This window comes from Streptomyces inhibens (assembly GCF_003389455.1).
Lineage (GTDB): Bacteria > Actinomycetota > Actinomycetes > Streptomycetales > Streptomycetaceae > Streptomyces > Streptomyces inhibens.
Window position 1 is genome coordinate 1 of sequence record NZ_QUAC01000148.1, and the last position, 86,314, is coordinate 86,314.

The 86,314-nt window shown below is 70.7% G+C and carries 81 protein-coding genes, 2 tRNA genes, 2 pseudogenes and 1 riboswitch; of the genes and pseudogenes, 35 read left to right on the forward strand and 50 right to left on the reverse strand.

All coding sequences use genetic code 11. The features are described from left to right. Positions 1–1,072 (reverse strand): ROK family transcriptional regulator (locus tag DY245_RS18980; protein WP_147318351.1); only part of this gene is annotated, 1,072 nt, incomplete at its 3' end. Between the two features lie 56 nt (positions 1,073–1,128). Here DY245_RS18980 and DY245_RS18985 point away from each other — a divergent pair. Next, entirely contained in the window at positions 1,129–2,256 is a 1,128-nt protein-coding gene (locus DY245_RS18985; protein ID WP_128508442.1) for a Gfo/Idh/MocA family oxidoreductase, read from the forward strand. Positions 2,257–2,714: 458 nt separating this feature from the next. Here the strand turns inward: DY245_RS18985 and DY245_RS18990 are convergent, their stop codons facing one another. The 3 genes from DY245_RS18990 to DY245_RS19000 all read right to left on the reverse strand — a co-directional run bounded on the left by DY245_RS18990 (position 2,715) and on the right by DY245_RS19000 (position 5,125). Beyond that, complete coding sequence (locus tag DY245_RS18990; RefSeq protein ID WP_128508443.1) at positions 2,715–3,572, reverse strand: fumarylacetoacetate hydrolase family protein; 858 nt, start codon at positions 3,570–3,572, stop codon at positions 2,715–2,717. A gap of 138 nt (positions 3,573–3,710) precedes the next feature. Continuing rightward, positions 3,711–4,724, reverse strand: coding sequence for a YidC/Oxa1 family membrane protein insertase (locus DY245_RS18995; protein ID WP_128508444.1), 1,014 nt, complete (start codon positions 4,722–4,724; stop codon positions 3,711–3,713). A 95-nt stretch (positions 4,725–4,819) separates the two neighbouring features. Further along, the gene (locus DY245_RS19000) at positions 4,820–5,125 is read right to left on the reverse strand and encodes a DUF6412 domain-containing protein (RefSeq protein WP_128508445.1); all 306 of its coding nucleotides are present in this window, start codon (positions 5,123–5,125) and stop codon (positions 4,820–4,822) included. A gap of 163 nt (positions 5,126–5,288) precedes the next feature. Here DY245_RS19000 and DY245_RS19005 point away from each other — a divergent pair, with 163 nt between their 5' ends. From DY245_RS19005 to DY245_RS19015, 3 genes are all read left to right on the forward strand, one after another. Continuing rightward, complete coding sequence (locus DY245_RS19005; RefSeq protein ID WP_128508446.1) at positions 5,289–7,187, forward strand: AMP-dependent synthetase/ligase; 1,899 nt, start codon at positions 5,289–5,291, stop codon at positions 7,185–7,187. 214 nt (positions 7,188–7,401) lie between these two features. Beyond that, positions 7,402–8,049 carry a DUF4142 domain-containing protein gene (locus DY245_RS19010; protein ID WP_128508447.1) on the forward strand — a complete coding sequence of 216 codons (648 nt, stop codon included), beginning with the start codon at positions 7,402–7,404 and terminating at the stop codon, positions 8,047–8,049. 246 nt (positions 8,050–8,295) lie between these two features. Further along, on the forward strand, positions 8,296–9,747 hold the full coding sequence (locus tag DY245_RS19015) for a DUF1996 domain-containing protein (RefSeq protein WP_128508509.1): 1,452 nt from the start codon (positions 8,296–8,298) through the stop codon (positions 9,745–9,747). Between the two features lie 155 nt (positions 9,748–9,902). On the opposite strand, the gene DY245_RS19020 is transcribed toward DY245_RS19015, so the two are convergent. Together DY245_RS19020 and DY245_RS19025 are read right to left on the reverse strand one after the other, a co-directional pair. Then, positions 9,903–10,436 (reverse strand): GNAT family N-acetyltransferase, encoded by a 534-nt coding sequence (locus DY245_RS19020; RefSeq protein ID WP_128508448.1) that lies wholly within the window; start codon positions 10,434–10,436, stop codon positions 9,903–9,905. Continuing rightward, positions 10,433–11,713, reverse strand: a complete 1,281-nt coding sequence (locus DY245_RS19025; RefSeq protein WP_128508449.1) for an NsdA family TPR-like regulatory protein — start codon at positions 11,711–11,713, stop codon at positions 10,433–10,435. Before DY245_RS19025 ends, DY245_RS19020 begins: the two co-directional genes overlap by 4 nt. Positions 11,714–11,956: 243 nt before the next feature. On the opposite strand from DY245_RS19025, the gene DY245_RS19030 reads away from it, so the two are divergent. The 5 genes from DY245_RS19030 (at position 11,957) to DY245_RS19055 (ending at position 15,021) form a co-directional block, all read left to right on the forward strand. Next, the gene (locus DY245_RS19030; RefSeq protein ID WP_128508450.1) at positions 11,957–12,148 is read left to right on the forward strand and encodes a hypothetical protein; all 192 of its coding nucleotides are present in this window, start codon (positions 11,957–11,959) and stop codon (positions 12,146–12,148) included. A gap of 530 nt (positions 12,149–12,678) precedes the next feature. Beyond that, the gene (locus DY245_RS19040) at positions 12,679–13,092 is read left to right on the forward strand and encodes a hypothetical protein (RefSeq protein WP_128508452.1); all 414 of its coding nucleotides are present in this window, start codon (positions 12,679–12,681) and stop codon (positions 13,090–13,092) included. Beyond that, the gene (locus DY245_RS19045; RefSeq protein WP_128508510.1) at positions 13,092–13,772 is read left to right on the forward strand and encodes a hypothetical protein; all 681 of its coding nucleotides are present in this window, start codon (positions 13,092–13,094) and stop codon (positions 13,770–13,772) included. Before DY245_RS19040 ends, DY245_RS19045 begins: the two co-directional genes overlap by 1 nt. After that, on the forward strand, positions 13,697–14,551 hold the full coding sequence (locus DY245_RS19050) for a serine/threonine-protein kinase (protein ID WP_128508453.1): 855 nt from the start codon (positions 13,697–13,699) through the stop codon (positions 14,549–14,551). The genes DY245_RS19045 and DY245_RS19050 overlap by 76 nt, the downstream gene beginning before the upstream one ends. Beyond that, positions 14,548–15,021, forward strand: a complete 474-nt coding sequence (locus DY245_RS19055) for a GNAT family N-acetyltransferase (protein WP_128508454.1) — start codon at positions 14,548–14,550, stop codon at positions 15,019–15,021. The genes DY245_RS19050 and DY245_RS19055 overlap by 4 nt, the downstream gene beginning before the upstream one ends. 24 nt (positions 15,022–15,045) lie before the next feature. On the opposite strand, the gene DY245_RS19060 is transcribed toward DY245_RS19055, so the two are convergent. After that, positions 15,046–15,966, reverse strand: a complete 921-nt coding sequence (locus DY245_RS19060) for an AraC family transcriptional regulator (RefSeq protein WP_128508455.1) — start codon at positions 15,964–15,966, stop codon at positions 15,046–15,048. On the opposite strand from DY245_RS19060, the gene DY245_RS19065 reads away from it, so the two are divergent. Continuing rightward, complete coding sequence (locus tag DY245_RS19065; protein WP_244943127.1) at positions 15,934–16,503, forward strand: zinc-binding dehydrogenase; 570 nt, start codon at positions 15,934–15,936, stop codon at positions 16,501–16,503. The genes DY245_RS19060 and DY245_RS19065 overlap by 33 nt on opposite strands. 134 nt (positions 16,504–16,637) lie before the next feature. Here DY245_RS19065 and DY245_RS19070 read toward each other — a convergent pair whose 3' ends face one another. Further along, positions 16,638–17,438 (reverse strand): PucR family transcriptional regulator, encoded by an 801-nt coding sequence (locus tag DY245_RS19070; protein WP_128508456.1) that lies wholly within the window; start codon positions 17,436–17,438, stop codon positions 16,638–16,640. Between the two features lie 716 nt (positions 17,439–18,154). Between DY245_RS19070 and DY245_RS19075 the strand changes: the two genes are divergently transcribed. The 3 genes from DY245_RS19075 (at position 18,155) to DY245_RS19085 (ending at position 21,437) form a co-directional block, all read left to right on the forward strand. Continuing rightward, positions 18,155–18,766 carry a hypothetical protein gene (locus DY245_RS19075; protein ID WP_128508457.1) on the forward strand — a complete coding sequence of 204 codons (612 nt, stop codon included), beginning with the start codon at positions 18,155–18,157 and terminating at the stop codon, positions 18,764–18,766. Further along, positions 18,763–20,295 (forward strand): NADH-quinone oxidoreductase subunit NuoF family protein, encoded by a 1,533-nt coding sequence (locus tag DY245_RS19080; protein WP_128508458.1) that lies wholly within the window; start codon positions 18,763–18,765, stop codon positions 20,293–20,295. Before DY245_RS19075 ends, DY245_RS19080 begins: the two co-directional genes overlap by 4 nt. Positions 20,296–20,474: 179 nt before the next feature. After that, a complete protein-coding gene (locus tag DY245_RS19085; RefSeq protein WP_128508459.1) occupies positions 20,475–21,437 on the forward strand; it encodes an SCO0930 family lipoprotein in 963 nt (320 codons plus the stop codon). On the opposite strand, the gene DY245_RS19090 is transcribed toward DY245_RS19085, so the two are convergent. The 4 genes from DY245_RS19090 to DY245_RS19105 form a co-directional block, all read right to left on the reverse strand. Then, a complete protein-coding gene (locus DY245_RS19090) occupies positions 21,415–22,941 on the reverse strand; it encodes a sodium:solute symporter family protein (protein ID WP_128508460.1) in 1,527 nt (508 codons plus the stop codon). The two genes, DY245_RS19085 and DY245_RS19090, sit on opposite strands and share 23 nt — an antisense overlap. After that, positions 22,938–23,171, reverse strand: coding sequence for a DUF3311 domain-containing protein (locus DY245_RS19095; RefSeq protein WP_128508461.1), 234 nt, complete (start codon positions 23,169–23,171; stop codon positions 22,938–22,940). The genes DY245_RS19090 and DY245_RS19095 overlap by 4 nt, the downstream gene beginning before the upstream one ends. A 32-nt stretch (positions 23,172–23,203) precedes the next feature. Next, positions 23,204–23,989, reverse strand: a complete 786-nt coding sequence (locus DY245_RS19100; protein ID WP_128508462.1) for a class E sortase — start codon at positions 23,987–23,989, stop codon at positions 23,204–23,206. A gap of 69 nt (positions 23,990–24,058) precedes the next feature. Then, positions 24,059–25,411: a DUF445 domain-containing protein gene (locus DY245_RS19105; RefSeq protein WP_425329411.1), complete on the reverse strand. Its 1,353-nt coding sequence runs from the start codon at positions 25,409–25,411 to the stop codon at positions 24,059–24,061. Between the two features lie 305 nt (positions 25,412–25,716). Here DY245_RS19105 and DY245_RS19110 point away from each other — a divergent pair, with 305 nt between their 5' ends. Further along, entirely contained in the window at positions 25,717–27,027 is a 1,311-nt protein-coding gene (locus DY245_RS19110; protein ID WP_128508463.1) for an SGNH/GDSL hydrolase family protein, read from the forward strand. 36 nt (positions 27,028–27,063) lie between these two features. Here DY245_RS19110 and DY245_RS19115 read toward each other — a convergent pair whose 3' ends face one another. The 4 genes from DY245_RS19115 to DY245_RS19130 are packed head-to-tail and all read right to left on the reverse strand — an operon-like array spanning position 27,064 to position 30,506. Beyond that, positions 27,064–27,762 carry a DUF1707 SHOCT-like domain-containing protein gene (locus tag DY245_RS19115; RefSeq protein WP_128508464.1) on the reverse strand — a complete coding sequence of 233 codons (699 nt, stop codon included), beginning with the start codon at positions 27,760–27,762 and terminating at the stop codon, positions 27,064–27,066. A gap of 38 nt (positions 27,763–27,800) precedes the next feature. Next, positions 27,801–28,811: an ABC transporter ATP-binding protein gene (locus DY245_RS19120; protein ID WP_128508465.1), complete on the reverse strand. Its 1,011-nt coding sequence runs from the start codon at positions 28,809–28,811 to the stop codon at positions 27,801–27,803. A 50-nt stretch (positions 28,812–28,861) separates the two neighbouring features. Further along, positions 28,862–29,665, reverse strand: coding sequence for an ABC transporter permease (locus DY245_RS19125; protein ID WP_181923760.1), 804 nt, complete (start codon positions 29,663–29,665; stop codon positions 28,862–28,864). Between the two features lie 43 nt (positions 29,666–29,708). Continuing rightward, positions 29,709–30,506 carry an ABC transporter permease gene (locus DY245_RS19130; protein WP_128508513.1) on the reverse strand — a complete coding sequence of 266 codons (798 nt, stop codon included), beginning with the start codon at positions 30,504–30,506 and terminating at the stop codon, positions 29,709–29,711. Positions 30,507–30,793: 287 nt separating this feature from the next. On the opposite strand from DY245_RS19130, the gene DY245_RS19135 reads away from it, so the two are divergent. Next, complete coding sequence (locus DY245_RS19135) at positions 30,794–32,995, forward strand: transglycosylase domain-containing protein (protein ID WP_128508466.1); 2,202 nt, start codon at positions 30,794–30,796, stop codon at positions 32,993–32,995. Positions 32,996–33,040: 45 nt separating this feature from the next. Here the strand turns inward: DY245_RS19135 and DY245_RS19140 are convergent, their stop codons facing one another. The 3 genes from DY245_RS19140 to DY245_RS19150 all read right to left on the reverse strand — a co-directional run bounded on the left by DY245_RS19140 (position 33,041) and on the right by DY245_RS19150 (position 34,302). After that, positions 33,041–33,361 carry a DMT family transporter gene (locus tag DY245_RS19140; protein ID WP_128508467.1) on the reverse strand — a complete coding sequence of 107 codons (321 nt, stop codon included), beginning with the start codon at positions 33,359–33,361 and terminating at the stop codon, positions 33,041–33,043. Between the two features lie 32 nt (positions 33,362–33,393). Then, positions 33,394–33,461: riboswitch (guanidine-III (ykkC-III) riboswitch) on the reverse strand. 67 nt (positions 33,462–33,528) lie between these two features. Next, entirely contained in the window at positions 33,529–33,831 is a 303-nt protein-coding gene (locus tag DY245_RS19145) for a GroES family chaperonin (protein WP_051798423.1), read from the reverse strand. Positions 33,832–33,984: 153 nt separating this feature from the next. Then, complete coding sequence (locus tag DY245_RS19150; RefSeq protein ID WP_128508468.1) at positions 33,985–34,302, reverse strand: DUF3618 domain-containing protein; 318 nt, start codon at positions 34,300–34,302, stop codon at positions 33,985–33,987. Positions 34,303–34,528: 226 nt separating this feature from the next. On the opposite strand from DY245_RS19150, the gene bcp reads away from it, so the two are divergent. After that, entirely contained in the window at positions 34,529–34,996 is a 468-nt protein-coding gene (gene bcp / locus DY245_RS19155; protein ID WP_128508469.1) for a thioredoxin-dependent thiol peroxidase, read from the forward strand. Here bcp and DY245_RS46425 read toward each other — a convergent pair. The 3 genes and pseudogenes from DY245_RS46425 to DY245_RS19165 all read right to left on the reverse strand — a co-directional run. Beyond that, positions 34,977–35,426, reverse strand: a 450-nt coding sequence (locus tag DY245_RS46425; protein ID WP_244943123.1) for a sensor histidine kinase, incomplete at its 5' end; no start/stop codon positions are given. The genes bcp and DY245_RS46425 overlap by 20 nt on opposite strands. Position 35,427: 1 nt before the next feature. Next, positions 35,428–36,296: pseudogene (locus tag DY245_RS47870) on the reverse strand (histidine kinase dimerization/phospho-acceptor domain-containing protein); the annotation flags it as partial. Further along, entirely contained in the window at positions 36,296–36,802 is a 507-nt protein-coding gene (locus DY245_RS19165) for a hypothetical protein (protein WP_128508471.1), read from the reverse strand. The gene DY245_RS19165 and the pseudogene DY245_RS47870, both read right to left, overlap by 1 nt. A gap of 423 nt (positions 36,803–37,225) precedes the next feature. Between DY245_RS19165 and DY245_RS19170 the strand changes: the two genes are divergently transcribed. The 4 genes from DY245_RS19170 (at position 37,226) to DY245_RS19185 (ending at position 40,488) form a co-directional block, all read left to right on the forward strand. After that, positions 37,226–38,758 carry an MFS transporter gene (locus DY245_RS19170; protein ID WP_181923757.1) on the forward strand — a complete coding sequence of 511 codons (1,533 nt, stop codon included), beginning with the start codon at positions 37,226–37,228 and terminating at the stop codon, positions 38,756–38,758. Positions 38,759–38,903: 145 nt separating this feature from the next. After that, positions 38,904–39,527 (forward strand): HNH endonuclease, encoded by a 624-nt coding sequence (locus DY245_RS19175; RefSeq protein WP_128508473.1) that lies wholly within the window; start codon positions 38,904–38,906, stop codon positions 39,525–39,527. A 10-nt stretch (positions 39,528–39,537) separates the two neighbouring features. Continuing rightward, a complete protein-coding gene (locus DY245_RS19180) occupies positions 39,538–40,401 on the forward strand; it encodes an HNH endonuclease signature motif containing protein (protein ID WP_128508514.1) in 864 nt (287 codons plus the stop codon). Between the two features lie 12 nt (positions 40,402–40,413). Next, positions 40,414–40,488: transfer RNA gene (locus DY245_RS19185), tRNA-Leu, on the forward strand. A 55-nt stretch (positions 40,489–40,543) separates the two neighbouring features. On the opposite strand, the gene rdgB is transcribed toward DY245_RS19185, so the two are convergent. From rdgB to DY245_RS19205, 4 genes are all read right to left on the reverse strand, one after another. Then, the gene (gene rdgB / locus DY245_RS19190) at positions 40,544–41,176 is read right to left on the reverse strand and encodes an RdgB/HAM1 family non-canonical purine NTP pyrophosphatase (RefSeq protein ID WP_128508474.1); all 633 of its coding nucleotides are present in this window, start codon (positions 41,174–41,176) and stop codon (positions 40,544–40,546) included. A 9-nt stretch (positions 41,177–41,185) separates the two neighbouring features. Continuing rightward, complete coding sequence (locus DY245_RS19195; protein WP_128508475.1) at positions 41,186–41,593, reverse strand: hypothetical protein; 408 nt, start codon at positions 41,591–41,593, stop codon at positions 41,186–41,188. A 270-nt stretch (positions 41,594–41,863) separates the two neighbouring features. Next, positions 41,864–42,595: a ribonuclease PH gene (gene rph, locus DY245_RS19200; protein ID WP_128508476.1), complete on the reverse strand. Its 732-nt coding sequence runs from the start codon at positions 42,593–42,595 to the stop codon at positions 41,864–41,866. Between the two features lie 97 nt (positions 42,596–42,692). Then, entirely contained in the window at positions 42,693–42,926 is a 234-nt protein-coding gene (locus DY245_RS19205; protein ID WP_018091307.1) for a PTS sugar transporter subunit IIB, read from the reverse strand. Between the two features lie 237 nt (positions 42,927–43,163). Between DY245_RS19205 and DY245_RS19210 the strand changes: the two genes are divergently transcribed. Together DY245_RS19210 and DY245_RS19215 are read left to right on the forward strand one after the other, a co-directional pair. Then, positions 43,164–44,477, forward strand: coding sequence for a PTS transporter subunit EIIC (locus DY245_RS19210; RefSeq protein ID WP_128508477.1), 1,314 nt, complete (start codon positions 43,164–43,166; stop codon positions 44,475–44,477). A 266-nt stretch (positions 44,478–44,743) separates the two neighbouring features. Beyond that, positions 44,744–45,997: a PTS transporter subunit EIIC gene (locus DY245_RS19215; RefSeq protein WP_128508478.1), complete on the forward strand. Its 1,254-nt coding sequence runs from the start codon at positions 44,744–44,746 to the stop codon at positions 45,995–45,997. Positions 45,998–46,138: 141 nt separating this feature from the next. Here the strand turns inward: DY245_RS19215 and DY245_RS19220 are convergent, their stop codons facing one another. The 8 genes from DY245_RS19220 to clpS all read right to left on the reverse strand — a co-directional run bounded on the left by DY245_RS19220 (position 46,139) and on the right by clpS (position 52,143). Next, on the reverse strand, positions 46,139–46,891 hold the full coding sequence (locus tag DY245_RS19220; RefSeq protein WP_128508479.1) for an MBL fold metallo-hydrolase: 753 nt from the start codon (positions 46,889–46,891) through the stop codon (positions 46,139–46,141). Between the two features lie 339 nt (positions 46,892–47,230). Then, positions 47,231–48,181 (reverse strand): PLP-dependent cysteine synthase family protein, encoded by a 951-nt coding sequence (locus DY245_RS19225; RefSeq protein ID WP_128508480.1) that lies wholly within the window; start codon positions 48,179–48,181, stop codon positions 47,231–47,233. Between the two features lie 2 nt (positions 48,182–48,183). Next, positions 48,184–48,462 (reverse strand): MoaD/ThiS family protein, encoded by a 279-nt coding sequence (locus DY245_RS19230; protein ID WP_128508481.1) that lies wholly within the window; start codon positions 48,460–48,462, stop codon positions 48,184–48,186. A gap of 143 nt (positions 48,463–48,605) precedes the next feature. Next, on the reverse strand, positions 48,606–48,779 hold the full coding sequence (locus DY245_RS19235; protein WP_342354199.1) for a putative leader peptide: 174 nt from the start codon (positions 48,777–48,779) through the stop codon (positions 48,606–48,608). An 84-nt stretch (positions 48,780–48,863) separates the two neighbouring features. Beyond that, positions 48,864–49,289: a M67 family metallopeptidase gene (locus DY245_RS19240; protein ID WP_128508483.1), complete on the reverse strand. Its 426-nt coding sequence runs from the start codon at positions 49,287–49,289 to the stop codon at positions 48,864–48,866. A gap of 123 nt (positions 49,290–49,412) precedes the next feature. Further along, complete coding sequence (locus DY245_RS19245; protein WP_128508484.1) at positions 49,413–50,879, reverse strand: amino acid permease; 1,467 nt, start codon at positions 50,877–50,879, stop codon at positions 49,413–49,415. A gap of 320 nt (positions 50,880–51,199) precedes the next feature. Further along, on the reverse strand, positions 51,200–51,793 hold the full coding sequence (locus DY245_RS19250) for a DUF2017 domain-containing protein (RefSeq protein WP_128508485.1): 594 nt from the start codon (positions 51,791–51,793) through the stop codon (positions 51,200–51,202). Continuing rightward, positions 51,790–52,143: an ATP-dependent Clp protease adapter ClpS gene (gene clpS / locus DY245_RS19255; protein ID WP_128508486.1), complete on the reverse strand. Its 354-nt coding sequence runs from the start codon at positions 52,141–52,143 to the stop codon at positions 51,790–51,792. Before clpS ends, DY245_RS19250 begins: the two co-directional genes overlap by 4 nt. Before the next feature lie 150 nt (positions 52,144–52,293). On the opposite strand from clpS, the gene DY245_RS19260 reads away from it, so the two are divergent. Together DY245_RS19260 and DY245_RS19265 are read left to right on the forward strand one after the other, a co-directional pair. Then, on the forward strand, positions 52,294–53,622 hold the full coding sequence (locus tag DY245_RS19260; protein ID WP_128508487.1) for a nicotinate phosphoribosyltransferase: 1,329 nt from the start codon (positions 52,294–52,296) through the stop codon (positions 53,620–53,622). Between the two features lie 162 nt (positions 53,623–53,784). Beyond that, positions 53,785–54,381: an isochorismatase family protein gene (locus tag DY245_RS19265; RefSeq protein ID WP_128508488.1), complete on the forward strand. Its 597-nt coding sequence runs from the start codon at positions 53,785–53,787 to the stop codon at positions 54,379–54,381. Between the two features lie 6 nt (positions 54,382–54,387). Here the strand turns inward: DY245_RS19265 and DY245_RS19270 are convergent, their stop codons facing one another. After that, the gene (locus DY245_RS19270) at positions 54,388–54,822 is read right to left on the reverse strand and encodes a hypothetical protein (protein ID WP_244943124.1); all 435 of its coding nucleotides are present in this window, start codon (positions 54,820–54,822) and stop codon (positions 54,388–54,390) included. Positions 54,823–54,943: 121 nt separating this feature from the next. After that, on the reverse strand, positions 54,944–57,334 hold the full coding sequence (locus tag DY245_RS19275; protein WP_128508489.1) for an immune inhibitor A domain-containing protein: 2,391 nt from the start codon (positions 57,332–57,334) through the stop codon (positions 54,944–54,946). Positions 57,335–57,734: 400 nt separating this feature from the next. Between DY245_RS19275 and DY245_RS19280 the strand changes: the two genes are divergently transcribed. Beyond that, positions 57,735–58,061, forward strand: coding sequence for a hypothetical protein (locus DY245_RS19280; protein ID WP_128508490.1), 327 nt, complete (start codon positions 57,735–57,737; stop codon positions 58,059–58,061). 114 nt (positions 58,062–58,175) lie between these two features. Here the strand turns inward: DY245_RS19280 and DY245_RS19285 are convergent, their stop codons facing one another. Together DY245_RS19285 and DY245_RS19290 are read right to left on the reverse strand one after the other, a co-directional pair. Then, complete coding sequence (locus DY245_RS19285; RefSeq protein ID WP_181923758.1) at positions 58,176–59,039, reverse strand: RDD family protein; 864 nt, start codon at positions 59,037–59,039, stop codon at positions 58,176–58,178. 113 nt (positions 59,040–59,152) lie between these two features. Beyond that, positions 59,153–60,736, reverse strand: a complete 1,584-nt coding sequence (locus tag DY245_RS19290) for an RDD family protein (RefSeq protein ID WP_128508491.1) — start codon at positions 60,734–60,736, stop codon at positions 59,153–59,155. A gap of 239 nt (positions 60,737–60,975) precedes the next feature. Here DY245_RS19290 and DY245_RS19295 point away from each other — a divergent pair, with 239 nt between their 5' ends. Then, positions 60,976–61,452 carry an SsgA family sporulation/cell division regulator gene (locus DY245_RS19295; protein ID WP_128508492.1) on the forward strand — a complete coding sequence of 159 codons (477 nt, stop codon included), beginning with the start codon at positions 60,976–60,978 and terminating at the stop codon, positions 61,450–61,452. 219 nt (positions 61,453–61,671) lie between these two features. Beyond that, positions 61,672–62,010: pseudogene (locus DY245_RS19300) on the forward strand (tetratricopeptide repeat protein); the annotation flags it as partial. A gap of 52 nt (positions 62,011–62,062) precedes the next feature. On the opposite strand, the gene DY245_RS19305 reads toward DY245_RS19300, so the two are convergent. The 4 genes from DY245_RS19305 to hppD form a co-directional block, all read right to left on the reverse strand. Beyond that, complete coding sequence (locus DY245_RS19305; RefSeq protein ID WP_128508494.1) at positions 62,063–63,541, reverse strand: dihydrolipoyl dehydrogenase family protein; 1,479 nt, start codon at positions 63,539–63,541, stop codon at positions 62,063–62,065. An 80-nt stretch (positions 63,542–63,621) separates the two neighbouring features. Beyond that, positions 63,622–63,912 (reverse strand): ribosomal protein L7/L12, encoded by a 291-nt coding sequence (locus tag DY245_RS19310; RefSeq protein ID WP_128508495.1) that lies wholly within the window; start codon positions 63,910–63,912, stop codon positions 63,622–63,624. A gap of 81 nt (positions 63,913–63,993) precedes the next feature. Further along, positions 63,994–65,358: an FAD-binding oxidoreductase gene (locus DY245_RS19315; protein WP_128508496.1), complete on the reverse strand. Its 1,365-nt coding sequence runs from the start codon at positions 65,356–65,358 to the stop codon at positions 63,994–63,996. Positions 65,359–65,477: 119 nt separating this feature from the next. Beyond that, positions 65,478–66,635, reverse strand: a complete 1,158-nt coding sequence (hppD, locus tag DY245_RS19320) for a 4-hydroxyphenylpyruvate dioxygenase (protein WP_181923759.1) — start codon at positions 66,633–66,635, stop codon at positions 65,478–65,480. Positions 66,636–66,764: 129 nt separating this feature from the next. Between hppD and DY245_RS19325 the strand changes: the two genes are divergently transcribed. The 5 genes from DY245_RS19325 to DY245_RS19345 are packed head-to-tail and all read left to right on the forward strand — an operon-like array spanning position 66,765 to position 71,035. Then, entirely contained in the window at positions 66,765–67,232 is a 468-nt protein-coding gene (locus DY245_RS19325) for an Lrp/AsnC family transcriptional regulator (RefSeq protein WP_128508497.1), read from the forward strand. Positions 67,233–67,256: 24 nt separating this feature from the next. After that, a complete protein-coding gene (locus tag DY245_RS19330; RefSeq protein WP_128508498.1) occupies positions 67,257–67,904 on the forward strand; it encodes an ABC transporter permease in 648 nt (215 codons plus the stop codon). Then, a complete protein-coding gene (locus DY245_RS19335) occupies positions 67,897–69,171 on the forward strand; it encodes an ABC transporter ATP-binding protein (protein WP_128508499.1) in 1,275 nt (424 codons plus the stop codon). The genes DY245_RS19330 and DY245_RS19335 overlap by 8 nt, the downstream gene beginning before the upstream one ends. Continuing rightward, entirely contained in the window at positions 69,168–70,052 is an 885-nt protein-coding gene (locus tag DY245_RS19340) for an ABC transporter permease (RefSeq protein WP_128508500.1), read from the forward strand. The genes DY245_RS19335 and DY245_RS19340 overlap by 4 nt, the downstream gene beginning before the upstream one ends. Beyond that, positions 70,049–71,035: a glycine betaine ABC transporter substrate-binding protein gene (locus DY245_RS19345; protein ID WP_128508501.1), complete on the forward strand. Its 987-nt coding sequence runs from the start codon at positions 70,049–70,051 to the stop codon at positions 71,033–71,035. Before DY245_RS19340 ends, DY245_RS19345 begins: the two co-directional genes overlap by 4 nt. A 55-nt stretch (positions 71,036–71,090) precedes the next feature. On the opposite strand, the gene DY245_RS19350 is transcribed toward DY245_RS19345, so the two are convergent. The 4 genes from DY245_RS19350 to DY245_RS19365 all read right to left on the reverse strand — a co-directional run bounded on the left by DY245_RS19350 (position 71,091) and on the right by DY245_RS19365 (position 76,564). Continuing rightward, the gene (locus tag DY245_RS19350) at positions 71,091–71,870 is read right to left on the reverse strand and encodes a S16 family serine protease (protein ID WP_128508502.1); all 780 of its coding nucleotides are present in this window, start codon (positions 71,868–71,870) and stop codon (positions 71,091–71,093) included. Positions 71,871–72,003: 133 nt separating this feature from the next. After that, on the reverse strand, positions 72,004–72,645 hold the full coding sequence (locus tag DY245_RS19355; protein WP_128508503.1) for an IclR family transcriptional regulator: 642 nt from the start codon (positions 72,643–72,645) through the stop codon (positions 72,004–72,006). Positions 72,646–72,992: 347 nt separating this feature from the next. Then, complete coding sequence (locus tag DY245_RS19360) at positions 72,993–74,789, reverse strand: DEAD/DEAH box helicase (RefSeq protein WP_128508504.1); 1,797 nt, start codon at positions 74,787–74,789, stop codon at positions 72,993–72,995. Between the two features lie 167 nt (positions 74,790–74,956). Next, positions 74,957–76,564 (reverse strand): MFS transporter, encoded by a 1,608-nt coding sequence (locus tag DY245_RS19365; RefSeq protein WP_244943125.1) that lies wholly within the window; start codon positions 76,562–76,564, stop codon positions 74,957–74,959. A gap of 152 nt (positions 76,565–76,716) precedes the next feature. Here DY245_RS19365 and DY245_RS19370 point away from each other — a divergent pair, with 152 nt between their 5' ends. The 3 genes from DY245_RS19370 to DY245_RS19380 all read left to right on the forward strand — a co-directional run bounded on the left by DY245_RS19370 (position 76,717) and on the right by DY245_RS19380 (position 78,611). Then, positions 76,717–77,580 (forward strand): alpha/beta fold hydrolase, encoded by an 864-nt coding sequence (locus tag DY245_RS19370; RefSeq protein ID WP_128508518.1) that lies wholly within the window; start codon positions 76,717–76,719, stop codon positions 77,578–77,580. Positions 77,581–77,858: 278 nt separating this feature from the next. Continuing rightward, a tRNA-Cys gene (locus DY245_RS19375) sits at positions 77,859–77,930 on the forward strand. Positions 77,931–78,176: 246 nt separating this feature from the next. Then, complete coding sequence (locus DY245_RS19380; RefSeq protein WP_128508505.1) at positions 78,177–78,611, forward strand: hypothetical protein; 435 nt, start codon at positions 78,177–78,179, stop codon at positions 78,609–78,611. Positions 78,612–78,629: 18 nt separating this feature from the next. On the opposite strand, the gene DY245_RS19385 is transcribed toward DY245_RS19380, so the two are convergent. The 4 genes from DY245_RS19385 to DY245_RS19400 form a co-directional block, all read right to left on the reverse strand. Next, positions 78,630–80,159, reverse strand: a complete 1,530-nt coding sequence (locus DY245_RS19385) for an ABC transporter substrate-binding protein (protein ID WP_128508506.1) — start codon at positions 80,157–80,159, stop codon at positions 78,630–78,632. Beyond that, positions 80,156–82,255 carry an ATP-binding protein gene (locus DY245_RS19390; RefSeq protein WP_128508507.1) on the reverse strand — a complete coding sequence of 700 codons (2,100 nt, stop codon included), beginning with the start codon at positions 82,253–82,255 and terminating at the stop codon, positions 80,156–80,158. The genes DY245_RS19385 and DY245_RS19390 overlap by 4 nt, the downstream gene beginning before the upstream one ends. A 565-nt stretch (positions 82,256–82,820) precedes the next feature. After that, on the reverse strand, positions 82,821–85,151 hold the full coding sequence (locus DY245_RS19395) for a xanthine dehydrogenase family protein molybdopterin-binding subunit (RefSeq protein WP_128508508.1): 2,331 nt from the start codon (positions 85,149–85,151) through the stop codon (positions 82,821–82,823). Further along, a partial coding sequence (locus DY245_RS19400) for a 2Fe-2S iron-sulfur cluster-binding protein (protein ID WP_244943126.1) occupies positions 85,148–86,314 on the reverse strand: 1,167 nt, incomplete at its 5' end. The genes DY245_RS19395 and DY245_RS19400, both read right to left, overlap by 4 nt.

An 86,314-nucleotide genomic window follows, 5' to 3' on the forward strand; every position in this document is an offset into this window, starting at 1 on the left:
CGCCGCCCGGGGCGAGGGCCACCGGTACCGCGGCCGCGGGGCCGGGGCCGGTTCGGCCGCGGAGGCGGGCCTGGGCGGCGAGGGCCTGGGCCACTCCGGTCAGGAACGCGTCGGGGTTTTCCAGTACGGTCCGGCCGCCGAGCAGCACACGGTCGATGTCCAGGAGTTCGACGAGGTTGGCCGCGCCCACACCCAGCGCGTGTGCCGCGCCCGGCAGATCGCCGCGGGCCATCGCCGCCAGGCACAGCGCCTCGATACAGCCGCGCCGGCCGCAGCCGCACAGCGGCCCGTCCAACTGGACGACCTGGTGGCCGAATTCACCGGCGCCGGTGCGTGGCCCACGGTAGAGGCTGCCGCCCAGTACGAGTCCGGCGCCGAGGCCGGTGCCCAGGTGCAGATAGCCGAAGGATCCGGCGCCGGCCCGTATGCCCTGGGCCAGGCCGAGTGCGGCCGCGTTGGTGTCCTTGTCGAGTGCGACGGGCAGACCGAGGCGTTCGGCGAGCGCGTCCCGTAGGGGGAAGCCGTCCCAGCGGGGCGCGCCGGTGACCCGGTGCAGCACTCCGGTGGTGTGGTCCAGCGGGCCGGGGCAGGCCACGCCGGCTCCCAGGACCAACGGGCCGCCGGCCGCCGCGCGCAGCGCCGCGACCTCCCGTGCGGCCGTGGCGAGGACCTGTTCGGCGCCCGCCTCGAAGGCGAGCGGGGCGCGCCGTACGGCGACCGCGTCACCGGCGAGGTCGGCGAGTACGGCGGTGAGCTCATCGCGGTCCAGATGCAGCCCGACGGCGTGCCGGGCGCCGGGGACCAGCCGTAGGACGGTGGCGGGCTTGCCGCCCGTGGAGGCGCGGCGGCCCGCCTCGGCGGCCAGGCCCTCGGCCCGCAGCCGTGCGGTGATCTTGCTGACGGCCTGCGGGGTGAGGCCGGTCTGCGCGGCGAGCTCCAGACGGCTGACCCCCTCCTCGCCGGCCGCGCGCAGCAGCCCGAGCACCAGCGCGGTGTTGTGGCCGCGCAGTGCGGGGAGGTTGGCGCCCGGGTTGCCGGTGAAGCCGCCGTGGGTGATGTCGTTGCTGCTCACCCACCCATTGTCCGCATCGCTTGCACTTTGGCAACAGCGTTGCTTAAGTGGAGGGCATGAGCGACTCCACCGGCACCCCCACCCCCCACGGCCCGCTCCGCGTCGGCCTCATCGGCTACGGCCTGGCAGGCTCGGTCTTCCACGCCCCGCTGATCGCGGCCACCGAAGACCTGCTGCTCGACACCGTCTCGACCGCCGATCCCGAACGGCAGGCGCAGGCCCGCGCCGAGCATCCGCAGGTCCGTACGGTCGATACCCCGGAGGCGGTGCTCGACCGCGCCGCGGACCTCGATCTGATCGTGCTGGCGACGCCGAACAAGACGCATGTGCCGCTCGCCACCGCCGCGCTGGAGGCCGGTCTGCCGGTGGTCGTCGACAAGCCGCTGGCCGCGACCGCCGCCGAGGCGGAGAAGCTCGCCGCGCTCGCCGAGGACCGCGGGCTGCTGCTCTCCGTCTTCCAGAACCGCCGCTGGGACAACGACTTCCGCACCGTCCGCAAGCTGATCGAGGACGGCGCGCTCGGCGACATCCAGCGCTTCGAGTCCCGCTTCGAGCGCTGGCGGCCGCAGCCCAAGGGCGGCTGGCGGGAGTCCGGCGACCCGGCGGAGATCGGCGGGCTGCTCTACGACCTCGGCAGCCACCTCGCCGACCAGGCGCTGACCCTCTTCGGCCCGGTCGTCCAGGTCTACGCCGAGTCCGACATCCGCCGCCCGGGCGCGGAGGCCGACGACGACACCTTCATCGCCCTCACCCACGCGAACGGCGTCCGCTCGCATCTGTGGGTGAGTGCCACCGCCGCCCTGCTGGGCCCCCGCTTCCGGGTGCTGGGCAGCAAGGCGGGCTACACCAAGCACGGCCTGGACCCGCAGGAGGAGGCGCTGCGCGAGGGCCGGCGCCCCGGCGACGAGGGCCAGGAGTGGGGCGTGGAGCAGAAGTCCCGCTGGGGCCGGATGGGCGCCGGGGCGTCCCCGCGCAACGGCGGCGGTGAGCCGGTGCCGACCCTCCCCGGCGACTACCCCGCGTACTACGCCGCGATCGCCCGGGCCCTGCGTGAGGGCGGCGAGCCGCCGGTGACCGCCACCGAGGCCGCGGCCGCGCTGCGCGTCCTGGAGGCCGCCAAGCTCTCGGCCGCCGAGGGCCGTACGGTGCGGATCGAGGCGGGCCCCTCCGCTGCGCTTTGCTGATTCCCGCGTGTTTGGCGGTCCCGCCGTTACTCCCCCACCGCCTAAAGGGCGTGGGAGGTACCCCCACGCGGCGGGCTGGTGCCGCTGCGCGGGGCTGTTCGGCTGCGGGACCGGCCCTCCGGACTCCGTCCTGCGGTCCGCCCCCTCCCGTTGGGGAGGGGAAACGACCGGTGGGGGTGCACGTAAGCGATCACGCGCGCGCAGCCGACGGACCACGCCCGCCCCCCACCGGCCTCTCCCCACCCACCCACGGGAGGGGACGGGCCGGAGGGGCAGGGTGTCCGGACGTAAAGCGAAGCAGTCCGGACACCCTGCCCCGGAGGGCCGTCACCGCACCCGACCAACCCACGCCCGCCGCGTGGGGGTACCTCCCACGCCCTTCAGGCAGTGGGGGAACAACAGCGAACAACCACCACGGCGGGACAGCCGAAAACGTGGGAAGGCAGCCAAGCGCAGCGTCAGGCGTCCTTGAGCTCCTGGCGCTGACGGCCCAGACCGTCGATCTCCAGCTCCACGACATCACCGGCCCGCAGATACGGCTTGGGCTCCGGCCGGCCCATCGCGACGCCGGCCGGGGTGCCGGTGTTGATGACATCGCCCGGGTACAGCGTCATGAAATGGCTTACGTAGCGGACCACTTCGGCCACCGGGAAGATCTGCTCGGCGGTGGTGCCGTCCTGCTTCAGCTCGCCGTTGACCCACAGCCGTAGGCCGAGCGCCTGCGGGTCGGGCACCTCGTCGGCGGTCACCAGCCACGGGCCCAGCGGGTTGAACGTCTCGCAGTTCTTGCCCTTGTCCCACTGGCCGCCGCGCTCGATCTGGAAGGCGCGCTCGGAGACGTCGTGCGCCACCGCATAGCCGGCCACCGCCGCCAGCGCCTGCTCATCGCTCTCCAGGTAGCGGGCCGTACGGCCGATGACGACCGCCAGCTCCACCTCCCAGTCGGTCTTCACGCTGCCGCGCGGGACCAGCACCGTGTCGTCGGGGCCGACGACCGTGTCCGGGGCCTTCATGAAGATGATCGGCTCCTCGGGGGTCGCGGCCCCCGTCTCGCGGGCGTGATCGTGGTAGTTCAGCCCGATGCACACGATCTTGCCGATCCGGCCGACCGGCGGACCGGTGCGCAGCCCGGCGGCGTCCAGCTCGGGCAGCTCGCCGGACGCGGCGGCGGCACGGATCCGGGCCAGCTTCCCGTCGTCCGCGAGCAGCGCTCCGTCGATGTCCGGCACCAGGCCCGACAGGTCCCGCAGGACCCCCGTCTCGTCGAGCAGCGCCGGGCGTTCCGCCCCCACCGTTCCGACACGCAGCAGCTTCATCGGTTCAACTCCCGTGGTCGAAGGTCGGCCCTGGAAGGGGCCTTCCGGGCCGGCCGATGGGGGACGGCCATCGAGCGATTTGGCCGATCCTCCAAGAACGGGGTCCAGTCCGCAAGACCCCGTTCAAGGACTGGACCGTTACTGAGCGGTAGTAACGATCTCCTCGGGGGCGGCCTCCAGTGGCTTCGCGGCGCCGGCAGAGCGGGCCTTGGACTGGGAATTGGCCTGGGAATTGGCCCTGGCCCGGGCCGCCCGCTGCCGGGCCGCGCGGCTCTTCGGCGAGCGCTGCTGGGCGGGGCGCTGCTGGAGGGAGGGCTGCTGGGTGGAGCGCTGCCGCGCGGCACGGTCGCCGGACGCGTCGCCGGCCGGTGCGGACGCCGGTGCCTCGGCCGGGGCGGCCACGGTGGCCGACTGCTGCGTACCACCCGACTCCCGGTCCCGGTGCAGCAGCGCCCGTTCGCACGCCGTCCAGATCGTCGTGGTGACCATGTAGAGCCCGGCGGCCAGCGGCACCACGGCCACCGTGATCAGCGTGCCGAACGACAGCAGCGGCATCACCTTCGCCATGGAGGCCATCCCCGGCAGTGCGGCGCTCCCCCCGTTGCCGCCCGCGGCCGGTGCCGGAGCCTTGGCCACCGCGGCCCGTGCACGCCGGAAGTTCCAGGTGGCGACCGCCGCGACCAGGGCGAACAGCGCGAGGTAGACCAGGCCCTGCGGGCCGAAGAAACCACCGTCGGCGAGCGCCTCGCGCCAGTGGCCGCCGAGCGGCGCGCCCAGCAGCGTGTGGTCGAGCAGACCGCCGCCCCCGGTGGAGAAGAGGTGGTACATGAGGAAGAAGACGGGCAGTTGGAGCAGGGTCGGCAGGCAGCCGGCCAGGGGTGAGGAGCCGGTCTTGGCGTAGAGGTCGGACATCGCCTTCTGCAGCCGCTCGGGGTTGCCCTTGTGCTTGCGCTGCAGCTCGGCGATCTGCGGGGCGAGTGCGGAGCGGGCCTTCTCACCGCGGGCCGCGGCGCGGGCGAGCGGATGCAGCGCGGCGCGTACGCCAAGGGTGAAGAGGACGATGGCGACGGCCATGGCGGCGGTGCCGAAGAGCGGATCGATCGCTTGGGCGCCGCGCGTCAGCGCATCGCCGAGAAAGCCGAAAACGGACATGGGTGAGCCCTCCACGGGTCTCGTCGTGCCGGGATGTGGATTCGGCGTGACGAGCCGCGCGGACGCAAAAGCGGGGTGCTGCCCGGAGCGTGCGCCTACGCGGCCGTCGGGAGGGGACGGCCCGGTGCTCGGGGGCGCGGCCGGCCGGCCGCGTCGGGATCGCGCTGCGGAAGGAAGGCCGTACGTCGCTCGCGGTCGCGGATGGCGGTCCGGATCCGGCCCGGTGGTACGGGCCGGGCGCAGGCCGCGATCAGGAAGGCGCTGCACAGGAGCAGCACGGCGGCGGTGGTCGCGGCGGCGGTCAGAGCCGTCGTCAGACCGCTCTGCGCGAGCAGGAGTTCGGCGAGGAGGAAGAAGAGCGCGGAGGTGTAGAGGCGCCAGGCATCGACGATGCGGTACATCAGGCGCCCTCCTCGCGTATGGCTCGTTCCAAGACTTGTCGTCTTCCGCTCAAGAGTAGCCATAGATCTGGGCAGTCGGGAGACCGGCCGGTAACTTGCCCTCCCTGCCGCCGGGACGGCGGTGGACCAGGGGGGAACCAAGGGGGAACACCTAGGAGGTGCTGTGCGCGACATCAGCGTTCCGGCCCTGGCGGCTCCACTGCGGACCGGCGGTCTGGCCGACTCCGTCTTCGAAACCGCCGCACACCAGCCGGACTTCGCTCAGCTCGCCCGCCGCGACACCGATGGATCCGGCAACTGGCAGGAGGTTACCGCGGCGGAATTCCGCGACGAGGTCATGGCGCTGGCAAGGGGGCTGCTGGCGGACGGGGTGCGGCCCGGCACACGGGTCGCGCTGATGTCCCGTACCCGGTACGAGTGGACGCTGTTCAGCTATGCGCTGTGGGCCATCGGCGGCCAGCTCGTACCGGTCTACCCGACCGCGTCGGCCGAGCAGCTGCGCTGCATCCTCGCGGGCGCGGAGGTCACCGCGATCATCGTCGAGAACGAGGCACAGGCCATGACCGTGGCGGAGGCCTGCGACGAGCGCTCCCGGCTGAGCCGGCTGTGGCAGCTGGACCTGGACTGCGTACAGCGGCTGGTGGAGGAGGGCACCCGGCTGCCCGAGGCGGATGTGCACCGGCTGCGCCATGCGGTCACGCCGGGCGGTATCGCCGCGATCGTCCACACCTCGGGCACCACGGGGCGCCCGCGCGGCTGTGTGATCACGCACGCCAATCTCGCCGCCCAGTGCGACACCCTCTACGCGGGCTGGGGCGGTCTGCTGGCCGCGCCGGGCGAGCGCCCCTCGCTGCTGGCCTTTCTGCCGTTCGCGCATGTCTACGGGCTGATGGTGCAGGTGGCGTGTCTGCGCGGCGGGGTGAAGCTGGCGCACCAGCCCGACCCGTCCTCGGACGAGCTGCTGCCGGCCCTGGCGTCCTTCCGTCCGACGTTCCTGTTCGCGGTGCCGTACGTCTTCGAGAAGATCTGTGCCCGCGCCCGGCTGGCCGCCGAACGGGCGGGCCGGCAGCGGACGTTCGACGCGGCGATGACGGTGGCGGTGCGCCACGCGGAGGCGCTCGCCGAGCAGGCGCAGGGCACCGGGCGCGGCCCCGACCCGTTCCTGCGGGCCCGGCACGCGCTCTACGACCGGCTGGTGTACTCCCGCATCCGCGAGCTGCTCGGCGGCCGGGTACGCACGGCGGTCTCCGGCGGCTCACCTCTCTTCCGGGAGCTGGGACTGCTCTTCGCCGGCATCGGCATCACCGTCTACGACGGCTACGGCCTGACGGAGACCACCGGGGCGATCACCGTGCAGCCGCCGGGCAGGGTGCGGTTCGGGACGGTGGGCCTGCCGCTGCCGGGCAGCGCGGTGCATCTGGCGCTGGACGGGGAGGTGTGGGTGCGTGGCCCGGTGGTCTTCGCCGGCTATCTCGACGACGACGGCGAGCCGGGCAACGGGCTGTACGACGGCTGGCTGCCGACCGGTGACCTCGGGCACCTGGACGAGGAGGGCTATCTCGTCATCACCGGCCGCAAGAAGGACACCATCATCACCAGCAACGGCAAGAGCGTGGCCCCGCAGGGGCTGGAGCAGCGGCTGTGCGCCCATCCGCTGATCTCGCAGTGTGTGGTGGTCGGCGACAACCGGCCGTATGTGACCGCGCTGATCACCCTGGATCCGGAGGCGCTGGAGCAGTGGCGGCAGTTGCGCGGTGAGCCGTGCGAGGCCGGCGAGGGACCGTCGCCGGAGGAGCAGCTACAGGCCGAGGTGCGACGGGCGATGGCGCGCGCCAACGCGTCGGTGTCGCGGGCCGAGTCGATCCGGGCGTTCCGTGTGCTGCCGGGCGAGTTCAGCCAGGACTCCGGGCTGATGACGCCGTCGCTGAAGCTGCGGCGGGCGGCGATCGTACGGGCGTATGCGGCGGAGATCGACGCCCTGTACGCGCAGGGCGAGCGCGAGGCGCCGGACACCCGGCAAGAGCGCCGTCGGTGGGCGGCCGCGGGGCTGTACGCGCGCTGAACGCAGACCTCAACTACCTTACCGCGCAGGCCACTTCGGGCATGCGCAGGCCGGCGTACGTCACCCGTCACGCAGCCGGGCCCGCACGCGGCACCGTAGCAGTGTCGCGGCGGACCCGGCCGTTATTTGTCCAGGGGTGAGGACCCGCGTCCGCGGACCGGGCGCGGCCCTTAGCGTCCGGTGGCATTCCAGTAGGGACGAACCGGGAGGCCGTGTGCGGTCGATCCTCAGCAACTCCGCAACATCCGGGCGGACCATCGCCACGGGTCTGGTGGTCGCCGCTCTCGTGGCCACGCTTGCGGCACTGCTGCTGCCCATCCAGCTCTTCGGTGAGACCGCATCGGCGGCGACCAACACGGTCACGTACGAGGATGACGGCGGCGGGACGGTGAACACCCGCTACGGCCCGCTGACCGCGATGGACCGGGACTTCGTACGCAAGGTCAGACTGGCCGGCCTGTGGGAGCTGCCCGCGGGCCGCCAGGCGCAGGAACGCGGCACGACCGCCGCGGTGCGCACGGCCGGCGCCCACCTCGTCGCCGGGCACACCGAGCTGGACCGCCGGTCGATCGAGGCCGGGCGGGCACTGGGCATCCCGCTGCCCAACCAGCCCAACGCCGATCAGCAGGGCTGGCTCGGGCAGCTGAACGCCGCCCAGGGCAACGACTTCGGCCCGCTCTTCGCCGAACTGCTGCGCCGCGCCCACGGCAAGGTCTTCGGGCTGGTCGCCATGGTCCGGGACCAGACCCGCAACTCGATGGTGCGCGCACTGGCGAACCGGGCCAACACCGTCGTCCTGGACCACATCACGGTGCTGGAGAAGACCGGCAACGTCGACTTCAACACCCTGCACACCAGCTGAGCCGGGCGCGCGGACGTGTCACGACGGCAGCGACACCGGCCCCGACGCCGGACGACGCCCGGCCGCCGCCGACCACCTGCGAACCGACCGAAACGACACCCTCAGCAACCAACACCCGCAGCACCCTTTGCAATCGACACCCGCAGCAACCGACACCCCTCACACCGGACGAAGCGAAGTGATCCCATGAGGCAACGGCAACAGCAACAGGCCCAGTCCCATAAACGCTCGCGATTGACGAACAGAATGCTCGTGGGCGCGGCCGCGCTCCTGCTGGGCGGCGGCGGACTGGCGGCGGTCGCCACCACAGCACTGGCCGGCAACTCCGGCCCGGAGCCGGCGGCCGGCCACTCGCACACCATCACCGCCACGACCATCTCCTGCCCCGACGTGGGCGAGCGGTTGCGCGAGGTGCCGCGCAGCGCCCAGCTCCAGGTCTCCAAGGGGCTGTCCTCGCTCGACCGCCAAGTGCACGACGCCTACCACAAGATGATGGAGGGCAGCGGCAGCACCGTCCTCGTCCGGCTCAAGCAGCAGCGGCAGAAAACGATCGGCACGATGGTCACCGCCATCGCCAAGAACGCCAAACGGCCCAGCTATCTGCTGAAGATGAGCGGCTGTACCACCAAGCCCGTCGACGAAGCGGCCGGCTCCGGCGGCTACGACTCCACAAAAACCACGAAGAACGGCTGGTACCAGAACCAACCCCAGCCCCAGCCCCAAGACCAGAACCAGAGCCAGGATCCGGGCCAGAACCAGGGACAGGTCCCGGGCCAGAACCAGGGTCAGAACGGCGGGCAGCAGGGCCAGCCCGGCGGCCCCTCCCCCGACGACTTCATCGACATCACCACCGTCCAGCCCAACGCCGGCACCCCGCCCTTCGCCGCTCCCCAGGGCAACGGCGCCTCGACCGGCACCTTCACCACCGAATGCGGCCGCAATGAGGACGGCCACTTCAACTCCGACAACGTCATCGTCACCCCGGGCGTGAGCAACGGCGCCCACCACACCCACGACTACGTCGGCAACAAGGCCACCGACGCCTTCGCCAACGACCAGAAGCTCGCCCAGTCCGACACCACCTGCACCAACGGCGACCAGTCCACCCACTACTGGCCGGTGCTGCGCAAGCTGGACGGAAACGCGGAGCAGAAGCCGGGCGCCGCGCAGGACGCCAACGTCGGCACGACCCTGACCCCGGCCACGGTGACCCTCACCTTCCGCGGCAGCCAGGCCGGCCAGGTCCGGGCCATGCCCCGCTTCCTGCGCATCATCACCGGCGACGCCAAGGCCTTCACCAACGGCACGAAGAACGCCAACGCCTCCTGGAGCTGCACCGGCTTCGAGGACCGGCAGCTGAAGGACAAGTACCCGCTCTGCCCCAGCGGCTCCCAGGTCGTCCGCACCTTCGCCTTCCAGAACTGCTGGGACGGCCGCGACATCGACAGCGCCAACCACCGCGACCACGTGACCTTCTCGGACCAGAACGGCAACTGCCCCAACGGCTTCACGGCCATCCCGCAGCTCGTCCAGCGCATCACCTACGACGTCCCGCAGGGCAACAGCTTCGCGGTGGACAGCTTCCCCGAACAACTCCACAAGCCGGTGACCGACCACGGCGACTTCATCAACGTGATGCCGGACAACCTGATGAGCAAGGCGGTCAACTGCATCAACAGCGGGCAGGAGTGCAAATAATGCACTTCTAGAGGCCCTTAGGGGACGTCTCCCCTAAGGGGAACGCGGGCCCCCTGAGCCGTACAACGCGGCGGGCCGGGAGGCGATTCCAATGCTGTTGGCGAAGTCCTTTCGCCAACAGCATCGCCCTCGGTGCCGGCGTCTTGGAGCCAGGCTCAGCGAACGGAACTGATCATCGCGGTCAGGACGGGTGAGGCGGCCGATGGCTGGCTCTGGCCGATGTCCTTGTACCCCCAGCTCTCGTACAGCCGGTGCACCTTTCCGTCCCCGGCCAGCGGGTTGACCATGAGCGTGACGTACGGCTCGTTGCGACCGGCGAGAAGGGCGTCGTGGATGCGCCGGGCCGCCCCGGTGCCGCGCCACGGAACGCGAACGCCGATTTCCTTGAGGGCCACGGCGTGCCGGTCGGTGTACTCGGGCGGCGGGACGGGAGTTACGCGTTTCCACCACCGGTCATCAGCGTCAATGGTGTTGGCGTAGGCATAGCCGACGGGCTCGCCCTGGTCGTAACCAAGCACCGCTACCCAACCGGATTCTGTGGCATGCCGTTCAAGACGCTCGGCAAACGTGGCGACTGCGTAGTTCGGAAGGTGCAGGAGGTCTGCGCGGACATCGGCGTACACGTCCACGAGGTGTTGCCGGGCCGGTTCGAGCGTGTGGAACGTGTGTAGCTCGATGATGGACGTCATACCGATTCCTTCCAGGTGGCGCGGGCGTACTGGTCCCACGTGCGAGTGGCTGGACTGTTCGGCGCGAGATTGTGGATCTTGGCGTTGAAGTCGCGGAGCATCCGTGCGACCCGAGGGTGATGAGCAGCGGCATTCACGGGGACCGACATGGCGGTGACGGCGGCCGGTTCCAAGTCGCCCTGTCCGAGTTGAGCACGCGCAAGACGAGTCGTGGCAATCGCCTTCGACCGCTGCATGTGGGGGCGGAGAGCTGCCAAGCAACGATGCGCATGCGCTTCGGCCGTCTCGTAATCGCCGAGTGCGAGGTACGCGGAGAGCGCGAGGGATTCCAACTCTGCCTGGTCGTAGAACGAGGTCATCCATACCGGCCGGTAGGTGTCGGGGTCGGCGCGGTCCATCGCTTCCTGGGCCTGGCCGAAGCTGCGCCGGGTGGCCGCAGCATTGTGGGCCACGCCGTGAATAGCGGCCTGTCTGGCCAGACCCAGGGACGCGAACAGGGGATCACGGCGGGCGACGGACAAGTTGCGGGCGACGTCATTCGCGGCGATGGCGTCGGCGGGGCGCCCCAAGTGCCGGTACAGGGTGCCGGCATGCGACCAGATGCGGAATTTGATCGCAAGGTCAGTCGCCATCTCGGCAAGTGCCTGAGCTTCACGCATGTGCTGGACCGCTTCGTTGTACCGACGGCCGTCGATCGCGGCCCACATCGCCGAGGACCGGAACGCCGCAGCGCACCCGTACAGGTAGGCGCGGACCCGCTGACTGGCACTTCCGGAGTTCTGAAGGGTGAGAGCTTCGTCGGCGAGAGCGGCAGCCTTCTGCTCGATGCCGAGCTGACCGCCGTGACGGTGGTCGCTCGCGATGATCTCGGCAAATCGATGTTGAAGTCGCGCGACGTCACTTGTCCCGACGCGGCGAGGAGAGGCGAACGCAGGCGTGGCCGCGGCGGCGGCCACGGTCGTCCCGGCGGTGATGAAGCGGCGGCGTTTCATGCGGTCCTCCTGCGATGGTGCGAGGGCGGACGTGGCCCGGACCCGAGGCACGAACCCTAAAGCGGTGGCGGGCAGGCCGGTGACCTTCTCCAGCGCAGCTCGGGTCACCGACTTCGGCCACCGCACCCGGCCCGCTTTCCAGTCCCGGACCGATGAGCCATCCAGTCCTCCGACCCTCCCAGTGAGGTCGCCGACTGCCGCATTCACCGCTTCGGCCAGCGAATTCGAGCTGTGGCCATGCTCGTCCATCCACGCCGCAAGCACCGCATTTCGCGTGGTGTCCATCTACGCACCGTAGCGCTGCACCCCACGCACCGTCAGGTAAACAGGTGGCCAAATCGCCCTAGGGGTCGTGCGGAGAAAGCCGCCTGATCTCCCTAATCAGACTGCCCTGGCACCGCGTTAGCTGGTCATACGCCGACCGCGGCGCTCCGGTGTTCCGGAGCGCCGCCGCGGCTACGCGGGTCCGTTGCTGCCCCCCGTCGCAGGACGGACCCGCCTCAGCAGCGATCAGGAGGACTGACCGAGATGCCGACTGCACCAACGCCGAGCCGCACCCTTGCCGATGCCACCCCGCACTCCCGGTCGGCCCGCGCCGCACCGTCCGACACCGAACCCCTGCCGTCCGAAGCCCGCGCTTTCCGCCGCCAGCACGGCGACCCCCTCGGCTGGGGCTCCGGCGAATGGGCCCCCTACGTCGACCTCGGAGGTGTGTCATGACTCCCGGGTGGAACGCCGTTCCCGCTCCGAAGTCGTGGACGGTCAACGAGATCACGGGCAACGCGTGCCCGCGCTGCCACCACGTCTACAGCCTGGCGCGGGAGAAGGTCACTGGTCCGGGCGGACGGCATGTATGCGCGGGGTGCGCCGTCGTGGTCGGTATCCCCACCGGTCAGGAGGCACTCCGATGAGCGTCGACCGGGTGCCGGAGGTAGGGGATGAGGTGGAGTACGTGCCGGGGTTTCGAGCTGTCGTGACGGACATTCGCAAAGGCGTCCCCTACCTCCGGCGACCGGGGTGTACGGAGTGGCCGGCGGAGGACTCGGGTGCGCTCAAGGTGACGCGGACGCGAGCTGAGCGGATCGCGGATGGTGACTTCCGGTGAGCGGGGCAGATCAGGCCGCATGCCCCGCTCACCGGACGCGCGCGCCCCTGTGTGCACCCGGCGGGCCGCCGCCCGGTCGCCGGCACCCAACCGGTACGAGTCGTCCAGCACCGCAATCACTCATCACCATCGAGAGGAGCACAGCATGAGTCCCACCCAGACCTCGGAACGGGTCGAACTGGGTAAGTTCTTTGAAGCAAGTGCCCGGGAGTTCGAAGCCGGCCGCGCCGCGCCGGAGATGTTCTCCACCGCTGTCGATGCCGCATGGCATCGGCTGATGCAGACTCCCGGATACGCCGAGTTCAGCATCCGGCACGCCGGGCGTGTGTACGGGCACGTGAGCAACTGCGGTGCAGGCCGGATCTCATGGGTCTGCACGTATGAGGAGATGTTCGGCCCACTGCCCGACATCTGGTTCACAGGCGCGGACGGCAAGTTCGACCGGGAGGCTTCGGCCCGCTACCAGGAGACCGGCGAAGTGTGGGGTGAGTGGAACTGCTCGCCTGCACCAGGCGATCCCGAAGCAACCCCGAAGCGGCGGAAGGTCACCGTCCGGTGATCACCACGGCCGTCGGCGGAGCGTCCCGGTCCACGGCTGGGGCGCTCCGCCTCGTGGAGGGCCGCACCACCGAGCCGCAGACGGTGGACATCACCGACTACCTCCGCGCGATGGCCGCCCACTGCCCCTACCTCGCGCCATCGGCGTCGCGAGGGCTGACGGGCTGGACGGTGTACGAGATCGCTGGGAATGCCCAGGCGGCCGAAGCCGAGGTATTCCACGCGGGCGTGCAGGCCGCGGAGTGGATACGGGTCTTGACGACCCGGCCCCACGGCGCGCTCGTGTGCGAGAACATCGTGCTCCTCGGAGGCGACAGCGCAGCCCACCGTGAGCTGATGGCGTGGCCGCCGTGGGCGCTGAAGCACCTCTACGGGCCGGTGGGGCTGATGTTCGGCAAGTTCTGGGCGGGCGAGGAGCACACCGACCGGGGACGTCACATCCCCGTTCCGCCTGTCTCGTTCCTCCCTGTGCGCTGCGCTGTCCGTCCCGTCGATCCCCGGTTCCTTGAAGACACCCCGGACCTCGCTCACTCGCTCGCGTCAGCCGTGGACGACGGACGCGACGTATTCCGGGGTCTCCCGTGCGATTGGAAGGCAGTCAAGCAATGGGCGAGTTCCCTCTTTGTCCCGCAGCGGCCCGCGTCGCCGCCGAAGCAGCCTGCGGCGCGCAGGTCGAGCTGAAGGAGATCACCAACCGGCGTGGGGCTGCGGTCTGGAAGGCGACCGGCCTGGACGGAGCGGTGGCGGTGAAGGCCGGTGGTGGCGAAGGCGCGGCCGTTACCCGGCGGGAGGCGGCAGTTCTCGAATCGATCGGCTGGCCTGACCATCTGCTGGCCTCCGGCGAGGACGACGGTCTCTCCTGGCTGGTGACCCGCTGGTTCACAGGGCCGTCCACATGGCAGGTTTTCACACCCGTCAGGCGCGGCGCGGGCGGACGGCGACGCGCCCTGACGTCGTCCGTGGACCTGTGCCGGGCCGTGGCCGAGCTGCACGCCTCCGGCTGGGTTCACTCCGACATCCAGCCCTCCCACGGCATCCACACCGACCACGGCGTGCGGCTGATCGACTGCTCCTGGTCCTGGCGCGAAGGCACCGAACCGGCCGGCGACTTCCGCGGCGGCATCACTCACCTGGTAGCGCCAGAACTGGCCGCGTCCATCAACGCCGGTATCCAACCGGTCACCCCCAGCACGGCCGCCGAGGTGTACGCCCTCGCCGGAACCCTGTGGACCTGCATCACCGGTCGCTGGCCACTGGACTACGCCGCAGCCGGGATCGACCCCCACCGGCTCACCCCCGCAGAACTCCGGGCCCACCTCGCCACTGGGCGCATCCCCCTCGACACCGCGGCCCCCTGGCCAAAGTTCCAAGACGTTCTGCGCCCGGTCCTCCTCGCCGAGCCCGCCGAACGCCCCGCAGCCGCCGAACTGGCCCAAGCCTTGGCGGAGGTTGCCACGTGATCGAACTGCGCGCACTCACCATGGACGACGCCTCCGTCCTCCAGCGGATCTACAGCGGCGCATCCTTGACGTACATCGAGCGCCGAGAACTCACCACCGATGAGGCCCTGACCCTGGTGGCGAACTCGCTTGCCTGTGCCCGTGCCCTGCCACGTGACCGGTGGGCCTTCGGCATCGCCGTCGATGACGACCTCATGGGAATGGTCAGGCTCCGGTGCCGCACGGAGAAGCACGCCAGCATCAGTTACATCCTGCACGAAGGCTCCTGGGGCCGCGGATACGCCACTCAGGCCGTCGCCGTCATGCTGCGCTTCGCGTTCACCACCGCCGATCTGGAGAGCATCGGCGCCCGGCACCACCCCGACAACCGTGCCTCCGGGAGGGTCCTGACAAAGAACGGGTTCACCTATCGGGGCACTCGTGACGGGTGGCCGCTGTACGACATCCATCGGCTCGGGCCGTGCACTTGAGCGGGGTGGGGGGTATCCGGTGGATCACGCCGACCTTGTGGCGCCCTGTTTGCGGTACTGGCCGGGGGCCATCCCGTACTCCCGTTTGAAGGCCTTGGCGAAGGCGAACTCCGAGGTGTAGCCGGCACGTTCGGCGACGGTGCGCAGGGGGGCGTCGGCCTGGCGCAGCAGTCGGCCCGCCGTCGTCATGCGCCACCAGGTCAGATACGCGAGCGGTGGCCGGCCGACCAGCGCGGTGAAGCGGCGGGCGAACGCGGCGCGGGACAGGCCGGCCCGGGCGCCGAGTTCCTCGACCGTCCAGGGCCTCGCGGGGGCGTCGTGGATGGCGTGCAGCGCGGCGCTGACGGCCGGGTCGCTCAGGGCGCCCGCCCACCCGGCCGGTTCCTCCGGGCGCTCGGCCAGCCACCAGGTGCGCAGCAGATACAGCAGCAGGGTGTCGAGGAGCGCGGGCACGATGGCGTCGGAGCCGGGCTGGGGGTCGGCGAGTTCGGCGCCGAGCAGATCGACGGCGGAGCGCAGCCGGTCGTGGGCGCCGACGCGGGCCGGGAAGTGGATGAAGGGCGGCAGGTCGGTGAGGAGGGGATGGGCCCGCGCCTTGTTCAGCTGGTAGGCGCCGCACAGCATGAGGGTGTCGTCACCGTGGACGGGCCCGCGGTGGCGGAGCGTGGGCCAGGAGCCGTCCGGCCCCAACTGGGCGTCCTCCAGGGGGGTTTCGGGCCGGTCGGCGAGACCGTGACCGTAGCCATGGGCCAGGAAGACGACATCTCCGGGGCCGAGCCGGACGGGATCGGCGCCCTCGGGCGGCAGCAGCCAGGCCGAGCCCTGGAGCACGACATGGAACCCGGCCCCGTCGGAGGCGGGGAAACGGACACCCCAGGGGGCGTGCTTGACCGTGCGCGAGGAGTGGGCTTGGTGGAGACGGGCCGGCTGGCGCCCGGCGACCATGTGGTGATCACGGGCGCGTCCAGCGGTGTGGGTACGGCCGCGGTCCAGACGGCCCTGCGGATGGGCGCCGTCCCGATCGCCACCACGCGTGGCGAGGCCAAGCGGCAGCGGCTGCTGGAGCTCGGCGCGGCCCATGTGATCACCACGGACGCCGAGGACCTGGTGAAGGAGGTCAGGCGGATCACGGGCGGCCAGGGCGCCCGGCTGGCCTTCGACGCGGTGGGCGGCCCCGGTTTCGCGGCCCTCGGTGACGCGCTGACGCCCGGCGGCACGGCGGTGCTCTACGGCTGGCTGGACCCGCGCCCCATCCAGCTGTCGATGAACTGGCCGCTCACCGTCCACACGTATGCCAATGGAGCCCTGGCCCGCACGGAGGCCTATCGCCGCCGCGCCGCCGCGTTCATCGGCTCGGGCCTGGCGAGCGGCGCGCTGGCGCCCGTGATCGCCGAGACCTTCGACGGCCTGGAGCAGGTCGCTGACGCCCATCGCCTGATGGAGTCCAACACTCACATGGGCAAGATCGTGGTGAGGGTGTGAAGCGAGGGTAGTGCGGCGGCGAGGCCGTACAGCGCAGCGGCCCCGAGCCCGTTTTTGACGGGTATCGGGGCCGCCGGTCCGCGTTGAGTGGCCGTGGTCAGCTCAACGGGGGTGGTGCGTCATCTTCCGTTGTTTCAAAGGCCGTTGACGCGGGCCTCGCGCGCCATTCCCAGGGGGCGGATGGAGGAGGCGACGGCGCGGGCACGGCGGCCGGCGCGGGCGCGGTAGCTGCGGACATGGGCCATCAGACGGCGGCTGCGCAGGGCCATTTCGAGTTCGAAGCGGGCGCGGGGGTCGCGTAGTACGGGGCCGAAGAGCTTCTCGATCTGGCGGAGGCGGTAGCGGACCGTCTGCGGGTGTACATGGAGGAGTTTGGCGGCTTCCGGCGCGCCACCGCCCTCCAGCCAGGCGAGCAGGGTGACTTCGAGGCGTTCGCTCTGGCGGGGTGTCAGTTCCTCCAGGGGGCCGAGCCAACGGGAGGTCAGGGCGTCGGCCAGGGACTCGTCCTGGAGGAGCAGGAGCGCCGAGAGATGGTCGTCGACGAACGCGGGTCGGGCCTCCGGGCCGACCCTTCCGGGGGCCAGGGTGAGCAGATAGCGGGCCCAACGGAGGGAGGAGGCGGTGTCGGTGGACGGTACGGCGTGTCCGACGGCGGCCGCGCGGCCCTTGAGGGCTGCCTCCAGGCGGGGCCGGGTCTGGGTGGCCGGGTCGGGGACGAAGAGGCAGGTGTAGCCGTCGACGGTGCCGATGAGGGCATGGCCCAGAGCGGCGGCCAGTTGGGGTGCCTCGGCGGGGGTGGCGAGAACGACGGCCTGGAGGGTGTCGGGGACGGGCCAACCGGCCGCGCGGGCCAGGTCGTTCAACCCCTCGTCCGGTACCTCTCGTTTGCCGGCGAGAACATCGAAGAGGTCCTGACGGGCCCGTGCCACGGGCATCGGGGTGACCACTGACGGGACGGCCGGACGTTTACTTTCCGACTCGTTTTGGTACCCAAGAACTGTCAGCAGGGCCTGTTCAAGTGCCCAATGCGCCTCTTCTACGGGAGTATCACCGAGAAGTGCGGACAATGCGGGAAAACCGCGCTGCAACTCCGCGACCACCTTCTCGGCGAGGCCCGGGAGTTCATTTCTCACTACCCGGGTCCACTCGCCTCGGGGACGCGACCAGATGCGGTTCAGGAGATCACACATCGCTACCTCGTTCCTGGCGGGGGATGCTGCTGGGACAGGAGATGGGCGCCCCCGTGCGCCTGATTGGGCATCATCCGGAGTACCGCCGCGCGACCGCGACGCCGGTGCAGGAATTTGTCACAGCGCGATAAAGCTTACGAAATCCTGAACACGCTCGTAGATGCTTTTGCACATCCGGATTACGGCCCTGCGTATCCACCCGGTTACAGAATGTTTAGTGTTACCGGGGGTCACCCGAACAAAAGCCCCGGGGCAAATACCGCCGCCGGGAGATTTCATAGAAATTCGCATCCCGCACCCGTGCCCCGACACCGGGAGGTCCGATGTCCGCACCGCGTTTGCAGAACCGACGAGCAACACACCGCGCCCGGCCCTCGCCCACGCTGCCCCGCCCCCGGCGCCCGCCGAACGAACCCGGCCCGCCGGTTCGCCGTCCGGCCGGCAGGAACAACGGAACTGCCATGCTGCGCCCGGCACTTCCGGCCGCACTGCTGCTCTTCATCGCCGTCACCCTGCACTCCGGCGCGATGGACACCCTCATGCGCTTTCTGGACTTCGGCGCCGGGGTGCTCGCCCTGGTCTCGCTGTCGGTCACGGTGCTGTGGGGGCTGGCCGCCACCGACCGGATGGTGCTGCACTCCGGCCACCGGCTGCTCGCCCAGGCCGTGCACCGCGGCACCGGCGTCGCCGGACTCGGCTTCCTGGGCCTGCACATCTGGGTGAAGATCGCCGAGGGTCACACCAACACGGCCTCCGCAGCGGTGCCGTTCACCGACGGCGCCCGGCCGGTGCTCATCGGCCTGGGCACACTCGCCGCGTATGTGTTCCTCGCCGTCGCGGTGACCGGCGCGGTGCGCGGCGCATTCACCGGCATCGCCGCCTCCCGCTGGTGGCGGGCACTGCACATGAGCGCCTACCTCGCCTGGGCGCTGGCCCTGGTGCACGGCCTCAGATCGGGCCGTGCCGCAGCCGGTTGGGCGCTGGCCGGATACGCCATCTGTCTCGCCGCGGTAGCCGTACGGCTCGCACTGCGGCTGCGCGACTCACGCAGGAACTCAGGAGAACTCCCATGACCGCCCCCGCCCCCACCCGTCTGCTGCCGGCCCTCCCGGGCCCGGAGCCCGTACCGACGCTGGCGTCCTTCGGCCCACCGCGGCTGCTGGCCGGCCTCGACGAGGCACCGCGCATGGACCGGGTGGCGCATCTGGCCCGGCACGGCAGCCTGCCCCGGCTGACCCCTCAGGAGCTGGTGGCGCTGGCCGAGGACACCGATCTGCGTGGCCGCGGCGGCGCGGGCTTCCCCTTCGCCCGCAAGCTGACCGCCGTCATGGACGGTATGAAACGGTCCGACGGCAAGGGCGCGGTGGTCGTCAACGGCAGTGAGGGCGAGCCGAGTTGCCTCAAGGACACCGCGCTGCTGCTGCACGCCCCGCATCTGGTGATCGACGGCGCGCTGCTGGCCGCCGAGGCGCTCGGTGCGCAGGAGGTCGCCATCGGGGTGACCCGTAAGGACGTCGAGGACTCGGTGCGGCGTGCCATCGGCGAACGCGGCCCGGTCCGGCCGGCGTTACGGGTCACCCTGCTGACCGAGCGGTTCGTCACGGGCGAGGGCACCGCGATGACCAACGGGCTGGGCGGCGGCCCGGGCCTGCCCTCGGGCCGTAAGGTCCGCTCCAGCGAGCGCGGTCTGAACGGGGTGCCGACGCTGCTGTCGAACACCGAGACCTACGCCCAACTCGCGGTGGCCGCCCGCCTGGGAGCACTCGGCTACCGCAATGCGGGCCTGCCCACGGAGCCCGGCACCCTGCTGCTGACGGTCGGCGGCAGCCGGGTCGTGGAGGTCCCCTACGGGGTGCCGCTCACCCGGGTCCTCGCCCTGTGCGGGTCCGACCCGGGGCAGGGCGTGCTGCTGGGCGGCTATCACGGCACCTTCATCTCGCCCGTCGACGCGCAGACCGCGACGCTCTCGCGGGATGCGCTGTCCGCCTACGGCGCGGTGCTCGGCGCCGGGGCTGTGCTGCCGATCCCGTACGACACCTGTCCGGCGGGCGAGACCGTACGCGTCGCGCAGTGGATGGCCGCCGAGTCGGCCGGCCAGTGCGGCCCCTGCGTACTGGGCCTGCCCGCGCTCGCCGATGAACTCGCCCGCGCCGTACGGGGCGGCGGCGACTCCGCCCTGGAAGCGGTGCGCGCCCGGATGCGGGCGGTGGAGAAGCGCGGCGCCTGCAGCCACCCGGACGGCACCTCGCGCTTCGTCGCCTCGGCCCTCGCCGCCTTCCCCGAGGAGTTCGAGCGCCATGCGCAGGGGTTCGGGTGCGGCCGCCCGGTGACCGGAGCGCTGCCGGTCACCGGGCACCAGCCGCCACCGGTCGCCACGCCCGCCGCCGCGCCGGCGCCGCCGCAGGAGCGGCTGCTGGTCGACTGGACGCTGTGCCGCGGCCACGGCCTGTGCGCGGATGTGGTGCCCGGCATCGTGAAGCTGGGCCCGGACGGCTATCCGCAGCAGGCCAGCATGCCGCTGCCGGCCCGGATGCGGCGCCGTGCGCAGCTCGCGGTACGGCGCTGCCCGGCGCTGGCGCTGCGGGTACAGGGCGGCAACTGAGCCTCCCTGCGGGCTGCTTGACCCGAAGAAGAAAAACTTCGCGCCCGTTGAACGCCCGGCACCCCGTAGCCCGTATTCCCCCGGCGAGACCACCCGGCCGGGACCGACCGGCAACAGCACACGCAGCAAGCACGTCACTTTGCAAGCGATGGAACCGGCAACCGACAGAGGAGACACCCATGATCACTCGACGTCGTGCGGGACTCGCGGCCACCGCGCTCGCCACCCTGGCGCTGACCGCCGCCTGCGGCACCAGCGGCAACCAGAGCGCCGGCACCCCCACCACCGACACCGTCCAGCCGGCAGGCCAGGGCACCAGCGACTACGGCTCCTCCGGCTCCGGCCAGGGCAACGACCCGTACGGCGGCCAGGCGGGCGGCGACAGCGGCAAGGCCCCGCAGGCCGGGCCCAGCGCGGGGACGCTGGCGCTGCACCAGGACGCCAAGCTCGGCCCGATCGTGGCCGACGCCAAGGGCATGACCCTCTACCGCTTCGACAAGGACACCGCCAAGCCGCCCAAGTCCAACTGCTCGGGCTCCTGCGCCACCGCCTGGCCGCCGGTCCCCGCCGACGGCGCGACCGCCCCCGCGGGCATCGCCAAGAGCGCACTGGGCTCGGTCACCCGCGCCGACGGCACCAAGCAGCTGACCATCGGCGGCTGGCCCGCCTACCGCTACGCCAAGGACACCCAGCCCGGCGACACCAAGGGCCAGGGCGTCGGCGGCACCTGGAACGCGCTGACCGCCGAGGGCAAGAAGGCCGTCGCCCAGGAGCCCGGCGATGTCTCGGTGCAGAACCAGCCCGAGCTCGGCGACATCCTCGTCGACGGCCAGGGCCTGACCCTCTACCGCTTCAACAAGGACAGCGCCTGGCCGATGAAGTTCGGCTGCAACGACGCCTGCCTGGACACCTGGAAGCCCGCCAAGCCCGCCGACCGCTCCAAGCTGAAGGGCATCCCGTCCAAGCTCATCTCCACCGTCACCCGCCCCGACGGCCTCCGTCAGCTGGCCGTCGACTGCTGGCCGGTCTACACCTTCACCGGCGACAAGCAGCCCGGTGACATCAACGGCCAGGGCAAGATGGGCCTGTGGTTCGCGGTCTCCAAGGACGGCAAGAAGATCACGTCGACGCCGACGGGCTGACCGGCCCGCCCTGCCGGAGCGCCTCGTCGCGGGGGAACTCGTCGTCCACCGCCAGCACCTGGGCGTCCGGCCGCTCGTCCGTATCGCGCGGCCCCAGCCAGGTGACCGCGAGCGCCACCACCACATTCACGGCGAGCCCGACGATCCCCGCGTTCATCCCCCACACCGGGTCGTGTCCCCCGAAGACCAGGACACAGACCAGAGCGAAGCCCGCCACCAGGCCGCTCACCGCGGCGTGCACCGTCAGCCGCCGCCACACCAGCCCCAGCAGCAGCATCGGCACGAGCTGCGCCATGCCCTCGTACGAAATCAGGGACAGCCGGACGAGGGTGTTGGGGGCGGTGTAGGTCAGCACCAGCGCCAGCGCTCCGGCCACCACCACGACCACCTGGGACCACAGCTTCTGCCGGTTGGCCAGCTTGGGGATCGCACCCAGCACGCTCCTCCCCCACATCGTGCCGATGACCAGCATGAACACGGCCATCGGCACGATGGAGGAGAGGGCGGCGGCCACCCCGATCAGACCCACGGCCCAGGCCGGAAGGGAGTCCACCACCAGCTTGAACAGCGCGAGATTGGAGTCCGCGCCGGTCAGCCCGGGCACCACGAACAGCGCGGCCAGCCCCAGCAGCATCGGCACGAACAACAGCACGTTGTAGAAGGGGAGGTACATGGCGTTACGGCGCAGCGCATCGGCGTTGCGGGCACCGAGGTAGCCGGCCACGGTCGTCGGGAAGATCACCACCGTAAGGGAGTTGATGACGGTGGTGGTGATGAACCAGACCTGGCCCAGTCCGCCCGACGCATGGCCGGGGAAGGTCAGCCACTGCGGCTTCTCGGCGACGATCCGGTGCAGGAAGGGCCCGTAGCCGTCGAAGTAGTGCAACGGAACATAGATAGCGAGGAAGCCGAGGGTGCCGATGACGAGGATGTCCTTGAGCACCGAGACCCAGGCGCTGCCGCGCAGCCCGCTGATCACGACAAAGCCGGTGGTGACGGCGAAGCCTATGAAGTAGGCCCAGTTGAGACTGATGGCACCGTAGGAAATGGTGGAGACGACCACGCCCATGCCGGTGATCTGCAGCTGGATGTACGGCAGCAGACAGACGGTGGCGAGGAGGGCGACGGCGGCGCCGAGCCAGGGCCGCCGGTAGCGGTGCGCGACGATGTCGGTGATGCCGACCAGGCCGTGCCGGCGGGCGTAGGCCCACAGCATCGGCCCGACGACGTACCCGATCCCGTAGCCGCAGGACATATAGGCCAGCACATAGAGCACCGGGGCACCGAAGTTGTAGCCCCAGCCGGCCGCGCCGAGGTAGCTGAAGCTCGTATAGCTCTCGCCGGCCATCAGCACCCAGATGAAGACGGTGCCCAGACTGCGGCCGCCCACCGACCACTCGGTAAGGCCCCCGCCGGAGCCGCGGCCGCGTACCGCGAGCAGCCCGAGGGCGACGGTGAGCACCATGAAGGCGCCGAAGATGGCGGTGGCGACGGCGGCGTTCATGACCGGCCCCGCTTGAGGTCGGCGCGCCGCGCCAGCCACACCGCCAGCGGTGTGGCGAGCGTCGCCAGCAGCATCCAGAAGAACAGGAACGGCAGGCCCTGCACGGTCGGTGTCACCCGGTTCACCAGCGGCAGCACCGCCAGGAACAGCACATACGGCAGCAGCAGCCACAGCAGCGCGGGGCGCTTTCGGGAGCCCGGGGATCGACCGCCGGAGGACTGATTTCGCACGTGGCGAGAGCCTATGCGACGCACGGCCGCTCTCACCGTGACTGTGTCGACCGCAACACGCCCCAGACCACCAGCCGGTAGGTCGAGGTGTACTCCGGCGTACAGGTCGTCAGCGTCAGATACGCGCCGGGCGCGGTGAAGCGGTAAGCGGGGTGCACGCTGCTGTAGGGGACCTTGGCGAGGACCGTGCCGTCGCCGGGCGTGGTCTCGGGCAGGGTGCGGCGGACGGCGTAGGTGTAGCGGGCCTCGGCGGTGTCGATGACGACGGTGTCACCGGGCCGCAGCCGGCCGATGTACCGGAACGGTTCACCATGGGTGTTGCGATGCCCGGCCAGCGCGACATTGCCGGCCTCGCCCGGCTGCGCACTGTGCGGATAGTGCCCGACATAGCCCTTGTTGAGGACCGCGGCCTTGCCGACGCCCTGGGCGATGGGGGCGGTGATGCCGATCCGGGGGATGCGGAGGACGGCGTACGCCAGGTCCTGGGGAGGCGGAGGCCGGTCGGTCGCGCGGCGACCTGTCGTATCGGGCGGAGGGGTGCTTTTGCCGGATCCCCGCGCCCCCGCTCCGTCGTCCTCGGGCGCCGGGGTCGCGGCAGTGGACGGCGGCCGGGCGTGCCACTGCCGCTCCAGCCGGTCCACCTGGTCCTGTGCCGAGTGCTGCGCCTGACGGTTCGTCCACCACAGCTGGTGGACGACGAGCAGCAGCACTACGGCGCCGAGCGTCACGGCCAGCTCCGCACCCGTCCACAGCGCCCGCGCGGCACGGGAGCGACGGGTGCGCCGCCCCTGCACGACTACCGGTATCCGCTCCCGCACGCGGGCACCGTAAGCCCTGCGGGCGCAGGCCACCAGAGGCAGCGCACACCCTCTGTGCGCTGACGGGTGTCAGCCGCCGAAGGCCTGCGAGACGGCGTAGATGCACAGCCCGGCCAGCGCACCGACGACCGTGCCGTTGATCCTGATGAACTGCAGGTCACGGCCGATGTGCGCCTCGATCTTCTTCGAGGTCTGCTCGGCGTCCCAGCCGGCGACGGTCTCGGTGATCAGGGAGGTGATCTCGCTCTGATACGTCGTCACCACATAGACGGCCGCGCCCTCCAGCCAGCCGTCCACCTTGCCCTGCAGCCGCTCCTCGCCGGACAGCCGCCGCCCCAGGGACAGCAGCGCCGCCCGCACCCGCAGCCGCAGTTCGCTGCGCTCGTCCTCGGCGGCGGCCACGATCATCGCGCGCACCGAGCCCCAGGCCGAGGCGATCAGGTCCTGTACCTCGCCGCGCCCCAGCACCTCCGACTTCAGCCGCTCGACCCTGGCCCTGGTGTCCGGGTCGGACTGCAGATCGCCCGCGAAGTCCCTCAGGAAGCGGTCGATCGCACCGCGCGCCGGATGCTCGGGCATGTCCCGCATCTCGGTGACGAAGCGCAGCAGCTCCTTGTAGACCCGGTCGCCCACCTTGCGGTCGACGAAGCGCGGGGTCCATCCGGGGGCGCCGCCGGAGACCGCCGTCATGACGGAGTCGCCGTGCTCGACCAGCCAGTCGTGGCCGCGGGTGACGATCAGATCCACCACCCTCTTGTGGCCGCCCTCGGCGACGACCTTCTCCAGCATCGTGCCGATACCGGGCGCGATCTCCTGGGCGTCCGCGCGGCGGGTGATCGCCTCGCCGACCACCGCCTGCACATCGGAGTCGCGCAGCACGGTCAGCGCGCCGCGCAGCGCGGTGGACAGCTCGGCGGTGACCCGGTCGGCGTTCTTCGGCTCGGCGAGCCAGCCGCCGAGGCGCCGGCCGATGCCGACGGAGCGCAGCCGACGCCGTACGACCTCACCGGAGAGGAAGTTCTCTCCGACGAAATCACCCAGGCTCTGACCCAGTTGGTCCTTCTTCGTCGGAATGATGGCGGTGTGCGGGATCGGCAGCCCCATCGGCCGCTTGAACAGCGCGGTGACCGCGAACCAGTCGGCCAGCGCGCCGACCATGCCGGCCTCCGCGGCCGCCGCGACAAACCCGGTCCAGCCTCCCGCCCCCAAGGACCCGGCCCATTTCGCCAGCACATAGACCAGTGCGACGGCCAGCAGCAGGCTGGTGGCCAGCGTCTTCATCCGGCGTACGGCGCGCCGGCGCTCCTCGTCGGCCACGCCGTACGCGAAGCCGTCGGCCGGCATCGCCCGGCCCGCCGGCACCGCGCCCGCCACCGGGGCCCGCTCCGCATTCGGCGCCATGTCCGCTTTCGTGCGTTCCATCCGCTCCACCGCTCCCACCGTGCCCCCGCCATCCATACGGCCTGTCCCACGCCGCACGTCCGGCCGCCGATCCGGCCGTATGTCCCACTGTGACCTACTCCCGGAACGAACCACGAGTTCCCCACGTCCATGCCATGACGGCATCGAGTCCGGGCCGGGCCGGCACCGAGCGGGGCGCCGGGCGGCTCCCCGGAGGTCCGTGGGATCATGGAGGACCGATCGGACCGCAACGGTGCCGCTGATCATCCGCTGCCCTTGCCCGCCCGGAGCGAGTTGCTCCGCTTTACCCAGGAGACCTCTCCCGCATGACGAAAAGTGTGGGTTACGCCCTGCTCGCCGGTCTGGCGGCGGTGGTGATGCTGATCTCGACCGCGATATTCGTCGGCTTCGGCGGCGACGGCGACGGACCGGGCAGCTCTCCGCACAAGCCGCGCGATCCGGTGGCACCGGCGGTCTCCGGACAGTGGGTCGGCACCTGGTCGGCGGCCGCGGCGGCGGCCGAGCCCGGCACCCTGGACGGCTACGCGGGAATGTCGATACGCAATGTCGTGCACACCAGCGTCGGCGGCACCGGCGTCCGTATCCAGCTCTCCAACCTCTACGGCACCCGCCCGCTGGTGGTCAGCCACGCCTCGCTGGCGCTGGCCGCGGCCCCCAGCAACCCCACCGCCGCGACCGGCACCATGCGCCGGCTGGCTTTCGGCGGCAAGCCCGCGGTGACCATCCCGGCGGGCGGCGCGGTCACCAGCGACCCGACCCGGCTGAAGGTGCCGGCCGACGCCGACCTCCTGGTCACCACGTACTCCCCCTCCCCCTCGGGCCCCGCCACCTACCACCCGTACGCCCGCCAGACCTCTTACCTGGCACGCGGCGACCGCGCCGAGGACGCCACCGGCGCCGCCTACACCGAGCAGAGCCCCTACTGGCGCTATCTGACCGGCGTGGACGTATGGAGCACCGAGGCCCGCGGCTCGGTCGTCGCCATCGGCGACTCGATCACCGACGGCATCACCTCCACCGCGGGCGCCAACCACCGCTGGACGGACTTCCTCGCAGCAAGGCTGCGCAACGAGCCCGGCGCGCCCCGCTACGGCGTCCTCAACCAGGGCATCAGCGGCAACCGCCTGCTGGTCAACGGCAGCAGGTTCTCGCCGAACAACGGGCCCAGCGTGCTGTCCCGCCTGGACCGCGACGCGCTCTCGCGCACCGGCGTGAAGGCGGTGATCGTCGAGATCGGGCTGAACGACCTGTTCAAGTCCCCGCGCCAGCTCGACCCGCAGAAGATCGTCGCGGGCATGCGGGAGATCGTCCGCGAGGCGCACGCCCGCGGACTGCGGGTCACCGGCAGCACCCTTACGCCGTTCGGCGGACACCGCGGTTACTCCACCCAGCTGAATTCGGTCCGCGAACAGGTCAACCGCCTCATCCGCTCCGGCACCGTCTACGACGAGGTCGTCGACTTCGACAAGGCGCTGCGCGACCCGTCCGCACCGGTCCGCCTGCGGCCCGCCTACGACTCCGGCGACCACCTCCACCCGAGCGACGAGGGCTTCCTGGCCATGGCCAACGCCGTAAACCTCAACCACCTCAGGCAGTCGGCGCCCGCGTCGCTGTAAGGAGGCGCTCACGCGAACGGAGCAGCCGCCGCGGCCTCAGCCCAGTTCCTTGTGCCGGCCGCGCTCCTCGGCGTCGAGGCGGCGCTGTTCCTCCTTGAGGCGGCGCCGCTCGGCCTTGAGGAGTCTGCGTTCGACGTTCACGCCGCCCATCAGGGCCAGGCCCTTGACGATCACGCGGGGTGCGCCGGGTTCGCCCGGTACCCCGTCCTCCGCGGAGTCGAAGCCGCCCATGATGCCGAGGCCGCGCACATCGACCTCGACGCCGGGCGGCACCACGATGTTCACCCCGCCCATGACGGCCCAGCAGTTGATGACGACCTCGGGGCCGGCGAAGTGCGCCTCGCGCAGGTCGATCTCGCCGCCGCCCATGCAGCAGACGGCCGTGAAGCGGCGCCCGATCGTCCACCGCCCCTTGCGCTGGAAGCCGCCCAGGATGCCGACGCCCGCCGCGGCCCCTTCCGTACCGCTCACAATCCGCTCGGACCAGGCCGTCGGCGCACCGCTGTCCTTGCGCAGCGACAGTCGCGCGGAGGCGACCGGCGGCCCCGCGGCCGCCGGCAGATCGGCGGTGATGGGCTCCAACTCCCCGTACGTACGCGCCTTGTACGTCGCTTCGAGCCGCTCGTCGAACTCCTCCATCACCAGCCGCCCCTCCGCGAGGGCATCGCGCAGGATCTCGGCGACCCGCTCGCGGTCGGCGTCGGAGGCCCGCAACTCGGGGAGTTCTTCAGTCATACGAACAGATTACGGCGTGCCGGATCGATCGGTGCGAATCACGCCGGATCGGCCGCCGCGCGCCCCTCGGGGACCCGGCCGCCGGCGTACAGCGTCGCGATCACATCCTCGATGTCCGGCTCCCGCACCGACAGATCCACCAGCGGATAGCGCTCGGCGACCGCGGCGACCAGCGGCGCCGCGCTCTGCGCCGCAGGGAACGCCAGCCACTGGCGGGGGCCCTCCACCTTGACCGTACGGGCCCCCGGTACGCCCTCGATCGGCGGCAGCTCGCGCTCCAGGTCGACCACCAGGGTCCGTTCGCCGTCCCCGGCGGCCCGCAGCCCGTCCAGCCCGCCGTCGTAGACCAGGTGCCCGTGGTCGATGACCATCACCCGGCGGCACAGCTGCTCGATGTCGGTCAGGTCATGGGTGGTCAGCAGGACCGTGGTGCCCCGTTCGGCGTTCACCTCGCGCAGGAATGCGCGCACCTTCGCCTTGCTGATCACATCGAGGCCGATGGTCGGCTCGTCGAGATAGAGCACCTCGGGGTCGTGCAGCAGCGCCGCCGCGATATCGCCGCGCATCCGCTGCCCCAGCGACAACTGCCGTACCGGTACGGACAGCAGCGGGCCCAGGTCCAGCAGTTCGATGCAGCGGTCCAGGTTGGCGCGGTAGACGGCGTCCGGGACCCGGTACATCCGCCGCACCAGCTCGTAGGAGTCCTTCAGCGGCAGGTCCCACCACAGCGTGGTGCGCTGGCCGAACACCACCCCGATCCGGCGGGCGAGCCGGGTCCGCTCCCGCGCCGGGTCGATACCGGCGACCCGGAGCCGGCCGCCGCTGGGCACCAGAATGCCCGTCAGCATCTTGATGGTGGTGGACTTCCCGGCGCCGTTCGGCCCGATGTAGCCGACCATCTCGCCGCGCGGCACCTGGAAGGTGATGCCGTCCACGGCGCGCACCTCGTGGCGCACCCGCCGCAGCCGGCCCGCCTTGCGCCGCACCGAGAAGACCTTCTCGACGCCGTCCACCTCGATCAGCTGCTCCGCCGCGGCAGCACCGCTCATCACGTGCCCTCCTTTGTCGTCCCCGTTGCGATACGGCACCTGATGCCTCGTCAGCTGCCGGTGCTGCGGTACGCCCGGAGCCCGAACCGCCAGGCCACCGCGGCACCCGCGCACATCAGCGCCGCCACCACGGGCCCCAGGAAGTCCGCCCAGCCCGGCAGCCCCAGCGGATCGGGCCGGCCCAGCAGCCGCAGCGCGGGCAGCCAGTTCACAAAGGCCAGCGGGACGAGGAAGGTGACCCCGCGCACCAGGTCCTTGGCGAACACCGTCGGCGGGTACTGCAGCATGGCGTTGCCGCCGTAGGTGAAGGAGTTCTGCACCTCGGCCGCGTCCTGCGCCCAGAACTGGAAGGCGGCCCCCGCGGTGAACACCGCCCCGAAGATGGCCGTTCCGCAGACGGCCATCAACGGCACCATCAGCATCCGGCCCACCGTCCAGTCCACGTCGAGACGGGTCAGCGACCAGCCGAGCACCAGCAGCGACTGGGTGATCCGGCCCAGCCGGCGCAGCGCGAAACGGTCGGCGGCGACCTGCGCGAAGACCGGTGCCGGGCGCAGCAGCAGGGTGTCGAGGGTGCCGTCACGGACCCGCCGGCCCAGCCGGTCCATACTGCCCAGCAGCAGATCCGCCAGGCCCAGCGAGACCCCGGACGTGCCGTACAGAAAGGCCACTTCGGGCAGCGAGAATCCGCCGAGGGCGTCGATCTGCGAGAACATCAGCATGATCGCGACGAAGTCCAGGGCGGTGGCGGCGAAGTTGCCGAACGCCATCATCACGAACGACGCCCGGTAGGCGAGGGTGGAGCGCACCCACATCCCTACGATCAGCCCGTACGCGCGCAGCCCCTGAGCCATCGCCGCCCCCCGGCCGCCGCCCACGCCGTCCGCCGGCCCGTCGCTAGCCACCGTGCACCACCACCTTCCGGGTCGCCGCCGTCTGCACCAGCCGGCCCAGCGCCAGCAGCGCCACACCCCACGCCGCCTGGAACAGCAGCCCCGACGCCAGCGTGGCCCCGCTCCGCGCGCCGACCAGCACATCGGCCGGCACCTGCAGGATCCCCGCCCACGGCAGCAGCTGGGCGAGGGCACCGAAGTCGCCGGGGAAGACCCGCAGCGGCAGCACCATCCCCGAGAAGAACATGCAGGCCAGCCCGCTGATCAGAGCCAGCCCCGAGCCGTCCAGCAGCCAGAACGACGCCAGCGCGACCAGATACCGCAGCGCGAAACTGACGACCACGCCGAGCGTCACGGACAGCAGGAACCAGCCCCACGTCAGCGGATCGGAGGGCAGCGCCAGCGGGAAGACCAGGGCGCCCACCGCCATCGGCGCCACCCCCCGGCCGATCAGCTGCAACGCGGCCCGCCCCAGATCCGCGGCCAGCCACCACAGCTGCAGATCCGCCGGCCGGTAGAGGTCCACCGCGATATCGCCGCTACGGATCCGCTCCTGCAACTCGTCGATGCCACCGCCGGCCATCAGCGCCGAGGCCGCCAGCAGCGCCTGCGCCGTCCAGACGAACGTCAACGCCTGCGCCTGGTCGTAGCCGCCCAGATGCGGCCGGGCGTCCCACAGGGCGATATAGGTGTAGGCGACGATGAAGCCGAAAACGGTGTTGGTGAACACGCCCGCCACCGTGGCGATCCGATACGTGGCGTACCGCCGGAAGCTGCCGGCCGCCACCGCCACACTCCACACAGTCGCGCTCACCCGCCCTGCTCTCGTCGGACAGCAAAGCACCGGAGCCTAGGTCGTGAACGCGGCGGGCACCATCGAATTATCACCGGTTCGGGTGAGCGAGGGGCGCCAATCAGCCGGTCAGGTGGCGGTCTCAGGTGCGCGCCACCCCGCCCGACCGGGACACATGATGCGAGAGTTTCCCAACGGGCGACAGTTGCTTTTCCGGCGTACGGCGCGAACCCCCTGATACGACACCGATCCGCCGCAGTACAACCTTCGGCGGCGGCCGAGGAGTCCATACAGACATGAGCGGACAACGCACAGGCTGGCGCCGTGTCCTCCCCACCTGGCGCACGATGCTGGGCACCGTGCTGCTATTCCTGCTGCTCGTCGTCGGCGGTCTGATCGCCGGCTATCTCCTCGTCGACATCCCGCCGGCCAACAGTGCCGCCAAGGCGCAGAGCAATGTCTACCTCTACTCCGACGGCTCCGAGCTGGCCCGCGACGGCGACGTCAACCGGCAGAATGTCACGCTCAGTCAGGTCCCCCGGTCCGTCCAGCAGGCCGTACTCGCCGCCGAGGACCGCGACTTCTACTCCGAGTCCGCGGTCGACCCCGCCGCGATGCTGCGGGCCGCCTGGAACACCGTCACCGGCAAGGGCAAACAGTCCGGCTCCACCATCACCCAGCAGTACGTGAAGAACTACTACCTCGGCCAGGAACAGACCGTCACCCGTAAGGCCAAGGAGTTCTTCATCGCCATCAAACTGGACCGCGAGGTGAGCAAGGACAACATCCTGGAGGGCTACCTCAACTCCAGCTACTACGGCCGCAACGCCTACGGCATCCAGGCCGCCGCCCAGGCCTACTACGGCCGGAACTCGGAACAGCTGACCACCGCCCAGGGCGCCTATCTCGCCACCCTGCTCAACGCCCCCAGCGCCTACGACATCACCGCCCACCCCGGGAACAGGCCGCGGGTGCTGGCCCGTTGGAATTACGTCCTGGACGGCATGGTGAAGCAGAAGTGGCTGGCCCCCGCCGAGCGGGCCGCGATGCGCTTCCCCATGCCCAGGCCCGCCAGGACCTCCCCCGGCCTGACCGGCCAGCGCGGCTATCTCGTCGAAGCGGTCAAGGACTACCTCACCGACCACAAGATCCTCGGCGAGGACACCCTGCGGGCCGGCGGCTACCGCATCACCACCACCATCAGCAAGAAGCGCCAGAACGCCTTCGTCAAGGCGGTCAACACCCGCCTGATGGACCGGCTCGACGACTCCCGGAAGGTCGACACCTACGTCCGGGCCGGCGGCGCCTCCATCGACCCCGCGAGCGGCCGGGTCGTCGCCCTCTACGGCGGCATCGACTACGCCAAGCAGTACGTCAACGGCGCCACCCGCAGCGACTACCAGGTCGGCTCCACCTTCAAGCCGATCGTCTTCGCCTCCGCCGTGGCCCACCACTCCACCACCCAGGACGGCACCCGCATCACCCCCCACACCCTCTACGACGGCGACAACAAACGGATGACGATCAGTCACGGCCGTCCCACCGGCTTCGCGCCGGCCAACGAGGACGACCGCTCCTACGGCCCGATCACCGTCACCGAGGCCACCGACAAATCCGTCAACGCCGTCTACGCCCAGATGGGTATCGACGTCGGCCCCGGCAAGGTCAAGGACACCGCCGTCGACCTGGGCATCCCCGCCGACACCCCCAGCCTCGCCTCCTCCCAGGGCGCGATCTCGCTGGGCACCGCCACCCCCAGCGTCCTGGACATGACGCAGGTCTACGCAACCCTCGCGCACCACGGAAAACAGCGGCCGTACACACTCGTCGACAAGGTCAGCAAGTCCGACGAGCAGCTCGAACTCCCCGAGCGCCCCGAGAGCACCGCCCTCGCACGCGACGCCGCCGACACCACCACCTCGATCCTGCGCAGCGTCGTCGACGGCGGCACCGGCACCGCCGCCCAGGGCGCCGGGCGGCCCGCGGCCGGCAAGACCGGCACCGCGGAGGAGGACAAGGCCGCATGGTTCGCGGGCTACACCCCCGATCTCGCCACCGTCGTCGCGGTGCTGGGCCAGAACCCGGAGAGCGCCGCGCAGGAGCCGCTGTACGGCGCGGCGGGCCTGCCGCGGGTCAACGGCGGCGACTTCCCCGCCCAGATCTGGGCCGACTACACCGCGGCGGCCCTGGCCGGACGCCCGGTCCACGACTTCCATCTGCGGCTGGCGCAGGGCGCGGAATCGGCGTCGCCCGAGCCGTCCGACAGCGCCTCGGCCTCACCCAGCGAGTCGGGCGCGCCGTCCACCGGCCCGACCGGCTCCCCCACCGTCCCCACGACGCCGACCACCGGCGCCCCGACCCCGCCGACCACCGAACCGCCCAGCCCCACCGTCCCCACCGAGACACCGCCGACGAGCGAGCCCACCGACGATTTCCCGACGGTGGGACCGCAGGCCGACGACCTGGAGTGGCGGATGCGATCACGGTGGGGCGGATAGCCCACGCCCCGTACGGACGGACGGGGCGCCGGGCGATGCGTACGGTCAGTGGCCGGAGGTCGCCTTGAGCCCGACCACCGCCACCAACAGCAGACAGATGAAGAAGATCCGGGCCGCCGTGGCCGGCTCGCCGAGCACCAGCATCCCGACCACCGCCGCACCGGCCGCGCCGATGCCGACCCATACGCCGTAGGCGGTACCGATCGGCAGGGTCCGGGCCGCGTACGAGAGCAACAGCATGCTGGCGACGATGCCCGCGCCGGTGAACACACTGGGCCACAGCCGGGTGAAACCGTCGGTGAACTTCATCCCGACCGACCAGCCGACCTCCAGCAGACCGGCGACCATGAGCAGGATCCATGCCATGACGGCACCTCCGTGAAAAGAGCTTCAACAGGGGTGCGTCGTCTTGTCATGACCCGGTACGGCGCGTCTCGTCGGGGTCTTCCGAGGCTAGCAAAAGAGCAGGCGAACGGGCGGTGACCCCGGTCACCGCCCGTCACTGCCTGATCAGGGAATACCGCTACCGCGGGCTACAGATACAGCCCGGTCGCGTCGTCCGCGCCCTCCAGCCGCTCCGCGGCCACCGCATGCAGATCGCGCTCGCGCATCAGCACATACGCCACACCGCGCACCTCGACCTCGGCCCGGTCCTCCGGGTCGTACAGCACCCGGTCGCCTACCTCGACGGTCCGCACGTTCTGCCCGACCGCGACCACCTCGGCCCAGGCCAGGCGCCGGCCGACGGCCGCGGTCGCGGGAATGACGATGCCCCCCGACGAGCGGCGCTCGCCCTCGGGGATGTCCGTCCGGACCAGCACACGGTCGTGCAGCATCCGGATCGGCAGCTTGTCGTGGGTGTCCTTGGTGTTATTCGGGCTCACGGCATGACCGTACCTGCCCGACGAGGCCCACCACGCACCGCGGGCCGGGTCGGGCCGGGCAACGGCGGCCCGCAACCCGACTGCCCGCCCGCCGGCCCCTACGCTCTACCGCCGCCGCTTGGCACGCAGCGTCAGCAGGCCCACCACGGCCAGCCCAATCATCGCCACCGGAACGATGCGCTCCAGCCGCGGCGCCCCGTCCGCCGACACCAGCTGCGCCCGCACATCCGACACCGCGCGGTTGGCGACCACATACGCCCGCCCGGCCGTACGGTCCACCGCGGCCGACGCCCTCGCCTTCGCATCGTCCATGATCGTCTTCGGGTGCAGCCGCACACCGATCTCATCGAGCGTGACGGCGAGCTCCTGCCGCCTGCGGACGATGTCCGCCTCGATCTGCGCCGGGGTCCTGGCCTCCGCCACCGCGCTGCCTCCGTCGTCTCGCGCCGATGCGTACAGGGGCCGGGCACTGGGCCCCGTACGGAACCGACCACATTGCTGACTGCCGATTCGTGATGGACAGTCTGTCAGCTCACACCCTCACACGCCCCACAGCACCCCCGTTTCGCGCACCCGAGGCGCCCCCGGCACCATTCCGCGCCCCGGCTGGCTAATGTCGGGGCGTAAGGACCCACGCTTAAGGAGAGCCATGAGCGAGCGACTGCAGCCCGGCGACACCGCCCCCGCCTTCACCCTGCCCGACGCGGACGGCAAGCAGGTCTCGCTCGCCGACCACAAGGGCCGCAAGGTCATCGTCTACTTCTACCCGGCCGCGCTGACCCCCGGCTGCACGAAGCAGGCCTGCGACTTCACCGACAACCTCGACTTCCTCGCCGGCCACGGCTACGACGTCATCGGCATCTCCCCCGACAAGCCGGAGAAGCTCGCCAAGTTCCGGGAGAAGGAAGACCTCAAGGTCACCCTGCTCGGTGACCCCGACAAGGAGGTCCTCACCGCGTACGGCGCCTTCGGCGAGAAGAAGCTCTACGGCAAGACCGTCACCGGCGTCATCCGCTCCACCGTCATCCTCGACGAGGACGGCAAGGTCGAGCGCGCCCTCTACAACGTCAAGGCCACCGGCCACGTCGCCAAGATCATCAAGGACCTGGGCCTGTAAGCGCCCGGTCCGGCAGCTCCAGCACGGCCTCGGCGCCGCCCTCCGCGGCGGCGCCGAAGTCCAGCCGCGCCCCCAGCACATCGGCCTGACCGGCCGCGATCGTCAGACCCAGACCGTGCCCGGTCCCCCGCTCCGGCGCGGCCGTACGGAACCGCCGCGGCCCCTCCGCACACAGCTCCGCCGGATAGCCCGGACCGTGATCGCGCACCACGATCCGCGACCCGGCCACCACCACCTCGATCGGCGGCTTCCCGTGCTTGGCCGCGTTCGCCAGCAGATTCACCAGCACCCGCTCCACCCGCCGCCGGTCCGTCTCCACGATCCGCGGCTCGCCCTCGACGGTCACCGACACCTCGTCCACCCCGTCGTCCACCCCGCGCTGCCGCGCCGCCCGCTTCACGATCCCGCGCACCAGCGACGGCAGTTCACANCGCGCCGCCCGCTTCACGATCCCGCGCACCAGCGACGGCAGTTCACAGGCGTCCACATCCGCCCGCTCCACCCCCGCGTCCAGCCGCGAGACCTCCAGCAGGTCCTCCACCAGCCGCCGCATCGCCTGCGCCCGGTCGCGCACCAACTCCACCGCACGCGGCTGCGGCAACAGCTCCGCCGCCGCCACCAGACCGGCCACCGGCGTCCGCAGCTCATGCGCCACATCCGCGGTGAACTCCCGCTCCGCCTGCGCCTGGGCCGCCAGCGACGTCGCCATGTGATGCACACTGCGGCCCAACTCGGCCACCTCGTCCCGGCCATGGCTCGCCAGCGCATCCGCGTCCGGCGCCTCACCCGCCGCGATCCGCCGCGCCGCCGCCGCACTCAGCCGCAGCCGCCGCGACAGCCGCTGCGCCACGAACCACGACACCACCGCCATCAATGTGACCGTGCCGCACCCCGCGATCAGCAGCGCCCGGTCCAGCGCCACCTGCGCCGGATCGTCGTCCGGATACGCCGCCGACACCGACAACGTCCGCGCCGGGGCGCGCCCGCCACCGTCACCGACCCCGGTCGCCGCCCACACCCGCGGATCCTCACCGCCGCTGACATACGTCCCCGACCGGTTCTTGAACACCGCTTCCCGCAGCGGCGACGGCAACGTCGCATCGTCCAGCTGCGCGCCCAGCGCCAGCGTGCCGTCCCGCTCGTATATCTGCAGCGCCGAACTCAGCCGGTCGTCCTGATACGCCCGCGCCGAGCGCTCGCGCTCCGCGTCCGCTATGTGGTGCACGGCAAACCCGAGCACCACCACAGCCAGCGCCGTCATACATGAAATGGCCAGGGCGATCCGGCCTCGAATGCCCATCACGCGAGGTTGTACATCTCCGTCGTGTCACCGAGCGGCGTCGAGCCCTCGTACGTCACCTCTAGCCCCGTGAAGGCCAGCCCGCCGTCGACCGGCTTCGGCCCGTAGAGCCGAAAGGTGGCCGGGAAACCCGAATCCGTCCCCACCCCCGCCGCCGTCTTCTCCACCTGCACCACACCGACCCCCAACGCATCCCGCGACCCGTACTTCTTCCATGTGATCGCGGTCGCCACCATCCCCTTGTCCGCGCAGGTCAGCGTGATGACCTGGGGCTTGATCTCGGGCTCGCCGAACCCGCAGTCCCGCACCCCCGGCAGCCCCCCGGTCTGCTTGGCGTCCTCCTTGATGTCCTGCACCGCCGACGTCTTCGGTGCCGCATCCACCGCCGACGCCTGGTCCGACGCCTGGCTGAACCACACCCCGCCGGCCGCCAGCGCCGTCACCACGACGAAAGCCACCAGCGCGGTACGGCCCCGAACCCAGCGGGACCCCTCGCGGTCGGTCATCACGATCTCCTCCCGGGGACAACGCCCCGTACCCCCACCAGCAAACACGAATGCCGCGCCCGGCGATGCCACTCTCCCGTCCCCGCCACACAGGCTGATTGCCCGAATACTGCGGTGACCGCGCGGCTGTGTACCAGTCCTGTAACAAGCCTCGCCACACCTCTGGTGCGCCGCTAGTCCAGCACTCGCGCCGACCCGGTGCCCCCGCCGTCCCGCCCTCCCGGTGCCCGGCCGTCCCGGTGCCCGGCCGTCCCGGTGATCCGGACGGCGCAGCCTCGCATGACGTCGTGACGTCGTGACGTACATCGCTTCGTCCCGCCGAAGGGGTTTGATCCGCGCTCAACTGCGCAGGCGCACCTGTCGTATCCGTCGTACCCCACCGCGCATCGCGCGCCGACCGACCGAGAGGACCGCCTCGTGCCGATGGGCAGCACCGAAGCCGACCCCGCTTCCGAGCTGGACCGCGAAGCGCAAAAGCGCCACCGGGCGCTGTTCCGCGCCGTCGCCCGCCGCCGGAACCCCAAACTACGGCGCACCGACATCACCGTCACCGACGAACGCGTCGTCAAGCGCGCCGTGAAGGCCGCCGCCCTCGGTAACGCCATGGAATGGTTCGACTTCGGGATCTACAGCTACCTCGCGGTCACCATCGGCAAGGTCTTCTTCCCCGGCGGCAGCGACACCACCAGCCTGCTGTCGTCCTTCGCCACCTTCGCCGTCGCCTTCCTCGTACGGCCCCTCGGCGGCGCCTACTTCGGCCCGCTCGGCGACCGGGTCGGCCGCAAGAAGGTGCTCGCCCTCACCATGATCATGATGGCGCTGGGCACCTTCTGCATCGGCCTGATCCCCTCCTACGCCGCCATCGGCTTCTGGTCCCCCGCCCTCCTCATCGCCTTCCGCCTCGTCCAGGGCTTCTCCACCGGCGGCGAATACGGCGGCGCCTCCACCTTCATCGCCGAATACGCCCCCGACAAGAAGCGCGGCTTCTTCGGCAGCTTCCTGGAACTGGGCACCCTCATCGGCTACACGGGCGCCGCCGGCATCGTCCTGCTCCTCAACACCACCCTCGGCGACGACGCCATGCTCGCCTGGGGCTGGCGCCTCCCCTTCCTCATCGCCGGCCCGCTCGGCCTCGTCGGCCTCTACCTCCGGATCAAGCTCGACGAGACCCCCGCCTTCCAGAAGTTCGAGGCGGCCCACACCCACAGCGCGACGGGCTCCGTCGTCGAGGCGGAAGCGGAGTTCTCCCACCTCTCCGAAAACGCCCCCAAGAAAAAACTGGGCGAGATCTTCGCCCGGCAATGGCCCACCCTCATCCTCTGCATCGCCCTGGTCGGCGCCTACAACATCACCGACTACATGCTGCTGTCGTACATGCCGACGTACCTCACGGACACTCTCCACTACGAGGAGTCCCACGGCCTGCTGATCCTCCTCGGCACCATGATCGCCCTGATGTGCGTCATCAGCACCGTCGGCAAACTCAACGACCGCTACGGCCGAAAGCCCCTCCTGATGGCCGGCATGCTCGGCTTCTTCATCCTCGCGATCCCGGCCTTCCTCCTGGTCAAACAGGGCAGCATCCCGGCCGTCTGCGGCGGTATGGCCCTCCTCGGCCTCTCCCTGGTCTGCCTCCTGGGCACCATGTCCGCCGCCCTCCCCGCCCTCTTCCCGACCAACGTCCGCTACGGCTCCCTCTCCATCGGCTACAACCTGGCCGTCTCCCTCTTCGGCGGCACCACCCCCCTGGTGATCACCGCCCTCATGGACGCCTTCGACAAGAACGCCATGGTCCCCGCCTACTACACGATGGCCGCCGCCCTCGTAGGCGTCATCGCCGTCACCTTCATGAAGGAAACCGCCCAACAGCCCCTCGAAGGCTCCCCACCCTCCGTAGCCACCAAGCAGGAAGCCATCGAACTCATCACAGCCCAAACCCCGGAACCACGCTTCTGACCTGCGCCTCGCCACAACCGAGCCCTCGGGGCCACCGCCCCCGGGGCCTCTTTTCCCTCGCCCCGCGTAACCGCCCCCACGTTCGATCGTTGTTCAGTTCGAGGAAGCGCACGGGGGTGGGCCTGGTGCGCGGGACGGGGGAAGCATGCCGGTCAAATACACCCGCGAGAGGCTGGCGGCAGCGGCGCGCGCATCGTCGTCGTACGACGACGCCGTGCGGTGGTTCGGGGGGACGCCCACACCGGGCAGCCGTCGCTATCTGCGCGCCAGGATGACCGCGGAAGCCATCGACACCTCGCACTTCACCTTGGGCGGCGTACGCCACACCGAAGCCACCCTCCGCGAACTGGCGGCCTGCTCACACAGCATCGCCGAGGTCGTACGCCGCCTCGGCATCAGTCCGGTCGGCGGGAATCAGACACACATCGGCCGGCGTATTGCCGAACTGGGCATTGATACCTCCCACTTCACCGCCGCACCCGAGCGGCGCCCCAGTATTGCGACGGGGCATCGTCTGGTTCTGGGGTCACCAGCCGACGGCCGCATCGAGGGAGAGCGTCTTCGTAAGGAATTACTGCGGCAGGGAGTTCCGGAACGGTGCGCGATGTGCAGCACGGGCACGGTGTGGCGCGGGAAACCGCTACGACTGGAAGTCGACCATCGCAACGGTGACTGGTGGGACAACCGCCCGGACAACTTACGGTTGTTGTGTCCCAACTGCCATGCGGTGACGGACACTTACCGCGGCCGCAAGCCGCGTCGGAAGTGACGTGTCGGCGATGCCCCAGCGCGTCACTTACAGCCGAGACCTGCTGACCCGTACAGCGGCCGTCTCCACCAGTCTGGTCGACATGCTGCACCGACTCGGCACACCATTGGGCAGCGGTCCCCGCAGATATCTACGTGCCCGGCTTGAGCACTACGACATCAACACCATGCACTTTGTCGACGAGCCACTCCCCCACCGTCAACGCCGTTCATACACTGAAGCGTTGCTGAGAGAGGCCGCCTCTCATTCCCACAGCATCCGGGAAATGCTGGAGTACCTGGAAGTTCCGCCGTACGGAAGCGCGTACAGCTACCTCCGCAAGAAGCTGGACCAGTTCGGCATCGAAACCCCGCACTTCACCAGCCGCGGAAAGAGCTCTCTCCTCCCACGCGGTGAAGCGGCGAAGGCCGTGGCCGCCTCGCGGAGCTTCGCCGAGGCTCTCAGCCGCCTCACCCGGACCCACAGTGGCGTGTCCCGAAGAGCCGTGAAGAACAGCATCGAGGTGTACGGCCTGTCGACCGCGCATTTCACCGGCCAGGCACACCGGCGTGGCCTGCCTTCCCCGGCCCGCAGGCCGGCGGACGACATCCTGCGGCGTCTCGAACCAGGTTCCCGCCGGGAGAAGACCGTACTTCTGCGCCGTGCCCTCGATGAGAAGGGGGTGGTCCACGAGTGCGCCGAGTGCCGGCTCGGGGACACCTGGCAGGGCCGGCGGCTCGTCCTGGAGATTGACCACATCAACGGTGATCGGCTGGACAATCGCCTGACCAACCTGCGCTACCTGTGCCCCTCCTGCCACAGCCAGACCAGGACTTTCTCCCGCCGTTCACCGCACATGCCCATCCCTTCGCAGCGTCGCGGCCGAGCACAGTAAAGTAAGCGCGGCGGGCCCGTACCCCAGCTGGCCAGAGGGCGCCGGTTTAGGTCCGGTGTGTCGTGGGTTCGAGTCCCACCGGGCCCACCTACGCGTACGGCCTCCCTGTCTTTGGACAGGGAGGCCGTTTTGCTGTGCAGCCTCAGCCCAACAACTCCCGTACCACCGGTGCCAGTGCGCGGAAGGCCTGGCCTCGGTGGCTGATGGCGTTTTTTTCGTTGGGGGTCAGTTCGGCGCAGGTGCGGGTGTCGCCGAGGGGCTGGAGGATGGGGTCGTAGCCGAAGCCGCCGGTGCCGGAGGGGGCGTGGCGGAGGGTTCCTTCGAGTTTGCCCTCGACGACGCGTTGGGTGCCGTCGGGGAGGGCGAGGGCCGCGGCGCAGGCGAAGTGGGCGGCGCGGTGTTCGTCGGAGATGTCGGCGAGCTGGGCGAGGAGCAGGGACAGGTTGGCCCGGTCGTCGCCGTGGGTGCCGGCCCAGCGGGCGGAGAAGATGCCGGGGGCACCGCCGAGGACGTCGACACAGAGGCCGGAGTCGTCGGCGACGGCGGGGTGGCCGGTGGCCCGGGCGAGGGCGTGGGCCTTGAGGAGGGCGTTCTCGGCGAAGGTGACGCCGGTCTCCTTGACGTCAGGGATGTCGGGGTAGGCGTCGGCACCGACGAGTTCGACGTCGAGGTCGGCTGCTTCCAGGATGGCGCGGAGTTCGCTGACCTTGCCGGCGTTGCGGGTGGCGAGGATGAGGCGGGGAGTTGCGGGGCGCCCGCCGGTTCGTGGCTGCATGGGGAGTGATTATCCCGGTGTGCAGATCTTGGTCATCTCGCCGGTCCCGTCGACGATCGGCCGGATGTCGGGGGCCTTTTTGTCCTTGATGGCCTTGCGGGCGTCCTTGATGCCGTTGTTGACCTTGTCGATGGCCTTCGACAGGTCCGGGTCGCTCGACTCGGTGCTGACCTTCTTCAGGCTCGTGTCGATCTTGTCGAGGGCCTCTTCGGCTTTGTCGGGGTCGAGGAGGGCGTTGTCCGCGGCCTGCTGGAGTTTGTCGACGGCGTTGACGACGGCGGTGGCGGTTTTGGCGCAATCCATGGCCTTCTGGACCGCTCCGCAGGCGGAGAGCAGCGGTATCGCGAGGGTGGCGGCGGCTAACGCGGCGAGTGCGGTGGTGGCGGGGCGGCGGTGCCGGCGCGTACGGGGGGCCATGGAGCGGTTCCTTCCGTTGGGTCATGCTCGGGCAAAGGAAGAAACGCGGGGTGGGGTTGTTTGGTTGCCCGGTGGGTGTGGCCGGGGGCGAGGTTCGGACACGGGCGATGAGGGTGACAGGGGGCGGGCGCGGGTGGGTGGGGGTGTGCCGCGTGTCCGCGCTCGCGCCCTGGGCCCCGCTGTCGTGCTCTCGTGGCGTCTTGGTCTCGTGCTGTGTTGCTGCGTTGCTGGCGTGCTGTCGTGCTGTCGTGCTGTCGTGCTGTCGTGCTGTCAGAGGGTCAGTGCCAGTGCCGCTCGCTGGGCGCCGTCGAGTTCGGCGCAGCCGGCGACGGCGAGGTCGAGGAGGGAGTTGAGCTCCTCGCGGGCGAAGGGTTCGGCTTCGGCGGTGCCCTGGACCTCGACGAAGCGGCCGTCGCCGGTGCAGACGACGTTCATATCGGTTTCGGCGCGGACGTCTTCCTCGTAGCAGAGGTCGAGGAGGGGGGTGCCGTCGACGATGCCGACGCTGACGGCGGAGACGGTTCCGGTGAGGGGCTGGCGGCCGTGGCGGATGAGCTTCTTGCCCTTGGCCCAGGTGATGGCGTCGGCGAGGGCGACGTAGGCGCCGGTGATGGCGGCGGTGCGGGTGCCGCCGTCGGCCTGGAGGACGTCGCAGTCCAGGACGATGGTGTTTTCGCCGAGGGCCTTGTAGTCGATGACGGCGCGCAGGGAGCGGCCGATGAGGCGGCTGATTTCGTGGGTGCGGCCGCCGATTTTGCCGCGTACGGATTCGCGGTCGCCGCGGGTGTTGGTGGAGCGGGGCAGCATCGAGTATTCGGCGGTGACCCATCCTTCGCCGGTGCCCTTGCGCCAGCGCGGAACGCCTTCGGTGACGGATGCGGTGCAGAAGACTTTGGTGTCACCGAAGGCGATGAGGACGGAGCCTTCGGCGTGCTTGCTCCAGCCGCGTTCGATGGTGACCGGTCGGAGCTGTTCGGGGGTGCGGCCGTCGATGCGAGACATGGCGTAGACCCTATCGGGAATGGCGAGGGCCCCACTCCGGGCGGTGGACGGTCCGGTGCGGGGCCTTCGGGGAGCGGCCTGAGGGCGGCTCGTCAGCTCACATCATGTCTTCGATCTCGGCGGCGATGGGGTCGGCGTCGGTGCCGATGACGACCTGGATCGCGGTGCCCATCTTCACGACGCCGTGGGCGCCGGCGGCCTTGAGGGCGGCCTCGTCGACGAGGGAGGAGTCGACGACCTCGGTGCGGAGGCGGGTGATGCAGCCCTCGACCTCTTCGATGTTGTCGAGTCCGCCGAGCCCGGCGACGATCTTCTCAGCCTTGCTGGCCATGTCCACTCCTGCTTGTCTCGGCCGCCGGCGGTTATGCCGTGCGGTTTTCACACCGTAACGCACGTTCAGCCCAACTATGTGGGCGTTTGTCCGCTGTCTGACGAAGGATGGCGATCACCGGAATGCGCACCGGACGGCCGCAACGGCGGCCGGCGCGCACCCACAAGTGGTCTACACCACCAGTATGCGGCAAGCACCGGGCCGGTTGTCGACGGGCCGACTGCCGGGAGGACGTGGATGAGCTCGAACGCAGCGGCGGCGGCACCGGGGAAGAGCTGGGCATCGAGTCTCTTCCAGGGCCTGCAGAAGATGGGGCGCAGTCTGCAGTTGCCGATTGCCGTCCTGCCCGCTGCGGGCATTCTCATCGGTCTTGGCCAGCCGGATGTGTTCGGCGCGAAGGGGCTGGGTTGGACCGACGTCGCAAAGGTGTTCGCGGCCGCGGGTGGTGCGCTGCTGGATTCGGGGCTCGGTCTGCCGCTGCTGTTCTGTATCGGTGTGGCGATCGGGATGGCCAAGAAGGCGGACGGTTCGACGGCGCTGGCCGCGGTGGCCGGCTTTCTCGTCTATTACTCGGTGCTGCACGCGTTCCCGTCGAGCTGCGTCCCGGGGCAGACGTACACACAGGCGGGCCTGTGGAGCGGGGTGTGCGTGGACAAGAGCCTCACGGTCACCCCGGCCGCCTTCCAGAATCCGGGTGTTTTCGGCGGCATCGTCATGGGATTTCTGTCCGCCTGGCTCTGGCAGCGCTTTCACCGGGTGAAGCTGGTGGACTGGCTGGGCTTTTTCAACGGCCGCCGGCTCGTGCCGATCATCATGGCCTTTGTCGGTGTGGCATTCGCGGTGGTGTGCCTGTTCGTCTGGCCCCCGATCGGTGCTGCGCTGACGAGTTTCAGTGAGTGGCTGTCGGCGCTGGGTGCGTGGGGTTCGGGGATTTTCGGCGTCGCCAACCGTGCGCTGCTGGTGATCGGCCTGCATCAGTTCCTGAACGTCTTTGTGTGGTTCCAGTTCGGCAGTTTCACCAAGCCGGACGGCACGGTCGTCCACGGTGATATCAACCGGTTCTTTGCGGGCGATCCGAATGCGGGGCAGTTCACCACCGGGTTCTTCCCGATCATGATGTTTGCGCTGCCGGCCGCGGCGCTGGCGATTGCGCACTGCGCCAAGCCTCATCGCCGTAAGGAGATCGCGGGCATGATGCTGTCGGTCGGTCTGACGTCGTTCGTGACGGGTGTGACCGAGCCGATCGAGTATTCGTTCATGTTCATCGCGCCGGTGCTGTACGCGATTCATGCCCTGCTGACGGGTGTGTCGATGGTGGTGAGCTGGGCGCTGGGGGTGCACGACAGCTTCACTTTCTCGGCGGGCCTGATCGACTACGTCATCAACTGGAGGCTGGCGACCAAGCCCTGGTTGATCATTCCCATCGGACTGTGTTTCGCAGCGGTGTACTACGCGCTCTTCCGTTTCGTGATCACGAAGTTCAATCTGCCGACTCCGGGCCGCGAGCCGGACGAGGTGGGCGATGCGATGGAGCGGGAGAACATCAAGTAGGTGAGCGGACCGCCCGCGGGAAACCCGCGCCGGTAGCAGCCGTTACGGCCCCCACCTGGCCTTCTGTGCCGCATCTGCCGGCCTCTGAGTCCTGGGACTCGGGGGCCGGTCGTCGTGTGGTCCACACCACTTGGAAGAATGGATTCCTTTATGCCCGGACTACATGCTAAGAATGGTCTAAACCACCAGTGGTGTAGACCAAGGTGTAGACCAGACAGCGGGCCGTCCCCCCTTCCCCGAGTGCCCGCCTCACCAGGAGGAATCCGATGAGTTCGGCCACCGCCACGAAGGCGGCCCCCGCGAAGAAGCGGGGCTCCGGCCTGTTCCAGGGCCTGCAGAAGATCGGCCGCAGCCTCCAGCTGCCGATCGCCGTACTGCCCGCCGCGGGCATCCTCAACCGCCTCGGCCAGCCGGACGTCTTCGGTGAGAAGGGCCTGGGCTGGATCGACGTCAGCAAGGTCTTCGCCGCGGCCGGTGGCGCCGTCTTCGACAATCTGCCGCTGCTGTTCTGCATAGGCGTCGCCATCGGCTTCGCGAAGAAGTCCGACGGCTCGACGGCGCTCGCCGCCCTGGTCGGTTTCCTGGTCTACAGCAATGTCCTCAAGGCGTTCCCGGTCACCGAAGGCCACATCGAGGCCGGCAAGTGGGTCGAACCGGTCGTCAACAATCCCGGTGTCCTCGGCGGCATCGTGATGGGTCTGCTGTCCGCGATCCTGTGGCAGCGCTACCACCGCAAGAAGCTGGTGGACTGGCTGGGCTTCTTCAACGGCCGCCGGCTCGTCCCGATCATCATGGCGTTCGTGGGCACCGCCGTCGGCGTGCTCTTCCTGCTGGTCTGGGAGCCCATCGGCAGCGGCATCTCCAGCTTCGGCGAGTGGATGACCGGCCTGGGGGCGGGCGGCGCGGGCCTCTTCGGCCTGATCAACCGCGCACTGCTGCCGATCGGTATGCACCAGTTCGTCAACACCGTCTCGTGGTTCCAGCTCGGTGACTTCACCGACGCCGCGGGCAAGGTCGCGCACGGCGACATCGGCCGCTTCTTCGCCGGCGACCCGTCCGCCGGACAGTTCATGTCCGGCTTCTTCCCGATCATGATGTTCGGTCTGCCGGCCGCCGCGCTGGCCATCGCGCACACCGCCCGCCCCGAGCGCCGCAAGGCCGTCCTGGGCATGATGATCTCGCTGGCGCTGACCTCCTTCGTCTGCGGTATCACCGAGCCGATCGAGTTCTCGTTCCTGTTCATCGCGCCGGTGCTGTACGCGATCCACGCGCTGCTGACCGCCGTCTCGATGGCCGTCACCTGGGCGCTCGGCGTGCACGACGGCTTCACCTTCTCCGCGGGCTTCATCGACTACGCGCTGAACTGGAACCTGGCCACCAAGCCCTGGATGATCATTCCGATCGGCCTGGTCTTCGCGGCGGTCTACTACCTGCTCTTCCGCTTCGCGATCACCAAGTTCAACCTCACCACCCCGGGCCGGGAGCCCGAGGAAGAGGTCGAGGACCTGACGAAGGCGTAGGCCGCAAGGCCGCAAGGCCGCACAGGCCCATGGCACACGAAGGGCCCCGGAACCGTACCCACGGTTCCGGGGCCCTTCGTCGTATGACCGGGGCCCTTCGTCGTACGAAGGGACGGCCGGCTCAGATTGGGGGCGGCCGCCTCAGATCTCGTACACCGCGCCCGCCTTGGCGACCTCGACCGGCCCGTCGTAGACCTTCTGCGCATCGCGGATGTTGATGTCCGGGTCGGTCCACGGCGGGATATGGGTCAGCACCAGCCGGCCCGCCCCGGCCCGCCGGGCGTGCTCGCCGGCCTCCCGGCCGTTGAGGTGCAGATCCGGGATGTCTTCCTTGCCGTAGGTGAAGGACGCCTCGCACAGGAAGAAGTCGGTGCCCGCGGCGAGGGTGTCCAGCGCGTCGCAGACGCCGGTGTCCCCGGAGTACGTCAGGGACCTGCCGTCGTGCTCGATACGGAAGCCGAACGCCTCCACCGGGTGGCTGACCCGCTCCGTACGGATCGTGAACGGCCCGATGGTGAACGTGCCCGGCGTCAGGGTGCGGAACTCGAAGACCTCGCTCATCGCGCCCTCGTGCGGCAGATCGGCGTGTGCCACGGTCAGCCGCTGCTCGGTGCCGGCCGGCCCGTAGACCGGCATCGGCGCGCAACGGCCGCCGTCCGGGCGGTAGTACCGCACGACGAAGTACCCGCACAGATCGATGCAGTGGTCTGCATGCAGATGCGACAGGAGTACGGCATCCAGGTCATAGAGGCCGGAGTGGCGCTGCAGCTCGCCCAGGGCGCCGTTGCCCATGTCGAGGAGCAGCCTGAAGCCGTCGGCCTCCAGGAGGTAGCTCGAGCAGGCCGATTCCATGGAAGGGAACGACCCCGAGCATCCGACGACAGTGAGCTTCATACGGGCGTGAACCTCCGTGGGCGGGGGCGGCGGCCGGCGGCCGGCGGGTCTTCCCGGCGGGGCCGTGCCGGGTTGTGCCGGGTCCTGGGCGGTCTGTGCGGTGCCCACGAGCGTAAGGCGCAAAAGGTCCTGTGGCGCCTCCAGCGGGGCGAGCTGTGGGCGGAATCACCAGTCCGGGCTGACGCCCCGTACGCCCGTACGTAGTGGCCGCTGCCGCATCCATTCTGCGGGGCCCGCGGCGCCGTGGCTGAATCGCCATGCGGTCTGAAGTTCTGCGGGGGCGCCCCAGCGTTACTGGGACACCCCCGGGCATAGTCGGCGCAGCCCGCCGGCAGGCGGTTATGCCCAGAGCTGGCCGTGCAGCGTGGCGATCGCCGCTTCCGTCGTCTCGGCGGTGTAGACGCCGGTGGAGAGGTACTTCCAGCCACCGTCGGCGACGACGAAGACGATGTCGGCGCTCTGTCCGGCGCGCACCGCCTTCTTGCCGACGCCGATCGCGGCATGCAGCGCCGCGCCCGTGGAGATGCCCGCGAAGATGCCTTCCTCGGCGAGGAGTTCGCGGGTGCGGCGGACCGCGTCCTCGGAGCCGACCGAGAAGCGGGTGGTGAGCACGGACTCGTCGTAGAGCTCGGGGATGAAGCCCTCGTCGAGGTTGCGCAGGCCGTAGACGACATCGTCGTAGCGCGGTTCGGCGGCGACGATCTGGACGCCGGGGACCCGCTCGCGCAGAAAGCGGCCGACGCCCATCAGCGTGCCCGTGGTGCCCAGACCGGCCACGAAGTGGGTGACGGAGGGGAGGTCGGCGAGGATCTCGGGGCCGGTGGTGGCGTAGTGCGCACCGGCGTTGTCGGGGTTGCCGTACTGGTAGAGCATCACCCAGTCGGGGTGCTCGGCGGCGAGCTCCTTGGCGACCCGGACGGCCGTGTTGGAGCCGCCGGCCGCGGGCGAGGAGATGATCTCGGCGCCCCACATGGCGAGCAGCTCCCGCCGTTCGGACGAGGTGTTCTCCGGCATGACGCACACCATGCGGTAGCCCTTGAGCTTGGCCGCCATGGCGAGCGAGATGCCGGTGTTGCCGCTGGTCGGCTCAAGGATCGTGCAGCCGGGGGTGAGCCGGCCGTCCTTCTCGGCCTGTTCGACCATGTGCAGCGCGGGCCGGTCCTTGACCGAGCCCGTGGGATTGCGGTCCTCCAGCTTCGCCCAGATGCGGACGTCCTCGGAGGGCGAGAGGCGCGGGAGGCGGACGAGAGGGGTGTTCCCGACCGCCGCCAGCGGGGAGTCGTACCGCACTGTCAGACCATTCCGCCGGCGACGGCCGGGAGGATCGTCACGCTGTCGCCGTCGGCCAGCTTGGTGGAGATGCCTTCGAGGAAGCGCACGTCCTCGTCGTTGAGGTAGACGTTCACGAAGCGGCGCAGCTGCTCGCCGTCGACAAGGCGCTCACGGATGCCGGTGTGCCGGCTGTCCAGGTCGGTGAAGAGGTCGGCGAGGGTCTCTCCGCTGCCCTCGACGGCCTTCTGGCCGTCGGTGTAGGTGCGCAGGATGGTGGGGATTCGGACCTCGATGGCCATGGGGAGTGCTCCTGTCGGAGTGAGTGCGGTGGCGGGGCTGGTGCGTCCCGGGTGCACGGCGGTACGGCGTGCCGGGGGGCGTCGGGTGACGCGGAAGGTGCGGGGCGGGGACCGGCGCGCGCCGCGCCCGGTGCGGGCCCGGGTCAGGCGGCGGCGCAGCGCGGACAGATGGCGCTGGAAAGGCGGCACAGATCCACGTGCAGCCGTGCGGCTCCGCAGCCGAACGCGCCCAGCAGGGCAGATGCGGAGCGACGCGTGGCGAGCGGAGCGAGCAGCATCATGCCCGGCCTCTTCTCGCTCACGTCGTGGTCAACCATGCGGTCATCGTATCGATTCCCGGTCCGGGTATTGGAACCTCGTCCCATGATGCGGACGATCGGTGTACGCCAGGTGGGACGCGATCAGGAGTACGCCGCCACGACCTCGACATCTTCCTCCGTGACCTCGCCGTTGACGATACGGAACGAGCGGAACTGGAAGGGTCCGGCGTCGTCGGTGTCGGCGGTGGAGACCAGGACATAGTGGGCATCGGGCTCGTTCGCGTACGAGATGTCGGTACGCGAGGGGTAGGCCTCGGTGGCGGTGTGCGAGTGGTAGATGATCACCGGCTCCTCGTCCCGGTCGTCCATCTCGCGGTAGAGCTTGAGCAGGTCCGAGGAGTCGAATTCGTAGAACGTGGGTGAGCGGGCGGCGTTCAGCATCGGGATGAACCGCTCGGGACGGCCGCTGCCGGCCGGGCCCGCGACCACACCGCAGGCCTCGTCGGGGTGGTCCTGGCGGGAGTGCTCGACGATCTGGTCGTAGAGGGCCTTGGTAAGGGTCAGCATGGCGCCAAGAATAAGCATGCGGGCCCGCGCGTACCGAGGGATGGTACGCACGGGCCCGCATGCTGGACAGCTGAACGGAATCAGCCCGTCCGGCCGGGGTGGTGGCCCACCCCGGCCGCGGCCTCAGTTCTTCGCGTCCTTGGCGGGGACCTCCTGCGGGGCAGCGTCGGCCGCCAGGCCGTTCGCCGCTTCCCGCCGCTTGATGCAGAGGTAGCCCACGCCCAGGATGAGCGCCCACACGGGGGCGGCGTAGAGCGAGATCCGGGCGTCCGGGTCGACGCCCATCATCACGATCACCATGGCGATGAAGGCCAGAGCGAAGATCGAGGTGTAGGGGCTGCCGGGAGCCTTGAACTCGGACTGCGGCAGCTCGCCGCGGTTCGCCTTGGCGCGGTAGCGCAGCTGGGAGGCGAGAATGACGATCCAGGCCCACATACCGGAGATGGTGGCGAAGGAGACGACGTAGTTGAAGGCGTCGCCCGGCCACTGGTAGTTGATCCAGACGCCGAACAGCATCATGCCGACCGACACTCCGGTGCCCCAGGTGGGCAGGCCGTTCTTGCTGAGCTTGGTGAAGAGCTTCGGGCCCTGGCCGTTGAGCGCGAGGTCGCGCAGCATCCGGCCGGTGGAGTACATGCCGGAGTTGGCGGAGGAGAGCGCAGCGGTCAGCACGACGAAGTTGACGATGCCGGCGCCGGCCGGCAGGCCGATCTGCTGGAAGGCGGCGACGAACGGGCTGACGCCCGGCTTGAAGACCGTCCAGCTGACGACGGACAGGATGATGATCAGCGCGCCGATGTAGAAGAGGCCGATCCGCCACGGCACGGTGTTGATGGCCTGGGGCAGGACCTTCTTCGGGTTGTTCGCCTCGCCCGCGGTGACGCCGACGAGTTCGACGGCGAGGAAGGCGAACATCACGATCTGCAGCGTCATCAGCGTGCCGCCGATGCCCTTGGGGAAGAAGCCGCCGTGGGACCACAGGTTGGTGAAGGAGGCGGTGTCACCGGCGTTGGAGAAGCCGAGGGTGATCACGCCGAGGCCGATCAGGATCATGCCGATGATCGCGGTGACCTTGACCATCGAGAACCAGAATTCCAGCTCACCGAAGATCTTTACGGAGATCAGGTTGATACCGAAGAGCGCACACGTGAAGACGAGTGCCGAGACCCATTGCGGTATGCCCTGGTTCCAGTACTGCACATAGGTGGCCGCTGCAGTCACTTCCGTGATGCCGGTGACGACCCAGAAAAGCCAGTACGTCCAGCCGGTCACGAAGCCGATGAACGGGCCGAGGAATTCACGGCCGTACTCGGAGAAGGAGCCGGATACGGGCCGGTACATGAGCAGTTCGCCCAGGGCCCGCATGATGAAGAAGATGACCAGACCGACGATGGCGTAGGCCAGGATGATGCTCGGCCCGGCCATGGAGATCGCCTTGCCCGCTCCGAGGAACAGGCCAGTACCGATGGCGCCACCAATGGCGATCATCTGGATCTGGCGGTTTCCCAGACCCCGCTGGTAGCCCTCTTCAGGAGCGGGCCCAGCGGCCTCGTTGCCGTCGTGTTGCTTGTCGACCTGCACAGAGGTCATGAGTGGTGCGCCTTTCTCCATACCGACCCGGTCTGTCCGGGTCGGGTCCCGACCCCCCGGATGGAGTTCCTGCACGCCGACGGTCGGCCGGCTAAGCGCTCCCGCAGCGACAGGGGTGGTGTCACTCACGGCAGGTCGTGAACATTTATCACGGCCGTTCAAAGATCGACTAGTACGGCCGTGAGGGGGACCACGGGGAAAATAGGACAAAGGCCAAAAGCGGCAGCACAACACACAGGCGTGGTGACGCGATCGTTATGCGGATTTGAGCATCCGCTGAGCGAACAGTACGCAAACAATCGGGACGGTACGCCCCGATATCAGCCCATCAGTGACTCGACGAGGGTCTCCTGCAGTCCGCCGAGCCAGAGGTAGGCCATCACCATCGGCTTGCGCGGATCGCTGTCCGGCAGGCGCAGCAGCTCGCCGCCGTCCTCCTCGTCGGTGACCTCCAGACGGGTCCCGATGGCCAGCCTGAGGTCGTTGAGGGCCCCCAGCCACCGCCGGCACTCGTCGGGCTTCAGCCGCAGCTGGGCGTTGCCGCCTTCGGGCGAGAGCGTGTCGAGCGCGCGGATCAGCGCGAGGGCGTCCTCGCGCTTGCGGGAGCGCAGATCGTTCTCGGTGTAGCGGCGGAACTCGGCGGAGGCGGCGCGTACGTCGTCGTCGGGGACGAGGTCGGGGCCGCCGTAGGCGTCGGGGAAGAGCCGGGCCAGGACCGGGTCGGCGGGCGGCTCACTGGGGCCGTCGTTGAAGATCGAGGCGAGCAGGTCGTCGCTCTCGCTGTCGCCCGCCTCCTCGCCCGGACCGAGCAGCTCGATCAGCTGGACGGCGAGGCTGCGCAGGATGGAGATCTCGATCTCGTCGAGCGGTACGGCGGCGCCGCCGTCGGGCAGCGGCTCGAAGTGACCGGTCATCGGCGGTCCTGCTGAAGGGTCGCCCACAGGCCGTAGCCGTGCATGGCCTGTACGTCGCGTTCCATCTCCTCGCGACTGCCGCTGGAGACGACCGCGCGGCCCTTGTGATGGACGTCGAGCATCAGCTGGTGCGCCTTGTCCTTGGAGTAACCGAAGTACGTCTGGAAGACATAGGAGACGTAGCTCATGAGGTTGACGGGGTCGTTGTGGACGATCGTGACCCACGGGACGTCGGGTTCGGGTACCTCGAAGGGAGCCTCGCTCGACTCTGGACGCTCGATCTCGACCGGGACACTGAGCGTGCAGTGATGCGGCCGAGGCGTGATCGTGGGTGACGGGTGGGCGCTCACAGGCCCCATGCTGCCACCCGGGGGCGGGCGGCGCACAAATGCCCCTCCTACGGTCGCGTCGGCGAGCCGCGCGCCCCCGCTCCGGAGCGCCTCCGGCAGCACCCACCCACTATCGTCAAAGTGACGAGTAATGGGGGTAGCATCTCCCTCATGAACACAGCAGACCTGGGGCTGCCGGTGGCCGTGCCGTCGACTGCGCTCTTCACCGACCAGTACGAACTCACCATGCTGCAGGCCGCGTTGCGGTCCGGCACCGCGGACCGGCGCTCGGTCTTCGAGGTCTTCGCCCGCCGGCTGCCCGAGGGCCGCCGCTACGGCGTGGTGGCCGGCACCGGCCGGGTGCTGGACGCGGTGGAGAACTTCCGTTTCGACGAGACGATCCTCGGCTTCCTGCGCGAGCGCGGCATCCTCGACGAGCCCACGCTGAAGTGGCTGGCCGACTTCCGCTTCCGCGGCGACATCTGGGGCTACCCGGAGGGCGAGGTCTACTTCCCCGGCTCCCCGATCATGCGCGTCGAGGGCACCTTCGCCGAGGCGGTGCTCCTGGAGACGGTGATCCTCTCGATCCTCAACCACGACTCCGCGGTGGCCGCGGCCGCCTCCCGGATGGCGGTGGCGGCCGGCGACCGCCCGCTGATGGAGATGGGCGCCCGCCGCACCCACGAGCTGTCGGCGGTGGCCGCGGCCCGTGCCGCGTACGTCGGCGGCTTCCACACCACCTCGGATCTGGCGGCCGGCTTCCGCTACAACATCCCCACCGTCGGCACCAGTGCGCACGCCTTCACCCTGCTGCACGACACCGAGCGGGACGCCTTCACCGCGCAGGTCGACACCCTCGGCAGCGGCACGACGCTGCTCGTGGACACCTTCGACGTCACCGAGGCGGTCCGTACCGCCGTGGAGGTGGCCGGGCCCGGCCTCGGCGCCGTCCGGATCGACTCCGGCGACCTGCTGCTGATCGCCCACCGGGTGCGCCAGCAGCTGGACGAGCTGGGCGCCGAGAAGACCAAGATCGTGGTGACCAGCGATCTGGACGAGTACGCCATCGCCTCGCTGGCCGCCGCGCCGGTGGACGCGTACGGCGTCGGCACCCAGCTGGTGACCGGCAGCGGCCACCCGACCTGCTCGATGGTCTACAAGCTGGTCGCCCGGGCCGAGAGCGACGCGCCCGGCGCCCCGCTGCGGCCGGTCGCGAAGAAGTCGATGGGCGCCAAGACCTCGATCGGCGGCCGCAAGTGGGCCGCCCGCCGGCTCGACGGGGACGGCATCGCCGAGGCCGAGGTCGTCGGCACCGGGCCGGTCCCCGCGGAGCTGGCCGACCGGCAGCTCCAGGTGCCGCTGGTGAGCGCCGGCGACGTGGTGGCCCGCGAACCGCTGGACGCCGCCCGCGACCGGCATATCGCCGCCCGCGCCCAGCTGCCGCTGTCGGCGACGCAGCTCTCGCGCGGTGAGGCCGTGCTGCCGACCGAGTACGTCTGAGCCCGGTACGGATTCAGGGGAGGGCGGGGCGTACGGGCCGTCGCCTGCGGCCGGCGCGTACACCTCCGCCCCACTCCCGCAATCCCCCTCCAGTGGCTACCCTCGGTCACACCACCACTTCGCGCCCCTCCCCCTCCGATTCCCAGCCGGAAGGCACGCACCATGCACCGGGCATTGATCGTCGTTGATGTGCAGAACGACTTCTGCGAGGGCGGCAGCCTCGCGGTGGCGGGAGGTGCGGATGTCGCGGCGGCCATCACCGATCTGATCGGGCAGACGGCCGGCGGCTGCTACCGGTATGTCGTGGCCACCCGGGACCACCACATCGACCCGGGCGATCACTTCTCCGACCACCCGGACTACGAGCACTCCTGGCCGGTGCACTGCGTGGCCGGCACGGAAGGCAGCGGCTTCCACCCCAATTTCGCCCCGGCCATCGCCTCCGGCGCGATCGACGCGGTCTTCGACAAGGGCGCCCACACCGCCGCGTACAGCGGATTCGAGGGCAGGGACGAGAACGGCACACCGCTCGCGGACTGGCTGCACCAGCACGGCGTCACCGAGGTCGATGTGGTCGGTATCGCCACCGACCACTGTGTACGCGCCACCGCCCTGGACGCGATCGGCGCCGGGCTGCGCACCCATGTCCTGCTGGATCTGACGGCCGGGGTCGCCGCCCGCACCACCGAGCAGGCGCTCGACGAGCTGCGGGCGGCGGGCGCCGAGCTGACCGGTAAGCCGGTGCTCGTCGGCGGGTGAGCCGCGTTACGCGGCCGGCGCGGCGCGCCCGTGGCCTTCGGCCAGCGTGTCCTCGAACTCCCCCAGCTCCGCCGGGGCGACCCCCAGACGGGCCGGAGGTGCCGGAGCGACGGCCTGCGGCCGCAGCAGGGCCCGTATCGGATGCCAGGACTCCGTGTCGTCGTCCGGGGTCTCGCGCCAGACCAGGCCGTCCGGGTGATGCAGTACGGCCGTGATCTCGTCGGGTGTGGGCGGCACGGTGTTGCCGCGCAGGTAGACCCGCCGCAGCCCGAGGTTGCGCAGCCTGGTCAGGGCGCGCTGGCGGTTCACGGCATGGACCAGGACCCGGACCCGGCAGCCGCAGTCGTACGGGCCGGACAGCGGGCCATGGCTCGGTCTGGGCAGCGCGAGGGCGACCACCACGCTTCCGTCAGGAAGCCTGATGAAGCCACCACCGGACATCGTCATATCTCCCCCGTGAGACTCGGCGTCAACAAGGAACTGTAGGACGCATCAAACGCGAATCGGCCGCCGCCCGCTAGGGGGCGACGGCCGATTGCCTTCTGACCTGCGATTTTACCTTTTACTTACCGGCGGGGCCGACCTGAACCGTCACCGAGGAGCCGTCCCTGGCCTCCTTGGTGATCTTGATCCGGGTGTTGGTGTCAGGAACGATCACACCACCGGTGGGGTTCGCCTTGTCGTAGTAGACGCCGTTGCGGTCGTCGAAGAGCGTCACGCCCTTCTTCGACGTGATCGTGACCGGCTTGCCGTCCCTGTGCAGGGTGAGGGCGTCGGTCGCGTAGCGCGTGAAGGTCGAGTCGTAGGACTGGAAGCGGTTGCGCATCAGCTTGCCGTCCGCCCACCGCTCGGCCTTGGGGTGCGCGTCGACCGGCAGGATCTGCCCGTGGCCGGGGTGCTGGCCGACGTTGTTGTCCGGCTGCGAGGTGTCCCACAGCCAGATCAGCACACCGTTCTGGTAGGGGAAGTGCTCCACCCAGCTCGGCTTGTCGGTGGTCCAGCCGAAGTTGTACGGGCCGACCTTGAGGGTCTTGTCGTACGACACGTACTGGCGGTTCTCGGCGATGTAGTACTGCGGGTAGTCCTTGGTGAAGGACCCGCCGATGCGCGAGAAGCCCTTGCTGGTCCAGCCGTTGTCGTCGCCCTCGGCGTCGTCGCTGAACAGCGGCTTGCCGTCGGCGACCACGCTGACGGTGTCGGCCGCGAAACCCTTCTGGGCCGCGCCGCCGTCGGTCTGGTACCGGAAGCGGAGGTCGATCTTCTTGCCCGCGTAGGCGTCCAGCGGGTAGGCGAGGTCCTGGTAGGCGGCGACGGTGCCGGTCAGTGCGGGCTTGTCGCTGCCGTCCCGCGAAATGGCCTTGCCGTTCGCGGTGCCGTCCAGGGCCGTCCAGTTGCTGCCGCCGTCGGTGGAGACCTCGGCGTAGAGGTAGTCGTAGTCCTTCTCGATGTCCCACCAGCCCTTGAGCGTCAGCGACGCCTTGGCCTTACCGGTGAGGTCCACCGGCCGGGACAGGGTGTTCTTCAGATCGTTGCCCATGTCGCTCCACCACTGCTTGGAGCCTTCCGCGGGCTGGACGATGTCGGTCTTGACCGCCTTGGCGGGCAGTTCGACGACCACCGCCTGCTTGTCCTTGGTGTTGTACTCCGCGACGCCCAGCTTGTGGGTCGACTTGCCGGCGGCCTTGGCCTTGCCGTAGTTGAGCCAGCCCAGCTGCAGCTTGTCCCAGGCGCTCATGTCGCCGGGCAGATCGCCGATGGAGTCCTTGCCCCTGCCGAGCCAGGAGCCGCCCGACATCAGCGACCAGAAGTCCACCGAGGATTCGCCGGTACCGGTGGTGTCGTACTCGTCCGGCAGGCCCAGGTCGTGGCCGTACTCGTGGGCGAAGACGCCGAGGCCGCCGTTCTCCGGCTGCATGGTGTAGTCGCCGACCCAGATGCCGGTGTCGCCGATCTGGGTGCCGCCGGCCTTGTTCTCACCCGGTCCGGTCTTGCCGGCGTCGGTGCCGTACGCGTACCAGCGGTGCGCCCAGATGGCGTTGGTCTTCTGGACACCGCCGCCCGCGGACTCGTCCTCGCCGGCGTGCACGATCTGGAAGTGGTCGATGTAGCCGTCAGGCTCGTTGAAGTTGCCGTCGCCGTCGTGGTCGTAGCGGTCCCACTGGTCGTACTTGGCGAGATCGGCCTTGATCTGCGCGTCGGTACGGCCGGCCGCCTTCTGGTCCTTGGCCCACTGGTTGACGCCGTCGCGGATCAGGTCCCAGGCGTTGGCGCAGTTGGTCTGGCCGCAGTAGTTGGAACCGTACCGGGCCTCGTTCGAGTCGACCTTGACCCAGTCGGAGACCTCGCCGTCGACGGAGTAGCGGCCCGAGGACTGCTTCTCGTAGTACTTGGCCAGCGACTGCTTCTTCTTGTCGTGCGAGAAGTAGAGGTCCTGGAAGTGCTTCTGGTTGTAGTCCTTCTGCCAGGCCGTGCTGTTGTCCTTGGCACGGTCCGGCTCGGCTATCTGGTTGTGCGCCGGGCCGGCCTCGCCGCCGTACTTCTTCACCGGCGGCTTGGGGCCGTCGCCGTCCGGGTCGAACATCGTGGTGTCGTCGACCTTGTCGCCGAAGTCCACGAGGACGGTGAAGATCTTGTCGGTCTTCTGCCGGGCCAGCTCGACGTACTTGCTCCTGCCGAGCTTGACGACCTTCGAACCACCCCGTTCGGTCGCCTTGGCGTCGCCGGACATGACCTGCTGGAGGGCTTCCTTGCGCTCGGCCGCCTGCCGTTCGCTGAACGGGCCCGCCAGGTCGTGGTCCACGGACCGCTCGGGGGCCGGGTCTTGGCGCTTGGCGACGGGCGACGGTCCCTGTGCGTCGGCCGTCGCCACCCCCGAAGACAAAGCGGCCGCCCCGATCGCGGCGATTGCCGTGGCCAGGGCGGCCGATCTGAACACCCTTCTGTTGTCTCTCACTTGGCGCTGTCCTCCCCTTTGAGCGGTCCCACTGGTCGAAGGGCATTCGACCGGAAATACAGGGGAAAAGACAGATCTTGACTTGCGCACGTCAGCGAAGTACGTTTCTCGATCCGCTGGTTTCGGCTATCGGACACCGGACGGCCATGCCGTACCGGTACTCCCCCTGGGCGGGCAGGACCCGGGCGTATATGCCTGCGGGGCATGCGCCCCCGCCCTCAACAGCCATGACGGCAACGCGCGTTCGACCGAGCGACTGTTCGTGCGCCCCCTGTGCACCGCTCCGTGGGTTAGGTCACGCTTACTTGGCGTTCCGCTCGGGCAGTAAGGACCGTAGGCTCGTTTGATGGCGCCTCTTTGACCGACACCCCCTGCCGACCCTCCGAGGACGGATTTCGCCATGCCTCGTCCGACTGCCACCCAGCTCGCCTACGGCTCGGCCACCGTCTTCTTCTCCACCCTCGCGATGCTGCTGCTCTCACAGACGCAGACCGGGATCGGGGTCGCGGTCATCGCCATCGCCGGGCTGGGGCTCGGTCTGCTCGTCGCCATGACGGCACCGATGCCGGGGGTGTCACGCGTGGTCCGCCGGCATGTCGTACGCGCCAAGTCGTCCGCCGCGCCCGCCCCGTTGAGGCCCGTACCGGCGCCGTCCGACCGCATGCCGCGGGCCCGGCTCACCGAGCCGGCCGCCGTCGAGGCACGGGTCGGCGAGCACTCTCACTGACGCGCAACTCTCACCAACGAGCACGCGCGCCGACGAGCGCGCGCACCACCGCGCACCCGGACGGGCGCGCGCACGGGGACACCCCGACGGGCACGCGCAGGGGGAACACCCGCGCTACGCAGGCTCCGTGGAGACCACCACGGTCTTGGCCGCCTTGTCGTGCAGACACTGCTGATACGGCTTGTCCCAGGTACACCACAGGACGTTGACCAGCCAGAAGATGAAGCCGCAGCACGGCACGATCTCCGGCAGCGTATAGACCGCGGCCCGGATCCAGCCCGCCTGGGCGGTCGGGATCGAGCCGTTCGCGAGCATCGCCACCCGGATCTTCATCGCCATCTTGCCGACGGTCTGGCCGCGACTGGTCAGCATCAGCCCTTCGTAGATGAGATACACCAGCATCGTGACGCCCGATACCGTCGACTGCTTGCCGGCCTCCACGTTGCTGGTGCTGAAGTAGTCCACCCCGCCGACGATCACCGTCATGATCAAGGACACCGGCACACCGATGAGAATCGCGTCGATGATGCGCGCGACCAGCCGGCGGCCCCGGTTCGCCAGCGGCGGCATTCCGGCCAGCGGATCGGCCGGCCCGTACTGCCCCCCGTAGGGATCGCCGGCATACGGCGGGGCTCCTCCATAGGGCGGCGTGCCCCCGGGAGGCGGCGGGCCTTCTGGGGGTGGCGTACCGCCCGGAGGGGGCGGTGGCGTACCGCCCGGGGGTGGTGTGCCGCCCGGAGGTGGTGTGCCGCCCGGGGGTGGCGTACCGCCCGGGGGTGGTGTGCCGCCCGGGGGTGGCGTACCGCCCTCACCCCCGCCCGTGCCGCCGCCCTGCGGTGAGTCGTCACGAGGGGAGCCGTTGCTACGAGGAGAGCTGTTGCGAGGAGCGCCGCCCGCCGGGGGCTCCTGCGGCTTCTTCAGGAACGGATCGTTCTCCGGCGGCTCACCGGGGCCGGGCCGGGGCTGGTCGGTACTCATGGCCCGAGTCGACCCCTTGTCACGGCCGGGCGCATCCGGCGAAGTCCGTTCGGGGGACCGATGGCGCCCGGCGGATCGGCCGAACGAGATATCGCTGGTAGGCGGCCGGGCGGTTAGGTCTTGTCCGCGGCGACGAACGTCCGCGCCAGCTTGTCGTGCCAGCACTGGCGCCACGGCTGGTCGAAGAGGCACCAGACGACGTTGAGCACACCGACGGCGAGGATGCCGAGGACGCTGTAGAGGAACCAGCGCTTGAGCGCGGCGGCCAGCAGCGGGGTGTCATGGCCCTCGATGTCGAGCACCCGCACGCCGCACAGCTTCTTGCCCAGGGTGCGGCCCCACTTGAAGGTCGGCAGCGCCTCGTAGAGCGCGCCCCCGATCAGCAGGACGGCCAGGATCGTGGCAAAGACCGGTGCGGTGGTGCCGTCGATCAGATAGACCGTCACCTGGCGGCCGGACTGCTTGGCCGCCTCGACCTTCGCGTCGATGTGGTCCGTGACCGTGCCCCACATGGGGACGGCCACCGCGGCGGTGGCCGCGCCCAGCACCAGGGTGTCGATCAGCCGGGCCGCGAGCCTGCGGCCGAGCCCGGCCGGGTGGCTCTGTGCGGCCTGCGCGGCCGCGAAGAAGGGGTCGGCGGCGGCCGGCGGCTTCCAGGGGATGACGCCCTCGGCGCCCGCGCCCTGCGGTCCGGGCGCGGCAGCGCCCTGCGACGGGAAGCCGGCCGAGGGTGCGGGCGACTGCTGACCGGGGTGCTGCTGCACCGGGTTCTGCGGTGCGGAGTTCTGTGGCGCCGGGTTCTGCGGCGTCTGGTGTTGCGGCGCCTGGTGCTGCGGCGCTTGATGCTGTGGCGTCTGCTGCGGTGGCGCCTGGTGCTGCGGTGCCGGGCGGCTCTGCTGGGCGCCGACGGACGGGAGCGACTGCGGGGTGCCGGTGCCGGACCCGGCGGACGGCGTCCCGGCGCCGCCCGCGACGCGGATCGCCATCGTCTCGTTGGCCTTGGCGGGCTTGGCGGGCTTGTTGGCGTCCGGCCGTACCGCACGGATCGCGGTGGTGCCCTGGTCGCCGGAGTTTCCGCCACGGGGCGCGGCCGGGTTGACCGCGCGGATGGCGACCGTCCCGTCGGCCGGGACGCCGGGCTTGCCCGGGGCGGGCGAGGCGGACGAGGACGTGCCGGGCAGATCGCCGGACGCGGACCCGTCGCCCTGCTCGTCGCGCTGCGGCGGCACCGAGCCCCACGAGGCGGCGCCCGACGGCGCCCCCGAGGGTGCCTGGTCGGGCGAACCCCAGGAGATCCGGCGGTCCGTCTCACCGCCGAAGCCGGCCTGCCGGGAGGCGTCGGCCTGCCAGGCGGAGGCCGCCTCCGGGCTGGTGCCGTGCAGCCGGGACGGGTCGTCCCAACTGGCGGCGGGCCGGGTCTCGATCTCGCCGCTCCGGCGTACCGCCGGCAACGCGGCGTCGCCGGCCGCCTCCTCGTCGAAGAAGACCGGCCCGGTCTCCTCGACGGCGGGCGCGGACGGTGGGGCCGCGCCGGGCGGCGGTGCGGGCATCGCCTCACCCTCGGCCGGGGCCGGCCGACTGGTGCCCGGCACCCATGCGGCACCGTTCCAGTACCGGATGTAGCCGGGGATGGACGGGTCCGGGTAGAAGCCTGGCGTGGGGCTGCCGCCGGCGGATCCTGAGGTAGGGGCGCTCATGTCCGAAGTCCCGTATCTGTACTCGGCCTGGTGGGTGTTGGGGTGCAGTCTGCCGCAACGCAGCGTCCACATCTATCAGACCCCGGGTCGCATCGGTGCCCATGCCCGCCCACGACCACCTGGAAGAGGCCCGGGAAAAAAGTTGTACGAAGTCGCGTAAGGGTCCGGCACCGGGCGCCTCTCTACTCTGTGCGGGCCCGTTTCCGGGTGTCCGCAGGGAACGAAGAGAGGCGGACGTCATGCGCACCGTGGTGGAACGAGAGCTCGAACTGGGCCTGGTCCTGTCGCCGGAGAGAAGCATTCCGGTGCCGGCCCGGCTGGCGTACCGGTCGGATGACCCGTACGCCGTCCATGTCACCTTTCATATCGGTTCGGACTCCCCGGTCAACTGGACCTTCGCCCGCGAACTGCTCGTCGAGGGCGTGTTCCGGCCGTGCGGCGACGGCGATGTGCGGGTGTGGCCGATGAAGGTGGACGGCCGCAGCCTGGTCTGCATGGCGCTGAACTCGCCGGACGGCGAGGCGCTGCTGCAGGCGCCGGCCGCGGCGGTGTCGGCGTGGCTGGAGCGCACCTTGCGGCTGGTCCCGCCGGGGTCCGAGCAGCGGCATCTGGGCCTCGACAAAGGGCTGGGCGAACTGTTCGCCATGGCGTCGCGGGAAGACCTGTGGCCCGGTGACGGCCGTCCTTCGGACGAGTCGCCGGAGCCCGGGGCGTAAGGGGTGCCCGGGGAGCCCGCCGGGGGTGCGGCCTTAGGCCTTGGACGGGGAGGCCGGCGCAGCCATGTGCCGCGCCGGCCAGACTTGTGGAATGTTCAACCAAGCCGTGGTGTTGGAGCCGGCATGACCGAGAACCGCCGCACACGTACGGGGCACGAGACCGAGCTTCCGGAGTACGACACCGCTGTCACGACGTACGACTCCGGCTCCGCGGCGTATGACGCCGGCTACTACGAGCACGGCGCCGCCGCCGACCGCTGGGCGCGGGCCCAGCTCTTCTTCGAGGCGAAGGACTTCAACGCCGCGGCACGGATCCTGCGCGGCCTGGTCGACGACGACCCGCAGCCGGTCGCGCCGCGGCTGCTGCTCGCCCGCGCCTACTACCACTCCGCCCAACTGCGGCGCGCGGAGGCCGAGTTGCGGGCCGTACTGGACCGCGACCCGGTGGAGTCGTACGCCCATCTGATGCTCGGCCGCACCCTGGAGCGCCAGGGCCGCGCCGCCGAGGCCGCCGGGCAGCTGCGGATCGCCGCGGCGCTGGGTGCGGACGGCGTCTGAGCGCGAGCGGCCTTGGCGCACGGACCTGACGACCGGTCCGAATGCCGGGCGGTCAGCCGCGGTAGGCCTCCAGCAGCCGCAGCCAGACCTCGCTGATCGTCGGAAAGGCGGGCACCGCGTGCCACAGCCGCTCGATGGGGACCTCGCCGGCCACCGCGACCGTCGCGGAGTGCAGCAGTTCGCCGACTCCGGGGCCGACGAAGGTCGCGCCGAGCAGCACCTCACGGTCCAGATCGACGACCATCCGGGCGCGGCCGCGGTAGCCGTCCGCGTACAAGGACGCCCCGGCCACCGCCGCCAGGTCCTGGTCGACCACCCGGATCCGGTGCCCGGTCCGCTCGGCCGCGGCGGCGGTCAGGCCCACCGAGGCGGCTTCGGGGTCGCTGAAGACGACCTGCGGGACGGCGAGGGTGTCCGCGGTGGCGGTGTGTGCGCCCCAGCGGTCGGACTCCAGGATCGGGACGCCCCGGGCGCGCGCGGCGATCGCGGCGCCGGCGATCCTGGCCTGGTATTTGCCCTGGTGGGTCAGGAGCGCGCGGTGGTTGACGTCGCCGACGCCGTAGAGCCAGCCGCCGGTCACCCCCTTCACCCGGCAGCTGTCGTCGACGTCCAGCCAGGAGCCGGGCGTAAGGCCGACCGTCTCCAGGCCGAGGTCCTCGGTACGCGGGGCCCGGCCGGTGGCGATCAGGAGTTCATCGGCGATGATCTCGTCGCTGGGGGTACCTCCCGGGCCGCCAGGCCCAGGGGGAGAGTCCAGGACGACGGTCACCGGGCCGCCCGGGGCCTCCCGGCGTACCTCGCGCACCTCGACGCCGGTGCGCAGGAAGACGCCCGCCTCGGCGAGCGATTCGGCGACGAGGTGGCCGGCGAACGGCTCCATCCGGGGCAGCAGTCCGTCGCCGCGTACCAGCAGTGTCACGGAGGCGCCCAGCGCCCGCCAGGCGGTGGCCATCTCGACGCCGACCACGCCGCCGCCGACCACCACGAGGCGGCCCGGCACCTTCTTCGCGCTGGTCGCATCGCGGCTGGTCCAGGGCCTGGCCTGGGCAAGTCCCGGGATGTTGGGAAGTACGGCGCGGCTGCCGGTGCACACCGCGACCGCGTGCCGCGCGCTGAGCACCCGGCCGCCGTCGACGACCACCCGCCGGGGCCCGGCCAGCCGGGCCTGCCCGCGCACCAGGTCGATGCCGACCGAGTCCAGCCAGCGGACCTGCCCGTCGTCCTTCCAGTAGGCCGCGAACGCGTCACGGTGGGCGAGCACGGCGGAGGAGTCCAGCGCGACGTCCGCCGCGTCACTGAGACCGGGCACCCGGCGCGCCTCGGAGCGGGCGGTGACCGGGCGTAGCAGGGCCTTGCTGGGGATGCACGCCCAGTAGGAGCATTCGCCGCCGACCAGCTCGCTCTCCACGATCACCGCGCTCAGCCCGGCGGCATGCGCCCGGTCGGCGAGGTTCTCACCGGTCGGACCCGCCCCCAGCACGATGACGTCATAGGCATCATCGGCGGCTTTGGTCGCTTCGGTCGCTGCCATCGGCTCTCGCTCCCTGCGCGGTCAGGAGTGGCCCGGTGGGCCCCGGTGGTCCTTCTGGCCATCCTCTGCCCACTGCGGCGTCAGCGCATCCGGCGTTCGACCGCTTCCTTGGCCTCGGCGAGGCCGGAGCCGGTCAGCTCGCGGTGCACCTTGATCGCCTGGATCTTCTTGCCCTGCGCCAGCAGCTCGTCGATCTCGGCCATCCTGGCGTCCTGCGGCTCCTCGATGCCGGCGTGCGCCAGCAGCAGGTCCACCTTCCGCTCCAGCCGCTGCAGCCGGCGGTCCAGGGTCTTGGAGCGGCGGTCGGTGGACGAGGCCACCATGGCGAGGGCGATCACGAGCAGGGCTATTCCGGGGAGCAAGGAGTCCATGCGGAAACCTTACGAGGCGGTGGGTGCGGCTCGTGGGGCTGGGGCCATGGACACGACAGGGAGGTGCGCCCCCTGTGGTCCTCAGAACAACTTTCCGGGGTTGAGAATGCCCAGGGGGTCGAAGACTTGCTTGATGCCGCGCTGCAACTCCAGGCCCACCGGGCCCAGTTCGCGCGCCAGCCACTCCTTTTTCAGTACGCCGACGCCGTGTTCGCCGGTGATCGTGCCGCCCAGGTGGAGGCCGAGCGCCATGATGTCGTCGAAGGATTCGCGGGCCCGGCGGGACTCGTCGGGGTCGGCGGCGTCGAAGCAGACCGTGGGGTGGGTGTTGCCGTCGCCGGCGTGTGCGCAGACGCCGATGGTCAGGCCGTACTTCTCGGCGATGGCGGCGGTGCCGTCGAGCATCTCGGCGAGCCGGGAGCGCGGTACACAGACGTCGTCGATCATGGTGGCGGATTTGACCCGTTCCAGTGCGGTCAGGGTCAACCGGCGGGCCTGCAACAGCAGGTCGGACTCGGCGGCGGTCTCGGCGGGCACGACCTGGGTGGCGCCGGCGGCGGTGCACAGCTCGCCGACGGCGGCGAGGTCGGCGGCCGGCTCGGGGGTGTCGAAGGCGGCCAGCAGCAGCGCCTCCGTGGTGTCCGGGAGTCCCATCTGCGCCATGTCGTTGACGGCGCGGACGCTCGTACGGTCCATCAGTTCCAGCAGTGAGGGGGCGTGGCCGCGGGCCATGATCTCGCAGACGGCCTCGCAGGCGGCCGCGGTGGAGGGGAACTCGGCGGCCAGCGCGAGCTGCTCGGGCGGCTCCGGCTTGAGGGCGAGGACGGCGCGTACGACGATGCCCAGGCTCCCCTCGGAGCCGACGAACAGCCGGGTGAGGTCGTAGCCGGCAACGCCCTTGGCGGTGCGCCGGCCGGTCGTCAGCAGCCGTCCGTCGGCGAGGACGATGTCCAGGCCGAGGACGTACTCGGCGGTGACGCCGTATTTGACGCAGCACAGGCCGCCGGAGGCGGTGCCGATGTTGCCGCCGATGGAGCACTGTTCCCAACTGGAGGGGTCGGGCGGGTAGTAGAGGCCGTGTGCGTTGACGGCGCGGGAGAGGACGGCGTTGATCACGCCCGGTTCGACGACCGCGATCCGGTCGACGGGGTTGATCTCGATGATCCGGTCCATCTTGACGAGCGAGAGCACGATGCAGCCGTCGGAGGCGTTGGCGGCCCCGGACAGGCCGGTGCGCGCGCCCTGGGGGACGACCGGCACGCGGAGTTCGGTGGCGGTCCGCATGATGTGCTGGACCTGTTCGACGGTGCGCGGCAGGACGACCACGGCGGGCGTGCCGGCCTCGCAGAAGCTCGCCATGTCATTGGCGTAGGAGCCGGTGACGTCGGGGTCGGTGAGGATCGCTTCGCCCGGGAGTCCGGCGCGCAGACGTGCGATGAGGTCCATGCCTCCAGCCTCGCATCCGTGGGCCGCACACGGAAGATCGTGTACGGCCCACGGGTCCAGTCTGCGCGTAGCGCTGTCTTCTGGGGGTGGAGGTCGGGTGACGGGCGGGCGGGCGGCCTTCAGAGGTTGCCGCGGCGCTCCTGCTCGCGCTCGATGGCTTCGAAGAGGGCCTTGAAGTTGCCCTTGCCGAAGCCCAGGGAGCCGTGCCGCTCGATCATCTCGAAGAAGACGGTCGGGCGGTCCTGGACCGGCTTGGTGAAGATCTGCAGGAGGTAGCCGTCCTCGTCCCGGTCGGCGAGGATCTTCAGCTCACGCAGCTCGTCGAGGGGTACGCGGGTGTCGCCCACCCACTCGCCGAGGGTGTCGTAGTACGAATCGGGCACATCGAGGAAGTCGACGCCCGCGGCGCGCATCTGCCGCACCGTTGCGACGATGTCGTTGGTGGCGAGGGCGATGTGCTGTACGCCCGGGCCGCCGTAGAACTCCAGGTACTCGTCGATCTGCGACTTCTTCTTGGCGATCGCCGGCTCATTGATCGGGAATTTGACCTTCTTGGTGCCGTCGGCGACGACCTTCGACATCAGGGCGGAGTATTCGGTGGCGATGTCGTCGCCGACGAACTCCTTCATGTTGGTGAAGCCCATGACCTTGTTGTAGAAGGCCACCCACTCGTTCATCCTGCCGAGTTCGACGTTGCCGACGCAGTGGTCGATGGCCTGGAAGAACCTCTTCTTCGGCGGCTCGACGACAGGCGTCGCGGGGACGAAGCCGGGCAGGTAGGGGCCGTCGTAGCCGGTGCGCTCGACGAGGGTGTGCCGGGTCTGTCCGTAGGTGGCGATGGCCGCCAGGACGACGGTGCCGTGCTCGTCCTTGAGGTCGTAGGGCTCCTCCAGGCCGGTGGCGCCGTGGGCGACGGCGTACTCGTAGGCGGCGCGGGCGTCGGGGACCTCGATGGCGAGGTCGACGACGCCGTCGCCGTGGGCGGCGACATGCTCGGCGAGGAAGTGGCCCCAGGCGGTGGTGGGCTTGATGACGGAGGTGAACACGAACCGGGCGCCGCCGGATTCGAGCACATAACTCGCGGTCTCGCGGCTGCCGCTCTCCGGCCCGGAGTAGGCGACGCGCCGCATGCCGAAGGCGGTCGAGTAGTAGTGCGCGGCCTGCTTGGCGTTCCCGACGGCGAAGACGACCGCGTCCATCCCCTTGACCGGGAAGGGGTCCGCCTGCCGGGCCGAGCTGGGGGTGGTGGGCTGGGTGTGCATCGTGGTGTCTGCCATGGTCGCAGAGTCCCTCCGATCCACAAGGTGCGCAATAGTTCGCGAATCTCCTGGGCATTATGCATAGCGAGAGGACGGCATCGCCGGGCTATCTGTACATGATGACCATCGAAATCGAAGGAGCGGACGATGACGATCGATCATTTGGACGGGGCGCTGCTGGAGCTGCTCGCCCAGGAGCCGCGGATCGGCGTTCTGGAAGCGTCCCGGCGGCTGGGGGTGGCGCGCGGAACGGTCCAGGCCAGGCTCGACCGGCTTCAGTCGAATGGAGTGATCCGGGGCTTCGGGCCGGATGTGGACCCGGCGGCGATCGGCTATCCCGTGACCGCTTTCGCAACCCTGGAGATCAAACAGGGTCAAGGAAATGACGTACGGGCGCACTTGACGACCGTTCCCGAGGTGCTGGAGCTGCATACAACGACGGGACATGGGGACATGCTCTGCAGGCTCGTCGCCAGATCCAACGCCGATCTACAGCGGGTGATCGACCGGGTTGTGGGCTTTGATGGGATTGTGCGGGCATCAACGGCGATCGTCATGGAAAATCCGGTTCCGTTGCGGATCATCCCGCTGGTGAAGCAGGCATCGGGAGACTGACCGGCCAACCGAGGAGAGCGACGGGTGAGCTTCTGGGAGTACGTCGGCAGTCGGCACGCGCAGCTGCTGACGGATACGTATCAGCACGCCAGCGCGGTCTTCCAGTGCATGGTGATCGCCACCCTGCTGGGGGTCTTCCTCGGCGTCGTCACCTACCGCAGCGAATGGGCGGGCAATCTCGCCACCACCACGACCGCCACCGTCCTGACCATCCCCTCGCTGGCCCTGATCGGTCTGCTGATCCCGATCGTCGGCCTCGGCGTCGCCCCGACGGTCATCGCGCTGACCCTGTACGGGCTGCTGCCGGTCGTCCGTAACGCCATCGTCGGGCTGCGCGGGGTGGATCCGGCGCTGGTCGACGCGGCCAAGGGCATCGGGATGTCGCGCCTGGCCCGGCTCTTCCGCGTCGAACTTCCGCTCGCCTGGCCGCCGATCCTCACCGGCATCCGGGTCGCCACCCAGATGCTGATGGGCATCGCCGCCATCGCCGCGTTCGCCTCCGGCCCCGGCCTGGGCAATGAGATCTTCCGCGGTATCGCCTCGCTGGGCAGCGCCAACGCGCTCAATCAGGTGCTCGCGGGCACCCTCGGAATCGCCATCCTCGCCCTCCTGTTCGACGCCGTGTACGTCCTGATCGGACGCCTGACCATCTCCAGGGGGATCCGTGCCTGAGACGCCCGAGACCCGCGCCACCACCGGCGCGCGCATCCATCTGGAGAACCTGACGAAGGTCTACGCGGGCAGCCCCAACCCCGCGGTGGAGAACGTCAATCTGGAGGTCAAGGCCGGCGAGATCGTGATCTTCGTGGGGCCCTCGGGCTGCGGAAAGTCCACCACCCTGAAGATGATCAACCGGCTGATCGAGCCGACGTCCGGGCGGATCCGGATCGGCGACGAGGACGTCACCGACATGGACCCGGTCAAGCTGCGCCGCAAGATCGGCTACGCCATCCAGGCCTCCGGCCTCTTCCCGCACATGACGGTCGCCCAGAACATCGCGCTGGTGCCCAAGATGATCGGCTGGTCCAGGACGAAGATCAAGAACCGGGTCGAGGAGATGCTCGACCTGGTCGGCCTGGACCCGGCCGAGTTCCACGGCCGCTATCCGCGCCAGCTCTCCGGCGGCCAGCAGCAGCGGGTCGGCGTGGCCCGCGCGCTCGCCGCCGACCCGCCCGTCCTGCTGATGGACGAGCCGTTCGGCGCCGTCGACCCGATCACCCGCGACCACCTCCAGGACGAACTGATCCGGCTCCAGCACGAGCTGCACAAGACCATCTGCTTCGTCACCCATGACTTCGACGAAGCCATCAAGATCGGCGACCGGATCGCGGTGCTCCGCGAGCGCTCGCACATCGCCCAGTTCGACACCCCCGAAGCCATCCTCACCAACCCCGCGGACGACTTCGTCTCCGGCTTCGTGGGCGCCGGAGCGGCGTTGAAGCGGCTGAACCTCACCCGCGTACGGGACGTCGGCGTCGTCGACTTCCCCACCGCCGGGGTCGACGACCCGTTGCAGTCCATCTTCGACCGGCTGCGCTCCAGCTCCCACAACGAACTGCTGCTGCTGGACCGCAACCGCCGGCCGTACAAATGGCTGCGCCGCGGCGATCTGTCCCTCGCCAAGGGCTCGCTGGCACGGGCCGGCACCCTGGTCGCCGACACGGTCACCCGGGACGCCACGCTGCGCGACGCGCTGGAGGCGGTGCTCACCGACAACGCCGGCCGGGTCGCGGTCACCGGGCGGCGCGGCGAGTACATCGGTGTGGTCGACATGGAGACGCTGATGAACAACGTCCATGAACTCCTGGAGGCGGACCGCCTGGAGGCCGCCGAGCATCAGCACGAGCTCCAGGAGCAGCGCGCCCGCCAGATGCAGCTGGAACAGGAGGGCCTGCACGGCACGGGCGGCGCCGAAGGCGGCCGAGGGGTCACGGCATGAGCCCCCGCGACGGGAGCGGCGGGCCGCGGCGCGAGCGCCCGCCGGGCGACCACGAAGCGCTGGCCTTCCGCGACACCGTCGAGATGGAGCAGCGGGAGCTGGCGTCCGGTGAGGCGCCCACCCCGTCCGCCGCCCCCGGCGAGCGCCGGATCAGCTGGCAGAAGTGGACCTTCATGCCGGCCTTTCTGCTCGCCGCGCTGCTGGCCACCTGGCTGTGGTTCCGCGGGGCGCGCCTGGACTCGATCGCCCATCAGGCGGTGGACAACGGCAAGGTGTGGCTGGCGCTGCGCCAGCACATCGCGCTCACCGCGATCTCCACCGTCTTCGTACTGATCATCGCGATCCCGCTGGGCATCGCGCTGACCCGGTCCAAGCTGCGCCGGGCCACTCCGCTCGCGATGGCCATCGCCAACCTCGGCCAGGCCGTACCGGCCCTGGGTCTGCTGGTCCTGCTGGTGATCTGGCTGGGCATCGGCGCCCGCTCGGCGATCGTCGGCATGGTCATCTACGCCGTGCTGCCGGTCCTCGCCAACACCATCGCCGGGCTGCGCGGCATCGACCCGACGCTCACCGAGGCGGCCCGCGGTATCGGGATGTCCCCCACCGGCGTGCTGACCAAGGTCGAGCTCCCGCTGGCCGTACCGCTGATCCTGGCCGGTGTGCGCACCGCGCTGGTGCTGAACGTCGGCACCGCGACGCTGGCCACCTTCGGCGGGGGCGGCGGCCTCGGCGATCTGATCTCCGCGGGCATCGTCACCCAGCGGATGCCCGTACTGATCCTCGGTTCCGTGCTGACCGTGACGCTCGCCCTGCTGGTCGAATGGCTGGCCTCGCTCGCCGAACTGCTGCTGCGGCCGCGCGGCCTGGAGGTGGCCGCATGAGGCCGCTTCGGCGGCCGGCCGCCCTGCTCGCCGCCGCGCTGCTGGCCACCGTCGCGCCCGGCGGATGCGGCCTGGTCAGCGGCAGCGCGATGACCGACAACGTGAAGCCCGGACCGGCGGCCGGCTACCCCGACCGTCCGCTCACCGGGGCGCAGCTGACCGTGACCTCGAAGGAGTTCACCGAGCAGATCGTCCTCGGCCAGATCATGGGCATCGTCTTCGAGGCGGCCGGCGCCAAGGTCATCGACAAGACCAGCATCCAGGGGTCGATCGGCGCGCGGGAAGCCGTCAAGTCCGGCACGGCGGACGCCGCGTACGAGTACACCGGCACCGGCTGGATCACCTACCTCGGCCACACCAAACCGGTCGTGGACCCGCAGGAGCAGTGGAAGGTGGTCCGGGACGAGGACCGGAAGAACGGCATCGTCTGGCTGCCGGCGTCGACGCTGAACAACACCTACGCGCTGGCGCTGAACACCGCCAACCAGAAGCGGCTGGGCGTACGCAATCTCTCGGACGTCGCGGCGCTGTCGAAGAAGAACCCCGGCGCCGTGACGATGTGCGTGGAGAACGAGTTCGCCACCCGCAACGACGGTCTGCCGGGCATGGCGCGGGCCTACGGCATGCAGGTGCCGTCCTCCAATGTCCGCAAGATGACCGGCGGCGTCGTCTACACCGAGACGGAGAACGGCACCTGTGCGCTGGGCGAGGTCTTCACCACGGACGGCCGGATCAAGGCGATGAATCTGCACGTCCTGGCCGACGACAAGCACTTCTTCCCCAACTACAACGTGGCCCCGGAGATCAACGCCAAGGCCCTGAAGAAGTACCCGGCCATCGCCGAGGTCCTGGCCCCGGTCACCAAGGCCCTCAACAACACCGTCGCCCAGGAGCTGAACCGCAAGGTCGACGTGGAGGGCCAGGACCCGCACGACGTCGCCAAGAACTGGCTGCTGAAGGAGGGCTTCATCAAGGAGGGGTGAGGGGGCCGGCCGGACCCGGCGGGCGGGTGCCCGGCGCCGGTTCGGCGGCCGGCTCTCAGCAGCTGGGGACCTTGCCCCCGGTGCGCAGCGCCTTCAGGGCGTCCACCGCGCCGTCGAGCGTCGAGACGGGGACCAGCCGCATCCCGTTCGGCAGCTCCGCCCGGGCATCCGCGCACTCCTTACGGGGCACGAGGAAGACCGAGGCGCCGTCGCGGCGCGCGGCCTGCGTCTTGAGCGGGACACCGCCGACCGCGCCGACCTTGCCGCCGGCGCTGATGGTGCCGGTGCCGGCGATGGTCCGGCCGCCGGTCAGGTCGTGGCCCGCGCCGTCACCGTCCAGCTTGTCGACGATGCCCAGGGCGAACATCAGCCCGGCGCTCGGCCCGCCGACGTCCGCGAGGCTCAGCTTGACCTTGATGTCCTTCTCGGACTTGTTGAGCTGCCCGAGCGCGGCCGAGGTGGCGGTGTCCTGGGACTCCTTCATCTGCTTCGCGTTGTGCTCGGCGATCTCCTCGGTGTTGTTGCCCACCGGGTAGACCGCCTCCCGCGGCATCACGGCCTCATCGGTGTGGAACCAGCCCCGGACGATGTCCGGCAGACGGACGGAGGCGTCCGGGCCGGTGGCGACGATCGAGGTCATCCGCAGCTCGCCGCTCGTCCTGCGGGTCTCGGCGCCGGTGATGGTGATCACCGGCTTGCCCTTGTCCTCGCCGAGGACGTTCGCCGTCATGCCCGGGTATGCCACCGAATACGGCAGCGGGGCGAGGGCCACGGTGACGAGGAGGGCGAGGACGAGGGCGGTGCAGACCGCCAGGGCGCGAGCGCGTGAGGACACCCCGCCACCCTAATTGACCCCCGCCTCACCAGGGCCTTACGGCGCTGCGACCTCACCACACGGCCACGGCCCCTTCACACCCCGGGGCCTCACCGCACGGCGACGGCCCCATCGGCGCCATCGGCCCCAAGCCTCACCGCAGCGCCTCGGACACCTCCCGGGCCGCGTCGACCACCCGCGGCCCGATCCGCTCCGAGACGGTGTCCGCGAGCATCACCACGCCCACGCTGCCCTCGATGCCGCTCACCCCGAGCAGCGGTGCCGCGGCCCCGCTCGCGCCGGCCTCCAACTCCCCGTGCGTCAGGGCGAGTCCGGCGTCCTGGGTGCGGCCCTGCCGGGCCTTGAGGATCGCCCGTCCGGCGGCCCCGCGGTCCAGCGGATGACGGAAACCGGCCCGGTAAGCCACGTGGTAGTCGGTCCAGGTCGGCTCCACGACGGCGACGGCCAGTGCCTCCGTGCCGTCGACGAGGGTGAGATGCGCGGTGGCCCCCACGTCCTCGGCGAGCGAGCGCAGCGCGGGCAGTGCGGCCTCTCTGACCAGCGGATGCACCTGACGGCCCAGGCGCAGCACCCCCAGGCCGACCCGGGCCCGGCCACCGGTGTCGCGGCGCACCAGGGCGTGCTGTTCCAGCGTCGCCAGCAGACGGTAGACGACGGTGCGGTTGACACCGAGCTTGTTGGACAACTCGGTGACGGTCAGCCCGTGGTCGGTGTCGGCGAGAAGTTTGAGGACGCGCAGCCCTCGGTCGAGTGTCTGGGAGGTCTCTGCGGTCACGACGCCCCTCCTGGGTGAGTGGCGGCACTCGGACGCAACGCGCTGCGAGTCCCGGAGCAGCGCGCGCTAGAGGCCGCCGGCCGCATGGCACCGGCTGCGCTCCGCGGCGGCGCTGCCACGGGGCGTGTGCGTGACCGGGACAGTAGCGAGCCAGTCCGGTCAGCGGAAGAGTCCGTCCAGAATCCGGTCTTTCCCGCCCGGAATATCCCCATTGGTCCACTCAATGGCGTCAACTTGCGCTTCAGCGAGGGCTATGGCGTGACCCCGCCGTGACGGGAACGGGCGAACGTGACACAGGTGGCGCCCCGCCAAAAGCGGGGCGCCACCTGACGCGTCGACGGCTCACCTCACCGCATCCGGGTGGCCCACTCCCGTACCTTCTTGATCCGCTCGCTGAGCTGCCCGGCGGTGGCCTCCGCGCTCGGCGGTCCGCCGCACACCCGCCGCAGCTCGGTGTGGATCACGCCATGCGGCTTCCCGCTCTGGTGGACATACGCCCCCACCAGCGTGTTCAGCTGCTTCCTGAGCTCCAGCAGCTCCTTGTGCGTGACCACGGGCCGCCGCTCGGCCGGCATCTCCAGCAGGTCCGCCTCGGAGTCCGGCTTCTTCCTGCTGTGCGCGATCTGCCGGGCCTGCCGCTTCTGCAGCAGCATCTGCACCTGGTCCGGCTCCAGCAGTCCGGGGATGCCGAGGTAGTCCTGCTCCTCCTCGCTGCCCGCGTGCGCCTGCATACCGAACTCGGCACCGTCGTAGAGCACCCGGTCGAAGACCGCCTCCGACTCCAGCGCCTCGAACGAGAACTGCTCCTGCTCCCCGGTGTCCTCGTCCTGCTCCTTGTTCGCCTCCTCCATCTCCTTCTCGGATTCGGCGTAGGGGTCTTCCTCCCCGTCCTTCTTCGGCTTGTCGAGCACATGATCGCGCTCGACCTCCATCTCATTGGCGAAGCCGAGCAGCATCGGGACGGTGGGCAGGAACACCGAGGCCGTCTCGCCGCGCTTACGGGACCGTACGAAGCGGCCCACGGCCTGCGCGAAGAACAGCGGCGTGGAGATCGTCGTGGCGTACACCCCCACCGCCAGCCGCGGCACGTCGACGCCCTCGGACACCATCCGCACCGCGACCATCCAGCGGTCCTGTGAGTCCGAGAAGTCGTCGATGCGCTGCGAGGCGCCGGAGTCGTCGGACAGGACGAGGGTGGCGCCCTGCCCGGTGATTTCCCGGATCAGCTTGGCGTATGCGCGCGCCTGCTCCTGGTCGGAGGCGATCACCAGCGCCCCGGCGTCCGGGATGGACTTACGGACCTCGGTCAGCCGCTGATCGGCGGCGCGCAGCACATTCGGCATCCAGTCGCCGCGCGGATCCAGCGCCGTACGCCAGGCCTGCGAGATCGCGTCCTTGGTCATCGGCTCGCCGAGCCGGGCCGCGATCTCGTCGCCGGCCTTCGTCCGCCAGCGCATATTGCCGCTGTAGGAGAGGAAGATGACCGGGCGCACGACGCCGTCGCCCAGCGCGTTCCCGTATCCGTACGTGTAGTCGGCCGAGGACCGCCGGATCCCGTCGTTGCCCTCCTCGTACGTCACGAACGGAATCGGGTTGGTGTCGGACCGGAAGGGCGTACCGGTGAGCGCGAGCCGCCGGGTGGCCGGCTCGAAAGCCTCCAGACACGCCTCGCCCCACGACTTCGAGTCACCGGCGTGGTGGATCTCGTCGAGGATCACCAGTGTCTTGCGCTGTTCGATCCGGTTGCGGTGCAGCATGGGCCGTACGCCCACACCGGCATAGGTGATCGCGACGCCGTGGTACTCGCGGCCCAGTGGCCCCGCGCTGTACTCCGGGTCGAGCTTGATCCCTATCCGGGCCGCGGCCTCCGCCCACTGCTTCTTCAGATGCTCGGTCGGTGCGACGACCGTCACCTGCTGCACGACGTGGTGGTGCAGCAGCCACGAGGCGAGCGTGAGCGCGAATGTCGTCTTGCCGGCCCCCGGTGTCGCGACGGCGAGGAAGTCTCTCGGCTGGGTCTGGATATAGCGGTCCATGGCCGCCTGCTGCCAGGCACGCAGCTTGTTCGCGGTACCCCAAGGGGCCCGCCCCGGAAAAGCCGGGGACAGGTGATGGTTGTTGGTGGCGCTGGTGGTGGTAGTCACGGTCTCCGTCGGCTGAACTCGGCGATCGGCAACCGCGTCAGCCTACCGGTGCGCCGGTTCACGCTCCGGGGTTACAGCGCCGGGTCACCCGGGGGTGGGACTGAGGTCACATCACATCACGTCGTGCGGAGCCCTCGGCCGCCGGGCGCGAGGCACGGCACCCCGCCTCACGCCCCCTTGGGCCGCAACCGGCCCGCCACCCCCGCGCCGACCGCCGCGACCACCGCCATCGCCGCGAACACGGCCGCGAAGGCCGCCGGATGGCTCGCCGAGGCGGCGGCAGTGGTGGCCGCCGGGCCGTTCGCCGCGATCGAACCGCCGCCGAAGGCGACGAACAACACACCGCCGATACCGACAAAAGTGACATTCCCTAGCGCATCCGACATCTGTAGGGACGCGGAGTTGCTGCCGGCTTCCTCAGGACGGGACAGCTTCAGCAGCAGTACGCCGCCGCTGGAGATGTTCAGGCCCATGCCGAAGCCGCCGACCGTCCAGGCCACCGCCACGATCCCGGCCGGTACCCCGTCGATCAGGGCCAGCGGCACCATGACGATGGCCGCCGCGAGCAGGACCATGCCCAGGCCCATCAGCCGCTCCCGGTAGGGCTCCAGGCGCGGCCGGCTCTGGACGTACGAGCCGAGCGCCCAGGTCAGTCCGCCGCCGGTCAGGGAGAGGCCGGCGAGGGTCGCGGACAGTCCGCGCTGGGTGACCAGCATCAGCGGGATGAAGCTCTCGGCGGCGACCATCGCCCCGGCGGCCAGGCCGCGCATCAGCACGACGGCCGGCAGGCCGCGCGCCGCCCGGAACGTGCCACGGGGCAGCAGCCGCACAATGCCCGGCGCCAGCAGCGCCAGTCCGGCGGCCGCGGGCAGCAGCGCGAGCCAGGTCGGGTGCTGGCCCGCGTACTGCACCAGACATGCGCCCACGGCGACGGCCAGCGCGAGCAGACAGCGCCGGCTGCCCAGGACGTGCCGCACTCCGGCGCGCGCACCCGGCTGTGTACGCGGCAGCTTGCGCAGCGCCGGCAGCATCACCGCGAGCGGCAGCAGTATCAGTACGGGGATGGAGAGGAAGACCCAGCGCCAGCCGAGCTGTTCGGTGACGGTTCCGGCGACCAGCGGACCGACGATCACCGGCACCACCCAGGCCGCCGAGAACGACGCCATGATCGACGGGCGCAGCCGCTCGGGGTAGGCCCGGCCGACGACGACATACAGCGAAACCACCACCAGCCCGCCGCCGATGCCCTGCACCCCGCGGCCCGCGATGAACATCCCCATGGTCCGGGCGCCGCCCGCGATCAGCAGCCCCGCCCCGAACGCGGCGATCCCGGTGAACAGCGGGGCCAGCGGACCACGCCGGTCGCTCCACTCGCCCGAGAGCGCCATCGCGAACAGGCTCGCGGTGAAGAAGGCGGAGAAGGCGAAGGCGTAGCTGCCGATGCCGTCCAGGGCGCGTGCGGCGACCGGCATCGCGGTGTTCACGGCGCTGGCCTCGAAGGCGACGAGCGAGACGACCGAGATGATGCCGAGGGTCAGGGCACGGTGGGTCCGGCTCAGGACGCCGTCGGTGGTGGTGGCGCCGGCGTGGGCGTGGGCGTCGATTTCGGTGGCGGTGTCGGTGGCCGTGGCGACGTAGGTGGTGTCGGTGGCCGTGGCGACGTAGGTGGTGTCGGCGTCCGTGGCGACGTAGGTGGTGTCGGCGTCCGTATCGGCACCAGCGCCGGAACCGACGTCGGCGCCGGTGTCCGTGTCGTGGGGGCGGTCAGCGGTCATCGGGCCAGCGTAAGAGCCGTAGGGCGGCTGCGCCCCTGTCGGGAGACGGGGATCGGGTCGGTCGTCGGTCCTACGTCGTCGGCCCGCGCCGGCCCGCGCCCCCTCCTCCGCCGCATGCCGGGCGAGGGTCCGCGTCGGGCATGCTGAACCGTATGCCGCACTTCCATACGTACGACGACGCCGAGCTTCACTACCGCGTGCTCGGCCCGGCCGACTCGCCGCTGCCGCCCCTGGTGTGCCTGGCCGGCGGACCCGGGCGGGACGCCGCGTATCTGGGCGACCTCGGCGGCATGGCCGCGCACCGGCAGCTGATCATTCCGGACAGCCGGGGCACCGGCGCCTCGCCCGCCGCCGACGATCCGTCCCGGTACGCCTTTCCGCAGCTCGCCGAGGATCTGGAGGCGCTCCGCGCGCATCTGGGCCTGGAGCGGTTCGCTCTGCTGGCGCACAACGCGGGGGCCGCGGTCGCGCAGGCGTACGCGGCGGGCCGTCCGCAGCGGCTGACCCGGCTGGTGCTGGTCTGCCCCGGCTCCCGGCTGCAGGGCGAACTCCCGGACGACGCACGGGAGATCTTCGAGTCGCGGGCCCACGAGGAGTGGTGGCCGGAGGCCTCGGTGGCGGTGCAGCAGCTGATGGAGGCGTCCGATCTGAGCGAGGTGCGGGAGCTGCTGTTCGCCGCGGCGCCGCTCGGCTACGGGCGGTGGGAGGAGGCGCAGCGGGCCCATGCCGCCGCGGAGGGCGCGCAGTTGGGGCCGGTGCCGCGGGCCGGGTTCTGGCAGGGCGTGGACGAGCAGACGCGGCTGGCGCTGCTGGCCGGGCTGCGTGCGGTGCACTGCCCGGTGCTGGTGGTGACCGGAGACCGGGACGCGGTGTGCGGTATGCGGGCGGGCGAGCTGGTGGCCGCGTCGTTCCCGGACGCGCGGGTGCGGCCGCTGCACGCGGTGGGCCACTATCCGTGGGTGGACGAACCGGAGCTGTTCGGTCCGGTGGTGGAGGAGTTCCTGCACGCGGGCTGAGCCCGGCTGCCCGTGGCGCGCGGGTTGTCCCGGCGCCACCCGTGCGCGCGGGCTGTACCGGCCGCCCTTCGCTCCACCACAGCCACCACGGCCTGGTCGCCGTACGCGACACCCCACCGGACTCCTGACCAGCAGCCCCGGCCCAGCAGCCCCACGGGGACATTCATGAACCTCGCGTTGCCTCGTGTTGCCTCGTGTTGCAGCTTCATGGCAGCCCGCCCCGCACCCTTGCCGGGCCCCCCACCCCACGGCCTAGAGTCGGGAACGCACCGCAACCCGGCCGTGTGCCCGAGTGGTTTAGGGACTCGCCTGCAAAGCGAGTTACGTGGGTTCGATTCCCGCCACGGCCTCGATACACAGCACGTTCCCACGCTGCGCCCGATGGCAGCGTGACGGCCGTGTGAGGGACGGCGTGATCACCGCGCGATGACGGCGCGATGTGCCTGGAGGCGGCCCCAACACCCGTGGGGACCGCCTCCGGGCGCGCTCGCCGTCCGCGCGGACCTGCTGATTAGCGACGCCCACTGAGTACCGGCGCCCGCCGGTTGAGCACGCGTACTCAGCCGCCGCGCCGCTCCCCCGCCGATGATGGGCGTATGACCAACCCGCAGTACGGGCCGGCCTACACTCCCGGCCACCCGTTCGTCGCACCCGGCGCACCCGGCACGCCTGTCGCACCCGGCATGCCTCTCGCGCCCGTCGCTCCCGTCGCGCCCAAGAAGCCGGGCCACACGTTCGCGATCGTGGTCGCCGCGCTTCTGTGGGCGATCACGGGGCTTGCGCTCGCGCTGCTCGCCGTCGTCTTTGCCATGGTGGGCGTCTGGGGCCTGGCCTCCGGGTACTCCGGGACCGAGCTGCTGCGCGACGTGCTCAAGCTCGGCTTCTGGGCCGTTCTGGTGATCGCCGGGCTGGTGTCGCTGCTCTACGTCCCCGGATTCCGCCGGCTTCCGCTCCCGCACCGCCTCGCCGTGCTCGGTGCCCTGGCCTGCCCCCTCCCCTGCTTCTACGCCTTTCTGCTCTACAGCGGCTGAGCCTCGCGCGCCCGCCCCTCACCGGTCGGTGTGCAAGGGGGCCACGAAGCGGTAGATGTCCCCGGCCTCGCCCGTGTCCGTCGGGTGGCGGAGCTCCACCAGGGCCAGCGGGCGGTCCACCGGCTCACCCGTGTCGGGGTCGAAGGCGATATGGCCGCTGATGCCACGGACCCGGGACCGGCCGTTGGTCTGCTCCAGCATGGCCAGGACCATACGGGCGGTGACCTGGCGGGTGCCGTAGACGCCGACGGCGGTCCGGGCGGCCTTGCCGATGGCGTACGTGGCGTCATGGCCGAGCATCGCCTGGCCGCTGGCGAGGGCGGTGGTGGGTCCGCCGACCTCGTCGCGGTAGGCGCGCTCGAAGTCGGCGAACGGGCCGTTCTTGCCCTTGCCGTAGACCTTCTTGGATATCTCCGGGTGCGTGAAGGCCGTGTAGTAGACGGTCAGTTGGCTGTATTTCCAGCGCTGGGCGAGCTTGGCGAGCTCGGCGCGGTGCCGGTCGCCCCCGGTGTCGAAGTAGACGCCCAGCGCGCTGGAGCCGGAGAGCACCGTCGTACGGCAGTGCCGGCCGCCCTCACCGGCCGCTTCTATGAACCGGCGCAGCTCCCGGCCACGGCCGGCGAAATACACCGCGTCGGGCGGCTTCGGGTCATCGCAGACCTTGTCGGCGACCAGGGACAGCGCATTGCCCGCCGTGGCCTCCTCACCCTCGCCGGAGCGGAACGGTATGACCTCGTCGTCGACGTCCAGGCCCGCGCGCCGCGCCGCCGCGGAGAAGTCCTCGTAGAGGGAGGTGTTGTAGTCGTCCTTCTCGTTGCCGTCCCTGATGACCTGGACGCGGTAGCCGGGGTGGGTCCGCTGCTGCTCCTTGAGGTAGCCGGCGGCGGCCGCGGTCTGGTCGCGGTTGGGGAAGGAGACCCGGTAGAAGCCGGCCGTCGGGGAGCTCAGTCCGTCGGCCGCCACGGTCGCGCCGACCATCGGCAGTCCGGCGGCGCGCAGCCGCTTCACGGCGTTCATCGTCCGGTCGTTGCTCTGCCCGAAGCCGGCCACCGCGACGAGGTGTTCCTTGTCCTTCATCGCGATGAGCTGGTCGACGACCTGGCTCCAATGGCGGTCGCCGCCGCCCGTGTTGGCGAGCAGCAGCCGGATCTTGGGCAGTGTCGAGCGTTCGGCGTTCAGCGCGCGCTGGGCGAGGTAGGCGCCGCTGACGGCCTGCCGGGTGGCCTCCGGTCCGCGGTCCGCGGAGCCGCCCGACATGGCCTCGATGTAGGCGATGGCGACCGACGGCGCACCGGACTTGGCGACGTTGTCGTTCTCGGTGTGGATCTTGGCGCTCAGGCCGTGCATGTTCTCGAAGGTGTACGCACCGTCCGTGACGCCCACACACTCGCCCCCGGTCGCCTCGCGGACGCCGTCCCCGCACCGTCCGGCCGTGTCGATGATCCGTACGGCGGCGCCGACCAGGACCGCCACCACGACCAGCGCCGAGACGATCCACAGGCCCCAGCGCCGCGGCGGTCTGGGCGGTTCGAAGATGCGCGTGCTCACAGCCACGGCTCCTTTCCGTACTGCTTCGCCTTCCGCAGCAGCGCGGCGGTCCAGGGCACGGTGTCGGCGTGCACCGCGAGGGTGTGGAAGCGGGCCTGTATCTCGCCGTACAGCTCGGCGCCGGGATCGCCGAGCGGATCGCGATACGGATCGCCGACCCGGTCCGTACGGGGGTCGTCGGGCGGCTCGGGACCGATCCAGACCGCGGCGAGCAGCCGGGTGATGGTCCGCAGCCGCTGCTCCACGGCGCCGTCGTTGAGGTGGTCCACCAGCCGTTCGTAGCGCTCCCACAGCGGCTGGTCGAGGGCCCCGCCCACCTCGGCGAGCGGGGCGCGGCGCAGCCGGCACAGCTCGGCGCACCACTCCTCGGGCGTGATCCGGTCGAAGACGTCGTCCAGATAGGCGGCCGCCGCGGCCAGATCGCCGCCGGCCAGCGCGTGATAGGCCGCGGCGCTCTCGTCCCCGGCTGCGCTCGCGCGGTCCCGCAGAGCGGCATGCACCGCACTCAGCCCACGGATCCCAGCCGTCCCCTCACCACCGCCGTTTGCCGCCCCCGCCGCTCCCGACCCGGCGTCGGGCGCAGGCTCGGGGACCGCGGCGAGCCGCCGCAGCAACAGGAAACGCAGCAGCGGATGGGGCGTCTCCGTACGGCCGTCGGACTCCTCGTCGCCGCTGTCGAGGTGCATGGTGCGCAGCACGTCCGTGCAGAAGTCGTTGAACTCCTCCTGGATGCGGGCGCTCGACTCGTCCCACAGCGCCCGGCCGGCCTGCGTCTGGGCGAGGTCGACGGCAGCCGCTGCACGCGCCAGCGCCTGCGCCAGCTCACCGCTCGCATCTATCGGCAACAGCCGCTCCAGCAGGGCCTCGACGAGGTCCGAAGAGGGCTGCAGGACCTGCCGCAGCCGTGCCTCCCAACCGGTCTCGCCCGGGCACTCCAGAAGGGCCTCCAGCAGCTGTGCGGTGCCCGCCGGATGCCCGCGGGTGAGTTCATGCACCACCCAGCCCAGCCACTGCACACCGTTGTCGGCCGCCGGCACCGGCACCCGGCGGCCGGCGGACCGCAGCACCTCCTTGGCCTGCTGCTCGACCTCGTCCCGGGCCAGATCGCGCAGCCGGCCCACCACCAGCCCCTTGACGACCCGCTCCGGGACGAACTTCTCCTCCCCCGCCGGCCACCGGCCGGGCAGCGCGCCGTGCCGCCACGGGCCGCCGAAAACAAACCCCTCCAGCGCCGCCGGATAGCTGCCGGCGGTGGCCAGCACCAGCAGCGGATCGGGCACCCCGGCCTTCCTCCGGGCGTCCAACAGCGCTTTCAGGAAGTCGTTGCCCAGCGGACTGTCGACGTTGTCCAGCAGCACCAGACACTGCGTCGTACGCCGCTTGTCGCCGCCGCGGGAGCCGTAGGCCCGGCGCAGGTCGTCCAGGAAGGCGTCGAAGAGCACCGCCTCGGCCCGCTGCCGCTCGGCCTCCTCGCGGTCGCCGTAGCGCTGGTTCAGGTCGATCAGGAAGCCGTCGACGGAACCGCCGCCACGGCTGCGCCGCCCGATACGCGCCAGCCGCCAGCGCACCCGCAGCCGCGCCCAGTGGCGCTGCCACTCCGGCAGCAGGGGCAGCGCGGCGGTCACCGCCGTCGGGGCGCCCAGGACCGTCGCGGCGTAGGTGGCCAGCTGGTTGATGACCTCCGTGCGGCTGCCGGGCGGCCCGACCAGCGCCGCCTCCATCTGCCGTACGGCGGCGTCCCGGTCGGCCGCGTCCATCCGGGCCGCGACGGCGATCGTCAGCAGGCCGAAGGCCGGGAACCGCAGCCGCGCGAAGTCCTTCTTCTTCTCGTTGAGCTGGAAGACCAACGCGGCCAGCACATCGATCGGTTTACGGCCCTCCTGCCCCAGCGCCGCCAGATCGAGGCGCGCCACCGGCGCCCGCCGGGCCCAGTCCGCCAGATGCCGCAGCACCGTCGTCTTGCCGCTGCCGCGCGGCCCCAGCAGCAGCGTGGCAGCCAGCTCCGGCCGGCTTCCCGGCCTGCGTACCAACAGCTCCTGGACGTACCGCTCCACGGCCCGGTCCCGCCCTGATTCCCCCGCCCATTCCTGCGGCATCCCGCTCCCCCTCGGCCTCGCGCTCCCCACGCTCCCCACGGCCGGTCGGCTCTCACTCCGGCCGCCCCAGGATCCTCCAATTCCCGTCCACCGCAAGCACTTTGACCCCATCAGGCCACTTCCCTCCCCTCCCGCGGCGCCCCCTCGCGCACTGAAAATCACCGTAAGTGACGCCACTGACAATTCCCGTGACGGAGGGTGGATGAGGCACGCGGCGGTGGGTGAGGCGCATCGCGGTGGGTGAGGCGCATCGCGGTGGGTGAGGCGCATCGCGGTGGGTGAGGCACGCGGCGGTGGGTGAGGCGCACGGCCGTGCGTGAGGCGCACGCCGGTGGATGAGGCGCACGGCGGGTGACTGCACCTACACCCGCCACATACACCCGCCCACCCCCCGAAGGGGGGTGGGCGGAGGGGAAACAACAAGGGGGGCGGAGGGGAAACAACAGGGGGGCGCGGAGGGCCGGGGCGCGGAGGGCCGGGGCGCGGAGGGGAAACAACAGGGGAATGCCCCGCGGGAAAAACGGGGGGACGCCCCGCGGAAAACCTATCCCGCCGCCACCCCGCCCTACTGCTGCGCCCCCTGTGCCACCGCCGCCTGCGGGCGGATGGGCAGGCGGCCGATGGGGCGGCCGGTGGCGGCGCGGACCGCGGAGGCCACGGCGGCCGGGGAGGTGACGACCGGGACCGCGCTGGCGGGCTTGGCGCCGAAGGGGGCGATCACATCGCGCTCCTCGACGAGCTTGACGATGCGGATGTCCGGGGCGTCCAGCGCGGTCGGCAGTGCGTAGCCGGTCAGGTCGGGGTGCCGGACCTGGCCGCGGGTGGTGCGCAGGTTCTCCATCAGGGCGGCACCCAGGCCCTGGGTGACACCGGCCTCGATACGGGCCCGCAGCTGGCGGGGGTTGAGCACCCGGCCCACGTCCTGGGCGACGGTCATCTCCACGACCCGGATGGTGCCCAGCTCGATGTCGACATCGGCGACGCAGCGGATCGCGCAGAAGGCGAGGCCGACGAACGCATCGCCCTGGCCGCCGTCGTCCAGCGGCTCGGTCGGATGCGGGCGGCACTGGGCGGTGGCCCACAGCTCCTTGCCGTCCAGCGCCTCGGCGACCGTGGTGCTGAGCACCCCGTCGTAGGAGGTGATCTTGCCGTCGTTGATCTGCAGCAGCTCGGTGGACATACCGAACTTGTGGGCCAGCGGCTGGAGGAGCTGCGTACGGACCATCTTCGCGGCGCGCTCGATGGCGCCGCCGGAGACCCAGGTGTGCCGACCGTGGCAGGCCGGGCCGGCCGGCGGCTGGTCGGTGTCGACGCCGGCGACATGCACCTCTTCGACGCCGAGCGTCTCCTGCACGATCTGCCGCGCCAGGGTGGAGAACCCGGAACCGGTCTCGACGGCGGCGCAGATGACGGTGGCGACCGAGCCGCTGACCTTGACGGTGGCGGTGGAGACCTCGTCGGTGCCCTCCGCGCCGAGCATGTGCACCATGCCCAGCGCATAACCGACACCGCGGCGCACCGCGCCCGGCTCGCCCGCGCCCTCGGGGCCGCCCGGCAGCAGCCACTCCGCTTCGGGGGCGTCCTTGGGCAGCTCGGGAAGGGGTGCTTCCTTTACGGCGCACAGAAGTTCGGCGACCGGGGCCGGGCAGGTCACCGTCTGCCCCGTGGGGAGCAGATCGCCGGTGGCCATGATGTTGCGCAGCCGGATCTCGTCGGGCTCCATGCCCAACCGGGCGGCCAGCTTGTCCATCTGGCCCTCGTAGGCGGCGCAGACCTGCATGGCGCCCTCGCCGCGGACATGGCCGGACGGCGGGTTGTTGGTGCGCACCGCCCAGCCGTCGACGACCGCGTGCGGAACGACGTACGGGCCGCAGGAGAAGGAGACCGCGGCGGCCAGCGCATCGGCGGAGGTGTCCGCGTAGGCGCCGGCGTCCATCAGGATCTGCGCCTCCACCTTGACCAGCTTGCCGTCGGCGTCCGCGTGGTGGCGGTAGCGCAGCAGCGTGGGGTGGCGGTGGGCGTGCGAGAGGAAGGACTCCTCACGGGTGGCGGCGAGCTTGACGGGGCAGCCCGTACGCAGCGCCAGCAGGCCGAGCGCGAGCTGGATGCCGGGGTCCTCGCGGTCGGCGGTGGCGCCGGGGACGCCGGTCACCACGACCTTGACCTGCTCGGGGTCCAGACCGAAGGAGGCGGCGGCCAGATCGCGGTCGGTGTGCGGGTCCGTGGAGGCGGTGTAGATCTCCACGCCGCCATCGGGGCGCGGCACCGCGAGCCCGGCCTCGGCCCCGATGGGGGCCGGGTCCTGGCGGCCGATCCGGTAGAGCCCCTCGACCATCACCTCACCGACCACGTCGGCGTCGCCGAAGCGGAGCGGGATGTGCCGGATGAGGTTGCCGTCCGGGTGCAGCGGCTCCGCCTCGAAGGCGAGTTGGGGGTCGGTGACGGCCTCCAGGACCTCGTACTCGACGGCGATGGCGGCGGCGGCGAGACGTGCGGTGTCGGGGTGGTCGGCGGCCACCGCGGCGATCGGCTCGCCGTGGTGGCGGACCTCGTCCTTGGCGAATACGGGGCGGTCGGCGGTACCCCGGCCGTGCCCCGCGTCACCGGGGACGTCCTCGTGCGTGACGACGACGCGTACGCCGGGCATCTCCACCGCGTGCTTGGTGTCGATGGACAGGATCCGCGCGCGGGGGTGCGGTGAGCGCAGCACCGCCGCCCACAGCAGCCCCTCGGCCCACAGGTCGGCGGCGTACGGGAAGGTGCCCTCGGTCTTGGCCGGTGCGTCGGCGGGCGGCAGCGAGACGCCCAGGCCGTGCGGCGGCGGCTCGACGGGGATCTGGACGCCCGCCGCGGGGGTCGCGGTGACGGCACCTGCGCCATCGGACGAGCCAGTCATGCCGAGCCTCCCGTTTGCGGATCCTGGTCGTGCGGGGCGTGGCCCGTGGGGTCGGCAGGGCCCGCCTGGTGGGGGATACGGGCGGTGTCCGCCGGCGCCGTCCCTTCCGGGTCGTCGGCCGCGTAGTCCGCCGGGGCGTAGGCGGCCTCCGCGGCCTCCGTGCGGGCCTTGACGACCTCGTCGACGGCGTCCAGCACGCCCCGGTAGCCGGAGCAGCGGCAGAGGTTGCCGCACAGCGCCTTACGGGTCTCCAGCTCGCTGGGGGCGTGGTTGCCCTCCAGGAGGTCGTGCACCGTCATCGCCATTCCGGGGACGCAGAAGCCGCACTGCACCGCTCCGGACGCGGCGAGCGCGCGCTGCACGTCGGAAGGCACGCCGTTCTGCGCGAGCCCCTCGACCGTACGGACCTCACTGCCGGCCGTAGTGGCCGCGGGCACCAGGCAGGAGGCCACCAGCCGCCCGTCCACCTGGACGGAGCAGGCCCCGCACTCGCCCTGCGAGCAGCCGTCCTTGGCGCCGGCCAGGCCGAGGCGCTCGCGCAGCACGTAGAGCAGCGACTCGCCGATCCAGGCGTCGGTGACCGGCCGGTCGATGCCGTTCACGCGCAGGACGTAGGAGGCGGCGGGGTGTTCGTCGTAGGCGTCGATGCCGGGGTCGGCGGCGGACGCGTCGATGGCCGGTTCGAGGTCGGCGGGGGCCTCGGTGCCGGTGGTCTCCGCGCCGCCGTCGGGGGCGCCGGCGGAGTCGCTGTCGCTGTCGGCCGTGTCGGTGGGGGCCTCGGTGCCGGTGGGGCCGTCGAGGTCCGTGGGCTCGCCGGGACCAACGGGCGCGCCGGGCTCACTGTGCACGACGGCGCCTGCGGGCTCGGCACGCTCAACGGGCGCGCCGGGTTCGGCGGTGTCCACAGGGACGTCCGCGGCGCCGTCGGCGCCCTGCCCATGGGACGAGACCTCAAGGGGCGCAACGGGCGAGGCGGGCCCGGCCGCGTCGCCGATCGCGAACTCCCCGGACTCCTCCGACTGTTCCCCTTCGGCCACCGGGATCGTCCACCCGCTCGCGCCTGCCGGCGCGTCCGCCCCGTCGGGGCCGGCCGCTGCCTGCTGCTGCGGGGCGTCGTCCTGCGGCTGCGCCGCCTCCGGGGCCGGCGGCCACTGCGCCAGCGC

Bases quoted from the DNA above. Each gene is read 5' to 3' on its own strand.
- DY245_RS19230 (WP_128508481.1), bottom strand. From the start codon at position 48,462: ATGGCCATCGAGGTCCGAATCCCCACCATCCTGCGCACCTACACCGAC.
- DY245_RS19120 (WP_128508465.1), bottom strand. From the start codon at position 28,811: ATGAGCGGTGCTGCCGCGGCGGAGCAGCTGATCGAGGTGGACGGCGTC.
- rdgB (WP_128508474.1), bottom strand. From the start codon at position 41,176: ATGCAGCCACGAACCGGCGGGCGCCCCGCAACTCCCCGCCTCATCCTC.
- DY245_RS19315 (WP_128508496.1), bottom strand. From the start codon at position 65,358: ATGGACCTCATCGCACGTCTGCGCGCCGGACTCCCGGGCGAAGCGATC.
- DY245_RS19210 (WP_128508477.1), top strand. From the start codon at position 43,164: ATGAGCTCGAACGCAGCGGCGGCGGCACCGGGGAAGAGCTGGGCATCG.
- DY245_RS18990 (WP_128508443.1), bottom strand. From the start codon at position 3,572: ATGAAGCTGCTGCGTGTCGGAACGGTGGGGGCGGAACGCCCGGCGCTG.
- DY245_RS19245 (WP_128508484.1), bottom strand. From the start codon at position 50,879: ATGACCTCTGTGCAGGTCGACAAGCAACACGACGGCAACGAGGCCGCT.
- DY245_RS19175 (WP_128508473.1), top strand. From the start codon at position 38,904: ATGCCGGTCAAATACACCCGCGAGAGGCTGGCGGCAGCGGCGCGCGCA.
- DY245_RS19380 (WP_128508505.1), top strand. From the start codon at position 78,177: ATGACCAACCCGCAGTACGGGCCGGCCTACACTCCCGGCCACCCGTTC.
- DY245_RS19070 (WP_128508456.1), bottom strand. From the start codon at position 17,438: ATGCCCGTGGCACGGGCCCGTCAGGACCTCTTCGATGTTCTCGCCGGC.
- DY245_RS19270 (WP_244943124.1), bottom strand. From the start codon at position 54,822: ATGTCCGGTGGTGGCTTCATCAGGCTTCCTGACGGAAGCGTGGTGGTC.
- DY245_RS19235 (WP_342354199.1), bottom strand. From the start codon at position 48,779: ATGGTTGACCACGACGTGAGCGAGAAGAGGCCGGGCATGATGCTGCTC.
- DY245_RS19170 (WP_181923757.1), top strand. From the start codon at position 37,226: ATGGGCAGCACCGAAGCCGACCCCGCTTCCGAGCTGGACCGCGAAGCG.
- DY245_RS18985 (WP_128508442.1), top strand. From the start codon at position 1,129: ATGAGCGACTCCACCGGCACCCCCACCCCCCACGGCCCGCTCCGCGTC.
- DY245_RS19395 (WP_128508508.1), bottom strand. From the start codon at position 85,151: ATGACTGGCTCGTCCGATGGCGCAGGTGCCGTCACCGCGACCCCCGCG.
- DY245_RS19180 (WP_128508514.1), top strand. From the start codon at position 39,538: ATGCCCCAGCGCGTCACTTACAGCCGAGACCTGCTGACCCGTACAGCG.
- DY245_RS19030 (WP_128508450.1), top strand. From the start codon at position 11,957: ATGCCGACTGCACCAACGCCGAGCCGCACCCTTGCCGATGCCACCCCG.
- DY245_RS19195 (WP_128508475.1), bottom strand. From the start codon at position 41,593: ATGGCCCCCCGTACGCGCCGGCACCGCCGCCCCGCCACCACCGCACTC.
- DY245_RS19040 (WP_128508452.1), top strand. From the start codon at position 12,679: ATGAGTCCCACCCAGACCTCGGAACGGGTCGAACTGGGTAAGTTCTTT.
- DY245_RS19085 (WP_128508459.1), top strand. From the start codon at position 20,475: ATGATCACTCGACGTCGTGCGGGACTCGCGGCCACCGCGCTCGCCACC.
- DY245_RS19020 (WP_128508448.1), bottom strand. From the start codon at position 10,436: ATGACGTCCATCATCGAGCTACACACGTTCCACACGCTCGAACCGGCC.
- DY245_RS19080 (WP_128508458.1), top strand. From the start codon at position 18,763: ATGACCGCCCCCGCCCCCACCCGTCTGCTGCCGGCCCTCCCGGGCCCG.
- DY245_RS19050 (WP_128508453.1), top strand. From the start codon at position 13,697: ATGGGCGAGTTCCCTCTTTGTCCCGCAGCGGCCCGCGTCGCCGCCGAA.
- DY245_RS19345 (WP_128508501.1), top strand. From the start codon at position 70,049: ATGAGGCCGCTTCGGCGGCCGGCCGCCCTGCTCGCCGCCGCGCTGCTG.
- DY245_RS19290 (WP_128508491.1), bottom strand. From the start codon at position 60,736: ATGAGCGCCCCTACCTCAGGATCCGCCGGCGGCAGCCCCACGCCAGGC.
- DY245_RS19025 (WP_128508449.1), bottom strand. From the start codon at position 11,713: ATGGACACCACGCGAAATGCGGTGCTTGCGGCGTGGATGGACGAGCAT.
- DY245_RS19370 (WP_128508518.1), top strand. From the start codon at position 76,717: ATGCCGCACTTCCATACGTACGACGACGCCGAGCTTCACTACCGCGTG.
- DY245_RS19260 (WP_128508487.1), top strand. From the start codon at position 52,294: ATGAACACAGCAGACCTGGGGCTGCCGGTGGCCGTGCCGTCGACTGCG.
- DY245_RS19240 (WP_128508483.1), bottom strand. From the start codon at position 49,289: ATGCTGACCCTTACCAAGGCCCTCTACGACCAGATCGTCGAGCACTCC.
- DY245_RS19280 (WP_128508490.1), top strand. From the start codon at position 57,735: ATGCCTCGTCCGACTGCCACCCAGCTCGCCTACGGCTCGGCCACCGTC.
- DY245_RS19090 (WP_128508460.1), bottom strand. From the start codon at position 22,941: ATGAACGCCGCCGTCGCCACCGCCATCTTCGGCGCCTTCATGGTGCTC.
- DY245_RS19215 (WP_128508478.1), top strand. From the start codon at position 44,744: ATGAGTTCGGCCACCGCCACGAAGGCGGCCCCCGCGAAGAAGCGGGGC.
- rph (WP_128508476.1), bottom strand. From the start codon at position 42,595: ATGTCTCGCATCGACGGCCGCACCCCCGAACAGCTCCGACCGGTCACC.
- DY245_RS19305 (WP_128508494.1), bottom strand. From the start codon at position 63,541: ATGGCAGCGACCGAAGCGACCAAAGCCGCCGATGATGCCTATGACGTC.
- DY245_RS19105 (WP_425329411.1), bottom strand. From the start codon at position 25,411: ATGGAACGCACGAAAGCGGACATGGCGCCGAATGCGGAGCGGGCCCCG.
- DY245_RS19075 (WP_128508457.1), top strand. From the start codon at position 18,155: ATGCTGCGCCCGGCACTTCCGGCCGCACTGCTGCTCTTCATCGCCGTC.
- DY245_RS19295 (WP_128508492.1), top strand. From the start codon at position 60,976: ATGCGCACCGTGGTGGAACGAGAGCTCGAACTGGGCCTGGTCCTGTCG.
- DY245_RS19125 (WP_181923760.1), bottom strand. From the start codon at position 29,665: ATGGCTCAGGGGCTGCGCGCGTACGGGCTGATCGTAGGGATGTGGGTG.
- DY245_RS19325 (WP_128508497.1), top strand. From the start codon at position 66,765: ATGACGATCGATCATTTGGACGGGGCGCTGCTGGAGCTGCTCGCCCAG.
- DY245_RS19060 (WP_128508455.1), bottom strand. From the start codon at position 15,966: ATGGTCGCCGGGCGCCAGCCGGCCCGTCTCCACCAAGCCCACTCCTCG.
- DY245_RS19365 (WP_244943125.1), bottom strand. From the start codon at position 76,564: ATGACCGCTGACCGCCCCCACGACACGGACACCGGCGCCGACGTCGGT.
- DY245_RS19265 (WP_128508488.1), top strand. From the start codon at position 53,785: ATGCACCGGGCATTGATCGTCGTTGATGTGCAGAACGACTTCTGCGAG.
- DY245_RS19340 (WP_128508500.1), top strand. From the start codon at position 69,168: ATGAGCCCCCGCGACGGGAGCGGCGGGCCGCGGCGCGAGCGCCCGCCG.
- DY245_RS19140 (WP_128508467.1), bottom strand. From the start codon at position 33,361: ATGGCATGGATCCTGCTCATGGTCGCCGGTCTGCTGGAGGTCGGCTGG.
- DY245_RS19135 (WP_128508466.1), top strand. From the start codon at position 30,794: ATGAGCGGACAACGCACAGGCTGGCGCCGTGTCCTCCCCACCTGGCGC.
- DY245_RS19310 (WP_128508495.1), bottom strand. From the start codon at position 63,912: ATGGACTCCTTGCTCCCCGGAATAGCCCTGCTCGTGATCGCCCTCGCC.
- DY245_RS19285 (WP_181923758.1), bottom strand. From the start codon at position 59,039: ATGAGTACCGACCAGCCCCGGCCCGGCCCCGGTGAGCCGCCGGAGAAC.
- DY245_RS19110 (WP_128508463.1), top strand. From the start codon at position 25,717: ATGACGAAAAGTGTGGGTTACGCCCTGCTCGCCGGTCTGGCGGCGGTG.
- DY245_RS19015 (WP_128508509.1), top strand. From the start codon at position 8,296: ATGCTCGTGGGCGCGGCCGCGCTCCTGCTGGGCGGCGGCGGACTGGCG.
- DY245_RS19000 (WP_128508445.1), bottom strand. From the start codon at position 5,125: ATGTACCGCATCGTCGATGCCTGGCGCCTCTACACCTCCGCGCTCTTC.
- DY245_RS19115 (WP_128508464.1), bottom strand. From the start codon at position 27,762: ATGACTGAAGAACTCCCCGAGTTGCGGGCCTCCGACGCCGACCGCGAG.
- DY245_RS19165 (WP_128508471.1), bottom strand. From the start codon at position 36,802: ATGACCGACCGCGAGGGGTCCCGCTGGGTTCGGGGCCGTACCGCGCTG.
- DY245_RS19220 (WP_128508479.1), bottom strand. From the start codon at position 46,891: ATGAAGCTCACTGTCGTCGGATGCTCGGGGTCGTTCCCTTCCATGGAA.
- DY245_RS18995 (WP_128508444.1), bottom strand. From the start codon at position 4,724: ATGTCCGTTTTCGGCTTTCTCGGCGATGCGCTGACGCGCGGCGCCCAA.
- DY245_RS19250 (WP_128508485.1), bottom strand. From the start codon at position 51,793: ATGACCGGTCACTTCGAGCCGCTGCCCGACGGCGGCGCCGCCGTACCG.
- bcp (WP_128508469.1), top strand. From the start codon at position 34,529: ATGAGCGAGCGACTGCAGCCCGGCGACACCGCCCCCGCCTTCACCCTG.
- DY245_RS19205 (WP_018091307.1), bottom strand. From the start codon at position 42,926: ATGGCCAGCAAGGCTGAGAAGATCGTCGCCGGGCTCGGCGGACTCGAC.
- DY245_RS19145 (WP_051798423.1), bottom strand. From the start codon at position 33,831: ATGCTGCACGACCGTGTGCTGGTCCGGACGGACATCCCCGAGGGCGAG.
- DY245_RS19390 (WP_128508507.1), bottom strand. From the start codon at position 82,255: ATGCCGCAGGAATGGGCGGGGGAATCAGGGCGGGACCGGGCCGTGGAG.
- hppD (WP_181923759.1), bottom strand. From the start codon at position 66,635: ATGGCAGACACCACGATGCACACCCAGCCCACCACCCCCAGCTCGGCC.